This is a genomic window from Prevotella aff. ruminicola Tc2-24 (assembly GCF_900110895.1).
Taxonomy (GTDB): domain Bacteria; phylum Bacteroidota; class Bacteroidia; order Bacteroidales; family Bacteroidaceae; genus Prevotella.
The window spans coordinates 1-115,343 of sequence record NZ_FOIQ01000006.1 but is presented as its reverse complement, the minus strand read 5'-3'; the positions used below and the strand labels follow the sequence as shown (position 1 = coordinate 115,343).

Below are 115,343 nucleotides of genomic sequence, written 5' to 3'. Positions count from 1 at the left end.
TGCCACAGCCGACAAGTCGGCCCCCAAGAACAAGATCAACCAGGAAGAGGTGATGGCCAGGATGTCGCTCGAAGACAAGGCCCACTTCGTCATAGGCACTGGCATGGCCGGCTTCTCTGGCAATGATGCCGTGATCGGTGCCACACGCAGTCTTGTACCTGGTGCCGCTGGTACCACCTATCCGCTCGACTCACTGGGCATCCCTGCCATCGTACTGGCCGACGGTCCTGCCGGACTCCGTATCGATGCCACTCGCGAGGGTGACTCAGCGACCTACTACTGCACCCATTTCCCCATCGGCACCCTGCTCGCCTCGACATGGAATACCCAACTCGTCGAGGCGGTTGGTCAAGCCATCGGCGAGGAGGTGAAGGCATATGGCGCCGACGTGCTGCTGGCTCCTGCCCTCAATATCATGCGCAATCCGCTCTGTGGTCGTAACTTCGAGTACTACTCCGAGGATCCTGTGGTGGCTGGTAAGACGGCTGCCGCCTATATCACGGGCGTGCAGAAGAACGACGTGGGCACGAGCATCAAGCACTTCGCGGCAAACAATCAGGAGACCAATCGCATGAACAACGATGCACGTATCTCTCAGCGAGCTCTCCGCGAGATCTACCTCAAGGGCTTCGAGATCGCCATTAAGGAGAGCGAGCCCTGGACGGTGATGACCTCGTATAACTATATCAATGGTGTCTATAGCTCAGAGAGCAAGGACCTCGTGCAGACCATCCTCCGCGATGAGTGGGGCTACAAGGGAACGGTGATGACCGACTGGTTTGGTGGTAAGGACGGTGCCCGTCAGATGTGGGCTGGTAACGATATGCTGCAGCCAGGTAAGCAGGAGCAGTTCGATAGCATCGTGGCTGGCGTAAAGAGCGGCAAGCTCGCTGAGGCCGACCTCGACCGCAGCGTCCAGCGCACACTTAGTCTCGTCGAGAAGAGTCCTCGCTTCCAGGGTTATCAGTACACCAACAAGCCCGACCTGAAGGCTCATGCCGAGGTGACGCGCCAGAGTGCTGCCGAGGGTATGGTGCTGATGAAGAACAACGGCATCCTACCATTAGAGAGTTCAAAGATCAACGTGGCTCTCTATGGCAACACCTCCTACGACTTCATCGCTGGTGGCACGGGTTCTGGTAATGTGAACCATGCCTATGTGGTGTCTCTGCTCGACGGACTGAAGAACGGTGGCTATACCGTCTCCGACGAACTGAAGAACGCTTACGCCACCTATGCCGACGACTGTAAGAAGGCCATCGAGGCCGAGATCGAGGCGGCCTCCAAGAAAGATCCCAAGAACGCCATGCTGTTGCGCTTCATGCCTCGTCCGCTACCTGCCGAGAAGCTCTTCTCTGTCGACGAGCTGACCAAGCAGGCCGAGGCTTCCGACGTGGCGGTGATCACGCTGGGACGTATCTCTGGCGAGTTTGTGGATCGTAAGGTGTCCGACTTCAACCTCAGTCCCTCTGAGCGCAAGCTCATCGAACAGGTGTGCGAGGTCTATCACAAGGCCAATAAGCAGGTCGTGGTGCTGCTGAATATCGGTGGTGTCATCGAGACTGCCTCGTGGAAGGATCTGCCTGACGCCATCCTCTGTGCTTGGCAGGCTGGTCAGGAGGGCGGCAACAGTGTGGTCGACGTGCTCAGTGGCCGTCAGTCGCCAAGCGGAAAGTTCACCATGACCTGGCCCGTGAACTTCACCGATGTCTACTCATCGAAGAACTTCCCCATCGACCAGGATCCTCGTATCGACATGATGAACCAGGGACAGAAGAGTACTAACGTCCGCAATGTCGACTATACCGACTATGAGGAGGATGTCTATGTGGGCTATCGCTATTTCGACTCGTTCGACGTGCTCGTATCCTATCCCTTCGGTTTCGGTCTCTCATACACCACCTTCGATTACGCTGATGCCAGTTGTATGACCGACGACGATGCCATCACCGTTAAGGTCACCGTCAAGAACACGGGCGCTCACGAGGGCAAGGAGGTGGTAGAGCTCTACGTCTCTGCTCCTGACAACAAGACCAACAACAAGCCCGTCAAGGAGCTCAAGGCCTATGGCAAGACGAAGAGCCTGAAGCCAGGAGAGAGCGATACGCTGACCCTCCGTGTGAAGACGGCCGATCTCGCCTCGTTCGATGAGGCTGCCTCGGCTTGGGTCGTTGCCGAGGGCGAGTATCAGTTGCTTGTTGGTGCCTCGTCGCAAGATATCAAGGCTACCCTTACTGCCAAGGTCAAGGCCCAGCAGACGAAGGTCAACGATGTCATGAAACCTCAGACACAGCTCCATCTGCTGAAGCGATAATCCGCAGAGCAGCGATATCCATACAAATCCCAGACGGTCTTACATGATGACCGTCTGGGATTTTCTCCGTTTGTCCTAAAAAAGTGCCGAAAAAAGCGTTCGTCCGAAGTCGTGAACTAGAAAAAACGAGGGGGACTTTTAGTGCCTTTTTCCCCTGTTCGGCGTAGAGATGAGGGCAACTTTAGGTAGGGGTGCCTTCTAACAGTCAAAGGGATGGTCTCCACGACCATAAGGAATGGCACTTACGAGAGAAAGGGATAATCCCTTATAGGGTATAGAGATAATCTCTTACACTCGTAAACCCTATCTCCACGACTCATAAGGCCTATCTCCTTGACTGTAAAATCCTACCTCTTTCTTGTGTAGTCGTAATTGCCTTATTATCAGTCAATTATCGAAATTGCTCAAAACTCGCGCCTACGCCCCACATTCCCATGCTCCTGATCACCACGCGAGTTATAAGCGGTCGTTTGTAAAGAAAAGTCGCCATGGGCCCTATGGGACTCCCTTCGACAGGCTCAGGGACCGCGGTGGGGCCGTGGAGGTGTGTCACACTCGTTAGCCTCTCTCTTAGCTTGTCGTGCCCAGACTTCTAGGGCGTTATGATTATTTAACACAAGGACGTGCAGGAATTGCCGCTTGTCTGTGTTATAGTAGCAGAAACATTCCTAAAAGTATCAGATATGAAAAAGAATCTATTTGCAATCCTGGCCGCTGCGGCTTTGGCTGTATTGATGCTGTCGTGCTCCTCGTCGGACATAGAGAATTTTGGAGAGTTAAAAGCGCCGGTGGCAACCATTAACATGTTGGAAGAGGACACCCGCATCGTATTGACTGAAGCGCAGCAGGTATTCGTCAACGACAACAACCGTTTTACTCTTAACTTCCTGAAAGCAGCGAACGAGGCTGATCAGAGCGGCAAGAGTTTCATCTACTCGCCACTCAGCATCACCTATGCATTGGGAATGGTAAACGATGCCGCCGTAGGTGAGACAGAGAAGGAGATCGAGCAGACCTTAGGCTTCCTTCAGGGAGGTTCCAAGGCTGTGAACGAGTTCTGCAAGAACCTGATCGACAATCTGCCAAAGGTGGATAATAAGGTGACGCTGAACATCGCCAACGCCCTCTTCCTGAACAAGCAATACACGCTGAAGAAGCAGTTCGAGGAGGATCTAAAGGACTATTATGATGCCAAGGCCGAGGTACTCGACTTTAGCGCATCCCAACAGTCGGCTGCCGTTATCAACAAATGGTGTAATGACAAGACCAAGGGTATGATTCCTGAGATAATTGAAGCAACAGCCCCTAATGCGGTGTCGTATCTGTTGAATGCTATCTACTTCAAGGCCGACTGGGCTTCGAAGTTTGACGAGAAGAACACCAAGGAAGAGGACTTCGCCAGTCTAAATGGCAATCTCACGCTGCCCTTGATGCACCAGAAAGTGCTGATAAGATATCACAAAGATGATGTCTATTCTTCGATTAAGATGCCTTACGGCAAAGGCTCGTGGGAGATGACCGTGATGCTGCCAGAGGAAGGGAAGACAACAGACGACGTGATTAAGCGCGTGAACCAGTACGCTTCGGAGGGGCGCGACTTCTGTGGTACGGATACTTATTCTCCCTATGAAGTCGATCTGAAGTTGCCTAGGTTCGAGACATCATCAGATACCGATAACCTGGATGGAAAGCTTAATCAGCTGATGCGTAAGTTGGGCGTCAATCTAGCTTTCAATGCCGATCTCTCGCAGATACCTAATATGTGCGAAGATAGGAATCTTTTTATAGGTACGATGCGGCAGAAGGCAAAGATCAAGGTCAGCGAAGAGGGATCGGAGGCTGCGGCAGTCACGATAGCTGGTATGTTTACTAGCGCTATTGGTCCGTCAGATCCCCCCGAGTATCCCAAGGCAATCTTCCATGCCAATAAGCCTTTCGTCTATGTGATACGTGAAGTTTCAACAGGCATCATCCTGTTCGTGGGTAAGTTTACTGGCGAGTAGATGAGTCTTTGATTGGTGTTGATAAGGTATAAGAGGATGTGTCAAGAATGACACATCCTCTTATACCTATATCTGATATGTTCCTTCTATCCGTACGGTGGCTTTTCCTCCGAAGAGAACCTTTCCGTTGACGTACTTCAGTTTGACGGCATTGAAGATGCGATCATCGCCACCCTGCTCGATGGTGACAGGCTGACCGTCCCAGAGGTGCTCGCTCAGCAGATAGTTGGCAAAGGCACTGTTGCCAGAGCCTGTGGCAGGGTCTTCGAGGTAGCCGAACCTTGGCGCGAAGACTCGTGAATGGGCGAAGGCCGAAGCATCGGCCGTCTGCTTGGAGAAGAGAAGGATGATATCGATGTCGTTTCCTTCACAGAAGGTCTTCAGACGGTTCACATCTGGGTAGACCGAGATCTCTGTCGCCAGGTCTTTGACGGGTACGATAAGCGTCCGCAATCCTGCGTCAATGATTCGTATGGGCAAGTCCTTGCGGATGCTGTTGTCAGGCAGTTCCAGGATATCTTCCAGTTGTCCTGTCGTGAGTTCCGTTGGATGCTCAATGGGGGCTGGGGCACTGATGTAGACGGCATCTTCTTCTTTGATGGCGTTATACACCTCGATTATTCCCTTGCGGTTGGTCTCTACGGTGACTACGGGCTTCGACATCAGTTCGGGGGTGTCCTTGACCAACGAATACATGGTGGCGATGGTTCCATGGCCGCAGAAGTCGACCTCACACTCTGATGAGTAGTAGGTCAGTTTGGCATCTGCTTTATCAGAATGTCCGCAGAACACCATCTCCATCACGAACCCTTTGTGCTCGCTGGCAATCGTTTGCATCTGTTCGCCTGTCATGGTCGCGTCGCCCAGGAACAGGCATGCTGCTGGGTTGCCAAGCGAATCCCCAGTCGTGAAAGCGTTACTCTTGATGTACTTGTATGCTTTCATCTTATAATGCTCATATCGTCTTGATGGTTTTCTGTAGATCTTCCAGGAAGCGGGCTGCGTGTCCGCCATCCATCTGCACATGATGGAACTGGAACGAGATGGGGAGTGTGGTCTTCAGCAGGCGGTGCCTGTATCTGCCCCAGGCCAGAAAGGGATTGTTGAAGACATTACTGTATTGATTGACGATGCAGTCGAGTTCTGTGGCTACCAACGTGGAGGTTCCTACTATCATCATGTCGTCGCGAAAGGAGCTCGTACATGTCTCACTGGCCAATCGTGTCATGCTCAGATAATCGGTATTGAACTGTTCCAGATCGTCAGTATAGGGAATGTCGCACGAGTTGATGTCTCCTTCCTTGTTGTCGACGATCACGTTGATGGCAAGGCTGTCAAATTTATAGAGCCTCCCCAGCAATCCTGCCTCCTGCTCGTCTGTCTGGGTTTTCTCAGGCAAGAGGTAGAACTCCTTGATTCTGCTGGCTGTCTTGCCGATACACCAGCATAGGAGCACGTTGAACTTGATGCCCCTTTGTTTGCTGACCTTATAGAGACGTGTCACGTCGAAGGTCTTGGTAAGCGTCACCATCGGCATGGGTGATTTCATCCAAAGCTCGAAGGCCTTCGCACGAGACGTCTCCTGCGGGTTTACTTCTTGTTTCATACTGATCTTATATGGTTATCCATGTCAGTTTCCGCCAGAGCCCCTCTAATGGGCCACGAGGATGATTCTTAAACCAATAACGGCAGAAAAGGTATTGGCAGATGACCATGCTCAGGCCGATGATCACAGCATAGGTGGTACCGAGTCGTCGATAGCAGGCCAGACCATAACCACAGAAGATGGCACAGCCGATGATGGACTGCAGCAGATAGTTGGTAAGACTCATTCGGCCGAAGATGCAGAGGTGATGAAGTACGCGGCGCACACCTCCGAAAGCATACCAGGCAGAGACCACTGCCGAGACAATCATCAGCAGGATCAAAAGACTGTAGATGGGGGTGGCCCACAAGGAAAGTGCTCCGAAGTCGATGAAGCTTAGGCTGACGACGATAAGCGTCGAAGCACAAAGGACCATGTGCCAGATGCGTAAGTTGTGTCCCTCGTTGTAGAACAACCTCTGTCGACCAAGTTGCATGCCGAGGATAAAGAGACAGAGGAGCTGTGTCAGACGTCCGCTGAAGACATTGAATCTGAAATTCACCTCAAACCCGTATCGGAGGTTGGTGATGGTGTTCTCCAGAAACGAGCCATGTTCGTGCATGCTGTTGATACGACTATACAGTTCCCACATGGTGGAATGATCAATCGTACGACCAGTCAGCAGACAGAAGAGCTCCACGGGTTGGATGGCTAATAATACAAGGATGCACCAGACGACTCGCGATGGCAGATAGCTGATAGGGATGAGCAACAGACCATATAACGCATAGAGCATCAGAATGTCGCCATCGTAGAAGGCCAAGTTGATGAGGCCGATGCCAAACAGCAGGCACATACGCCAGGCAAAGCGACCAGAGAACGAGCGCCCCTTTTGCTGCTGGTTGTCGTTCATGATGAAGAAACTCAGTCCGAAGAGCATGGCGAAGATGCCATACATCTTACCAGAGAGCAGCCATGCCAGCACATCGGCCACCTGCTGGTCGCAGGGCAGAGTGTGGGCTATCGACTCCATGGTAAAGATGTTGAAGTGCTCAACAGAATGATACAGGATGATACCAGCCACAGCGATTCCCCTTAGGGCATCGGCCACATCGATTCGGGTATTGGGGAGATGACGAGTTGTATACATGGGATAAATAACGTATCTATAGCATCAGATGACTACTGCCGTTCCGCTAGTAGACACCATGAGCATCGAACCGTTGCTCCCGATGGTCTCGTAATCGATATCAATTCCTACAACAGCATTGGCGCCTATAACCTGGGCACGCTCCATCATCTCTTTTAATGATGTGTCTTTTGCCTCGCGCAGCACTTGTTCGTAACTGGCAGAGCGTCCGCCTACGACATCGCGGATGCCTGCAAAGAAGTCTTTGACGATGTTAGCACCAATAATGGTCTCGCCTGTCACCAAACCTTTATACTCTCGGATTGTGTGACCTTCAATGGTTGGGGTTGTTGTAAGTATCATAATTGTTATCGTTTTAAGATCTTTATTTATATGACGTGACAAAGATACGAAAAAGTTGCATAACTCCGCATGATTTGCTTCCGCCTTCTTATCTTCTCCGGTGATTTTATTTCGGTTCGACATGGACGGAGATGTGAGTGCTTTCTCCATAATGCTGTCTGAGAAGAGCTTCTACCTCGGAGGCTTTGTCGTGGGCCTCGCTTAGGGGGATGTCGCCGTCCATAAGGATATGTAGTTCGATGGCATAGTGATTACCGAGCCGACGTGTGCACAGATCATGAGGCTCTGCCACACCAGGTACGGATGCTGCGAGTTGTAGGATCTCTTGTTCCACCTCGTCGGGTAGTGATTGCTCCATCAGGTCGCCGATGCCATTACGTAACAGGTCTGTTGCCACCTTTATTATAAATAGTCCAACGATGACTGAGGCTACAGGATCGAGAACCGTCCACCGCCGACCGAGGAAGATAGCACCGCCAATGCCGACGGCAGTACCTATTGACGAGAGCGCGTCGCTGCGATGATGCCAGGCATTGGCCTCCAGGGCCTGTGAGTTTAATAGTTTGGCTTCTATCATCGAATAGCGGTAGACGGCCTCCTTTAATACGACAGACAAAAGGGCTGCCCAGAGTGCCAGCATGTCGGGAGCATCCAACTGCTGACCGCCCATCCATGCCCCAATCTTCACCATGCCGCTATAGACGATGCCTATTGCCACGACGAGCAAAGCGACACCGATGAGGGTCATCGCCAGGGTCTCGTACTTGCCGTGACCATAGTCGTGTGACTTGTCCTTGGGCTTGCCGCTGATGCGGACAAAGACGAGTACTATGATGTCCGTTACGAAATCACTGAGCGAGTGGACGGCGTCGGCAACCATCGCGGCACTATGCCCCATGATGCCCGCCACGAACTTAAAGAGCAACAGGACAATATTTACTGCCCCACCTATCAGGGTGACCTTATAGATTTCCTTGTTTCTTTCCATCTTTTCTTTTCGCATACAAAAATACGCCATTAATTCGAGAAATCATCTAAATGTCTTCGGAAAATGAACAAACAAGACAGAAAATGAACGAATGGGATAGTTGACGGGCACTTTTGAACACAGATATAAAACAAATGAACGGAGCGGAAAAGCGTTTTTGAAAATAATCTATATCTTTGCAGCCGGAATCTGTAAGGTTTTCGTATCTTTGCAGAATCAATAACAAAACTATAAAACAATGAAGAAGATTAAACTATGTCTGATGCTTGCAGGCACGTTCTTGGGTAGCGGCTTGCATATGTCTGTCTTTGCACAGGTCAAGCTCTCTGCAACCAATATTGACGAGATTGTGCAAACGATGACGCTGGAAGAGAAATGTCATCTTGTACTGGGTTGCGGTATGCATTTCAATGATGAGGCGAAATTCCCTGGTACGGCAGGAAGCACGTATGCCATCGCCCGTCTGGGTATCCCCGAGACCTACTGTGCTGATAGTCAGCAAGGCCTGCGTATGGACCACCACCGTGATTGGGATCATCGTGATTATTACCCCACGGACTTTGTGGCTAGCATGACCCTTGCCTCTACTTGGGACCGTGAGGCTGCCTATAAGGTCGGACAAGGCATCGGTAATGAAGTGAAAGAATTCGGACTCGACTGGATCCTCTCACCCTCGATGAACTTGATACGTGACGCCCTCTGTGGTAGAAATCATGAGTACTATAGTGAGGACCCTTATCTCTCGGGCATGATTGCTGCAGGCTATGTGAACGGTGTGCAGAGTGAGGGTACGGCCGCCTGTCCGAAGCATTTTATTGCAAACAATCAGGAGACCAACCGCAGCAATAACATCTCTCAGATGTCACAACGTGCACTTCGTGAGATTTATCTGAAGGCCTTTGAGATCATGGTCAAGGAGAGCAATCCCTGGACCATCATGACCTCTTATAATAAGTTGAACGGTCCATATGCCGTGCAGAATCATGAACTACTGACCACCATCGTTCGCGACGAGTGGGGATGGAAAGGTATGTATGTGTCGGATTGGGGCGGCGGTGATAATGCTGTGGCCGCCATGCAGGCCGGTAACGATATGCTTCAGCCTGGCAGCGACATGCAGTATCAGACCATTCTTGCTGCCGCTAAGAATGGACAACTGTCGATGGAGGTGCTCGATGCCAACGTGAAGCGTATCCTTGAATATGTCGTGAAAACCCATAACTTCAGGGGCTATGCATATACGAACACCCCAGACCTGAAGGCGCATGCTCAGGTGGTTCGGGAGGTGGGAGCCGATGGTATCGTATTACTGAAGAACGGTCGTTCCTCCAGTGCTTCCGAAGGCGGGGAGAAGCTGTTGCCGTTAAAGGGTAAGCGTGTGGCTCTCTTCGGTTGTACCAGTTACGACTGGATATCTGGAGGGTCGGGCTTTGGTGGTACTACCGTAGGTCACTATACCGTCTCGCTTGTTGAAGGTATGCGTAGCGCAGGCTATGAGGTGTGTAAGCCTCTCATCGGCATCTATAAGAAACATATCGCTGGCGAGCAGAAACGATTATATCCCAACGGTCGCCCGCAGTTCTCATTGATGCCTCCTGCTCGTGCAGAGGAGAAGCTCTTTTCGAATGAAGAGCTTGCTTCTGCCATCGATGGTAGTGATGTGGCTATCATCAGTCTGGGACGTAAGAGTGGCGAGGCTGCCGACCGTAGTGAGGCAGACTTCTATCTGAAAGATGGTGAGAAGGCGCTCATCAAGCAGATCAGTGAGGCTTATCATGCACAAGGGAAACAGGTGGTGGTCCTGCTTGACATCTGCAGTCCTATCGACGTGGCCTCATGGCAGGATCAGGTGGATGCACTTGTCTGTACTTGGCAAGGTGGACAGGAAAGTGGTTTTGCTGTGGCCGACGTACTCTCTGGTAAGGTGACCCCCAGCGGAAAATTACCTATGACTTTCCAGATTAAGTACGGTGATGCCTATGCCGATAAGAATTTCCCCTCTAATGTCGACGATAAGACGCTTGGTGCGATGTTCATGTGGGGGCGTAACAAGGATGATGCCAAGAAAAGGGAGCCGCAGAAGAATATCGATTTTACCAACTATGAGGAGGATATCTACGTGGGTTATCGTTATTTTGACAGCTTCGACAAGCCTGTGGCCTATCCTTTCGGATTTGGTCTGAGTTACACGTCGTTCGACTATGGGAATATGCGTGTGAGCGAGAAGAATGGTATCTTTACCATCAAGGTAGATGTGAAAAATACAGGCGACTATGCTGGTCGTAATGTTGTGGAACTCTTTGTGGCTGCACCAGATAGCAAGAAGGCAAACAAGCCGGCCAAGGAGTTGCGCAACTTTGCCAAGACACGTCTGCTGCAGCCCGGTGAGAACGAGACCGTGACAATGACTGTCTCGACTGCTGATCTCGCTTCGTTCAACGAGAAACTGTCGGCATGGAAGACGGATGCCGGTCTTTACACATTTATGATATGCTCGTCGGCCAGCGATGTGGAGGCTAAGGCTACAGCCAAGGTGAAGGCATACACCCATAAAGTGAATAATGTGCTGAAACCTAACGTGAAACTTAATCTCTTACATAGGTAATCACGATGTGATTAAACAAACGGCAATCCCTGCTGTGCCCATGAGGGTATGGCAGTAGATGTGGCCTGCAAACTGCATAGGATAATTCAAATAAATAAATGACAATCGTATGAAAAAGACTATCATGACATTGGCGCTTGCTTTCATCTGCTTAGGCGCCACAGCACAGGAGAAACTCTTCAATAGTGCTAATGTACAATCTCCCGTCGTCAATCCAGATGGAACGGTGACATTTAATCTGTTTGCGCCCAAGGCTGTGAAGGTGGAGGTGACAGGCGATTTCTTACCCACCCAGACCATTGATGTGCCTGGCTATGGCAAGTATGATGCCCCGGGCGTGGCCGAGCTGAAGGAGGGTAAGAACGGCGTGTGGAGCTACACCACCGACAAGCTCGCTCCTGAGATGTATAGTTATACTTTTAATATTGACGGTATGACGGGCGTGAAAGACCCTGCCAATATCTATGTGAATCGTGACATCGTGTCGTTCACGAACATCTTCATCGTCAGTGATGAGAAGGGCGATAAGGGTGATCTCTATCGTGTAAATGAGGTGCCTCACGGTAACCTCTCAAAGGTGTGGTATAACAGTCCGACGTTGAAGATGCAGCGTCGTATGACCATCTATACCCCTGCGGGCTATGACAAAGGTGGTCGTTATCCGGTACTCTATCTGTTGCATGGTGCCGGTGGTGATGAAAACGCTTGGAGCGAACTCGGACGTGCTGCACAGATTCTCGACAACCTGATTGCTACAGGCAAGGCCAAGCCGATGATCGTGGTGATGCCGAATGGCAATCCTAACTGTCAGGCGGCTCCTGGGGAGTGGTCGTTTGGCATGTATACCCCAGGTTTCCGTGATGCTGGCACGGGTCCTACGGCTCCTGCTGCAGCTACTATTCCTGCCAGTTTTATGGATATCGTGAACTATGTAGATGCTAATTATCGAACGATCAAGACTCGTGCAGGTCGTGCTGTCTGCGGTCTGTCGATGGGTGGAGGACATACCTTCGGCATCAGTCTTACCTATCCGACAACGTTCGACTATTATGGTCTTTTCTCTGCTGGTCTGCATCTGGGCAAGGACTTCAATATGAACCAGCCTTTTGCCGAACAGATCAAGAGTGATCCGGATTTCGCCAAGCAGTCTGCTCGTCTCTTCGGTAGTAAGCCCAAACTCTACTGGATGGGTATGGGTAAGACAGATTTCCTCTATCAGAGTACGGTTGATCTGCGCAGCTATTTAGACGAGAAAGGTTACAAGTATGAGTATGTGGAGACCGACGGTGGGCATATCTGGCGTAACTGGCGCATCTATCTGACGATGTTTGCACAGAAGGTTTTTAAATAAGGAAAAACTGATTATATATGAAAAGAGCGCTGTAAGTTTTGACTTGCAGCGCTCTTGTTTTTGTAACCAGTCTTAAACTAGTACCGAAGTACCCAGAGCCGGGGTCGAACCGGCACGGGTTGCCCCACTGGTGTTTGAGACCAGCGCGTCTACCGATTCCGCCATCTGGGCATGTGTCGCTTGCTGGTTACCAAAAGTGGGTGCAAAGGTAATATAAAAAAATGAAATGACAAAGGTTTCTGATAAAAAAATGAAAAATGCTTGCTAATGTCACTTATTATGCTTATCTTCGCAAGCGGAAGGTTAACTATAAATATGATTCATGGATAAAACTGACAAGAGAAACTTTTGCGTGATACTCGCAGGAGGTCGCGGCAGACGATTATGGCCTTGTAGTAGGAATTTGTACCCCAAACAATTCATAGATTTTTTCGGGACAGGACGTACGCAACTGCAGGAAACTTATGATCGTTTTGCGAAACTTTTGCCAAAAGAGAATATATATATATGTACGTGTAAGGAATATCTGGCGCAGGCTCAAGAGCAGTTGCCAGAGATACCAGAACGGAATATCTTGGTAGAACCTGTTCATCGTAATACTGCTCCAAGTGTGGCTTGGGCGAACATGAGAATCCTTCGGGAAAACCCGGATGCGAATATCATTATCACTCCTTCAGACCAGATGGTGCTTCATGAGGACTCCTTCGTTGAGAGTCTGGAGAGTGGTATCGGTTATGTGTCGGAGAATGATGTTCTGTTGGTCATGGGTGTGAAGCCTACTCGACCAGAGCCGGGCTATGGATATATACAACTTGGTGATTTGAGTTGTAAGTCGGATGTGTATAAGGTGAAATCGTTCACGGAGAAGCCGGAGCGTGATTTCGCGAAGATGTTCATGGAAAGTGGCGAGTTCTATTGGAACACGGGTATATTTATCTCTAATGGACAGCATCTGCGTCGTAATTTTGAAATGCAGTTCCCGGAGGTGCTGCGTAATCTTGAGGTGGAGAAGCCCAACTATACCTATGAGGAGGAAATGGAGTATGTGGCTCAACGTTACTCGCTTTATCCGAACCTGTCTATCGACTATGCTATCCTTGAGCACAGTGACGATGTCTTTGTCATGAAGTGCGATTTTGGTTGGGCCGACATGGGTACATGGCATGCTATTTATGAGGCGATGAGTAAGGTAGAGAACGATAATGTGGTGATAAACTCGGAGGTGGTGATGGATGACTGCCACGATAATGTCATCAAGTTACCGAAGGGGAAGCTTGGTGTATTCAATGGTCTAGACGGTTATATCGTTGCCGAGGAAGGTAATGTGTTGATGATTTGTAAGAAGGGCGACTCGTCTTCGCTCGTCCGAAAGTATGTCAGTGAGGTACAGATCCGATACGGTGACGATTTCGTATAGTGTAAATACAAGAAGCAGTAGCTCATAGGCTACTGCTTCTTGTATTCTGCATATATCTTTGATGCAATATCTTTGAACTCCTCCTCCGTGAGTTTTAACTTCTCTCGGCGGAAGTCAACATCTTGTTCCGACTGCATCGGAATTAGATGAATATGGGCATGAGGAACTTCCAAACCAAGCACCACCTGAGCCACTTTCTTGCAGGGGAATGCCTTGCCGACTGCCAGTGCCACCTTCTTGGCAAACACCTGATACTCGGCAATCTCGTCATCGCCCATGTCGAAGATATAGTCTACCTCACGACGAGGAATCACGAGGGTATGGCCTTTTACCAATGGGTTGATATCAAGGAAAGCGTAGAACTTCTCGTTCTCAGCGCACTTATAGCTAGGAATCTCGCCTGCTGCAATCTTACTGAAAATGTCCATCACTTAAATCTTTGAAATGTTCAACAGTTAATAGCCACAAGCCAAATCAACCAACCGTAATCTTGTCAATACGGAGTTTGATGGTGCCACGTGGTATTGTAACTTCAACTTCGTCGCCCACCTTGTGATTGAGCAACCCTTGTGCGATTGGAGTTTGGATAGAGATTTTTCCCTCACGGAGGTTGGCCTCGCTCTCGCTGACGATGGTATAAGTCATCTTGGCCTTATTGGTCAAGTTCGTCATCTCTACTTTCGACAGAATCTGAACGGCGTCAGTGCTCAGACGGGATGTATCGACAACCTTTGCTTCGGAGATTGTCAACTTTAACTGATTGATCTTATCCTCAAGATGAGCTTGTGCCTCTTTGGCGGCATCATACTCTGAGTTCTCACTGAGGTCGCCCTTTTCGCGTGCCTCGGCGATAGCGGCTGAGGCTTTTGGGCGCTCAACACTTTCCAGATGTTTTAGTTCGGCTATCAGTTTGTCATAGCCTTCTTGTGACATATAAGCCATAGTTATTCTTTTTTATTGTTCTACATTGTTCTTCTAAGATGGATAAACAAAAAACAAAGAATCCCGACAATACCGTCGTGTCGGAATCCTCATGATCTTATGATGTCTTATCCTTACTTGTCTGTGTGCAAAGATAGGAAATATTTTCGAATCAAACAAATTTTTCTCGCAAAAAAACATCAGTTGCGATGACCTGTAAATCTCCATGCATAACAGAGAACCATGTAGATGATGGCTGCGGAAACCCATCCTCCGATGACGTCTACGGCATAGTGGGCTTGGATGTAAACGGTGGCGAAGCACATCAGCACGAAGAAGGGCAGTATGCCATAGAAGAGTTTCTTGTTCTTGGCGCGCCAGGCGAGGAAGAGCAAGATTGTACAGATGCCTACATGACTGCTGGGGAAGGCGGCCGTGGGGCGTTCGCCGGCATCGTGGGCGGCCACCACGCATTGGTAGAAGAATCCGTCGCGATAGCCGGGGATGGGCAGGCTCTCACTGTGTGTAGCGAAAAAGTCGTGCATGTTGGGGAACACTCCGTTGGCGATGTTATCCATACCTGCGGCCAGATAGTAGTACTGTGGTCCTGTGACGGGCAGCGCGATGAAGATGACGTAGTAGACGAAGAACGCAGTGAGTATGATAAAGGCCGTGCGACTGAATTCTTTATAACGGTAAAAGAAATAGAACAGGGTCACCAAGGCGATCAGTGGATAGTACGAGGCATAGCCCAGGTGCATCAGCTCGCTGAGCACCGGATTGGTGAAGTTCTTCGAGAAGAGCAGGGCAGGCTGGCAGTTGAAAAGCTGTTGCTCATAGCCTGCGAAGAGATGGTCGAGGTTGGGGAACATCCTGTTGAACTCATAGGTGTCGGGATACCACCAGGAAAGCAGGGCCATCTGGGCAATGATGCGGCAGAGGTGGGTGAACCTGCAGGGCAGCATCCTATAGACAGCCCACATGGCAATGGTCATCGCCACGATACGTATGCGCCCCCAGAGCATCGACTCGGGGTTGACCACTTTCGTGTAGGTGAAAAACATGATCAGCAGGGTGAGTGCCAGATAGCCGAGGATGACCCATTCGACGGTCAGCAGTCCTTTCTTCGGCTTCTTCTCAATCTCGAATAAATATCTTAGTGATTTCAATGTGAGTTCAGTATTGTTTTTGTTGTCAATTGCGGATTACAGCCACTGGTGGTCTTTGTACCACTGGATGGTCTTCTTGACGCCTTCCGCCAGTTGCACCTTCGGCTGGTAGCCCAGCTCGCGCCGAGCCGGTTCTATGTCACAGCGCCAGTTACGCTGGCGCAAGATGTTGTACTTGTCGTTGTTTAGGGCCGTCACCTTACCTGTTATCTGCCCAATATACTCTCCAAAGAACGTTACGATGCGGAGGACCCATACGGGTGCCGTGATGCGGATCCACCAAGGACGTCCTAGTTCCTCATGGATCAGGTTACTGAATGTGGCACTCTGGTATACCTTCCCGTCGGAGAGGAAATATTTACGCCCCGTCTTGCCATTCTCCAAGGCGAGGAAGACTGCTTGTACCACGTCGTCGACATACACGAACGTGATATCCTGACGCTTAAAGCCTACGGCAAAGTCGGAGTGTTGTTTGATACTCTTCGCCATGATGAAGTAATCCTTTTCACGAGGGCCATATACACCTGTTGGTCTTAATATAATATAAGGTATTGTGGTCGTGGCAAGGAACTGTTCGGCTTCCAGCTTGCTCCTTCCGTATTCGGTGTTGGGTTGTGGGGTGTCCGTCTCGCGAATCTCCTGATAGGGCTGTTTCTCACGGATGGCTCCGAAGATACTGAGACTACTTACGAACACAAAGCGTTTTAATGGCATTTGTAGATCGGTAATTGCCTCGACGAGGTTCTTCGTTCCTTCGGTATTAATCCGATGGAAGTCGGCTTTGTTCAGGCATTTTGTCACACCAGCAGCATGCACCACGTAGTCAAAGTCCTTGTCTCGTAGCTGTTCTACGAGTTGTTCCTTCGACGAGAGGTTCAGTTCGATGAGGTGGATGCGCTCGTCCTGCAGATATTCCCTTGAGCTACTTCCTCGCACGGCAGCCCATGTCTCAAAGCCTCTTCTGAGGGCCTCCTCTACGATAAACGAGCCGATAAATCCGCTCGCGCCAGTAATCAGAATCTTCATCTTTCGCTGTTTTGGGTGCAAAGGTAGTGCAAAAATCTCATTTTGCGAAAGAAAAGGGCATAAAAGTTCAGAGGGCCTGTCTGTACAGAAAGAGATGCCTCCTTGGACAGGAAGTTTGTTTGTTATAGAGTAAAGATTGTTTACCTGTTGTGGAGACGACTTTGGGAAGCCCTGTTTATGGGCGTTTTGGGGCTGTTTGTTTTTCCCAGCGGGAAAGTCGGGGTTCCTCCCAGGTTTCTGCCACTTTGCCGGCATGAAACTCCCAGCTTGCTCCGCCCTTTCTTCAAGCGACCTCGTGACGGCATACAATTTGTAAATATTTAGTCAAATAGAGCATATAAGAATGCAAAAGAAAAACAAGGATTCCTTTTGCATTTCTCTCGTTTTTTCGTAAATTTGCCGTCGAACTATATGAAGTATATAAGACTATGGGAAAGAAAAAAGGTGGAAAACGACTAGGGAAGAAGCAGGTCAGTGAACTGCTTCAGAATCTCTTTCAGCATAACCCAAACGAGACATTCTCGTTTAAGCAGATATTCAAAGCACTGAAGTTTGATACCCATCCGTTGAAGATGCTTGCTATCGACGTGATGGAGGAGATGGCATGGGACGACTTCCTGAGCAAGGTCAGCGATAACTCATACCGCCTGAACATGAAAACGCAGGTTCAGGAGGGCATCTTCCGTCGCAAGGCGACAGGGCGCAATTCCTTTGTGCCCGATGACGGTGGAACCCCAGTCTTTGTGGCAGAGCGTAATTCTATGTCGGCCATGGATGGTGACCGTGTAAAAGTATCGTATATGGCCCGCCGTGACAAACATATTAAGGAGGCTATGGTGGTGGAAATTCTCAAGAGGGCTCATGATACTATCGTCGGCAAGCTCCGAGTGACGAAGGATATCGCATTTCTCGTTACCCCCGATAGCACATTTGTTCATGATATCATCATTCCAAAACGTAAGTTGAAAGGAGGAAAGTCTGACGATAAGGCTGTGGTTAAGGTGATGCAATGGCCCGACTCAGAACATAAGAATATCATTGGCGAGGTGATTGACATCTTGGGAAAGACTGGTGAGAACAACGCCGAGATGCATGCCATCCTTGCGCAGTATAACCTGCCATACAAGTACCCGAAGGCAGTGGAAGAGGCTGCAGAGAAAATTGATGCGACGATTACACCACAGGAGATCGCACGACGTGAGGACTTCCGTGATGTGTTTACCTGTACCATCGACCCCAAAGATGCCAAAGACTTCGACGATGCTCTGTCTATCAGAGCCGTTGGTAATGGTGAGGCGCAGAAGAGCAAAGGGCAGCTCTGGGAGGTGGGCGTGCATATCGCTGATGTGTCACACTATGTGAAGGAGGGTTCCATGATCGATAAGGAAGCGGTGAAGCGTGCCACGAGCATCTACCTCGTGGATCGTACGATCCCCATGCTGCCCGAACGACTCTGTAACTTCATCTGCTCACTCCGCCCTAACGAGGAGAAACTGTGCTATAGCGTCATCTTCCAGATGGATGATGAGGCGAATGTGAAGAGCTGGCATCTGGCCCATACCGTGATCCGCAGCGACCGCCGCTTCGCTTATGAGGAGGTGCAGCAGATTCTTGAGGATAACGGTGTCAAGGACGGCACAGGAGAGCCGGCACCGCCAGCTACGAAGAAACATCCTTACAAGGGGGAGTATGCTACAGAACTTATTAAGCTTGATGCTCTGGCCAAGAAACTTCGTGCCGCCCGTTTCAAGAATGGTTCTGTGAAATTCGACCGCGAAGAACTACATTTCGATATCGATGAGAAAGGTAAGCCCATCAGGGCCTACTTCAAAACATCAAAGGATGCCAATAAACTCGTTGAGGAGTTTATGCTTTTGGCAAATAAAACCGTGGCCGAGTCTGTTGGTAAGGTGAAGAAAGGGGTGAAGGCAAAGACGCTTCCCTATCGTATTCACGATCAACCGGATCCGACTAAGTTGGAGAACTTGCGTGAGTTTGTCGCCAAGTTCGGTTATAAGATGAAGACCAGCGGAACGAAGGGTGCCATTTCTCGCAGTCTTAATGCGTTGATGTCCTCGGCAGAGGGAACCCGTGAGCAAAATGCTATTGAGACTGTGGCTCTCCGTGCGATGATGAAGGCAAAATACAGCGTCCATAATATCGGCCACTATGGATTGGCTTTCGATTATTATACGCACTTCACCTCACCTATCCGCCGTTATCCCGATACAATGGTGCACCGACTGCTGACGAAGTACCAAGAGGGTGCTCGCTCGGCCAACAAGGATAAGTATGAGGAACTCTGTGAGCATTGTTCTGATATGGAGCAGATCAGCCAGAATGCAGAACGCGACTCCATCAAATATAAGATGGTGGAGTTTATGGAGGATAAGATAGGTAATACGTACGATGCTCATATCAGCGGTATCCAGTCGTATGGCATCTATGCTCAGATAGATGAGAACCATTGTGAGGGTATGATTCCCATCCGTGATCTAGGTGACGATTACTACGATTTCGACGAGAAAAACTATATGATTGTTGGCCGCCGTCATCACACGAAGTATCAGCTCGGTGATCCGATCCGTATCCAGGTGGCTCGCGCAAACCTCGAGAAGAAACAGCTCGATTTTACCCTGGCAGACGATTGATAATGATGTCTCCTGGCCGTTGCTGCAGTTGAATCTGCCTTCCGAGAGCTTTTATGCTCTCAGACTCTAGTATTTCCCTGAAGTTAAGACCCGCCGTCTGGAACTCACGGGCAAGTAGTTCGTTGGCTAAGAGGGTCTGGGTCGCTTTGGCAAAGGCCTCTCTTAGGAGAAGCTGGTTCTCCTGAGCATCGTCTGTTAGGATTGTAGTGTTTGCGACCGCATCGTAAATCTTAGCGATATTATCGTGGTTTTGTTGGTTGCTTTTACCCTTAGGGTCGACAATGTTCTTCAGGAAAGTAGAAAGTACCTTGGCACCAAAGTCACCAGGGAAATTTTTCCTGGTGGCATTGAGCAAGACTAGTGCTGTCAACTGTAGTCGGGAAAAACCAAGTCTTCCCGCCATGATCTCCAAAAGGAAAATCTCTTCTGTGGCGCTGTCGCCGTCGGCTCCCATAACCTGAATCATCTTGACCAGATAATCTTCCTTCTCTTTTCGAGTGGCGGGAATGGCAACTTGAGCTTGTTGACCGCTACTCTTGAACATCTCCTTGAGTTGATCCTCGGTGATATTGTCCAACTGACAGATTCTTGCTATGGCGGCCTTTTCTTCTTCAGTGATTTTTCCGTCGGCAAGGGCAAGGCCAATAAGATCACGAGCCAATGAGTAGTCATTGTCTGTCGTGATAGTCATGATGTCTGTAAGAACTCCTCCCATATTTGTTGATAAATGGTGTCTATGGATACAAAGATATGGAAATCTTCTGGGAAAACAAAGAATTTGGGGACTTTTTTGCCGAGGGATGATGTTAACGAGACTCGATTATGCGAAAAACGGAAGAAAATATGTCTTTTTTTCTTTTTTTTCAAGGAAAAGTTCTTATCTTTGCACACATAAAAACTATATTAATCAGCTATAATGTTAGGACAGATTGAACAACGAATGCTAAATCTGGCTTTTTCAGGATTACAGATTGGCATAGGGATTTACGATAAAGATGGACATATGATGACCAGTAACGAAGAGTTCAACAGGTTACAGAATGACTATCCGCAAGATTGTGAATTGCTGTGTCGATCAATCCGTGAAGGGAAGTCTGGAAAAGAGCAGTGGATTCGCGAGGATGGAACTGTCTTAGAGTCTTTCGTTGTCCCCTTTACCAACGATCAGGGGGAGACCGATGGTTATATATTCCGGCTGAGTAATATTACGGAAAGAAGACCGCGATACGGAAATGAAGACCAAAGCCGGTTGGAAGAGATATTTCTGAATAATGTGAACCATGAGATCCGAACCCCCTTGAATGCGATTATTGGTTTTAATGATCTCTTGAACGGTGTGGCTGGCGAACATATGGAGGAGGAAGAGAAACGGATAATGAAGGATCATATCCACAGGAATGCCGAGCGACTGATTAATGTCGTAAATGACTTGGTCGATCTATCAAAGATGGAAAAAGGTAGCTTGATTATTCATAAGACGGTGGTGAGTCTGATGGAGATCTGTTATAAGGCACGCGAGAGCGTGAAGAATGAGGTTCAACCGGGAGTAAAGCTGTTGCATCAGTATCCTGTGGTGCTCAAAGATACGAGAATCTATACGGATGGTCGTCGGATGGTACAGTTGCTGCGTAACATCTTGTCGAATGCCTGCAAACATACAAGGATGGGCGCGATTACACTGAGAGTCAGAACGGTGGAGAGTGACGATTCCCAAGGACAACCGCGACTACAGATACGGGTCAGTGATACGGGGGAAGGTATCCCCGTGGAGAACCGAAGTCAGTTGTTTCTGCCGTTCCGTAAGTTCGATGGTGTGACAGAGGGTCTTGGCATGGGACTGGCGATCAGTCGTCAGATCGCAAAGATGCTTGGTGGACGCCTCTATCTGGACGAGGATTATGAAGGCGGCTCAAGCTTTGTGTATGAGATGCCTTTTGAGGAAGCGTAAGCGAGTGGAGTGATAAAATACACGAGGAAAGAGGAAATCTGGAATGCAGTATCGCATGGCGGAGGCATTCTGCTTGGGGTGGTGGTTGGTGTCATCTTCCTAGTGTGGTGTTTCCGAAGCGATAACAATTGGGCACGGATTGGTGTCATCCTCTATCTCTTTGGTATGCTTGGTTCTTACGTGGCCTCGACGGTTTATCATTCTATCAAGCATCATTCGAAATGGAAAGAACGGCTCCGGAAATGGGATCATGCCGCCATCTATTGGCATATCGCCGGAAGTTATTCTCCGCTTACATTGGTTGCGTTACGCAGTCAGGGATACTGGGGGTGGAGTCTTTTTTCTTTTGTCTGGCTCTGTGCTATTGTTGGAACGGTTATTAGTCTCATTAAGCTAAAAGAGCATTCAAATCTGGAAACCTTTTGTTTCGTGGGTATGGGACTGAGTGTGCTTGTTGCTTTCAAACCGCTACTGGATTCTGTCAGTACGGCGGCAGTTATCTGGATAATTGCTGAGGGAATATGCTATATCACGGGGGCAGTGTTCTACTCTCTGAACAAAAAGAAATATATGCACTCTGTGTTTCATTTCTTTGTGTTGGCAGGTAGCGTCTGTCATATCATTGCCGTCTGGGATGTACTGATGGAGTACTTATAAGAAGGTAGCGGTAAATAATTTGTTTTTTGTTTTGTATTTCGCTATAAAAATTGTAATTTTGCGAGCAAAATTTGCAAAAACTGTAAGATATGGCTTATACACGTATGACTGCTGCGGAGGCTGCAGCACTGATTAAGAATGGCGAGAATATCGCTATGAGCGGCTTTACACCTGCGGGTGTGGCCAAGGCAACAACAAAGGAATTAGCAAAGATTGCCGTTGCTGAGCATGAGGCTGGGCGTGAGTTCAAGGTGGGTATCTTTACCGGTGCGTCGACGGGACAGTCGACTGATGGTGACCTTGCCAATGCGCAGGCTATAAAGTATCGTGCACCCTATACGACAAATCCTGATTTCCGTAAGCATGTAAATATGGGGGAAATCCCTTATAACGATCTGCACTTGAGTCATATGGCACAGGAGTTGCGTTATGGCTTCTATGGTAATCTTGATTGGGCGATTCTTGAGGTGTGTGACATCGAGGAGGCAGGTAATGACTATCATGTATATCTGACTGCTGCCGGTGGTATTTCTCCGACGGCTGCTCGTCTGGCCAAACATGTCATATTAGAGTTGAATTCATTTCATAACCCGAATGCGAAATTTATCCATGATGTGTATGAGCCATTGGATCCTCCTTACCGCAAGGCTATTCCAATCGAACACGTCAGCGACCGTATAGGTAAACCTTACGTGTCGATTCCAAAGGAGAAGGTGGTGGGAGTCGTGGAGTGTAACATCCCTGATGAGGCCCGTGCTTTTAAAGACAGCGATCCTGTTACTGATAAGATTGGTTTCCTGACGGCTGAGTTCTTGGTTGAGGAGATGCGCAAGGGGCGTATTCCTAAGGAGTTCCTGCCGTTGCAGAGTGGTGTGGGTTCAACAGCCAATGCCATCCTTGGTGCTCTGGGCCAGGACAAGCACGTACCTGATTTTAATATCTATACCGAAGTGCTGCAGGATTCTGTGGTTGGCATGATGATGAACGGCCGTGTGAAGGATGCTTCAGCCTGTTCCCTGACGGTCAGCAACGATTGCTTGATGCAGGTATATGATCATATGGACTATTTCAAGGATCATCTGACACTACGTCAGAGTGAGATATCCAACTCACCGGAGGTGATTCGTCGATTGGGAGTGATTGCCATCAACACGGCTATTGAGGTCGATCTCTATGGTAATGCCAACTCAACGCACATCAGTGGCGTAAAGATGATGAATGGTATCGGTGGCTCGGGCGACTTTATCCGTAACGCCTATCTGAGCATCTTTACCTGTCCATCTGTGGCCAAGGGTGGTGTAATCTCTTCGATTGTTCCGTTTGTCAGTCATCAGGATAGTTCGGAGCATGATGTGAACATCATTGTTACCGAACAGGGTGTTGCCGACTTGCGCGGAAAGTCGCCCGCTCAGCGTGCGGAGATCATCATTGAGAACTGTGCGCATCCTGACTATAAGCAGTTGCTTTGGGACTACCTGAAGATTGCGAAGATGGGACAGACTCGTCATAACCTGACAGCCGCCTTCGCTTTGCATGATACGTTGGCACGTAAGGGTGACATGAAACTGACGGATTTCGCAGACTATATCAAATAAGTGAATCAAAAAGAGAAGAGGCCTCGCTATAACAGCGAGGCCTCTTCTCTTAGGTAAACCCCTTAAATCTTATCAAATGCCTGACTCAGATCAGCAATGATATCGTCAATGTGCTCGGTTCCGATACTGAGGCGGATGGTCGAAGGCGTGATATGCTGTTCTGCTAGTTCCTCGGGCGAGAGCTGGGAGTGAGTGGTGGTGTAGGGATGGATTACCAGACTCTTCACGTCAGCTACGTTGGCCAGCAGAGAGAAAATCTGCAAGGCGTCGATGAACTTCCATGCCTCTTCTTGTCCACCCTTGATCTCGAAGGTGAAGATTGAGGCACCACCATTGGGGAAATACTTCTGATAGAGTTTGTGATCGTGGTGGCTCTCCAATGCGGGATGGTTCACCTTGGCAACCTTCGGGTGCTTGGCGAGGAAGTCGACCACCTTCAGGGCGTTTTCTACATGACGCTCCACACGCAGACTCAGTGTCTCGACACCCTGCAACAGGATGAAAGCATTAAAAGGTGAGATGGCTGCACCTGTATCACGTAAGATGACGGCACGGATGCGGGTTACGTAGGCTGCGGCACCCACTGCGTCGGCAAACACGATTCCGTGGTATGAGGGATCGGGTTTCGCCAGTGTCGGGAATTTGTCGGGGTTAGCCTTCCAGTCGAACTTGCCACCATCTACGATGACGCCACCAAGAGATGACCCGTGACCACCTAAGAACTTGGTAGCTGAGTGGACGACGATGTCTGCACCATGCTCCAACGGACGGATGAGATAAGGTGTGCCGAAGGTGTTATCCACGATGAAGGGGATTCCATGTTTGTGAGCCACGGCTGCCACTCCTTCCAAGTCAAGCACGTCAGAGTTCGGGTTTCCGAAGGTCTCTGCGTATACAACCTTTGTGTTTGGTTTGATGGCAGCCTCGAGTGCGGCGAGATCGTTCACGTTGATAATAGTATTGCTGATGCCTTGTGTCGCCAGTGTGTGGGTAATCAGGTTGTATGAGCCACCATAGAGATTGTCGGCTGCCACGATATGATCACCGGCCTGAACGATATTCTGTAGGGCATAGGTGATGGCGGCTGCACCAGAAGCTACGGCCAGACCGGCCACACCACCCTCGAGGGCTGCTACACGATCCTCAAACACACCCTGTGTCGAGTTGGTCAGTCTACCGTAGATGTTACCGGCATCGCGCAGACCAAAGCGGTCGGCGGCATGCTGACTATTGTGGAACACATAGCTTGTGGTCTGGTAGATGGGTACTGCGCGTGCATCAGTAGCGGGGTCGGCCTGCTCTTGGCCTACATGGAGTTGCAGTGTCTCAAAACGATAATTCTTTGTACTCATAATGATATATCCTTTCTTTTTTTGTTATTTAATGTCTTATTCACGCTGCAAAGGTACGAAGATTAGAATTATCATCCAAATTTTGCTCAAAAATCGGAAGATATATCTATTATGTAGAATTATATGGATGGTTATTCTAAATGCTACTCTTTATAACAGCTTAAATAGAATAATTTACTAAAAAAGGGGGCTTTTATGCCCCCTGAGACTGTGATTTGTCTACCATTGCCGCGACGCAAGAGTCGGACCATACATTCTCGGCTGTCTCCACCATATCTATAATAGTATAGATAGGTAGGATAATTCCCAGTACAGCGACGGGTGCACCAATGCCCGACATCAGGGAGAGTGTGAGAAAGAAACAGCCCATCGGTACACCTGCATTGCCTACAGCTGAGATGACGGCGATAAGAATCCAAAGTAGGATGGTGGAAAGAGTGATGGGTGTATCTCCCTGTTGCATCACAAAAAGAGAGGTCACTAAGATGAAGGCTGCGCAGCCGTTCATATTAATGGTGGTGCAGATAGGCAAGACGAAACGAGCGACCTGACGACGGATGCCAAGGCGATTCTCAGCTGTCTCCATGGTGACGGGTAAGGTAGCGGCGCTGCTTTTGGTAAAGAGAGCCATGAGAACGGCTGGCATCATTTTCCCAAGCACGTGAATGGGATTGAGTCCTCGTGCCAAGAGAAACAGCGGGAGTACAATGAAAAACTGGATGATATTGCCGCCTAATACCACCAACACATATTTACCGATGCTATCGGCCACTACACCTGCAGAGACCTGTGCCGACAACTGAGCGGAGAAAGCCACAATGCCGAGAGGCAGTGTCCAGATGAGGCCGCGGATGAGAAAGAAAAGCAGATCCTGAAGCCCGAGAAGTCCTTTTACAACGATGGTCTTATTCTCGGTCTCCGGCAACTTCGACAATCCGATACCAATGGCAAAGGCCAATAGAAGCAGTGATAGCACGTTGCCTTCGAGGAAAGGACGTACGATATTGTTTGGGATGACGCTGAGAATATGCTCTTTGTATGAGAGTGGTGTGCTTTCTGTCACATCATTTGTCACGAGAGCTTCTGCGGGCAGGTTGCCTGGGGCAATGAGTACATAGAGAAAGGCTCCAACAATGGCTGCAGCGAAGGTGGTCAGTAGTGTGTAGGTTAGTGTTCGTCCGAATATCCTACCTGAACCTTTGGATCCAAAGGTGGCAAAGGTCGTGATTACCGCCAGTACGATGGTTGGCACTGCCAACAACTGGAAAAGTCTTGTATATACTGTCGCCACAAAATCCATCACTTCGTTGAGCCAAGCCAGCCCAAGTAGTCCTAAAACAGCACCCACCACGAGTGCACCTATCCATAATAACGTTCTTTTCATTAGTTTGAGAATCTGCCTGCAAAAATACAAATTAATTAGAAAAGTCCGGGTACATAGTTATAAAAAACTGTGTCACCCGAACCATAGAAATAAAGTATATGAGACTACTTCTTGTGTGTCTGTCGCCATGTGTGTGTGTAGTCGATGACGGCGCGCAACTTTTCCCAATCGGTTTCACCTGGCACGGTGCAGTCGGCACCGAGGATGAAGTTGGGTGATGCGTTCTCCAGTACCTTGTCAACTTCGGCCTTTGCTTCCTCGATGGTACCAGTAGCGATGACGCCTAAGCGCTCCAGTCCGCCAAAGATAGGACGACCAAACCGCTGTTGGGCTTCTTTCAGGTTGAGCGTTGATCCATCAGAGAATTTCAGAGGAACATTAATGATGCTTGCTGGATAGTCGGCGAACGCGTAGAGAGCTTCAGCATTCTTGAATGGTGTACCATAGTCGCAGATGTGGAGAATATTGATCTCACCAATCTCTGCGGCAACTTCAGACACATGCTTATCCCACTGACGTACGTACTTATTCCAAACCTCAGGAGTGAGGGAATTGCCGTCACCTCCCTGACTAGATACGTAGAAACCGTCGGCACCATGCTTGCGGGCAGCACGGAGATAGTTCTCGATGCTCAGTGAGAGGTTCTTGATGGCCTGTCCGAAAGCCTTCGGATCTTCCTCAATCAGTTTCTTGAGATTCTTGCGATTTCCGAATCCCAGTGTTTGACCAGCCAGTGCCAGAGGCGAATAGACGGTAGGCAGTATAAAAGCCTCACCACCAAACTCACGTGCAAGGTCTGCTATGACGGCTACCTGTGGCTCGAAGAAATCTTCACCATAGACAGGGACCTTTGCCCAGTCCTTTCCAGACTGGATATCAATCTTCGGAACAGAGATCTCATAGAACACTTTCACGAAATCCATGTTGGTGGCACGATAGAAATCCTTGTGATCCTGAACGGCCTTACGACCCAGTTTGTTCTCAAAGTGCAGGAAGAAGGCTGCCGGTACGTATTCGTTAGGACGACTTTGGTCGAGCACCTGGAGGATACGCTCACGGCTGTTGACCTTTGAGGTAGAAGACTGGGCATTAGCAGCCTGACTGGTAAGAGTGGCAAGTGCAATGACTGCCAATGTTGACTTTACAATCTTTTTCATGTTGTTGTTATTTTAATGATTATTGTTGATGATCTGTTTGATTGCTTGGGGTTTATTCAAAGCTACTGTCGTATGGGCCGTCTCCGGTCTCGCCGCTGTAACCCCAGTTCTGTTCGAGGTTGGGGTTGAGGATGATCTGATCCTGTGGCAGAGGCAGATAGTAGTTCTTTTTCGAGACATTCTCTGCCTTGGTGGTCTTTGTGCCAGAGACTTCTTCATTGCTGGGTGTATGAGCCTTGACATATTTTACAAGGATATGCCAGCGCTTCAGGTCAAACCAACGATGTCCCTCAAGTACGAATTCCAGACGACGCTCCTCGCGCAGACGTTCGCGGAACTCCTCTTTTGTCAGACCGCTCAGTTCCAGTGACGAACCGTCGGAGGGTGTGTTTTGGATATTCAGATATGGACTCCAATAGGCACGACGACGCACTTGGTTGATGGCATCGTAGGCGGCAGCAGTAGGACCGTTCAACTCGTTTTCCGCCTCAGCCTTGATAAGTAGCACCTCTGCATAGCGGATGACGGTCGTATTAGTCGACTGTCCTGCAGCATTACCACTTGATGACGGATTAGCGTAGTTCAGAGAGTCGATATACTTACGGAATCGTGGAATGTCGAACACGAAGTCGGAACTTGTATTGGGATTGTAGATACGCTTGGCCCAGGAGCCGTCGCGGCGTTGGTCCTTAGGGTCGGTCTGCTCGTAGTAGCGGTCGCTGGTTGCCAATAGTACGGGCTCAGAATTGCTCCAGTTGGTGGCGAAGGTGCAATGGCCTGTCACATTACCGTTTACGCTGCGGTCATGCTCGATAGAAAAGATATGTTCCGGGCCGTTTTTCTTGTCGACCGACCAGTTGTCGATAAACTTGTCCAAAAGACGGTATTTGCCAGAGTCGATGACCTTTTGAGCGTAGTCGATGGCCTTCTGGTAATAGTCACGCTGGTTGAGCTTGCTTTTCTCGGTGCTCGTCTGCGCCCACTCAAGATAAACTTTCGAGAGCAGAGCGGATGCGGCAGATGATGAGGCTTTGCTGTCACGTGTAGAATAAGTGGCAGGCAGGCTCTCTGCAGCGGTAAAGTCATTGACGATCTGTTCAAACACCTCATCAATCGTGTTGCGTGGGGCACCCTCGCCCTCACCGTCGTGCAGAACGATGGGCACACCGCCGAAGTAACGTACCAGATTGAAGTACATCAGGGCACGGAGGAAACGGGCCTCGTTGATATAGTTCTTCTGGGTCTGCTCATCGAGCCATGCGGCATCGCTTACCTTGTCAATCACAACATTGGCGCGGTTGATGGCCGTATAGTGTTCTTCCCAGGCATAACCCACAAAGAGATTGGTCGGCTGTACGGCGAAGTTTGATAGCTCACGGATATGGGCGGAGTTAGTCTGCGCTCCAGCCTTCACATAGTCGGTTTGCAGATCGTTGATGTAAATGCTCTGGTTGTTAAACATACCATAGAACCCATCAACGGTAAACTCCTGATAGATGCCGTTAATGGCAGTCTCAATATCTTCCTTGCTCTTGTAGAAGTTGTCTCTATCAATAGAACTCAGGGATGTCTGGTCCAGGTCGGCGCAGCTGTTCAGCAGTAGTGCTGCTGCGAATATATAGATAACATTTTTCTTCATAACTCTTAATCTTCTTTTTATCTTCTAACTTCTTAAAGCGTTATATTGAATCCTACTAAAACAGTTTTAGACGAGGGATAGGTTCCGTTGTCAATGCCTTGGTACAGGGCGCTGGTCTCGTCGCTTCCGCTACGGTTGGCTTCAGGGTCATAGCCTCTGTAACCAGTAATGGTGAAGAAGTTCTGTAGCGATATATAGAGACGGAGGTTGGCATCCTTTGTGATCTGTTTCAGCGGCAGATTATAGCCCAACTGGATGTTCCTGATCTTCAGATAACTGGCGTCTTCCACAAATCGGTCGTCGGTGTAGATCGATGTGGCATTGCTGGCCTTCTGAATTGTCTGACTGGGATTGGTGGGTGTCCAACGATCAGCCACTGTAGCCAACGGGTTGTAATAGTAACCATTACCGCGCTCCAGGCGACAGGCCAGTTCGTTGAAGATCTTATTACCGTAGCTTCCGCTTGCGCTGACAAAGAGGTCCCAGCTCTTGTAAGCCACCTTTGTGTTGAAACCGTAGGTGAATTTCGGTTGGATGTTTCCGAGTACCACACGGTCTTGTTCGTTCACGACACCATCTTTGGTCACATCCTCAAACTTCGGGTTACCGGGCTCGACGGTCGAGATGGTTTGCGAAGGCAGACTGCTCAGGTCTTCTCCTGTCTGAATGATCCCTTTGAACTTGTAGCCATAGAATGAACCAAGGGGCTCGCCGACTTTTACGATAAGTGGGTTGGTGTAGCCATGAGAGGGGATGAAGTATTCAGCATCACCTAAGCTGACGACCTCGTTCTTGTTGTGGGCGATATTGCCGTTCAGTGTCCAGCGTAAGTCCTTCTGTTCGATGAGCACGCCGCCGATTTCCAGTTCTACACCTTTGTTAGTGACAGAACCCACATTTCGTAGTACGGTGGAGAAACCGGTCACCTGTTCTACTGGCACATCAAGCAGCAGATCGCTTGTCTTCTTATAATAGCCGTCGAGTGTCACTGTCAGACGATTCCGGAAGAAACCAGAGCTCAGACCTAAATTATAAGAGGTGGTGGTCTCCCACTTCAGGTCGGGGTTCGATTTATTCGAGATGATATAGCTTGTAGCACGTTCACCATCGATAATCACCGTGCGGGGCACCACATTGGCTGCAAACTGGTAGTCGCCAATCTCTTGGTTGCCTACGACACCGATAGATGCCCGCAGTTGGATATAGTCAACCTTCTTGCTCAGGTGTAACCATTTCTCACGGTCGATGTTCCATGAGGCGCCCAATGAGGGGAACCATCCCCAACGATGGTCCTTCGCGAATCGACTGCTACCGTCGGCGCGGAGTGTGAGTGAGGCGTTATACCGTGAGTCGTAGCTGTAGTTTACACGACCAATCCATGACTGGAGCGTAGAGATGTAATGCCCACTTGATGAAGGCTGCGTCGTACTGGCAGCGCCTAAGTTGTCATAGCCAGTGGCATCGTTACTGAATCCATAGGCTGTGGTGGCAATCCTACTGCGGTCTGTGCGCTGGGCGGTATATCCTGCGAGGACTGTCAGCGAGTGCACGTTCTTGAAAACATTATTGTAGGTGGCGGTGTACTCCGTTTGCCATACGTGTGTCTTGGTCTGTCCAACAGAAGCGTAGCCGTTGTAAGGCAGTCCGTCAGAGGTGTAAGAGGGGGCATAGTAGCTCTGACGGGTGTTCGACAGATCGGCACCGAGACTGGCTTTCAGCTTCAGTTGTGGTATGACGGTCCATTCGGCAAAGCCTGTTCCCATCACACGGGTGTTCTCCGTCTCTGTCTGATAGTTCTGCAGGTCACTGATAGGATTACCCACCTTACCATTATAGATATCCACACTGGTCGGTGTCGGCTCGTAGTTGAATGATCCGTCGGCATTATAAATAGAGGTATAGGGTGTATGTGAGATGGCACCATACCAGGAGTTGGCTGCAAACATCGAACTTCTGTCCGACATACCTGTCATCTTGTTATAGGCACCATTGGCGTTGACACCCACCAGAAGGTTCTTCAGCACATTGCGTTCATAGTTGACACGTCCGGCATAGCGCTTCAGTCCTGTGTTGATGATGATTCCCTCCTGACTCTTATAGCTGCCGCTGATGCTATAGCGTGAGATCTCGTCGCCGCCTACGGCCGACAACTGATGCTCTTGTTGAAAGCCGGTCTGCAAGGCTGCATCCTGCCAGTCGTAGCTCTCGGTCGGCTCGTCCAGGCGATAGCCAACTTCACCGTTCTCGTACATCTCGTTCCATAGGTCAGCCCACTGCCAGGCATCCATGAAGTCGACCTTCTTACTGATCCGACTCCAACCGAAGGAGGCACTGTAGTTGATGTTGTTACGACCATGAGAGCCTTTCTTGGTCGTGATGATAATCACACCGTTGGCGCCTCGTGTGCCATAGATGGCTGTGGCCGACACATCTTTTAATACTTCTATGCTCTCGATATCACTTGGGTTCAGGAAAGCCAGCGGGTCGAGCACGGCATCGGTGCCTCGTGCACCAGTGCGGTTCGATGAGGCGTCGTTGTAGACGATGAAGCCATCGATGACATAAAGGGGCTCGTTACCACCGGTGATGGAGTTTCCACCACGTACCCGGATGATGCTGGCAGCACCAGGCTGGCCGCTGGTGGTGGTCACATTCAGACCTGCTACGGCTCCCTGAAGGGCGCTCTCGACAGAGGTGTTCGACTGCTTGAGCAGATCGTCGCCAACGGATGAGATACTACTGGTAAGTTCCAAGCGCTTCTGAGCGCCATAGCCTACGACGACGACCTCGTCCAGACGACTGGAGTTATCGACGAGACGGATCTCTACGGGCTCCTCGAAGTCGTAGACATCTACGTCCAGAGGACGATAGCCAACGTATTCCACACGGAGGGTAAGTGGAGCTTCCACCTTGGTCTTCAGGGAGAAGTTTCCATCAACGTCGGTGACAACACCTTGTGTCTTCTCTGTTTTCACAATGACGGAGGCGCCGATCAACGGTTCTCCCGTGCGTCCATCAGTGATATGTCCTGTAATCAGGTTCTGGGCAATAGCCAATAAGGGGCTAATCGCAACAACAGTTGCAATAAACAATCTTTTTACCATAAGTCTAATGATTATCTTTTATTTCTGTGCTGTCAGTGTGTCATTAATCTTGCTTGCTTCGGCTTGAGCGATCTTACTGTCTAGGTTTAGCAGACCGAATTCATGGTTGTACTTCGTGCCGTTGTTAAGTATCCATCTCAGGAAACGGCTGACGGCCTCATCGGCGATGTTATAGTCAAGGCCGATCTTCTCTACGGCAACTCCAGACACTTTCCCGTTCTCGAGTGCAACAAGCACATCGTCGAGCGTACCGTTATCACTAAAACTGTTTTCCAGATCGCGCTTTACGTCGATTCCAATCAGTGAGAGGTCACTCTTCAGGTGGCGACTCTTCAGATCGAAGATGTTCGGAAGGGCGTTGAACGACACACCGAGAGGATCTTTCTGTAGGGCCGTGTTCAGGAACAAGTCGTCGCCAGAGATGCGCTTGCCCCGGAAGTTACTGCTTTCCTCACCGAAGTTATGGGCAAACGAGGCGGCTACCGAGGTGGCGTTGCTACCGCTATAGATAATAATGTTCTCGAAAGCCTTGATCTTCTTCACGTCCTCATCGAAATCGTCGTTGAGGAAGAAGAGCTGCTTGATCTTCTTGCTGTTCAGATGCTTCCCTTCGAGCAGTCGTGCTGCCTCCGAACGACGTGCGGTGATAGGCAGTACGGCTGTCTCTCCGAAATAGACGACATGACTGAAGCCTTCGTTGTTGATCTCTTTGTTTTCTAATACTATATGAAGGTCAATGTTATCCTGACTGCCCGAACCCTTTACAATCTGGAACACCACGCCCGGTTCAGTCTTGGCGTATTCCTCAATCCATTTCTCAACCAGTGGCCGTGCAAAGCGCGGACTCTTAATGGTACGCACGTTACCGTTTACACTGTTTCCTTCAGCCCAGATGTTGTTCTGTAATCCAAGCCCCAATACCAATGCTATTGTAAATACGATTCTTCTCATAATTCTGTTGTTTAGTTTATTAATCATCTCTGGTGCAAAGGTACGGCGATTTCCGTATTCCCACAATCCCTTTGATATGTCATTCCGTATACCAAAGGTGTGGTATTTTTGTCAGAAAGGCCAGATTTGCAGGGCAAAAAGGCCCTGTTTATAGCTCAAAAGAGATGTTCAGGTAGATATTCCGCCCTTTCTGAGGGATGCCATTCCAGTCGGCATATGTGGTATAGAACCTATCAAGGATATTCTCTATGCCAGTCCGTAAGGTGACATGCTGTAGTGTGTAGCTTGTTGAAAGGTTACAGACGACCCATCCCGGTGTTTCCTTCTCACCGTATTTTACGCCGTATGCCGTGTGTCGTACATGTCCTTTTACCTCTGCCAACAGTCTGAGACGTCCTGTGGAGTAGGTCAGTCGGGAGGTATAACTGAATGGCGCGATGAGGGGCAGTGGGTCATCATGCTCATCATGTCCGAGGCTGTAGGCGAGTGTTGAGTTCCAGTTGATGCCGTCGAAGGGCTTCCATCCTATTGTCAGCGAGGCGTTGGCGATGATGGCATGACTGATGTTCCCATATACCTTTACGCCCTCTGCACCGACAGTCATAGGACTGAGTCGTGTCTCGAACTGTCCAATGATATAATTGGTGAAAAGGAATGCGTTGCCGTCAATACCTATGGAGAAGGTCTTGTCGGGTTGCCAGTTGATGGCCGCATTTACTTCTACTGCCGACTCGTTCTTCAAACGTGGATTGCCGATGTAGTCGTACTGGTCGAAGGTATTGTTTAAATAGTATCCATAAGATTCTGTTACCGTGGGCGCACGACTCCCCCAGCCGGCACCAACTGAGAGCCGGAGGTCGGAGAGGGATAACTGATAGCTTGCGGCCATGCGACCTGTTGTCTGGTGATATTGCCGTCGCATCCCAGGGAAGAACACACTTAGTGCCTGGTGACCTTCCTCGTTGTTCAGTCGTTGCTGTTGCCACGACACCTTTGCCGAGAGGTGAAGGACCGACAGGGAGGAGAGTATGATACGATCAGAGAAGGAGACACCCATGTTGAGCGTGCCCACGTCGGGCCATGTCACCATATACATCGGGGCGGCACCACCCGGATACATGGTCATGTCGGCAAACAGACGGTTGTAATACCCGTCTACGTTCAGACTCGTCTCATGCCGTCCAACGGATCCTGTCAGCAGACTATAGGCGCCTGCCGTCCAACTTCGTCCTGGCATATCCATGTGAATCTCCACGTCAGGCCGATGGGTGTCGTCCATCTCGTGGACGATATGGTTATAGTAGACCTTGGTCTCCCATGAGTTGAAGAGGGGGCTGACAAACAGGTGCTTGTACGAGAGTGATGTAATGAAAGCCTCGGCCTTGGCAACATCCATATTGAGGGCTGGGTAGCCTACGTCGGAGGCACGGTCGACAATCAGCGTCGTCTCCATCACGTCGTTATCTGTCAGCTTAAGACCGGTGTTGACAAAGGCATTCACCTTCTGGAACTGTGAGAACGGCAGTCTGTCTCCTCCACCGCTCTTGTAGTTGTCCGCATGACGATAGAATGCGCCACCACCGATATAGAAATGCCGACTGGAGTGTGTCGCGTCGGCACCATATACCTGTAGCTGACCGTTGGCCTCGTAGCCTACGGAGGTGTTCAGGTGGAAAGGGGCGCCAGCGAAGCCGACCTTTCGCAGACGTAGGTCCAGACTGCCACCGATGTTGCCAGTGGCTTGTGGGTTTCCGTTCAACCCGGCATTCAGACTGATGCTCTGTAGATTGCCGCTCTCCACATAGCTTGTCACGGGGTCCATCTTGTCCGTGCAGGCATAGAAGATCTTCATGCCATCAATGGTGGTCGACAACCGTTCCGTCTGCATGTTGTTGACCATCGGCTCCCAGGCATATGAACCACGACGCACCAGTTCGACATGCGACAGCTCCGACAGGTGCTCGTCGATAGACGCTGTCTGCCCTTTGGCCGAGCGCTTGCCACCTTGTTTATACGACACGACCACCACTTCGTCCAGATGATGTGGCGCCGTGGCAGTCGTGTCCGTCAGAAATATGGTTGATAGCAAAAGAGTTCCTAACATGTTTCTTTGTTTCTTGACTAGATGGTTACGTCCCAGAAGAGTGAACTGTAGCCACTACTCTGATTGTCGCCTCCGGCAACGACATGACCTTGGGCATCGCGAATGGTCAGATGGATGCGCCAGAGACCGGTCATGGTGAGATTGATGGTGCCCTGATAGCTGCCGTCGGCCTGTGGGGTGAGTGGTCTGTTGTCTGGCGAAGTGTGGTTGCCCATATCCGGCATACGTGGGTCGATATCCACGGTGAACGACTCTTCTGCCAAGGCATAGGGTGTGGTGATGGGGGTGCTCTTCTTCGAGATATAAGCACGTATCACGTTGCTACCCGTCTTCCAGTCCGAGGCGTTCGCCAGCGAGAGGAAGTATGTGTCGTCGCCTACCTTGAACGACTTGAGCCATGCTTGTCCGTCGGGTAGGGCGTCGACCGTGATGCCGGCCTTGTTGACATCTCCTTTTCCACCGAGCACGTCCACATGGTATGATAGTGTCCACGATCCACTCTCGCCCGACGACATGATAAATGATACCCATGCACGTTTAATGGCTGGGAAGTTATCGTTGAAGACCTCGGCATTTCCGGATACAGGCGTGGAATGCTCCATCTTCATCTTGGTCATCAGCATCAGTGGTGTCAGACCGGTGATGGAGAAGTCTTTGATGTAGTTGTTCGACGACTTCTTCGTCGCAACAAAGAAGACCTCGTTATAACCTATATGGAACTTGCCGGTCCGGGTGTATGCATACACGTTGTATTTACGGTCCACCTCTGTCGTCAGTGTCGGAATGATCTTCACTGTCTCCAGAAACTTGTAAGCCTGTAGGGCTTGTTCGGCCGTGCAACAGTCAATATCGTTGGTGATCGTGATTCCTGGTATCTCAATGCCAGCACTGACCCCGTCGTCGTTGCTGTTGCAAGACGTCAGGGCAATGGCTGATAAAAACAAAAACAATCCTTTTACTTTCATAATTCTTTGCGTTAGTTTGACACTGCAAAGGTACGGCGATATGCTTGCTCCCACAATCCCACGTTCGTGGCATTCGCATACCATCTCATAGGTATTTTACCATCTTCACCGTACTGGACAACCGTCGAAAACGTGGGCTCACGCTCGCTTACTTGCAAAAAAGAGGGGCGAAGGATGCTTTTTCATGGATATTTTTGTATATTTGCACTGTTATTACAGATAAACCATAAACAATGACAAGTATGTTTAACCAGAATAAAGAATCGGTGCTTTAAATCAATGAGATAGGTTCTCTTACAGTAAAACAACTTGTTTTACTGTCGTGGAGATGCCTTCTTTGATGGAAAGAGATCATCCCTTTGAAGGTAAAACAAGTTGTTTTACTGTAAGAGATGACTGTGGAAGAAAGGTAAGAGACGTCTTCTTATCATAAGACAGACGACTCGTATCATAAAGAAGAATAGTGGTAGACTAACAAAAAGACATATGGCAGTACACATCAAACTGATTAAGAACAACATCAAGAGTAGTAGTTCTTATGGGAAGTATTTTGCGAAGACAGTGAGTCAGGGCGAGGTTACTCTCGACGAGATCGCGGCTGAGGCATGCCGTAACAGTGGATTCTCGGAAGGTGCTGTGGTCGGCGTGGTCACAGAACTGCAGGATATCCTGAAGCAGAAACTTACCGAAGGACAGACGGTGGTTCTTCCCGGCATCGGTCGTTTCAGTCTCCGGGTGGAGAGCATCGGCGTGGATGACCCGAAAGCGTTCAACATCCGTCAACACATCACCCGCGTTGTCTGTGGTTTCCTTCCTGCTGGGCGCCGCATTCAGGGGCGTCATATCCTCTATGATTTCTGCGACGGCGTGAAGGCTGTTTGGCAGAAGGGCTTCAAGCCATGATGGTAGTCGCTATATAAAAATCGCTAGTACAAGTGGTCTTACTAGCGAATTTATATATAAAAGCGGTTGACTCCGGTCCTCTTTTACGGTGAGACAGAGTCAGGTGAGTACGCCTTGATCTGGTGGACCACCTATAGGTGGACTTCTTTGTCAACCACCTCACCATTCAGGATGCGGAAGGAGTTCAGGTGAATACCCTCATGCAACGATAGGATGGCATAGCGGATCGTGGGATCGTTGGCCAGACGGAGATCTTCCTGTGACGGTCGCGAGGGCGAAGCAGGATGACTGTGCCAGTTGGCGAGAATCTTCAGTCCTTTGGAACGGGCATATCTCAAGGCCGCAAACTGATCCTTCGGTGCGAAAGAGAAGTGCTCGGAGGAGTGGTCGATGTTCTCCATCCAATAGTTCTCCGTCACGACGTCGCCCTCATCAGAGCTAATGCCCAGCAGGTAGCCGCACGTCTCGTCGGGTGCGTCCTGCCGGGCCTGACTAATCAACTTATCAATGATTTCTTGTGGAATAAGCATCTCTTAGTGGTTTTTGAGGTCGCATGCGGCCTGTTCGTAATCTATCAGGTGGTCGATGGTCGGGTTGGAACCGCAGATGGCGCACGAGTCACGGTGCTTGACAGGGACGGTGCGGAACTGCATGGTCTTGGCGTCGAAGGTCAGCAGACGGTTGGTGAGCAGCTCACCGATGCCTGTGAAGTACTTCAGTGTCTCCGCAGCCTGGATGGTACCGAGCATGCCTGCGATAGCGCCAAGTACGCCGGCTTGCGAACAGGTGGGTACTGCTCCCACGGGAGGCGGCTCCTTGAACATACAACGATAGCAGGCTGTACCGGGCAGATGCGTGAACGTCTGACCGTTGAAGCGCAGGATGCCACCATGTGAGAAGGGCTTGCCTGCCATGACGCAGGCGTCGTTGATGAGGAACTTCACAGGGAAGTTGTCGGTGCCGTCGACGATGAAGTCGTACTCCTTGATGATGTCGAGCGCGTTCGACGAGTCCAGGAACTTGTAATGGGTCTCTACCTTTACGTCGGGGTTGATGGCCAGGATCTTCTCTTTGGCACTTTCAACTTTCGGTACGCCCACATCCTTGGTGAAGTGAATCACCTGGCGCTGAAGGTTGCTCAGGTCTACCACGTCGGCATCCACGATGCCGATGGTGCCGATACCTGCCGCTGCCAGATAGAGTGAGACAGGAGCACCTAGTCCGCCGGCGCCCACTACGAGCACACGTGCGTTCATAATCTTCTCTTGTCCCTCTACTCCCACATCCTGCAATAGGATATGTCGTGAGTAGCGCTGTATCTGTTCTTCTGTGAAGTCAATCATCGTGCGCCTCCTCCCATGAAGTACAGGAAATCGACCTTGTCGCCTTCCTTCAGTTGAATACTTTCCCAATCCTCACGCTCGGCAAACTCCTCGTTCACCTGCACGCTGACCATATCGGGTTGCTGTACATCGCTCTGTTTAATGAGTTCACTCACGTTGAGCGGCAGGCCCACTTCCTGCGCGTCTCCATTAACATAAATCTTTGCCATAATTGTTTGAGTTTGATTCTGGGTGCAACGTCAGTGCGGACCTGGTGCAGAGAACTTGCTCTTTGCCAAAGTGCGACCTGACTTCGCAATATAAATATCCGACTGCAAAGGTACGGTGTTTTGTCTGATGCCACAATCCCGCAGGGATGGTAATTCGCATACCATATCAAGGGTATATGAAATGCCATGAAAAGGCGATTGTAAGGCGTCTGATTTCGCCGTACCTTTGCACCCAGACTCAAACGTATAAAACGATGGCAGAAAACAAGAAACTAAGCATTATCGCCTTCAGTGGCGATTTCGACAAACTGACAGCAGTATTTACATTAGGTACAGGCGCGGCAGCCGTGGGCTATGAGGTGAACATCTTCTTCACCTTCTGGGGGCTCGACGCGATCAAGCAGAAACAGGGACGGAGCTTTACCGGCGGCAACTGGCTCACGAAGCTATTCGGCTTTATGATGGGAGGCCTCCGCGTTACCCCCACGAGCCGTTTCAACTTCCTTGGTGCAGGCCCGAGGATCTTCCGTTACCTGATGCGTAAGAACAATGTGGCAACCCTTGAGGAACTCGTCGAGGCTGCCAAGGCTCTTGGCATCAACCTCTATGCCTGCGAGATGGCGATGCATGTGCTTGGCTTGAAGAAAGAGGATTTCATCCCTGAGGTGAAGGACGTTCTCGGCGTGGCCTCGTTCCTGAATCTCTCCGAGGGCGGACAGACATTATTTATATAATAGATAAAAGGTAAGATATGGCTACAAAGGTATTAGACATCACGAAGGAACATTGTCCGATGACCTTCGTCAAGACCAAGATTGAACTCTCGAAGCTACAACCGGGCGACATCCTGGAAGTGCTGCTCGCAGAAGGCGAACCTCTCGATAACGTGCCTCGCAATGCCAAGGATCAGGGCTACAACGTTCTCTCTGTAGAACACGTGGAAGGCACGACGTATAAGGTCACTATTAAGAAATAAATCACAATTCAAACGTATTAAACTAGAAAACAATTATGGCAGAATCAAATCTTCAGCGCAGTGTGACCACTGCTACCGCCAGAAGACTGGCGACGACAACTAAGACGGCCCCGCAGATGGGCAGTATCACCCCGAGACTATTATTGAAGCTCTTGCCGTGGGTGCAGGTTAGTGGCGGCACGTTCCGTGTAAACAGGACTAAGGTCGAATTAAGGAAGAACGACCGTCTGCCCATCCAGTACGTGAACGGTGTGCCGTCGTTTACGGCGAAGAATTTAAAGGCAATCCCCCTCTTCTCTGAGTTCGACGACGAGATACTGAACCGTCTGGTAAGTGCTTTCGAGACACAAGAGGTGGATGTTGACAAACTGTTCGTGGAGGAGGGCAAGGACAAACAGCGCTTCTTCATCGTAGCCAGTGGACAGGCTGAGGTCATCAGCAAGGGCTCTCATGGCGAGGACCTGCGGATCGCTCTGCTAGGCGATGGTGAGTATTTCGGCGAGGCCGACTTGTTGGACGAGCAGGAGTCGACGGTCTCGGTGCGTGCCATCACGCCGACGGTGTTCCTTGGTCTGAAGCTAAAGGAACTGATCAAGTTCATCAAAGAGGTGCCCGACTTCCGCGAGACGTTCAATAAGGCTGTCGATAAGCAGTTGCGCCTGAAAGCGTCGGTGAACGACAACGGTGAGAAACACATCGACCTGGTGAGCGGTCATGAGGAGGATAATATCATCCCCGAGACCTACATCGACTACGAAGAGAACCCGACGGAGTACTCGTTGAACACTCTGCAGACCGTCGTTCGTGTGCATACCCGTGTCAGCGACCTCTATAATAACCCTTATAACCAGTTGGAAGAGCAGTTGCGCTTGTCGATAGAGAGCATTAAGGAACGACAGGAGTGGGAGCTCATCAACAACAAACAGTTTGGTCTGCTGGCAGCTGCAAACCCTGCCTACCGCATTACCACACGCTACGGCTCGCCAACACCCGACGACCTTGATGAGTTGCTCTCGTTGGTGTGGAAGGAACCGGCATTCTTTATTGCCCATCCGCGAGCAATCGCTGCCTTCGAACGAGAGTGTACGTGGCGTGGTGTGCCGCCTGTGACAACTGATCTCTTCGGTACTCGGGTTATCTTGTGGCGTGGTGTACCTCTGATTCCCTCTGATAAGGTGGAGGTGGAAGGCCAGTATCTGACTGGTAGAGGCGTAGGTACGACGAAGATTATCCTCGTGCGTGTCGGCGAGAAGAACCAGGGTGTCATCGGCTTGCATCAGAGTGGTATCCCCGGTGAGATAGCACCGTCGCTGAGTGCCCGCCTGATGGGACTCGATAAGTTTGGCGTGGCCTCATACCTGCTCACGAAGTACTTCTCGTTGGCCGCCCTTACCGACGATGCCATCGCTGTGCTCGAGAATGTAGAGGTGGGCTATTATCATGACTATCAGCATCGAAATAAAGTTGAAAAGTAAATGATCAATATATCAGAACTAAATAGTTTTCCGACACAGGACGGTGGCTCGCTGGCTCTGCTGAAGGAACTCGCACAGAAATACTGCCCAGAGGAATTGCAGGCAGAAAGGCGACGGGTAGTCGGGGATGACCTGGGAATACGGCAGGTGGTACTACCTGACGAAGGCCTGGACCTCTCGGAGCTGGAGGCTGGTTTCAAACAGCTTCTGGCGGGGGGCAGTGGCTATAGCGGGTTGCCTTACATCGGGGATACGGATGCCCGGACGTCAGCTCTCCCCAAGGACGATGGCTTCGGTATCGGCATCCCTGAGACGCAGAAGTTGAGGGATCTGCACTATGAGGAAGCTGACACGTTGAACTCGGAGCAGATCAAGCACGACTTTCCCGTACTGCAGCAGAAGGTAAACGGTCACGACCTCGTGTGGCTTGACAATGGGGCAACGACGCAGAAGCCCAATCAGGTGATTGATAAGATCGCGGACTACTACCGCAACTACAACTCGAACATCCACCGTGGAGCTCATACGCTGGCAGCCCGGGCGACGGATGCCTATGAAGAGGCGCGGGAGAAGGTACAGCGGTTCATCAACGCTGCCACAAGCGAGGAGATCATCTTCGTACGTGGTACCACGGAGGGTATCAACCTTGTGGCACAGACCTATGGGCGTCAGTTCCTGTCACCCGGCGATGAAGTCATCGTCTCGGAACTGGATCACCATGCTAATATCGTGCCTTGGCAACGTGTCTGTCAGGAGCGTGGGGCAACACTCAGGGCCATTCCAACCGATCAGAACGGAGACTTGATCCTGTCGGAGTTCGAACGACTCATCACACCACATACCCGCTTTGTTTCTGTGGGGCATGTCAACAACACTTTTGGTACTATCAACGACGTGCAGCGTATCATCGAGATCGCTCATGCACACCAGATCCCGGTGCTGATAGACGGAGCTCAGTCGATAGCTCATACGCCTGTGGACGTACAACAATTGGGCGCCGACTTCTTCGTGTTCAGTGGTCATAAGATCTACGGTCCAAACGGCATAGGCGTAGTATATGGACGCAAGGATCTTTTGGACAAGATGCAGCCCTGGCAGGGTGGTGGTAATATGATTAAGGACGTGACCATCGAGCGTACAGAGTACAACGTGCCGCCTGCACGCTTCGAGGCTGGCACCCCTAACGTGGCCGATGCCATCGGACTGGGGGCGGCGCTCGACTACGTGAGTCATCTTGGTATCCGTAATATCGAACACCACGAACATCAGTTGACGGAGTACGCTCGTGAACAGCTCGGGCAGATTCCAGGTCTGACGCTCATAGGTAATCCGAAGAATCGCGTGTCGGTCGTGAGCTTTGTACTTGACGGCATTCCCGTACCCGAGGTCGGTACGCTACTCGATAAGGAGGGCATTGCCGTGCGTGCAGGTCATCATTGTGCCCAGCCCGCCTTGCGCGCTCTCGGCTATGAGATGAGCGTGCGTCCCACCTTCGCACTCTACAATACCCGTGAAGATGTAGACAAGCTCGTGATAGCGGTGAAGAAGATAATTGGTAGATAAATGAAGTACGAAACGAAAATACTGACGACGAAGTATCAGAAACCTGATGCATACGGGGCATTGTCGATGCCCGTCTATTATACGGCGGCGTTTGAGTTTGAATCTGCCAAGGCCATGGGCGACGCGTTTTGTGGTCGCTCCATGGCCCCGTCGTATGCTCGTATCGCCAATCCCACGACGACTTATCTGGAAGAGCGTGTACGGCAACTGACGGGAGCGGCAAGTGTCACGGCACTCAACACGGGTATGGCTGCCATCCACTACGCACTGACAGCTGTCAGTGCGGCTGGTCTTAATATCGTGGCCTCGAAACATCTGTTTGGTAATAGTGTGTCGCTGCTTCGAGATACATTGGGCAGCTTCGGCGTTGAGCCGCGCTTCGTCGATTTTACGAAACCCGAGGAGGTGGAGGCTCAGATTGACGACAATACTTGTGCGTTGTTTTTCGAGATTATCACTAATCCGCAGTTGTTCGTGGCAGACATCCGCAAATTGGCTGATATCGCCCATAAGGCTGGTGTCCCACTGATTGCTGATACCACCATTGTCCCGTTCTCCACCTTCCATGCAGTTGATTTCGGTGTGGATATTGAGGTGGTGTCAAGTACGAAATATATCTCTGGTGGTGGCACGGGTCTCGGCGGCCTGCTTATCGACTATGGACGTTTTGACTGGAGTCAGGCGCCTTCGTCATCGATACAGGCGCGTGTCAAACGTGTCGGTAAGAAGATGGCCTTTACGGCTCGTGTGAAGACGGAACTGGTAACGAACCTTGGCGCGCTCATGACACCGCAGGTGGCTTATATGGAAACCCTCGGTCTTGACACACTTGATATCCGTTTCCGTCGTCAGGCCGAGACCACGTTGTGGCTTGCCAGACAGTGTCAGGCATTGCCAGAGATTAAGCGCGTGAACTATACCGGCTTGGAGGATAATCCGTTCTATGCCCTTTCGAAGGCACAGTTCGGCCCGTTGCCAGGCGCTGTTTTCACCATCGACCTTGCCGATAAGGATTCTGCTTTCGCTTTCATCGACAGATTGCAGATCATCCGTCGTGCCACAAACCTCTTCGACCGTAAGTCGCTGGCTATCCATCCCGCCTCAACGATCTTTGGCTTGTTCTCTGCTGAACAATGCGCAGAGATGTCTGTGCCTGACACTACCGTTCGTCTGAGTATCGGTCTTGAAGATGGCGAAGATCTTTTGGAGGATATCAGACATAGTTTGAGATAAGAGTGAAGGAACTTCACTCTTATCTGTTCCCATGACAGGAACAGGTCGTTCCCTTTATGGTTACAGTTATAGAACTGGGTGATCGTTAGCTGTTAATAGGATTCGGTGTAACCCCTTCTCAGATATAGAACTCCGACGAGTCTACCAATCCTGCCCTTAATGCATACTTGATAACCTCGTGAGCTGTGTTGATACCCAACTTGCGGAAAATGTTCTTGCGATGGGTCGTGATGGTGTGGATACTCGAGATTCGCTCTGCAGCAATCTCTTTCGTCGACTTACCTTGGGCGATGGAACGCACGATTTCTATCTCGGTTTCTGTCAGGAAACTGGGACGGCTCTCCTCTACCTGTTGCTGGTTGATAATGACTTCCAGTGCTCGCTGACTGATGTATCGTTGGTGTCGGTCGACAGTCTGAAGAGCTTCTCGAACTTCATTCAATGGCCCGTCTTTAAACACGATGCTGAACTGATGTGAAGAATAGACAATGCGGCGCATGAAGGCTGGCGTTAACTCGTCGCTGATCAGTATCCACTGTGACAACGCAAAACGCTCACCAACGATAAGCAACTGGTCTGCATCTGTGAAGTCGAACAAGGTGAAGTCGAGTAGTACAATGGCGTCCTCGTGTTCTTTCAGTAGCTCTACAAGTCCCGCTTTGTCGGTGGCCACGTAGAGCTTGTTCTCTTCATCCTGCTTGATAAGGCTTATCAATGCCAATCGTGTCAGTTCTTGATTATCTGCCAATATGTAATTTCCCATCATCAAATAGTTTTGCAACGTATCTTATTCACGCTGCAAAGGTACGAAGATTAGAATTATCATCCAAAATACTTGCGTAATTCGGGAAATATATCTAAATTTGTATCCGAATTAGAGAAATCCTCTAAGTTCGTTGTTTGAAACTCGTTATGATAGAATAATATTCTAAGAGAGATATGGAAACATTAGATGAGACCGACTTGCAGATATTGCGCATCCTGCAGAAGAATGCGAAATTGACAACAAAGGAGCTGGCAGATGCTGTTCATCTGACGCCCACGCCTGTCTTCGAGCGCCAGAAGCGACTCGAGCGCCAAGGCTATATCAAGCGTTATGTGGCTGTTCTTGATCCGGAGAAATTGAATCAGGGATTACTTGTCTTCTGTAAGGTGAAGCTGAAGCAGATAAACCATGAGATCGCCGATGCCTTCACTCGTCGTATCATGCGTATTCCGGAGGTGACGGAGTGTTATAATACCTCAGGTGCTTATGACTATCTCTTGAAAGTGCGTGCTTCCGATATGAAGCAGTATCAGGAATTCGTATTGAACAAACTGGGTGATATCGAATCGCTGGGGTCTATCGAGAGCACCTTTGTGATGAGTGAGGTAAAGCAGAACCACGGCATTAATCTGTAGACTTGTAAATAACGAGAATGGGGCATGCGCCCCATTCTCGTTATTCCTTTGTCAGTTCTTCTATCTGGTCAACAATCTCCTGATAGTTGTCTTGGTTGCGATAATGGATCTTCAGACCAATGACTGCACCGAGGATACAGGCAATCGTCATCGAGGCGGCAAAGATCCATAACGAGTCGTCGGAGATCTGCTGGTATTTGTCGTAGATGAAGTAAATGATCCAGAGCAGTCCAGCAGGGATACCGAACTTCAGCCAGTCGCTATCAAGTTTCTTGGCTTTAGCCACTTTCTGGCGTGCATCGATCAGATTATTATTATAGAGGTCGTTGTTGCGTAGGTAGCGTCCTGTATATAGAGTGTAGCCAAAGACGATAAGCATCAGTATGCTCATGGTGATCCAGACCCCGATCGACGAGCCGTTGAGTTTCACGAAGGCCCAGTAGCCGTAGGGAATCATTAACAGACTGATAATATATACAAACGTGTAGCGACGGTTGATGTTGGATGCGGCATGACGGATCGATTTACGGATGATGCGGTCGTTAATGATCTCCTGCTGTTCCAGTTTCTTCTTCAGCGTGTTCATCTGTTCACGCATCTCTTCTAATTGTGTATCCATAATGGGTAAGTTTTTAATCGTTAGACATGTTCTTTAGTTGTTCTCTAATCCTGAACAATCGGATGCTGACGTTCTTAGTCGTGATGCCGACAATCTGTCCGATTTCCTCGTAAGAGAGGTTCTCGAGCCAGAGCAGGACAATCGCACGGTCGAAAGGCTGTAGCTTGGAGATGCGCTTATGAAGCATGTCCACCTGGCGCGTGTCCTTGTCGCGGTCTTCAAAGAGGTTGATGTCCATGGTCAACTGGACGGTGGCACTGCGCCGCTTCTTCCTGTCGAGAGAGATACAGGTGTTGAGGGCGACGCGGTAGATCCACGTCCTGATGTCACTGCGATGCTCGAAGCTCTCGAATCCTTTCCAGAGATTGACTAGTACTTCCTGGAACAGATCGTTCACTTCGTCGGCATCCTGCGAGAACATATAGCACACGGTGTAGATGGTGCTCTTGTGTTCCGCTACGGTTTGCGCAAACTGTCTTTCTAATGTCGTCATTGTCGTCTTGTTCTTTAGAGTTTTCACCCATTAGACGCAACAAAAATACGAAAAACTACACGAACTTTGGAAAAAAATAAAAAAAATCGTAACTTTGCAGTCTCTAAACGTTTAGTATATGGAATCAAGACTGGTTATTTATAATACGCTGACACGACAGAAGGAGCGTTTTGAGCCTTTGCATGCACCGAATGTGGGTATGTATGTGTGTGGTCCGACGGTCTATGGTGATCCGCATCTGGGACATGCCCGTCCTGCCATCACCTTCGATCTCGTGTTCCGCTATCTGAAACATCTGGGGTATAAAGTAAGGTATGTACGTAATATCACTGACGTAGGTCATTTGGAACACGATGCCGACGAAGGTGAGGACAAGATTGCCAAGAAAGCCCGACTGGAGCAGTTGGAACCAATGGAGATCGCGCAATACTATACCAACCGCTACCATCAGGCGATGGATGCCCTGAACGTGTTGCGCCCGAGTATCGAACCTCACGCCACGGGCCATATCATCGAGCAGCAACAACTGGTACAGCAGATTCTTGATAATGGCTTTGCCTATGAGTCGAACGGCTCTGTTTATTTCGACATCGAGGCTTATAACAAGAAATTCAAGTATGGAATCCTCTCTGGTCGCTCGCTGGAGAACATTAAGGATGCCAGTCGTGAGAATCTTGACGGTGTTGGAGAAAAGCACAATCAGGCCGACTTCGCCCTGTGGAAGAAGGCACAGCCTGAGCATATCATGCGTTGGCCTTCACCTTGGAGCGATGGTTTCCCTGGTTGGCACTGTGAATGTACGGCTATGGGTCGCAAGTATCTTGGCGAAGAGTTCGATATCCATGGTGGTGGTATGGACCTTGTGTTCCCACATCATGAGTGTGAGATCGCTCAAGCGCAGGCATCGATGGGACATCCGGCTGTGAAGTACTGGATGCATAACAATATGCTGACCATTAATGGTCAGAAGATGGGTAAGTCGTATAACAACTTCATCACGCTGGAGCAGTTCTTCACGGGCAATCATCCGCTCTTGGAGAAAGCTTACTCACCGATGACCATCCGTTTCTTTGTTCTTTCCGCTCATTACCGTGGTACGGTAGACTTCTCGAACGAGGCTCTTGTGGCTGCGGAGAAGGGATTGGAGAAACTCATGAATGCCATCAGTGACCTTGACCGTATTCAGGTATCGGATAAGTGTGATGCAGAAACGGAGAAGGTTGTCAAGAGCCTTCGTCAGAAGTGTTATGATGCCATGAATGACGATCTCGCCACACCGCAGGTTATCAGTAATCTCTTCGAGGCTTGTACGGTGGTGAACAAACTCACCGACCACAAGGCTACGATCTGTGCCGACTGTCTGAAAGAGCTTTCCGAGACGATGCACCTCTTTGCCGAGGATATCCTTGGACTGCAGAATAGAAGTCAGGAGTCGGGAGCCAAGAGTCAGGAGAGAGAAGAGGCTTTTGGAAAGGTGGTTGACATGGTGCTTGAGTTGCGTGCGAAGGCCAAGGCCGACAAGGACTGGGCCACATCGGATAAGATTCGTGACGAACTCGCCGCCGCCGGCTTTGAAGTGAAAGACACCAAGGACGGTGTTACTTGGAAACTGAATAAATAAAAGGAGGGCGGTACCGCCCTCCTTTTATCTTACCATTGCTGTTTGAAAAAAGGCTAAAGGCATTTCTATGGCCAGGGTCTGATCGCGGAAATCCTCGAACGATAAGTATGTGAGTCCTTTGTATGGATCTTCCGTTCCCCATGAGTTCTTCATGATAAAGAACGGCTCGCCACTGTCGTCATGGGCGATTCCGACGATGGCCATGGCGTGTTCCTTACTCTCCCAACAAACACCATGGTGCTCACGCACAGCCTGCTCGGTCTTTGTCAGTAGCGTGTCCATGGGAATATTGTAGAAACGGTCGTGCAGCCAGTTGGCTGGTTGATCGATGTCCACCTTTTTATAATATGGCTCGCGATCAGTGCTGGTCAAGGCGATGTATTCATTTGGCGCACAGATGCTGCGCGCAAACTCCTGGGGCGTGTAGGCGGCGCCAAGCATGAATACCCACTGAGGAGCGGGCGTCTCGACGGTGCGCATGGCATCATAGCCTACGATGCCGTACTTCTGGATCAGACGGATGAGTGTGACGCCCATGCCGTGTTTGTTCTTCGGAGCGGCAGATTCCTTCTCCATCATCTTCTCTATATAATAAGGTGAGAGGTTTACCGAGTCGCCCCAGCTCAGATGCTCCGTCTCGATAGCCGCCAGCATGGCATATGCCCAACATATCTCACTCTCGCCTTGATCTTTGATGGGCGTCATCCTGTTGAGCACCTCATGTGTGAAATGCTTTGGCTCTTGCCAACCACATCCGACCGTCAGAACAAGACATAACAGGGGCATGACAACCCTTATAGGTCTCTTGCCAAATAACAGTATGCTCCTTTGGAGGTCTCCTGTATCTGCGTGATTAGTCTGTTCCATCTCATCAACTTGTTGTTACAAGACGCAAAATTACATAAAAAAGAGGGAAAAAGCAAATAAACATTGCTTTTCACTCTTCTTTTCGTGTCTTTACGTTCTTTGAGTGCGAAGCTGCATGCTCTTTGCAAAAAAAAGAAATGAATTTCTTTTGTTCTGCGCTCGTTTTTATGTACCTTTGCACCCAGATGAGAGAAACGATCAAGGATTTTGAGATCATGGCGCCAGTGGGCTCTCGGGAGTCGTTGGCTGCTGCCATACAGGCCGGTGCCGATAGTATCTACTTTGGCATCGAGAAGTTGAATATGCGTGCTCATTCCGCTTCAACCTTCACCATTGACGATCTGAAGGAGATGGCGCAGACCTGTTGTGAGCATGGAATCAAGAGCTACCTGACCGTCAACACGATTATCTACGGTGAGGATATCCCTTTGATGCACGAGATTGTCGACGCGGCGAAGGCGGCCGGCATCTCAGCTGTCATTGCTAGTGATGTGGCTGTGATGACCTACTGTAATAAGGTAGGCCAGGAGGTGCATCTGTCTACCCAACTGAATATCTCGAACATTGAGGCGTTGCGTTTCTATGCTCGGTTCGCTGACGTCGTCGTACTGGCACGTGAGTTGAATATGGATCAGGTGGCAGAGATCTACCGTCAGGTGGAAGAGGAGCATATCTGCGGTCCTTCGGGCGAGCAGATCCGTATCGAGATGTTCTGTCATGGCGCCCTCTGCATGGCCATCAGCGGCAAGTGCTATATGAGCCTCGATGCGGCCAACCGCTCGGCCAACCGCGGCGAGTGCATCCAGATATGTCGTCGTTCGTATACTGTGACAGACAATGAAACGGGTCACCAACTGGAGATTGATAATAAGTATGTCATGAGTCCGAAAGACCTGAAGACCGTACGTTTCATTGACCGTATGATGACATCCGGCGTGCGCGTGTTCAAGATAGAAGGTCGAGCACGAGGACCTGAATATGTGTATACCGTCGTGAAGTGTTATAAAGAGGCCATTCAGGCTGTCCTCGACGGTACGTTCACAGAGGCACGGAAGGATGAGTGGGACGAGCGTCTGGCTACGGTCTTCAACCGTGGCTTCTGGGATGGCTACTATCAGGGACAGACGATGGGCGAGTGGAACAAGAACTATGGTTCGAATGCCACGGAGCGTAAGGTCTATATCGGCAAGGGCGTGAAATATTTCTCGAAGCTCGGCGTAGCAGAGTTCACCGTCGAGGCGAATACCTTCAAAGTAGGAGATAAGATGCTTATCACGGGTCCGACCACAGGAGTGATGTACGTCACGGCCGACGAGATCCACGATGATCACGGTCCTGTAGAGGTGGCACAGCAAGGCACGAAGGTCAGCATCGCCGTTACAGGTAAGGTGCGTCCCAGTGATAAGTTGTTTAAACTAGAAAAGTCAAAAGGCAATGGCAATTAATGATATTCAGGACGAGATTATAGAGGAGTTCTCTGCTTTCGATGATTGGATGGACAAGTACCAGTTGTTGATTGATCTGGGGAATGAGCAGCCTCCTCTTGATGAGAAATATAAGACGGAGAGCAACCTGATAGATGGTTGCCAGAGTAGGGTATGGCTCCAGGCCGACTATGAGGATGGAGTTCTCCGATTCACGGCTGAGAGTGATGCGCTGATCGTGAAAGGTATCGTGGCTTTGTTGATACGTGTGCTCAGCGGACATACACCTCAGGAGATTCTGGATGCCGATCTCTATTTCATCGAGGAGATCGGTCTGAAGGAACACCTGTCGCCGACGCGTTCGAACGGACTTGTAGCAATGGTGAAACAAATCCGTATGTACGCCCTGGCATTCAGTACGAAACAGTAATTTAGACGCTTTTTTATAGTCCGTTTTGGAAAACAGATGTGTGTAACAAGTTTTCCAAAACGGACAACTGTGTATTGCCCTTTTTCTGCAAAGTTGTCCGTATTGGTTTTCTAAGTGCTTTTTAATCAGCTGATTAATATTTATTAACGCAAGAAAAGTTTTCCAAAATGGGCAACTTACGGATAAATGTCGTATCTTTGCAAACGGAATTTTTTGACTAAAAACTCGATAAGCATATGATTCAGACAGTAGTAAAGCGTGACGGACGCATTGTGGGCTTTAATGAGCAGAAGATTATGGCAGCCATCCGTAAGGCAATGCTTCATACCGATAAGGGTGAGGATGAGCGCCTGTTGTATCAGATCACCGATCATATCGCCCAATGTGGCGACAGTCAGATGACCGTGGAGCAGATCCAGGACTCAGTAGAACTTGAACTGATGAAGTCGAGCCGTAAGGATGTGGCACAGAAGTATATCGCCTATCGCAATCAGCGTTCTATTGCCCGTAAGGCAAAGACACGTGAGGTGTTCCTTGATATCGTGAACATCAAGAACAACGATGTGACGCGCGAGAATGCCAACATGAACGCCGACACGCCTGCCGGCATGATGATGAAGTTCGCTTCTGAGTCGACGAAACCGTTTGTCGACGACTATCTGCTGTCCGAGGAAGCCCGTGATGCCGTGGAGCACAACTATCTGCATATCCACGACAAGGACTATTATCCCACCAAATCGCTTACCTGCTGTCAGCATCCCCTCGATAATATCCTCAACCGCGGTTTCGTGGCCGGTCATGGTGCTTCGCGTCCGGCCAAGCGTATCGAGACGGCCTCGGTACTGGCTTGCATCTCCATGGAGTGTGCTCAGAACGAGATGCATGGCGGTCAGGCCATCCCGGCCTTTGACTTCTATCTGGCACCCTATGTTCGTATGAGTTATGTGGAAGAACTGAAGGCGCTGGAGGAGTTGAACGGCGAGAGCTATAAGGATCTCTACGACGAGCCGCTGATCGACTATCTCAAGAAGCCGCTTGACGGTCTGACGGGTAAGGAGCGTGCACGTCAGCATGCGGTCAACAAGACCGTTGGCCGTGTACATCAGGCCATGGAGGCGTTCATTCATAATATGAATACGATCCACTCCCGTGGTGGTAACCAGGTGGTATTCTCTTCAATCAACTACGGAACGGATACCTCTGCCGAGGGTCGCTGCATTATGCGTGAGATCCTGCTTTCGACTTATGAGGGTGTCGGTAACGGCGAGACAGCCATCTTCCCCATCCAGATATGGAAGAAGAAGCGTGGCGTGAACTATCTGCCCGAGGATCGCAACTTCGATCTTTACCAGCTGGCCTGTAAGGTGACGGCGCGTCGTTTCTTCCCGAACTTCCTGAACCTCGATGCATCATATAACCAGACTGACGAGTGGCGTGCCGACGATCCTAAGCGTTACATCCATGAGGTAGCCACGATGGGTTGTCGTACCCGTGTCTTTGAGAACCGTTTCGGTCCGAAGACCAGTGTGGGACGCGGAAACCTTTCCTTCTCTACCATCAATATCGTGAAGCTCGCCATCGAGTGTATGGAGGAGCCCGACCAGCAGAAGCGTGTCGATATGTTCATGGCGAAGCTCGACAACATGCTGGAGATCACGGCTAAGCAACTTGACGACCGTTTCCAGTTCCAGAAGACAGCCTTCACTAAGCAGTTCCCCTTGCTGATGAGGAGCCTTTGGATTGGAGCCGACAAGCTCGGTCCCAACGACACGATCGAGAGCGTTATCAACCAAGGCACCCTTGGTATCGGCTTCATCGGACTGGCAGAATGTCTGGTGGCCCTGACGGGCAAGCACCACGGAGAGAGCGCCGAGTCTCAAGCGCTTGGTCTGAAGATCGTGGGATATATGCGTCAGCGTGTCAACGACTTCTGCGAGCGTTATCATCATAACTATTCTGTACTCGCCACACCAGCCGAGGGCCTGAGTGGTAAGTTCACGAAGAAAGACCGTAAGCAGTTCGGTAGCATCCCCGGTGTTACTGATCGTGACTACTATACCAACTCCAACCACGTGCCTGTGTACTACAAGTGCTCTGCCCGTCACAAGGCAGAGGTGGAGGCGCCCTACCATGAGATGACCCGTGGCGGTCATATCTTCTACGTGGAGATCGACGGCGACGCCACCCACAACCCCCAGGTCATCATGAGCGTGGTCGATATGATGGACCAGTTGGATATGGGTTACGGTTCCGTGAACCACAACCGTAACCGTTGTATGGACTGTGGCTATGAGAATGCCGACGACAAACTGGAGAAGTGTCCGAAGTGCGGATCTACGAATATCGACAAGCTGCAGCGTATCACAGGCTATCTCGTCGGAACGACCGACCGTTGGAATAGTGGTAAGTTGGCCGAGTTGAACGACCGTGTGACACATATCGATCACGGTGCACAAGACCTGTTCAATAGCTAAAGGCTGACAGTCCGACATGATACGAGTGCTCGATATCATAGAAGATACGATGGTGGATGGTCCGGGATTCCGGACCTCCATCTATTGTGCGGGGTGCAGTCATCGTTGCCCGGGCTGCCATAACCCCCAGTCATGGGCTTTCGACCAGGGCCATGAGATGACGACAGACGAGCTGATGAAGATCATCATGTCCGACCCTTTCGCCAATGTCACCTTCTCTGGTGGCGACCCGATGTATCAGGCGGCAGGCTTCGCAGAACTGGCACAAGCCATCCGTCAGCAGTCGAACAAGGATATCTGGTGCTTTACCGGCTTCGTCTATGAGAGTCTGATCCATGAGGACCAGCGTGCGTTGCTGGAACAGATCGACGTCCTCGTCGACGGTCCTTTCATTCAGGAGCTCCATGACCCCGACCTGCTCTTCCGTGGTTCGTCGAATCAACGCCTGATCGACGTGCAGGCCTCGCTCTATGCCGGTAAGACCGTCTTGTGGAAACCCGATGTCACAGTGAACGTATGAAACAGCGTCTTCTCTTTATCTGCCTGGGCAATATCTGCCGCTCTCCGGCTGCCGATGGCATCATGCATCATCTCGTCGAGGGGCGTGGTCTCGTCGACGATTTCTATATTGACTCCGCCGGTATCGGCTCCTGGCATGTCGGACAGTTGCCCGACTACCGTATGCGTCGCTGTGGCGAGCGGCATGGTTATGTCTTCGACCATCGTGCCCGTCAGTTCTCTGCTGCCGATTTCGACCGCTTCGACTTGATTGCCGTGATGGACCATGAGAACTATCACGACGTGGCGCGTCAGGCCCGTTCGGCTGCCGACCGCCAAAAGATTATCCGGATGAGCGATTACCTCCGTCACCACCCTGGTCAGCAGACCGTCCCCGATCCCTATTATGGCGACGATCGCGATTTCGAGTTTGCTGTCGAGCTGCTCGAAGACGCTTGCGAAGGCCTGTTGGATGAACTGACCGCTCGGTAATGCCTTCGCATCATTAAACCGGGGGGTGCCCTATAAGGGCAGGGACGAAAAAATTCTGATAAGTTTTTGACCTTTTCGATGCTATTATACGAAAAAAGCAGTATTTTTGCAGAAAAATACTCGGCATTATGGCAAGAAACACGAAATGGCAGGATGATTACTGGCTGCTGTTGATGCAGATATACCTGCAGAAGCCAGTCGGCATGAAACCGATGTACAGTCGGAAGATGGTCGATCTGAGTATGGAACTGCATATCCCTCCTACGGTGCTTTTCAATAAGATGTGTCAGATCGCTAATCTGGAGACACCCCGTATTGAGCATATCTGGGAGACCTACGGTAATAATCCCCGTAAACTGGCACGTGCTGCCCGTCTGTTGCGTGAGATGACAGGCTTCAACCATGCCGACGAGTTCTACGACGGTGTGGAGATGAACGAGAGCTTCGAGAAGGATTTCAGGCCGGCGACAGAAGAGACGCCGATGACGCCCGTGATGCTGACACTGATCCTCGACCTTTATTTCCGTCTGACCCCCATCACGATGGTGGCAGAGACCCCCGAGGTACAGGAACTGGCCCGACTGCTGAAGGTGAGACCGCAGGAGGTTGCCGAGGTGCTGGATGTGTTCCAGCACTGTGACCCGTATCTGAACAAGAAGAACGTGATGATCAGGCCGCTGCTTCTGCCATGTCAGCAGATATGGCGGCGCTTCGGCAATGCCAACCCCGAGGATCTGGCCTCATATGCCGATCAGTTGAAAGAGTATTATAAGAGTGATAAGTGATGAGCGATAAGTTGGGACAGATACAGGAGCAGTCGCAACAGCTGAAGCAGGCACAGAGTTTCTCGCATCAGCAGTTGCTGCAGGCCTCGTTAGTGGAACTGCCCGTCACCCAGCTGTTGGATCGCATCAATACAGAGATGAACGACAACCCGGCCTTGGAGTCAGAGTCGGGTGGTGACTATACGGAGAGCACGGACACTCAGGAGAGCCTGGATAATCCGGAGCCTTCCGACGACTTCTATGAGCAGAACGAGCGCGAGGAGCGACAGTCGGCCCTCGACGATGCCTTGAGCAATATCGGGCGCGACGACGAGGAGCTGCCCGTCTATCATGGCGGCAGTGCCATCGCGGAAGAGCACGAGGATATGGTCTACGGAGAGACCAGGTCTTTCTATGACCAGTTGAAGGAGCAGATGGGCGAGACAGATATGACCGCACGTCAGTATGACGTCATGGAGTATCTGATCGGTTCGCTCGACGATGACGGCCTCCTGCGGAAGAGTCTGGTGGCCATCAGTGACGAGTTGGCGGTCTATCATAATCTGGATGTGTCGGTCTCGGAGATCGAGCAGGTGCTCCTGCTCCTGCAGACCTTCGATCCGGCCGGTATCGGTGCCCGTTCACTTCAGGAGTGCCTGCTGCTGCAGATCGGTCGTCGGGAACCGTCACGACTGAAGGACCTGATGATGCGTGTGGTCAACGACTATTTCGAGGCGTTCACCAAGAAGCACTGGGACAAGATACAGACAGAGCTGTCGCTGAACGAGCTGCAGGCCGCGACGTTGCTTCAGGAACTGCGGAAGCTGAATCCCCGTCCGGGCGCCTCGTTGGGCGAGACGGTCGGCAGGAGTCTCCAGCAGATCACGCCCGACTTCATCGTCGATACCCAGGACGACGGTACCGTCACCTTCACGCTCAACAACGGTGAGGTGCCTGAGTTAAGAGTATCGCAGTCGTTTGTCGACTCCATGAAGGAATACCAGCAGAACAAGGAGCATCTCAGTCGGCAGACCAAGGAGGCTCTGCTCTATATCAAGAAGAAGGTCGACGCAGCACAGGGCTTCATCGAGGCCATCAAGATGCGCCGTCACACGTTGTCTGTCACCATGCGTGCCATCATCCAGTTACAGCACCAGTTCTTCGTCGATGGCGATGAGGCTTCCTTGCGCCCGATGATCCTGAAGGATGTGGCAGAGAAGACAGGCCTCGACGTGTCGACCGTCTCCCGTGTGAGCAACTCGAAGTATGCACAGACCCGTTGGGGCACGTTCCCCCTGCGCCATTTCTTCAGTGACAGTTATGTGACGGAGAGTGGCGAGGAATTGTCGACACGGCAGATCAAGGCGGCTTTGCGCGACATCGTCGACGGAGAGGATAAGAAACACCCCCTGAGCGATGATGCCATCAGAGACCAACTGGCCGCCAAGGGCTTCCCGATAGCACGCCGTACCGTGGCGAAATACCGTGAGCAGTTAGCGATTCCCATCGCCCGACTGAGGAAGATGGCGATTAAGTGAAAAGAAGAGACAACGAGATGGTGATAACAAGAGAGAAGAATATTATTCTGGCAGCGCGCATCGTGAGCATGCTGTTCACCCCCTTCTACCTGCCACTGGTGGGACTGATGGCACTGTTCGTGTTCAGTTACCTCAGTCAGATGCCGTGGGCCTATAAGCTTCAGGTGCTGACGCTCGTCTATGTGTTCACCATCCTGTTGCCCACAGTGCTCATCCATCTCTACCGTCGCTATCAGGGGTGGAACCTGATAGAGCTCGGCATCAAGGAGCGCCGTGTCGTTCCATATGTGATCTCCATCCTCTGTTATTTCTTCTGCGTCTATCTGATGGACCTGCTGCATATCCCCCATTTCATGGGAACGATGGTCTCTGCGGCCCTGTTTATTCAGATTATCTGTGCGCTGATCAATGTATGGTGGAAGATCTCCACCCATATGGCTGCTATCGGCGGTGTGGCCGGTGCCCTCTTCGTGTTCGGCGAGTTCTTCGGCTTCAATCCCGTGTGGTGGCTCTGTCTGGTGCTGATCCTTGCCGGGGTTCTCGGCTCCAGTCGGATGATCCTCCGGCAGCACACGTTATCTCAGGTGGTGACGGGCTTCTTCGTCGGAGTCGTCTGTTCCATCCTGGGACTGATCTATCTGTAGTGATAACATATGATGCAATCAAATAAATAAAGATATGAAACCATTAGTCAGTATTATCATGGGCAGCACCAGTGACCTGCCTGTTATGGAGAAAGCCTGCAAGCTCTTGGATGAGATGCAGGTGCCGTTCGAAGTGAATGCCCTCTCAGCCCACCGCACGCCTGATGCGGTGGAGGAGTTCGCCCGTACCGCCAAGGACAGGGGCATCAAGGTGATTATCGCAGGCGCCGGCATGGCTGCCGCCCTGCCGGGTGTCATCGCAGCCTCGACCACCCTGCCCGTCATCGGTGTACCCATCAAGGGCATGCTCGACGGTCTCGACGCCATGCTCTCCATCATCCAGATGCCACCGGGCATTCCCGTGGCCACCGTCGGTGTCAACGGTGCGCAGAACGCAGCCATCCTCGCCGTGGAGATGATGGCCCTGGGTGATGCCGCTCTGGCACAGCGTCTGGAGGTGTATAAGGGTAACCTGAAGATCAAGATCGAGAAGGCCAACGAGGAACTGGCTGAGGTCAAATATCAGTATAAGACCAACTGATAGCTGTTGACTTTCAGGTATTTTGTAATCAAGGTTCGAAGTTCTATGTATAAGAGAAGACAATCATCCGAGACCCGCGTTGGAACGATTGGCATCGGAGGCTCAAACCCCATCCGTATCCAGTCGATGGCTACGGTCGATACCAACGACACCGAGGGTGGCGTGGCACAGGCCAAGCGCATCATCGATGCCGGTGGCGAGCTGGTACGCTTTACCACACAAGGCACACGAGAGGCGGAGAATATGAAGAATATCTCGGCCCGACTGAAGGCCGACGGTTATATGACCCCTTTGGTGGCCGATGTCCATTTCACAGCACATACGGCCGATATCGCAGCCCTTTACTGCGAGAAGGTCCGCATCAACCCGGGTAATTACGTCGATCCCGGGCGTACGTTCAAGCATCTGGAATATACCGACGAGGAATATGCGGCAGAGCTGCAGAAGATCGAGCGTAAGCTCGTGCCGTTCCTGAATATCTGTAAGGAGCACCATACGGCCGTGCGTATCGGTGTGAACCATGGCTCGCTCTCCGACCGTATCATGTCGCGCTATGGCGACACCCCCGAGGGTATCGTGGAGAGCTGCATGGAGTTCCTGCGTATCTTCAAGCGCGAGCAGTTCCATGATGTGGTCATTAGTATCAAGGCGTCGAACACGGTCGTGATGGTGAATACCGTGCGCCTGCTCGTAGCCACGATGGACAAAGAGGATATGCATTACCCCTTGCATCTTGGTGTCACCGAGGCTGGCGAAGGCGAGGACGGTCGTATCAAGAGTGCCTTGGGCATCGGTGCTCTCCTGACGGAGGGCATCGGCGACACCATCCGTGTGTCGCTCTCTGAGGAGCCGGAGTGCGAGATCCCCGTGGCCCGTAAGTTGGTCGATATGATCGAGGCGTGTGCCGCCCTGCGTGAGCAGGCAGAGGCCTCCATCAACGATAACACCATCGTCCTTGATGTCGATGCGCCCGACTGGGAGACCCTGCAGCTGAAGGCCGCCATGGCGGTGGGTGCCCTGCTCATCGACCGTAAGGCTACGAAGATCGTGATCCGTTCGCCTCGCTATTCTTCTTCCCAGTTGGAAGCCTTGGGCGATGCGTTATTGCAGGCCGCCCGTATCAAGTTCACGAAGACGGAATATATCTCCTGTCCTGGCTGTGGACGTACGCTCTACAACCTGCAGGAGACGATTGCCAAGATCAAGGCAGCCACAAAGGACTGTGTGGGACTGAAGATCGGTATCATGGGCTGTATCGTCAATGGGCCTGGTGAGATGGCCGATGCCGACTATGGTTATGTCGGTGCCGGACGCGGTAAGATCTCCCTCTACCGTGCCAAGGAGTGTGTCGAGAAGAATATCCCCGAGGAGGAGGCCGTCGAGAAACTCCTCGAACTTATCCGTAACGATCGGAAATAGATGCCCTAGCGCCTGCCACTGCGGTGGGCGTCGCCGGCCTTCCTACTGGTACCCTGTGGCTGGGTCGGCACGCTGATGGTCTGTTGACGGGCACCCCTGATGGCCTGACTCTTCTTCTTGTCGGGCTGTGGCCATCTGGAGCCGGCCTGCGGCAGTTGGCGTGCGTTGCGGTTGGGGTCGTTCGAGTAGGTGCGCCCTTGATAGGGACTGTAATGGTACTGACGGTTGCCGCCCTTGTAGGTGTCGTAGACACGTGGCGCGTTCCTGTAGAACCTGTTTTTCGGGTAATGACTATAGATCACGAAGGTGAACGACTTTGACTGCCAGCCGATGGGCCGGTAGAAGTATTCCGTGATGAGGAACCGCTGGTATTGGTAGCTCGAGAGCACGAACTTCAGTTCGTTGTTACGACGCGTCCAGTAGAATCCGTACAGATCGCTCTCGAAGTTGAGGCTGATCATGTAGTCGAGGTTAATCTCATAAACCGCATTGTACTGGTCGTCGGTCAGATCGAGCTCATAGCCCATCTTGTCGGTCAGGTACAGCGCATGGCTGCGTGCCTTGGAGAAACTCATCGCTTGGGCGGAGACGGCTATCGCCATCATCGCCACCAAAGTAATCATCAGTCTTTTCATGATCATCGTTTTTTAGTCGCTTTTTCATCGGCAAATATACGATTTAGTCGATAAAAAAGAAAAAATAATCGACGAACAGGCCGATTATGCGTTTTTTCTCGTATGAAGCCAATACGGTCTTTGTCGGTGATCGGGGAGTTGGTCGTGGACGGTCATGCCGTCAGGCATGCTTGTTCTTATAGACAATCAGCAGCGTGACACCGATGAAGGTCAGCAGGAATTCTATAGCGACGATAATAACATAACCCATAGTGCGAAGTTTTTTTGGTTTCTTATTCTACTGCAAAGATAGATGATTATCCGACGTGGGAGACGCTTCGGTTATTAGTTGTTCCGAACGAGACTATCGGAAAAAGCAATAACCGCCTTTTTTCTGTGGGGATATTTTTGTTTGTTTGTTGAAAATGTGTATCTTTGCACCTGTGATACAGAGATGTGTCGCCCGTGAAGGTGCACTTAGCTGTGCTTAATTGGGAATGTGAGTGAGAATCTCCGACTGTCCCGCAGCAGTGAACTCCATTATGGCTCTCAGGCAGAAAAGCCATTGCCCGTTTGGGCGAGAAGGCGCTTGGGAGTGGAGGAAAGTCTGAAGACCAGCCTTTGTACGGAATGATGCCTGATGCTCTCGATGTAAGGGCAGAGGGAAAGAGTATGACAGAAAGTGAATCGTGAGTTATGGAACTGCGACAACTGAGGTATTTCCTCAGGCTATCCGAGACGCTCAATTTCTCGGTGGCCTCGAAAGAACTGTTTATCACCCAGAGCACGCTCTCGCAACAGATCCTGAATCTGGAGCGTGAGCTGGACCAGCAACTGTTCATCCGCAACAGTCATGAGGTGCTGCTCACCGAGGCGGGCAGGATGCTCCTGCCGCTGGCCCGTGAGAGTGTGTATAAGGTGGACAACTGTTTCCTGAGGATGCAGGAGCTTAAGAACATGCTGACGGGCGAGCTGAATATCGGCGTCACCTATTCGTTCAGCAGTATGATCTCGGAGACGATGATCGACTTCCTGAAGAAATACCCCAAGGTGAAGCTCAACGTGTTCTATGCGTCGATGACAGACCTGATAGAGCGACTGCAGCGCCATGAGCTCGACTTCGTGGTGGCCTTCAAGCCGACGGAGCACAACGAGCATATCGAGAGCCGACTGTTGTTCGACAACCGTCTGGCGGCGATCGTTAATGAGCACCATCCGCTGGCGGCCAAGCAGGAGGTGACCCTCGACGAGCTGGAGCGCTACTGCTTCGCCCTGCCTGCCAAGGGCCTGCAGGCCCGCCATGCCTTCGATCAGGTGCTTCTGCATACAGACCACCATTATAATGTCAAGGCAGAGATCAACAACGTGTCGCTGCTCTTGAAGCTGGTCCGTCAGACGAAGTTCGTCACGGTGCTCGCCGAGGCGACCATCATCGACGAGACGGGCCTTCGTGCCGTCCCAATCAACGTGCCGTCGTCCAGGATGGAGGGCTGTATCCATGTGCTCCGCGACGGTTATATGAAAAACTCCACACGGGCTTTCATCCAGATGCTTGAACAGTGTACAGAGGTTCTTAAGAACAGACTGTATTAAGAAAGAGTAGTGCCATTTTCTCTCTCTCTTTGGCACTACTCTTATTCTTTTTTCATATTGTCCTAAAAAAGTGCCTAAAAAAACGTTCGTCCGGAGTCGCGAACTAGAAAAACCGAGGGGCTTCCTATAGTCCCTTTTTGCCCTGTTTAGGTATACTTTCTACCTATCTGGAGTGGAGAAGGGAGCTACTTGGGGTGGGGGTGCCTTCTAACAGTTAAAGAGATGGTCTCCACGACCGAAAGGAATGGCACCTACGAGAGAAGGAGATAATCCCTTATAGGGTATAGAGATAATCCCTTTCACTCGTAAACCCTATCTCCACGACTCATAGACCCTATCTCTTTGAGGGAAAAATCCCGCCCCTTTCTTGTGTGGATGTAATCGTTTTATTATCAGTCAATTACAAAAACGGTCCAAAACTCACGCCTACGCCCCATATTCCCATGTTCCTGCCCACCACGCGAGTTATGCGCGCCCATTTGTAAAGATATATCACCGCGGTCCTAGAGCTTGTCGAAGGGACTACGGTTGCTGAGTGGTCCCTGAGCCTGTCGAAGGGCCTGCCGAAGCATCGAAGGGCCTGTCGAAGCATCGAAGGTCCAACCCACAATTTACCTCACAGATTTGGCCGTTTCAAACAAATTGTCTATATTTGCCCTCGGAATCAACCATATATCGCTTGGGATAGCGAATTAATTATTTGCACATATCAAAATATGAAGTATTCATGATGAATCAAATAGACATTTTGGTAACATAGCTCCGTATACGGGTTATTTCTAAAGTATTAATGATATGAGTAAGAAATTATTGACGTTGGATAAGACTGCAGATTATGCAACACTCAGAGAGTGGTGCATGACAATATTGGAGTTTCTCGTGATAATATCTCCAGAAATGCTTGAATTCGTTAATGGGATGAAAGTTGCTATTGATAGAATAGACAAGAAACAAAGCATGAGATATATGAGGTCCATGTATAGAGAGATGAATCTGATGGTCCGAGAGATGTATCTCCCCGATCCATTAATGGATAAGTTGAATCAGATTCTGACCGAGAAATTCAAATACAACCTCGTGGATGTAGCCGCTGCCGAAAAGGATGAGATACAGAAGATCCTTAAGCGTGGGAGAATCCGCAATGACAGGGAATTTGAATTGGTCAAGAATAAGGAAGAGGAGATCTACGATGACGACAGCCAATTCGATTATGCGGAATCACTCCGTAGTCTGCTTGGTGATTACGAGATGAATCGATAGTTTCAAATCCGCAGTCTCAATGTGATTAGCTCACAATAAGACTGCGGATAATCTTTTTTATCTGCGAAGACATATAACCTATATCTACTCTGTTGTGCATTCCCTCAAACAAAGTACTATGCAGGGAGTTATTATGAAGAAATCAGCAAGAGTAATGGTGAAGTTCAGAAAATAAATTATATCTTTGCAGACGGAAAGGCCATTGCGATCTTTGAAACATCGAACAAGGCCGCTAACGCCGTCCTCGGAGGTACCGTCTCTGAGATCGGTGGCGGAAAGTTCGCCAACGGAGCCGTCACCGCAGCCTTCTCCATGATGTTCAATGACATGATGCACGAGCATCTAGGAAATCGTCATAAGACACGTGAAAAAAAGGTGGCATAGATGCTGTTAAAGAACTTTGGAATCAGGATCCTGGGGGAGAAAAAGAGCATCGTGCTCTAAAAGAAAAAGATATGGCTGTTCCTGGAGTAGAGTGTTATTATAGTACGATTAATGAGTTGGTAGGGCCAGATCGTGAATTGTTGGAAATGGGTAAATTTGGAGATGATTTTTAGTGCATTTTAATATGAGACAATTCGTAAAAGTTTTATCAGTTCTAATAGTTGCCATTTCCTTGGCATCATGTGAGAAGGGGGAAGGAAGGCAGGAACTCTATCCTTGTCTAAGCAATTACTATATGGTGGAGTATATGGATGATATAACGGTTATATCACAGGCGGCAGGGGTTGATACCCTGAAGAAAGTCAATAATGAGATGTTCTCGTCGGATGGGAGCTTGTTGTTGTCAACCATGCGTGATACCACCTTCCTATATTCTGCAAAGGATCACAGGATTGAAAGGTCAATATTCAAGACAAAGGAAGGATACGAGACTACATCTGTTATTTATGATGGTCGCGACATGATAGCATCTGTATCTTTCTTCTATAACGAGAATTATGAGATTACTAGGATACATCAGATAGAAAGGGTTGATTACCTTCCCCAAAAGCAACAATTGCAGTGCGCTTCTCGTGATAAAGCTGTCTGTTTCTATCCCCAAATGAGAAGTCCCAAAACATTCTATGCAGAATATCCATCGGGGAAAATTCTTCTTGGGAGTTCGAGTAAGCACTACGCATTTGATACCTTAAGTATAAGCAACGGGGAAATACGTGAAGAAAATGGCAGGCTTTTCTTAAGTATAAATGGCGATACCATCATGAGGGATCGTGATGAAGATGGAGATCATCGGGTTGAGATACGTAAGAAAGGCGAAAACGAGTATGTCTTTTCTAATTATTTGGAGAGACAAGAGACGCTTGGTGCTTATGTTTATGGGAAAAGAGGAGATACAGATACTTGTTATCTATCGAAGGGCGATAGTACAAGTATTCTGCTTGTTTCATATACATATACAAGCGACTTCAAGATACTTAAAAGACAGTCGTTAGAAGAGGTTATATATCTTCCTAAGAAGGATTAGGGATAGGAACCGTTAAATAAAGGGAGTACAGCTGTCTGTGTTTTGACAAACCCTTTGATGCTTTGACAGACCCTTCGACAGGCTCAGCAAGCGTAGGCTCAGAGACCGTAAGGATGCCATGCGGTTGCTGAGCCTGTCGTAATCGATCTTTGGTTGCTGGGCTTGTCCAAGAAGGGATTTCCAAAGCATCAAAGGGCGACTCTCCAACGCACGCTTGATGAAACACACATATAATCCGCTTCACAGATTTGGCAGTTTCAGACAAATTGCCTATATTTGTCCTCGATATCAATCAACTATTGATATTTTTATGAGTAATAAACAATATGAAACATAGCATCTATTTAAGTTGTATAGCAATTATTTGTTGTCTGGGAGGCTGTCATAAGAACAACAAAACTTATCACGAAGGAAATGTTTGTGATACGACTATATATTATAAAGAAAGGTGTTCTCGCTTTAAAGGTTTTTCTGCACTTGATGCCTCTTGGAGTAGTTGTAACAAACGTTCTTTTTTCGAAATAACATCTATCTTTGATAAGAAAGGTGGCAATGGTTATACTCTTTTTATAGGTCCATCCTCTGATGATAACATAAAACATTTCAAAATTGACTATGCAAAAGGAATCTCTCTGTTAGAAAAGAATCTCATGCATATGAAGGAAATCTACAAAAGGGATCACATAAATCAGATTCATATACAAATGAGTATCATGGGAGATGCATCTGCTGATATTACGAATATTTACAATAGTAATAAAATGGGTAAGAGTACTTTTAATAGGAAAACCTTTAAAGAAGCTATTATGAATAGCAGAATGATAGCAGATATTAATCGATTATTAGCACCATATCATATGATAGTAAAAGATGCGACCTTTGAATTAGTGGCGGGCTATTCTATAGAGACTTTTAAAATAGATAATATATTGGAATTAAATCAATATCCTTCTATCATTTTAGTAAGTGACGATTTATATCTGGACATCGGGAAAAAGAATTAAAGATAGTTATTTGAATGATATCAAAGAATTAGTGAAAGCACTCGTGATCGAGATGAATCGATAATTTCAAATCCGCAGTCTCAATGTGATTAGCCCACAATAAGACTGCGGATTTTCTTTGTACAAATGTTTGGATTATTCTTAAAGAAATCTTATCTTTGCAAACGGCAATGCCTTTGCGATCTTTGAAACATCGAACAAGGCCGCTAACGCCGTCCTCGGAGGCACCGTCTCAGAGATTGGTGGCGGAAAGTTCGCCAACGGAGCCATCACAGCAGCCTTCTCCATGATGTTCAATGACATGATGCACGATGGAGGTGGAGATGATGATCCTTGGAAAGCGGCCGCAGGTATAGCCCTTGTCGCGTCAGCGTCGGACGGACCTTTACCAATAGGAGATATCGTTGGCGTTGGGGCATTAGCTATAGCAGCAGGGTATGATCTTACACAAAGAGTATATTTGACCTATACCTTGGAGGGGCCTAACGGTAAAATATATGTTGGACGGACAAGTGGTTTTGGCTCCCCGGAGAAAGTGATGATGAAACGATTCCGTGGGCATCATATGGCAAAGAAATTTGGTTATAAAAACCCCAAGATAGATGTCTATGCGCAAGGAGTCGGTTCGTATTATGCTATTAGGGGGAGAGAACAGCAATTGATTGATTTTCACGGAGGCGTTGGAAGCCCAAAAGTAGGAAATGCTATAAGAGGCGTTAGTAAATACAATCCGGCAGGAAGGTTATTTCACAATATCTCAAATAGTTTTTTTGGCAACATCGCTCCATATACTGGTTATTAAATGAATGATATGAGTAAGAAATTATTAGCGTTAGATAAGACAGCTGATTATGCAACACTCAGGGAGTGGTGTATGACTATCTATAATTTTTTGATAAACTTACATCCCGAGATGACTGATATGCTAAAGGAAATAGAAAGAGTAATTACAGAAGAACTAGACAGTAAGTTAGATATTAAAAGAATGCGCATACTATATAAAGAAATGAATTGGATGATCCGAGAAGAGTATCTCCCAGATTCATTAATGGATAAGTTGAATCAGATTCTGACCGAGAAGTTCAAATACAGCCTCGTGGATGTAGCCGCAGCCGAAAAGGATGAGATACAGAAGATCCTTAAGCGTGGAAGAATCCGCAATGACAGGGAATATGAGCTGGTTAAGAATAAGGAAGATGAAGTCTATGATGACGACAGCCAATTCGATTATGCGGAATCACTCCGTAGTCTGCTTGGTGATTACGAGATGAATCGATAATTTCAAATCCGCAGTCTCAATGTGATTAGCTCACAATAAGACTGCGGATTTTCTTTATAGAAGGCTTTCGTGCGGTCACATCATGACAGTGACTGAGACCGATAGTACCATCCAGTCAGGCGGTCACGGTAGAGAGGAAGAGCTCGTGGATGCGGGTGTCGTCGTCGAGCTCGGGATGGAAGGCGGTGACGAGCTGCCGACCTTGGCGGGCAGCGACGATATGGCCGTCGACCTGGGCGAGTACCTCACACTCGGGCGATAGGACCTGGTTGATGTAAGGGGCGCGGATGAAGGTCATGGGCACATCATCGCCGATACCTGCTACAGGAGCAGTGGCGTGGAAGCTGCCGAGTTGACGACCGTAGGCGTTGCGCTGCACATCGATGGCCATCGTGTCGAGGTGCATCGGCGACAGGAGGATCAGGCCTGCGCAAGTGCCGAAGACTGGCAGACCTGCGAGGATGTCTTTGCGGATAGGCTCGAACAGACCGAGCTCGTGCAGGAGCTTGGACTGGGTGGTTGACTCGCCTCCAGGGATGATCAGTCCGTCTTTGGGCTGTTGCCAGTCGGCGAACTGCCGTACCTCGAAGGTGTCGACGCCTAAACGATGGAGCATCTGCTCGTGTTCGGCAAATGCTCCTTGTAATGCTAGAACGGCTATTCTCATCGTCTTACTTTCCTCGTTCTGCCATCAGCAGTTCAATCTCCTGCTCATTGATTCCCACCATGGCCTCACCGAGGTCTTCGGAGAGCTCTGCCAGCATCTTGGCATCCTGATAGTTGGTGACAGCCTTGACGATGGCGGCAGCACGCTTGGCAGGATTACCGCTCTTGAAGATGCCGCTACCGACGAACACGCCCTCGGCGCCAAGCTGCATCATCAGGGCTGCGTCGGCAGGGGTGGCCACACCACCAGCAGCGAAGTTCACGACGGGCAGCTTCCCGTTTTCATGCACATACCGTACCAGTTCATATGGAGCCTGTAACTGCTTGGCGGCCTCATAGAGCTCATCCTCGCTCATCGAGACGAGACGACGGATCTCGCTCTGCATCAGACGCATATGGCTCACTGCCTGCACCACGTCGCCAGTGCCAGGCTCTCCCTTTGTGCGGATCATTGTGGCACCCTCGGCGATACGGCGAAGGGCCTCGCCCAGATTCTTGGCGCCACAGACGAAGGGTACGTCAAACTTTGTCTTGTCGATATGGTAGATATTGTCGGCGGGTGAGAGTACTTCGCTCTCGTCGATATAGTCGATCTCGATGGCTTGGAGAATCTGCGCCTCGGCGATGTGACCGATACGGCACTTGGCCATCACGGGAATGCTCACGGCCTCCTGGATGCCGCGTATCATCTTCGGATCACTCATCCTGGATACGCCTCCAGCGGCGCGGATATCGGCAGGGATACGCTCTAGGGCCATCACGGCACAGGCACCTGCGGCCTCGGCAATCTTAGCCTGCTCGGGGGTTGTCACGTCCATGATCACACCGCCCTTCAGCATCTGGGCCAGTTCACGGTTGAGTTTTGCTCTCTGTTTTGAATCTTGTTTTTTCTGTTCCATTTTTTCTTTGTTCTTATTTCTGTTTCCTGAATGCTGTCGGACTGATACCTTTCTGCTTCTTGAAGAACTTGGTGAAGTGGGCCTGCGAGGAGAAACCGAAAAGATAGGCGGTCTCCTGTACCGTGTGGTCTGTTGACTTCAACTGTCGTTCAATTTCATGCGTCAGGTAATCATCGATGATGGTCTTCGGCGCCTTGCCCGAGATGCGGCGTGTCACCTGTGCCAGATAACGGCTGCTGACATTTAGAAGGTCGGCATAGAAACGGACGTCGCTGGCCTTGCGGTGGTGCTCGGTCACGGCATCGAGGAACTCGTTGTAGAGCTCACTGCTACGCCCCTGTAAGTCGGCGGCTCTGGCCACTTGGGTGTTGATGTACGCCTTAGCCTTTGACTTGGCCTCGTCGGACTTCGCCCCCTGACTGAGAAAGACGGCCACGGCACTGGCATAGCGGTTGGCTAATCCGTGCATGGAGCCTTCGTCTTTCTTGACAACCAGCGTACAGAGCGGCAACAGCTCGTTTCTGATAGCCTCCTGCATGTCGTGACTGATGAGGGTGTCGCCTCTTGACGACAGCACTACGGCATCGAGCACGACGTGGCGTGGACGGTACTTCCGCAGGGCCTCGACCACCACATCGAGCGTGTCGCGTCTGCGGATCAGTCCTACCTTCACGACCTCGGGCTGGAAATCGTTCATCACAGCATCGATCTGCCTTTCCACGATCGTGGCAGGGATGTCATAGAACTGCTGGATGCCAAGCGTCGTCTGCACGGTGATCGAGGTGATGGCCGACAGGGCATAGCCGCCCAACTCGGAGATCGTCTTGATATCCGCCTGGACGCCTGAGCCGCCCGTCGAGTCGCTACCTGTGATCGTCAGAATGGGTCTCATCATCTTCTGTTGTCTGATAATTCGACTGCAAAGGAAATGAAATATTTAGAAACAAAGAAATGAAGTTCCCGTTTTGACAAAGGAAACTTCAATTTGAACAAAGATTATTCAATGCCAACGCCCTCAATCCTATTTCATGAGGATGGCAGACAGTTCCTTCATCCCTTCTGATGCTCCCTTCTGAATCTGCTGGACACGACTGCCGGCAGAGATGGGGTTGGGGTCGATGAGATAGATTGGAATGTCTGGACGGGCGTAGTGTAAAAGACCGGCAGCGGGATAGACGACGAGTGAGGTGCCGATGACAATCAGGATGTCGGCCTCTTGTACCTCTTCTGCCGCAGCACTGATCATGGGAACAGCTTCGCCGAAGAACACGATGAACGGACGGAGCAGGGAGCCGTCGCCGGCTTTTGTGCCTGGCTCCACCTCACAGTTCTCGGGGGTGAGCGTGATCTGATAGCGCGGATCGTCGACATCGCGGCTGGAGCACACTTTCATCAGTTCACCATGCAGGTGGATGACCTTCGAAGAACCAGCCATCTCGTGAAGGTTGTCTACATTCTGAGTGACGACGGTCACGTCGTACTGCTCCTCGAGTTTGGCAACGAGCCTGTGGCCCTCGTTGGGCTGTACGCCCCAGCATTTCTTGCGGAGCATATTGTAGAAGTTTGTCACAAGCGTGGGGTCGGCCTCCCACCCTTCGTGGGTTGCCACTTTCTGCACGGGGTAGTTCTCCCACAGTCCGTCGGCATCGCGAAAGGTCTTCAGACCGCTCTCCACCGACATACCAGCACCGGTCAATACAACAATCTTTTTCATGTATGGTGAGTTTTTTTCTTGGCAAATATACAAAAAATGCCTTTGCTAAGACCGTTTTCGTCGGATTTTTATATTAATCTGTGTTAATCTGTGTAATCTATGGTTTAAAATTGCTACCTTTGCACCCGTTTTTATAAGGTTACACATTATTATAATAATAGGAAAAATAAGGAAAGAATGGATAAGTTAAGTTATGCTTTGGGCTTGGGCATCGGCCAGCAGTTGGCCCAGATGGGAGCCGATAACATCAGTGCGGAAGACTTTGCTGCAGCCATCAAGGATGTGCTGGAGGGTCATGAGCTGAAAGTGTCTCATCGTGAGGCGCAGATGATTGTGCAGGATTATTTTACCAAGCAGGAGCAGAAACTTCAGGCCGAGCGCGCCGAGAAAGGAAAAGCGCATAAGGAGGCTGGTGAGAAATATCTGGCCGAGAATGCCAAGAAAGACGGTATCGTCACACTGCCTAGCGGACTGCAGTACCAGGTGCTGAAAGAGGGAAATGGTAAGAAGCCTTCTGCAAAGGATACGGTGAAATGTCATTACGAGGGTACGCTGATCGACGGTACGATCTTCGACTCCAGCTATCAGCGTGGTGAGCCTGCTACATTCCCCCTCCAGCAGGTGATCGCCGGATGGACGGAAGGTCTGCAGCTGATGCAGGAGGGTGCTAAGTATCGTTTCTTCATCCCTTATCGTCTGGCATATGGCGAGGGTGGCGCTGGCGCTTCTATTCCTCCGTTTGCCGCTCTGATCTTCGACGTAGAACTGATTCAGGTGGTGTAATAGTTTCGGATTATCTAAAACAATAAGAATATGAAAAAGTTAATGTATGTAGCCGCTATGGCTATTGTAGCTGCAGGTTTTACTGCTTGTGGTAACTCTGCTCCGAAGGCTAGCCTGAAGAGCGATGTTGATACGCTGAGCTATGCTATCGGTATGGCACAGACTCAGGGTCTGAAGGAATATCTCGTAGGTAGTCTGGATGTTGATACGGCTTATATGTCGGAGTTCATCAAGGGACTGAACGAAGGCGTGAATGCTGGCGACAACAAGAAAAAGGCTGCTTATTATGCAGGTATCCAGATCGGTCAGCAGATCAGCAACCGTATGATGAAGGGTATCAACCATGAGATCTTCGGTGAGGACTCTACCAAGACCATCTCTATGAAGAACTTCATGGCAGGCTTTATCAGTGGTACTACAGGCAAGAAAGGCCTGATGACTGTTGAGGAGGCTCAGGAAGTGGCTCAGCGTAAGATGAAGGAGGTGAAGGCCAAGGAACTGGAGAAGACTTACGGTCCGAACAAGGAGGCTGGTGAGAAGTTCCTGGCTGCCAATGCCAAGAAGGACGGCGTAAAGACTCTGCCCAGCGGTGTGCAGTACAAGGTCATCAAGGAAGGTACGGGCGCTATCCCCTCAGACACCTCACTGGTGAAGGTGAACTACGAGGGCCGTCTGATCAACGACTCTATCTTTGACAGCTCATACAAGCGTGGTGAGCCTACCACGTTCCGTGCTAATCAGGTGATCAAGGGATGGACTGAGGCTTTGGTTCACATGCCTGCCGGTTCTGTATGGGAGGTGTATATTCCTCAGGAGCTGGCTTATGGCGAGCGTGAGATGAATATCATTAAGCCTTTCTCTGCACTGATCTTTAAGATGGAGCTTATTGAGGTTGATTCTAAGAAATAATGAAGAAGACTATATTGATGGCACTCGCCCTTGTGGCGAGTGCTTCTGTTTATACAGCGGAGGCTGCAAAGAAGAAAAAGAGTGTGGAGCCTGTGGCTCCTGTCGTTGAGGCTGTACAGTTGAACAACAGTTCTGACTCTGTCAGCTATGCAGGTGGTATCTCCTTGACCAACGGTCTGATACCTTTCCTGCAGCAGCAGAGCGTCGACACCGCCTATATGGCGGATTTCATACAGGGCTTCAAGGAGATGGTACAGGCAGACGAGAATCCGAAGATGAAGGCCTATGCCCTTGGTATGGATATCGCCCGTCAGGTGTCGACCCGTATGCTTCCTGGTATGATCAAGAGTTTTGACGGCTCTCCCGACTCAATCGTGAGCGCGCTGCTCTATCGTGGTTTTACAGATGCTTTGGTCGGTGATACAACCGTGTTTACGATGGAGACTGCTGAGGCTTATTTCCAGAAAAAGCAGAAAGAGGACCAGACTGCCAAGGAAGAACGTCTCTATGGTCCGAACCGTGAGGCCGGCAAACAGTTCCTGGCCGAGAATGCCAAGAAAGACAGTGTGATCACACTGCCTAGTGGACTGCAGTATAAGGTGCTTGTCCAGGGCGATGGTGAGGTACCTCTGAGGACGGATAAGGTGCTTGTGAACTATGAGGGGCGTCTGATCGATGGTACGGTGTTCGATGCGTCGGCAAAGCATGGCGACCAACCTTCGGAGTTTACGCCCGAGCAGGTGATCAAAGGATGGACGGAGGCTCTGACGATGATGCCTGTTGGCTCGAAGTGGCAACTCTTCATCCCGTATGAGTTGGCCTATGGCGCCCGTGAGGCTGGGCAGATTCAGCCTTATAGTACCTTGATCTTCGACGTGGAACTGGTGGGTATTAGCAGACCGGAGACGGAGAATCCTGCACCAGCCTCGAAGAAAGGTAAGTCATCGAAAAAGACAAAGAAATAAGTAAGTGTGTCACAAAAGTGACACACTTTTTTTATTTTTTCCATAAAAAAGTTGTATTATTCAATATATTTATGTACTTTTGCTATCAATATGTAACATAAAATAGGAATAATGGAAAAAATTGATCTTCTGGACAAAAAGATTCTGAGCATTCTGTCGAAGAATGCCCGTATCCCGTTTAAGGATGTTGCTGCTGAGTGTAATGTCTCCCGTGCCGCCATCCACCAGCGTGTACAGCACCTGATTGAGGCGGATGTCATTACGGGCAGTGGCTTCGACGTGAATCCGAAGAGTCTGGGTTATTCCACTTGTACTTATGTGGGTATAAACCTGGAGAAGGGATCCATGTACAAGGATGTGGTTGAGTGCCTGAGACACATACCAGAGGTGGTGGAGTGTCATTTCACAACGGGCCCTTATACCATGCTCGTGAAACTATATGCTCGTGACAATGAGCAACTGATGGATCTGCTGAACGGTAAGCTCCAGAGCATCCAGGGTGTCGTCGCAACAGAGACGCTGATTTCTTTGGAACAGAGTCTGAAGCGTGAGATACCTATCTGTATAGAGGAGGAGCGGAAATAACTATGGAAAAGTTTGACTTGCAGGCGCATCTGGATGGTGTCTATACAAGGTATCCCGAGGCGGAATACCGACCGTTGATAGGCATCACAGGTAATTATGAAGATCTGACCTGTAAGTTAGGGAAAGGCTATTACCAGTCGGTCGTGGCGGCAGGGGGGGTACCTGTGGTGATTCCTCCTGTGGCCGATGTAGATGCGATCGTCAACACCCTGGAACGTATTGATGCTCTGATTTTGAGCGGTGGCGGTGATATCAATCCGTTATGGGTTGGAGAACAGCCTTCGCCCAGGCTCCATGGAATCAATCAGGAACGGGACTTGCCGGAGTTGATGACGGCTCGTCTGGCTTATAACCGGCAGATACCTATGATAGGAATCTGTCGCGGTATTCAGACATTGGCGATGGCTCTTGGTGGAAAGGTGGCGCAGGATATCAGTGATGTGGCTGGCTTGAAACATTCTCAGGATGCGGATCGTTCGGAACCTACACATAATGTCGTCCTTGAGAAGGAATCAGTTATCTCTCAGATATATAATACATCCATTCTCCATGTTAACTCCTTCCATCACCAGGCCGTGACAGACCCCGGTGAGAAGTTCCATGTGGTGGCAAGATCGTCTGATGGTATCGTGGAAGCGATGGAGAGCAGTGAGTACAAACCGATAATTGGTGTGCAGTGGCATCCGGAATGCTTGCAGGATGGACTACCCCTGTTCCGATGGCTTGTGGATAAGGCTGTCGCATATCGTAGGGCCCATCAGTTACATGATCGTGTGCTGACACTTGACACCCACTGTGACACACCGATGTTCTTCCCCCAGGGAATCCGTTTTGATCATCGTGATCCGAAAATCCTGGTTGATCTGCATAAGATGACGGAAGGTCGGCAAGATGCTACAATTATGGTGGCCTATCTGCCTCAGCCGACGTTTGATCCTACTGCCTATGCTGATCAGATCTTTGACGAGATAGAGTCTATTGTCGATCAGAATAGTCGGTATATCCGTATCGCTCGTACCCCAGCAGATCTCTATGAGAACAAACGACAGGGCTTGAAGTCGATCATGCTGGGTATCGAGAACGGTATCGCTATCGATGGGCGACTGGAGAATCTCCAACATTTTGCAGAGCGTGGCATCGTTTATATCACACTCTGTCATAATGGTGATAATGATATCTGTGATTCTGCCTCTAAGAGTAGTCATACTCATGGTGGTGTGAGCAGTTTTGGTGAACAGGTAATCCGTGAGATGAACCATCTGGGTATCATGGTGGACTTGAGTCATGCTGGTGAGAAGAGCTTCTATGATGCGCTGGAGATGAGTAGTATGCCTGTCGTGTGCAGTCACAGCAGCAGTCGGGCGCTCTGTGATCATCCTCGTAATCTGACAGATGACCAGATGCGCGCACTGGCCGCCAAGGGTGGAGTCGCGCAGACAACGATCTACAGCGGTTTCCTGAGAAAAGACGGTGAGGCTACAATCATGGATGTGTTGGATCATCTGGAGCATGCCATCAAGATCATGGGTATCGACCATGTGGGCATCGGTACGGATTTCGACGGTGATGGTGGTGTTTGCGGGTTGGCCGACTCGTCGGAACTGGTCTGTTTCACTCGTCAGCTGTTGGCCCGTCGTTATAGTGAATCAGATATCCAGAAAATCTGGGGAGGGAATTTCCTCCGTGTGATGAGTATGGTTCAAAATGGAAAAAAGTAATGAAAAACAATATTCAGAGAATAGCCTGTGCAATGGTCATCGTTTGTGGTGTGATGGCATGTGGAAACTTGCGTAAGCAGACAAATGATGATCAGACGGCATTGCAGCCTGTCGGTCCGGTGTTCAATGCTGATAGTGCCTTTCTGTTCTGTCAGCGACAGTGTGATTTCGGTCCTCGTACAATGAATAGCGAGGCTCACGATCAGTGTGGACAATGGATTATCCGACAGTTTGCTGGATACGGTATGAGTGTTGTCCCTCAGGAGGCGATACTAAGAGGCTACGACGGTACTGCGCTGAAGAGCATGAATATCATAGCCAGCTATCTGCCTGATCAGAAAGACAGAATCTTATTGTGTGCCCACTGGGATAGTCGTCCTTGGGCCGATAATGACCCTGATGAGGCTAATAGGCAGAAACCGGTTTTGGCGGCTAATGATGGGGCAAGCGGTGTGGCTGTGATGCTTGAGATCGCACGCCTGTTGGCGAAAGACAGTCTGAAACTCGGTGTTGACTTCGTTTGTTTTGATGCGGAAGATTGGGGGGTGCCTCAATGGAGCAATATACCGGACGATGGTAATTCGTGGGCTCTTGGTGCACAGTATTGGGCGGGCGTTTGTCCACGTCAGACTGCTAAGAGCTATCGCTTCGGTATTCTTCTGGATATGGTCGGAGGAGAAGGGGCTCAGTTCTATAAGGAGGGTATGTCCGTACAGTATGCATCAAGTATTGTTGACAAGGTGTGGCGTGCTGCTCAGGTGGTTGGCTTCGGTAGTGTGTTCCCCAATCAGATGGGTGGTTACATTACAGACGATCATCTGCCAGTGAACAAGCAGGCGGGTATTCCTTGTATTGATATCATCCCCTATTATCCAGATTGTCAGCAAAGCAGTTTCGGACCTACGTGGCATACTATTAACGACGATATGGATCATATCGACAAGAATACGTTACAGGCTGTGGGACAGACAGTCGTACAAGTTCTTTTCTCGGAGTAAGCGTTTTTCAGATCTGTCCGGCTTCAACCATCAGGACGACACGCTCGGTCAGACGGTCGACACCCTCTGCATCGTATTCCTTCTTGAGTGAGGCTCCGAAACCCCATGCGAAGACCTGCCAGAATCCAGCTCGGATAGGTCCCATGAATGCCTTGATCATGTCGTATGATGAGGAGTGGCATTCACGGTCAATCAGTTTAATCAGAAGTTTTCCCTGTGAATAGGTCAGCTTTTTCATCTTAGGCTTGTATGTACGGAAGATATCATCTTCCACACGTTTGATATGCTCGTCTTTTGCCTTTTGGTCGGGTAACGTCTCCAGGAATTCCGTGGTCTCAATCAGCATCTGTCGTGCCTCCTTAGCAATAGGCAGAACCTTCTTGACATTTTTTACCAGTCGCATGTAAGAGTCGGCCTGTTTCCTGTTCTTGAAGGTCAGCTGCGGATAGACGTAGACATGGTTCATCTCCATGTATTGGATGCTATCGCCCTCATGGAGTACCTTCCCCACCTTCACCGTCGGGACGAAAGTCGGGGAATCCATTTCTGCCAATACCTGTTCGGCAGTCAATTGCTGTTCTTGTGCTTGAATGACTTGACACAGCGAGATGAGTATGATGAGAGTCAGTATCTGTCGCATAACGGGTGCAAAAGTACGAAAAAGGTATGAAAAGCAGAACGTAAGGCAAGAAAAAAGCACTGTTTTTGCATTAATTACAGAAAAATACACTACCTTTGCGAAAACTAAGAAGGAAAACTTAAATTTAATGGTATATGAAAGCACAAGTCGTGTTGGCATTCTCTATGTTTGCTCTGGCTGTCCATGGTCAGGGGTGGCAGGAGTCTGGAATGGAGCATCCGTGGGAGCAGTATCTGAATGAGGTGCTGACGGTCGATGAGATGGAGTCCGCATCGTGGGAGACGACTTACGATCTCCTCTGCGAATTGGAGCAACAGCCATTGGATATCAATATGGTGACGAGAGAGCAATTGGAGGAACTGCCTTTCCTCTCTGCTCATCAGGTCGAGGAAATCATGGAGTATCGGTATCGTCATGGTAGAATAGAGTCGATGGGAGAGTTGCTGATGATTCGCTCCCTCGACTACAGGCAGCGTCGCTTACTGACTTGTTTTTTATATATAGGTGAAGAGAAACCTCCTGGATTTCCAAGTGTAGATCGGATTGCCAGATATGGGAAGCATGAGTTGACGACCTTGGCCCGTGTACCGTTCTACGAACGAAAAGGCGATCGTAATGGTTATCTGGGCTATCCATACAAACACTGGATGCGCTATCAGTTTACGTATGGCGATAACGTTAAGATAGGTGTTGTAGGAGCTCAGGATGCCGGAGAGCCTTTCTTTACTGATAGGAACAAACTGGGCTATGACTATTACTCTCTTTTCCTGCAGGTGAGACAGTGGGGACGGGTAGAGTCGTTGGTTGTCGGGAATTATCGGGTAGCCCTGGGTATGGGGCTGGTTATCAATAATAGCTTTGGTCTCGGCAAAGTGGCTATGCTACAGAATCTGGGACGGACAACTTCTAATGTCAGAGCGCACTCGTCACGATCAGGGAACTATCTTCAAGGAACAGCAGCGACGGTTCGTGTGACGGACAATCTGCGGGCCATGGCCTTCCTGTCGTATCGTCCTATAGACGCTACCTTGAACAAAGACTCCACGGTGGCCACCATTCTGGCATCAGACTATCATCGTACGGAGAAAGAGATGGGGAAAAAGCATAATCTGCACCAGCTGGCTATTGGAGGAAGTCTGCGCTATGACCATGATGGTCTGCATGCAGGACTTAATGTCTTGGCTCTAAAATATGACAGAGAGTTGTGCCCAGATACATCTGTGCTTTACCGGCGTCATTATCCGCAAGGACGGAGTCTCTTGAATATGAGCTTTGACTACCAGTTCGTACGTAGTAAGGTCGCTCTGCAAGGAGAGACTGCCATAGACAGAAAAGGCCATCTTGCGACAATCAATAGTATGAGTCTACAGCTGTCCGACAGACTATGTGTGATGGCTTTGCAGCGGTTCTATGCCTATCGCTACACATCGACGACAGCACAGAGCTATAGTGATGGTGGTCGGGTGCAGAATGAGAGTGGCGTCTATTTGGGAGTGTCGTGGCAGCCCACTTCAGTGTGCTTGTTGACGGCTTATAGCGACATCGCCTACTTCGCATGGGCGAGATATCGAGCGTCACAATCGTCCTATACTTGGGATCATCTGTTACAAGGTACTTGGCGACAGCGTGACTGGACATTCGGAGTCCGATATCGTCTGAGGTTACGTCAACAGGATAGTAAAGAGAATACAGCCTTGGAAAACCGATGGGAACATCGCGGTAGAGTGAGTGCCGAATATTCGTTTGCTGAGAATTTTAGCTGTCTGACTCAGTTGGATGGGTGTTATTGTCCCCATGACAGAGAATGGGGTGCCATGCTAAGCAGCAGTATCTCCTATCGGTATCGCTGGCTGCGGCTAAATGCAGGACTGGATTATTTCCATACCGACAGTTACGATAGGCGTATCTATCTTTACGAACAAGGACCGCTTTATACCTATTCTATGTATCAATATGATGGTGAAGGTATCCGTTATTGGCTAATGCTCCGTGTTCAATTAGGGAAAAAGATTATGCTGACGGCAAAGGCTGGTGTTTCTGATTATTTCGATCGTTGTGCGATAGGTAGCGGTTATCAGCAGATTGACGCATCGTCTATAACAGATCTTGATCTGCAGGTGAGATGGAAGATCTAAAGTTTTTTTATAATTAGATGAAAGAAATTACAAAAGATTGTTGTATCTTTGCAATAGATTAATCATTCAATAAACATTAAACTTATGAAGAAGAAAGGAATTGTTTTACTTTTTGCATTTTTGTGTATGGTAGGTGTACAGGCTCAGGTTATGGAACCGAACCTGAAATGGGGCAAGCCAACCGATGAAGAGTTGAAGATGACTGTATACGATGGCGATACGGAGGCCAACGCTGTGGAATTATACCGTAGCTTGGATGTATACTATGGTGTACTTGACGACTTTAAAGTATATTATTCGTTGAAGCGCAGGTTGAAGATATTGAAGCCAGAAGGGAAAGGTGAAGCGGATTTGAGTATCGTGTACCGTGAGAATGAATCGAACCGTACGACATGTGAGAATGTGAGAGGATTGAAGGCGATTGCTTATAATATGGAAGACGGGAAACTGGTAAAGACAAAAATGGAGTCTTCTATGATTCATGAGGAACGACTTAACAAAAACGAGAAAGTGATGAAATTCAGTGTGCCTCAGGTGAAGGTTGGTACGGTGATAGAATATGAATATCGGATAGAGAGCGATTATTACTGGGATCTCCGTGACTGGTATGCCCAAAGTAATATTCCTGTTCTATATACCAGATATGAATTGTCTTATCCGAAATGGTTTAATTTCAATATTGAAGAGACGGGTGTGAACAAGGTGGAGAAGAAACAGACGACAGGTAACCTGAATCTGGGAGAACAGTCTATTGTTACCAATGTGATAACCTTTGAAGGCCGTCGTTTGCCAGCTCTGAAGAAAGATAATTATGTATGGAACGTGAGGGACTATTCTAATAAGGTGACCCATGAGTTGGGAGGTATCAATGTTCCTGGACGACTTTACAAGAATTACACTTCTACATGGGATGATATTGACAAGTCGTTGCTTGGCGATGAAGATTTTGGAGGAAGACTGAAGAAGAGTAGTCCGTTCAAGTCGGAGATTGTTGCGCAGGGCATCGCGTCCATTCCCGATCAGAAAGAACGTATAACCGCTGTGTTTAAACTGTTGAAGCAGAAAGTTCGTTGGAATGGCGACTATGCTTTTTGGGGTAAATCGACCTCAAAGGTACTAAAAGAAGGTACGGGCTCTAATGCCGATATGAATTTCTTGTTGATTAATATGTTGCAGGATGCAGGAATTGAGTCTTGTCCTGTGGTGTTGCGTAAAAGAAGTTCTGGAATTCTTCCATTGTCACATGCCAGTTCGAAGTATCTGACAACATTTGTGGTGGGAATTCACGATACAGACTCGACATACCTTTATCTCGATGGTTCCGTTGAGGACGGTTATATCAACGTACTACCTGCGGACTTGCTGGTTGACCGGGCTCGTGTCATTTCAAAAAGTGGACAAGGGTCGTGGGTCGATATTCGGAGCTATGCTTCGGGGCAGGAGTCGACCACCATCCAAGCCACTCTTGGTGCTGATGGTTTGCTGACGTGTAAGTCTCGAACACTCTTGGCAAACGAGGCCGCTGCAGCTCTTCGAAAGAAATGGCGACTAGCCAAGGACAGCGCAGATGTAATAGGAGATATACAGGAGCGACAGGATATCATCATTCAGAATTATCAGTTGAATGGGAAAACAGATTTCTCGCCAAGGGTTTCGGAGACAATGGAGTTTACGAAACAGTGTGATGCTACCGATGACAGAATATATGTTAATCCTCTTATACTTGTTCCTATGAAGGAGACACCATTTAAGGATGAAACACGTGAACTGCCTGTTGAGTTCCCTTACAAGCAAGCAGAGACCATGAATACGATGATTACCCTTCCGGAGGGCTATCAAGTAGAAGAGGCACCAAAGCCTATTATATTGAAGGCTGACGGCCTGACAGTGCGTATCATGGGGACGGTGTCTGATGATAACGTGGTACAGATGCAATATAAGATGAATCTTAACAAGTTGTTCTATTCTAATACAGAATACCAGGACTTGAAGGCTTTCTTTGATCAGGTGGTTGAGCATAACAAGAACATGCTTGTAGTAAAGAAAATTGCGAAATGAGAAAGCTATTGATATTGTTTGTGTTGTTCTCGTGGCAGGAGGTGCGGGCCCAACATACTGTAGTGGAGGAATCTCTGATAGAGGTGAACTGTGAGAGTATGACCCATGCGACGGTCCAACGCAGGGAAGTCGTGACAATCCTGAATGAGCAAGGGGCCGATTATGCAGGATTCACATGCTCTTGCAGTAAACAGGTTAGGTTGGTGAAGTTTCGGGGACAGGTGAGTGATGCTACGGGACGTGTTATCCGCAAACTGAAGGAGAGTGAGTTGAAACGCACAGAATATTCAGAGTATTTTGCTGTCGATGATTATACGATGTATTTTGATTACACGCCTCCTACTTACCCTGTGACCATTACTTATGAGTGGTCGATGGATATACGAGATAATCTTGTCGAGTTCCCGGTGTTCTGCCCATTTTCAGGCTACGATGTCAGTGTGAAGAAAGCAACCTATAAGTTGGTTGCTCCCAAGGATATGAAGATCCGATATACGACACAGCATATTGACCATCCTGTTGCGGTGGCAGATGCTGAGAATGGTAAGCAGATGCTGACGCTTGAGGTTTCTGATCTGCCTGCTATCCGTCGAGAACCATATATTCCGCCCCTCCGAGAGTTATTGCCGATGGCCTATTTTGCACCACAGCAGTTTTCTTATTATGGAACTCAAGGGAGTCTTGGAAGTTGGAAAGATTACGGAAGATGGCAATATGGGTTGTTGGAGGGACGTGATGCACTCCCAGAAGAGTTAAAGACAAAACTTCACCAAATGACGGACCATCTGAAGACGGATCGCGAGAAAGTTGACAAAGTATATAAGTACCTTCAGGAGACAACGCGATATGTGGCCGTTCTTCTGGGTGTCGGCGGGTTGCAGCCAACTCCGGCGGCAGATGTCTACAAAAGTGGCTTTGGCGATTGCAAGGGTCTGTCGAACTACATGCGAGCGATGTTACAGGTCATAGGTATTGCTTCTAACTATACTGTCATCAGTATGAACAATCGTCGCTTGTTGAAAGACTTTGCTAGTATAGGCCAGATGAATCATGTGATTCTTCAAGTTCCATTACCAGGTGACACGCTTTGGCTGGAATGTACAAGTTCTCATCTGCCGATGGGGTATGTGCATGAAGATATTGCAGGACATGATGCGATAGAGATTAGTTCAGATGGTGGTCGTATGGTCAGACTGCCTGTCTATGCCGACAGTACGAATCTCATGCACACTACAGCTGAGATTCAATTGGCTTCAGATGGGGCTGCCACTATGGTGCTTTTGCAGACAGTTCATAACCGCCAGTATGAGAACAGTATCCCTCTGCTGAAAATGAAAGAGAAAGATTGTCAGAGAGTGATGTTGAATAAGGTTCGTGTTCCACAAGCGACAGTCAGTCAGTTGGATGTGCGTGAGGTGGGGCAATCCATTATCATCGATGCACAGATTGAAAGTGCTAAGTATGCGTCGGTCACCGGACAACGTCTTTTTGTTCCTGTATGTCCGATTCATCAAGGCTATTCCGCTCCTGTTGTTAAGAATGAGCGTCAGTGGGATGTATATGTTGATATGGGATACCTTGATATTGACGATTTCACGATGACGATTCCTGAAGGCTATGAGATAGAATCTTTGCCTAAGAAGGTGGTTGTGGAAAAGCCGTTTGGAAAGTTTACCTTTGATATATTGAAGGAAGAAGATAAGGTGCATGTCAAATACAGTCTTCTAATGAAGTCTGGATCTTACGAGAAAGCAAAGTTTCAGGAACTGTCAGAGTTTATCAAACAGGTAAGTAGTTCTTATGGGCAGAAGATGGTACTAAAGAAAAAGTAACTGTTTATACAGGTCAATAACCTGACCTGTCACATCTGTACCTTCAAAACGACGGATATACTCCTGACTGCGTAGGATGCGTTGCTCGCGTCCGTCAGCTCTAAGGAGAGTCTGTTGAATGGCATTGGCCATGCCTTGTTCATCGTCAGGATCGACATAGAGACTGTCTGGTCCGCCGGCCTCTTCAAGACAGGAACCGGTACAGGCAACAACGGGAAGGCCACAGCGGATCGCCTCAATGATAGGAATGCCGAATCCTTCGTAGCGTGAGGGATATACAAAGGTTTCTGCCATGGCATAGAGGATAGGTAGAGAATCGTTGGGAACACCGTGAAGAACATGTATCCGATGACTCTGGTTATGCTTTCGGGCATATTCGAGGACCTTGTCTGTGTATGTCGTATGCCGGCCAACGATAACAAGTGACAGATCGTCAGGCAGATATGGAAGTGCCTTTACCGCAAGTAGGATGTTCTTGCGTTCCTCAATGGAACCAACATTAAGAATGAATCGTTTTGGCAGGTTATATGATTGCCGAACTGTCTCTTTCTGCGTATCACTGATTTGATCGGAATATTTTGGTGAATAGCTCTGATAGATCAGTGATATCTTTCGCTCATCAACTTGACCGAGTTCTATGATGTCACGTTTGGTGCATTCGCTAATGGCAATGACATGATCTGCCTCGCGAATCGTCTGACGAAACTTCCACGTATAGAGCTTCGTGTCAAGCCAATGGTAGAATTCGGGATGTCGCAGGAAAATAAGATCATGGATTGTCACAACGCTTTTGATACCGCTTTTATGGATACCGAGGGGGAGCTCACCAGAAAGACCGTGGAATAGTTGCACACCGTCATGCATTAAGTCTTTTATGATGCCTTTGCTGCGCCATAGTGCTTTTGGCGTATAGGGTATGCCTGTTGTTGGGTATCGGAAAACAACGTTGTCGTGATCAACAACCTGACTACGCAGTTCGTCATGTCCTTTGTCTGGGGCATATAATATGAGCTGCAGATTGCGAGACTGCGTGGCGATATCGTTGACGAGTGTCCGTCCGTAACTGCCAAGTCCTGTCCCATTGCTGACAATCCGTTTGGCATCATAGCCTATGGTGAAATGCCCTGTCATTTTCTTTTGAAATGCTTAAACACAAATCTGACGATGATGAAGTTCGTGGGGACGGTTATCGCTAATACTGCAAAAGGTGCGAGCAAACGATGTAACCCCATCCAGAGGAAGAAGTTAAAGAGCACAATCTGGAGGAAGTAATTAAAGGCGTGTGCACCGATAAATCCTGCTCCGTTTTCCTTGGAAGTCTTCTCCTTGAACGTGAAATGGGCGGAAAGATAGTAGTTTACTAGGAAACTGAGGAAATAGCCGATAGAGTAAGCTATGTTCACATTTATCCAGTGCTGGAGCAACCAATAGATAGAATAATGCAGTACCATGGCTGTTGAACCCACGATACCGAAACGTATGATCTCTCCGATTGTCTTGTTTCTGTCCATCCCGTGATATTTGAAGGCAAAGGTACAAATAATCTTTTATTTTTCATCCTAAATTCTTAATTTCTTCGTATCTTTGCACCCAAATAAAAGATGTTTATGGAACAGGAAATGAATTTTCTCGATAGGAACGAATTTAATTTCGAACCTAGTCAGAAGGTGCAGGATGCAATCCGCAACTTCGATCCCAAGACGTTGTGCTTCTATACTCGTATCTATGACCAAGGCAAGAAGAGTGTCATCAGTGTTCGTCTTAGTGAGATCTATGGTGTACCAGAGGAACAAGTGTTGTTGGCCTATGGCGGTGAGGATATTTTGAAAAATGCGATTCATTACTACCTGATGAAGGGTGATAATAAAAAGATACTTATTCCGGAATTCTCTTGGTGGTACTATAATAAAGTGGCTAGCGAGTGCTATGGCACTTTCGAGATGTACCCCCTTCATGAGCAGGATGATACCTTTGCCTATGATGTGGACGAGGTCATTGAATACACAAACCGTATTCATCCACGTATGTTATTGTTAGCTTCGCCCAATAATCCTACGGGTAATAGTCTGACCCCGGAGGAAATCGGAAAAATCATGGAGAATATTCCTGCGGATACGATGGTGTTGATTGATGAGGCATATGCTAGTTTCATTACATCTGATACGGATTATATCGCTCCATTGGTGAACAAGTATGCAAACCTGATTATCTCACGTACACTGTCGAAATTCTATGGTCTGCCTGGTCTGCGCTGTGGTTTCGGTTTTATCGGTGCTGGCCATGACCATTTTGTGAGTTATATCAACAAGTACTTGGGCTATAACCGTTTCTCAGAAGCGGTAGCGTTGGCTGCACTTGACAGTGATGAGCATTATCGTCGTGTGGCCGATGACATGGAATGGGGGCGTCAATTGTACAAGAAAGAGTTTGGTGACAAGCCTGGCTTCAAGGTTTATAAGAGTGTCGCCAACTTTATCCTCATAAAGTATCCGCAGGAGATAAAAGAAAGACTGCAAAGCGCTTTAGCAGATAAGAATTACAAGATCAAGTTTATGACGGACAAAGGACTGGAGTCGTGCTTGCGAATTACTTTAGGGCGCAAGGAACAGACCCAGACTGTCGTTGATACGATGTTGAGTTGTCTATGATTGGGGTGATTTTAGCTGCCGGCATGGCAAAACGTCTACGCCCGCTAACTGACACGAAGCCAAAGTGTCTGTTAGAAGTGGGTGGGAAGACTCTTCTTCAGCGTATTGTTGACGCGATGGCGGATACGGGTATCACGGAGTTTGTGGTGGTGACAGGCTACCGTGCTGAACAGATTCGCGACTTCCTGACGCAGCGCTATCCTGACTTCACCATCCACTTCCTTCATAATGCTGACTATGAGCACAATAACAACATCTATTCGCTATGGATGTCTGGACAGGTGGCTCGCGGACAGGAGTTTCTGCTGATGGACAGTGATATTCTCTGTGATCCAGAGACGGTAGCGGTGGTAGCACGACAGGAAACTTCGGCATTAGCTGTCAATCGTCACGAACTGGGCGAGGAGGAGATGAAGGTGGTCGTAGATGCAGACATGCACATCACCGAGATCAGCAAGACTTGTCGCCCGGAGAATGCCCTCGGTGAAAGTGTCGGTATTGAAAAGATGTTGGCAGACTATAGTGAGGCGCTATTCCGAGAACTTGATCAGATGATTGTGCATGAAGGTCTTATCGACATCTTCTATGAGCGCGCTTTTGAGCGTCTCATCCTTAAGGGGTATACCTTCAAAGTGATCGATACTACTAGGTTCTTTAGCTATGAACTGGATACGCCAGAGGATTTTGAACAGGCAAGCCGACTGTTGCCTGACAAACTGAAGTGATAAAATTATTGGTAGATGGCATCCTACGATATTGACCTCCTACATCAGCGCATCTTGCGCATTCTCATGGCTGTTGATAAGACCTGCCGTGAGAATCAGTTACGTTACTATATCTGGGCAGGCACAATGATAGGTGCCGTGCGTCACAAGGGATTCATTCCATGGGACGATGACATAGATATTGCTATGCCACGTCCCGATTATGAGCGGTTCATAGCCCACAGCAAGGAATGGCTGCCGCAGCCCTATGAATTTGTATGTGCCGAGAACGACCCACGATATCCCCTGCCTTTCGGAAAGGTTCAGGATGCCTCGACGACACTTATTGAGCGTACCCACTTACACTACCTTGGAGGCATCTATATTGATGTGTTCCCCATCGATGGCGTGCCTGCAGGTACTTTAAGTCGGAAATGGCACTTTGCCGTTTACGAATATTGGAAGCGTGTACTCTATCTGATTCATCGCGATCCTTATAAACATGGGCATGGGCCTTCATCGTGGATTCCGCTGTTATGCCGAAAGATATATACGATGCAAGGTGTTCAAAAGAGGATACGTCGTCTGCTACTGAGATACGACTATGAGCAGGCTCCTTTGGTGGCTGACTATGACGATGGACGTCACGGAGCTATGAATAAGGATGTGTTGGGTACACCGACGTCCTATTCTTTTGAAGATGAGACCGTGTTGGGTGTGGAGCAGTATGATACCTACTTAAGTCATAAATATGGTGACTATATGACCATTCCTGATGGTGAGCATCAGCGTCAGCATAACTTCCATGTACTCGACTTTGACAGGTCGTATAGGGAGTTGAGTGGTGAGAAGTAAAAAAAGAGTTATGCATAATGTCCTGGTAGATTTTTCACATTTAGCCGACCTAAACGGTTTTGGTGAGATAGCCCGCAATTATGCTCCGCTGCTCGCACAAGCCAAGCTGACGGATATACACCTTATATATATTGTGCCTGACCATCTGATAGGAACCTTCGGCCCGCGCATCGACTATATACGTCGCAGGCATAAGCGGGAAGATCTAAGAAAACTGGACAAACACATTGATTTGTGGCATGCTACTGACCAGCAATATCATTTGCGTGGTGGCGACGGTCGGACACTGCAGCTCCTTACTGTACACGACTTAAACTTCCTGCGCGAAAAGAGCGGGCTACATCGTCTGCGCCATGTTGTGCAGTTGTGGTGGCGTATGAGGTGCAGTGATCATCTGACTTGTATCTCCAAGTACGTCAAGGATGATATTCTGCAGCACTACAAGTTAGGGTCGAAAGTGCCAGATGTCATCTATAATGGTATTGAAAGTTGTGAAGACGAACTTCAGGTACGTCCCGCTTTTGTAGGGGCTAATGACGAAAAGTTTTTCTTCACCATTGGTCAGATACGTGAGAAGAAGAACTTCCAGACGTTGGTGCCAATGATGCGCTATTTCCCTGACCACAAACTCTATATCTGTGGTGATGATCACTTTGCGTTTGCCCAAGAGTTGAGGAAACTGATTAGGGAGCAGGGAGAAGGACGCGTCATCATGACTGGCAAGATCAAGGATGAAGAGAAGCACTGGCTCTATGCTCATGCTCAAGCCTTTCTGTTTCCTAGTCGTCTTGAGGGCTTTGGTATTCCCGTGCTTGAGGCAATGCGTTATCGTTGCAAAGTATTCTCCTCCCGTTTCAGTAGTTTGCCAGAGGTATGCAGTGAGCATGCATCCTATTTCGATGACTATACTCCAGAGACTATGGCAAAAGTTGTACGAGAGGGTGTCGCCACTTGGGAAAAGAACGGCCCACAAGCAACGGCTGCTCTAACATATTCTCAAGGATTCAATTATGATATTTATACGGAAACTTATATCCGCCTATATCGCCAACTCCTTACAGAAGGTAAATAACTGATTCCATACAAATTCGACAGTGGCATCGTTGGCATCAATGCCTAATGCTATGATGTCTGTATCTTGAGGCAGCCAAGTGGTTTTGCTGGCAAAAGGAGAGCAGACCACCAACGAGGGCTTTCCCATGGCATGGACGATATGCCGTCCACCTCCCTCGTTACCAAAATAGGCTGTGCAGTTGGCTGCCATTGCGGCCAATTGACGTGGACTCTTAGCCTCGATATTCATAAAAACGTTTTGGGGACAATCCAGATGCTCGAAGATGCGACGAGCATTCTCCGCCTCACGCCCAGGAGCGTAGTTGAAAATAAGTTGCCATTGTGGAATGGCCTCGATAAGATGCCCTATCACTTCTGTCATGCGGTCTTCTGGCCACGTCTTTTTCTCCAACTTCGCCGTAACTCCCACTAGCATGACAGGTCGTTTAAAGTCGATTCCCTTCTGGCACATGTAGGCTTTAAAGTCTGCTTTTTCCTTTTCTGTGATGCAGAGTGTTAGGTTCTTGTCTGTCACTTTGGGTTCCAAGGGTTCTGTCAGTTTCAAGTTATGGCTAATCATACTCTCGTTATCTTCGCAACCATCAAAACGATAGTTAAAGATACCCCAGGTATAAGGCTTACGGATACCAATACGCCATTTGCTCTGAATGGAGAAAAGCGCGAAGGGTATGGTGTTGATGGTAGAGCGCATATCGATGATGACGTCGTAGTGTGTCTTGTGAACGATACGCCATACTTTTGTTATATAGGTGAAGAAAGAGTGCCGTTCTTGTTCAGAGAATGTAATGATCCGACTGATGGCGGGATGGCCTTCAAACAATGGAGCTATTCGCTCGTTGAGTATATAATCGATCTCTGCTTCGGGGAAGTTCTTCCTTAATGTGCTCAGCAGAGGTGTGGTCAGAATGGCATCGCCCATCTGGCGAAATCGGATGACAAGTATCTTCATAGGATATCTTTGATAGCAGTTTCTTTGTATGGTCGCTCTAGGTCGAGACGAAAAAAATGGTGCTGTATCTGCTTCTCTTTCGGTGGTAGCTGCATATAATTGCCGTATTTGTTGGAAAGGTACTCATCGTAGTATTCAACCCCAAGGAACTGCTTGTCCTCGAAAGGATAAACCTGAGGTGTGCCAAGGATACGTTTTTCAAATACGCCCTTCAGTCCATCATCATAGTCGCAGACGAAGTCGGATTCCTCGTAAGGGTATTTTGTCATATAGTCCTTTACTTTCTTCTGTAGGTCTTCTAGCGAATAGATCTTATGAAGCAACCACGGAAACCATGAACGAGGGCCATGTCCATGTTTGAATGGATCGCGACCACGTAAGAATAGCAGATGGCGCCAGAACTTATAGCGTTTGAAATGCGCTTTTCGCTCCTTTTCGTCTGCGGGAGCTCCGTCAATGGGGAATACGTCGATATATATACCTTCGAGGAACTTAAAGTCAGGGCGCTCGAGAACAGTGGTTGATGCGTCTTCAATTTTTGCGAAGGGGTAAGGGTAGTTTGGATCAGTCTCTGGAGCAATCACCTCGTATGGCTTTGGTAACCACTCGTGCCAGTGGCTAATCAGTATCTCGTAGTCTGGTCGAGGCATGCAGATATCCATGTCGTCATCCCAAGGAATAAATCCTTTATGGCGCACGGCTCCGAGCATGGTTCCGGCCCAAAGGTAGTAGTGCAGGCCATGTTCGCGGCATATCTTATCAATAGCCTCCAGATTACCTATAATCTTACGCTGTAGAATGCGGATGTCGTAATTCGTTTCGTTGTGTAGTCTCATAATTCTAGTTTGAATTCAATTTCACGTTTCTTCTGGTATCGTTGCCAGAACGCTGCTCGTGCCTTCATCGTGATATCGACACAGATGGTGGGATCGAAATGACGCTCTCGGGCATATTCCTCGACGAGCAGTTGGATAAACCTCTTAGGTCCCCAGAGACGGCAAAAACTCTTGCAGCCACATTTCATATCAACGGGTCCGAAGCGCATCCGATTGATGTCGACGATTGAGAAATGATAGGTGCCTTCTCCATCCTGATCCCATAGAATATTTCCGGGAGAAAAGTCAAGGTGAAGCACCTCTTGATTGTGCATAAAGGCAACATAATGTGCCAAGGCCTTCGCTACGGGCTCGTAGACCTCAGGTGTGGCATCGCCTATCTCATAGAGCAGATGGCGATAGGGACATTGTTGGCTAATAAAGTAGCTCTGCTGCAGAAGTCCTATGGCATTACGGTCCTCGATATATGCAATGGCCTCTGGCGTTTCTATACCTTTATCCAGGAGACATTTCGGATAGGTAAAGGCGCGGATACCTTTTGGCTTGCGGATGCCTGTGGAATAGATTAGGTCGTTCAAAAGACATGGCTTCCGGAAACGTTTCACATTCAAGGGCGTTCCGTCTGGGGCTTCGAAGCGTTTGATGAGGTTCCTCCGTCCGCCATAGATATAGGTACCCTCTATATCCATAATAGAAGGCAACTGCATGATAAATTTGCGCAGATGCTCATATTGGGGGTTGATGTAGATTTTTCTGTTCATGATTCCTTGAATTCTTCTCTTGGGATGGCTTTGCCGTTGACCATGATATATTGGCGATCGAACTCCTCGTGGGTACGTTTCCAACGATTGTGTGTCCAAAGATAATAGGAGGGGTCGCGACGGATTGTTTTCTCCAGCATCTGGAAGAAACGGGATGTAATCTCGTTGTCGGGTTCTTGGAAGGCGTGTTGGGATATCTGTTTAAAGGTGCAGACGTATTGTCCGCGTCTTGGTCGTTCCATTTCTGCATAGAAAACTGCATCGTCCATTTTCCTCATGATGCGCTCGCCACCTGTAAAGACAGGTGTGTCGTGATTAAGAAAAGGTAACCACAGATGGATATTGTGCCATCGAGGAGCCTGGTCACTGATATAGCCGAAGAGATAGTTTCGATTTTCTCGCTTGCATGTTGCCAGTTGCCTGAGAATATTTTTCTTGGGAATACATTCTCCTCCATGAGCCTTGCGGATGTCAATGAATAGCTGATCGAAGGCGTCATTATATAGCGGGTGGTAAATTAATCCCATGACAGCTTCTGGATGTCGTTTGAAGGCCAGTCCTATGGCTGAGAGCCATTCCCAATTGCAGTAATGTCCGAGGATTGCAGCACAATTCTGACCTTTGTCGAAGCATCTCTCCATCTCTTCAACGTTGCGATATTCAATATGACGCAGCAACTTCTTGTCGCTGATGGTGAGCAGTTTGAAAGTCTCGAAGATATAGTCACAGAACCAGTGGTAGAACTTTCTCTCAATCTGACGAAGTTCGGTTACGCTCTTTTCCGGGAAAGAGGAAGAAAGGTTCTTCCAGACAATCTTACGTCGGTATTTGACAATATGATAAACAAGTACATATAAACAATCTGACAGTCCGTAGAGTAATCGGAACGGAATCAGAGAAAGGGTATATACAAACCCATAGAGAAGGAAATAGGCAATCTTCTTCATTTATTGTGTATTGAAGTCATTGGTGGCATGTCGCATAATGGACAGATTGAGACGTTGCAGCCGATTGACATCCGCACTTTGTCTGGTGTGGGACCGGTAGGCCGCGGAATTATAGAGGGTATACCCTGTGCTGTCAACGAGCAACTGGGCGTTATTATTATTGATGGCTGTTGGATAACAGCAGATCTTGCAATCTGGTGTTTGTCTACTCATGTTCTTAATTTTTTAGTTGTTTGCTAAGTTGTAGAACTTTTTCCACAATAGGGGCCATATCATAATATTTATATTCTGCAAGACGGCCGCCAAAGATAACGTTGGACATTGTCTGTCCCCATTCACGGTATTGTGCTGCTAGCTGGTTGTTCCTATCATCATTGATTGTGTAAAACGGCTCCCTGCCTTCTTTCCACTCTGTTGGATATTCACGAGTGATAATGGTCTTGGGACAGTTGTAAACTTGTTGACCAAACATTTCAAAGTGCTTGTGTTCAATTATACGCGTATAGGGCACATCACTACTGGTAAAGTTCATAACGGCATTGCCTTGGTAGTTGGGTGTGTCGAGCACTTGGTGTTCAAAACTGAGAGAACGGTACTCAAGCCGTCCGAGACTATACTCAAAGAACTGGTCAATGGGGCCTGTATACACCGTCTTATCTGCTTGTTGTTCCCAATAATGGCGGTCTGCAAAGAAGTCTGTTCTTGTCTTGACCTCAACACCATCCAGCAGACGGTTGATGAGTGCAGTGTAACCTCCGACAGGAATACCTTGATATAGGTCATCGAAATAGTTGTTATCATAAACGAAACGTAGTGGAAGTCGTTTGATGATAAAAGGAGGTAATTTCGTGCAGGAACGCCCCCATTGCTTTTCTGTATATCCCTTTATAAGTCGCTCGTAGATGTCATGTTCAACCAACATCAACGCTTGTTCTTCAAGATTACGTGGTTGATTGACACCTGCTGCAGCCAGTTGCGCAACCACTTTTCCCCTCTGCTGATCAATAACTTGACGTGCTTCGTCTGGAGTTAGTACGCCCCACATCTGGTGGAAGGTATTCATGTTGAAGGGAAGATTATACAGTTTTCCCTCATAACAGGCAACAGGTGAATTGGTATAGCGGTTAAATGGCATGAGTGAGTTAACGAAATCCCACACTTGACGGTTAGATGTGTGGAATATATGTGCTCCATATCGGTGTACATGTATACCCTCCGTCATCTCGGTGTATACATTTCCTCCCACATGGGGACGTTTCTCAATGACTAGACAGCGCTGTCCACGTTGATGGGCTAGATAAGCAAAGGTTGCTCCAAAAAGTCCGCTTCCAACAATCAGATAATCGTATTTGTTCATTCTTCAAAGCCTTTATTCTTCCTTCTCACCCTTGGTTTTAGCCTTATGCCCTTCACATATTTGTTTCCTGCGATTATGCGTCCAAAGATAATTGATCCTTCATTTATCGAACTTTGAGGTCGTTGGTGGTACGTTGTAAAATAGCTTGATTTAGACGTTGTAGTCGGTCGGCATCAGAACTTTGCCTGATGCTGAACTGGCGAGCGTCGAAATCGTAGAGGATATAGCCTGTACTGTCAATGAGCAACTGAGCGTTGTTGTAATTGTTGACGGCTGTCGGGTAATGATAGGTACTGCTCATGATATCACGACTGAAAGCAAAATCGTCGTGACTTAACTGCATCTGTCCAAGAAGTGTCGCTGCCAAATCCGTCTGGTTACAGATATGTCCGATGATGCGTGGTTCTCTAACAGCACCACCCACCCATAACATCGGAATATGGTTCTTCAAGAGTGGCTTGGACTGATCTATATCGTGGTGGTTGACCCCATGGTCTGCTACCATAATAACGAGCAGATGATCCCATGCTGGTGTCTGACGGAGTGATTCGATGAAATTTTCTAGACAATCGTCAAGGTAGGCGAACGCATTCTGTACCTCGTCTGTATGTTTTTTCGTCGGCACATCCCAAGGCTCGTGACTGCTCAGCGTAGAGTAACCGATTAAGTAGGGTGCTGGTGTTTCCTTGATCAGATGCAACAGTGTCCCGAAGGTGATATCATCGCGGACGCCCCATTGTGCAGTGCCCTGCTCCTCCTTGGAGTAATCATCCTTCCATCTCAATTGTTCCCATCCTGTGCTAATCAGGTAGCCGCGCATGTTGGTGAAGTTGATATCACCTCCATAGAGATAGCTTGTCTTATAGCCTTCTTTCTGCAGGCTCCTAGCGATGCTTGGTAATGTACGACTCTTCTGTGGCATCTTCATGACCGATAGCGATGGAAATGATGGATAGCCGCTTAAGGTGGCGATGGTGCCGCGGTCGGTGCGCCATGAGTTCGCAAAACAGTTGGAGAACCAGATGCCTTCCCGTTTCAGTTTCTGGAGATAGGGCATGACATTCCTAAATTGCTCGCCGCAACTCTCCAACAGAATGACTACCACGTTGGGACGGCTGGTCGTTAGAAGCGTATCTGTCAGCATACTTTCCGTGGTATAAACAGTGTTGGTCAGGGTCTGACACTCGTTATCGTCCATGAACTGATACTGATCTATATTTCCCATCGTATGGCTTAGGGAATACAGAAAACTAAATACAGGGTTAACGGCAGAGTGGTTAAGGAACTGATCTTGTGAATAATATACCTGACCGATGTTCGTCGTTGACTCACCCAGACCTCCTCGGATACCAATGATGAAAAGTGGAATGAGAACCAAATCTCCTATGAGTACAGCACTTTTGTGGTTTGGCAATTTAGTTTCATATGGAATAGACTTGTAGAGACGGTAAATCAGGACCGTACCTATCATTAGGATAATGATCCGTATGGCCATATATAATCCCGATACACTTGCTTTCGCCTCGGCTGGTGTCTCAAGATATTGCAGACAAGTGGCGTCGAGCTTGAAACCCCAGAAAGGATACAGACTAGTGTCAGTAACGAAGGCAAGAATCAATGCAAAGGCGATGATGCTGTAGTAGAATCTCAGAATCTTGATGAGCAACTTGCTTTCCCTCCAGATAGATACGATTGTTACCAGAAAAGGTATAATCAGCAGGTAGAGACTGGTAGAAAGATCAAGCGTGAGGCCATGCCAGATGACATCTACCATATCTTTCACCGTGAAAGAGTGTCCATCATGGTTGAGTAACATGAAGGCAATCTTAGCGATAACAAATAGTAGTATCGTCAATAAATAGGTCTTAACCAGATAGATCAGTCGTTGTCTCATCAGCTTTGCATATCATGCAGTTTCTTGTAATAACCATCAAAAGTCAGCAGACTATCATGAGTACCGCGCTCTACGATTTTTCCCTCGTGGATGACGCAGATTTCGTCGGCATTTTTGATGGTTGACAGACGATGGGCGATTGCCACAGTCGTGCGTGTCTTCATCAAACGCTCCAATGCATCCTGAACCAGTCGTTCACTCTCAGTGTCGAGGGCAGAGGTCGCCTCGTCAAGGATTAGAATTGGCGGGTTCTTTAGGATGGCTCGTGCGATAGACACACGTTGGCGCTGTCCACCAGAGAGTCGACCGCCCCGGTCACCAATATTCGTTTCGAAACCCTGTTCCGATTGTGTGATAAAGTCATAGGCATTGGCGATACGTGCAGCCTCTTCAATCTGTTCTTGTGTGGCGTTCTCCACGCCGAAAGATATATTATTTCTGAATGAATCGTTGAAAAGAATTGCCTCTTGGTTCACGTTGCCGATAAGTTGGCGTAGGTCATGGATACCTAGGTCCTTCACATTGATGCCATCTATCATTACTTCGCCTTCTTGGACATCATAGTATCGCGGTATTAGGTCTACAAGCGTCGATTTTCCTGAACCGCTCTGTCCGACGAGTGCAATGGTCTTGCCCTTGGGGATAATAAGGTTGATATCGCGCAATACCCATGTATCACCATAGCGGAACGATACGTTACGGAACTCTATTTGATGACCGAAACTGGAGATATGTATGGGTTGAGAGATTTCTGTGATGGTGTTTTCTGCCATCAGAATCTTGTCGATACGCTCCATTGATGCCAATCCTTTGGGAATGTTATAACCAGCCTTGGAGAAGTCTTTCAACGGCTGGATAATCGAATAAAGAATGACCATGTAGTAGATGAAGGTCGGTCCCGTAATTGCATGACTGGTCAGTACGAGAATGCCACCGAACCAGAGTACAATAATAATCATGAGTGTTCCAAGGAATTCACTCATCGGGTGTGCCATCGACTGACGGATATTTACGCGCATAATGTCATTGCGATAGGCGGAATTCACACGGTCAAAACGTGTGTTCATTTTCTCTTCGGCACAGAAAGCCTTGATGATGCGTAATCCACCTAGTGTCTCTTCCACCTGACTCATTGTGTCGCTCCACAAAGCCTGTGCCTTGATACTTTTCTGCTTCAGTTTCCTACCGACAAATCCCATGAACCACCCGAAAATCGGTACAAAGACAATGGTGAATAGGGTGAGCTGCCATGATACGAACAGGAGGGTGGCGAAATAAACGACGATGAGAATCGGGTTCTTGAACAGCATATCAAGGCTCGACATGATGCTCGACTCCACCTCCTGCACGTCACCGCTCATTCGGGCAATGATATCACCCTTTCGTTCCTCAGAAAAGAATCCCAACGGAAGTGATGTGATTTTTTTGTATAGTTGATTCCGGATATCACGTACCACACCTGTACGAATGGGGATAATGGTAGCTGACGATAGGAAGTAGGCTCCTGTCTTCATGGCTGTGGTCAATGCAAGAAATAGTCCGATAAACAGGAGGGTCGTCGTTTGTCCATAGCTGGCAATGAGTTGTGTGACATAATAGTTCAAGTTATTCATCAGAACAGCCTGTATGTTACCCCAGTCCCACGCCATCAATGTGGTTGCCGCCTCGGTATCGCCTGTCTGGAACAGAATCTGGAGAATGGGAATCAGGGCAGCAAACGAAAAGATATTAAGAACAGCAGAGAGGATGTTGAAGATGATCGACAACACCAGATATTTCTTATAGGGTGGGACAAACCGCCGTAATACACGTAGAAACTCTTTCATAGCTATCAACTTTCAACTCCAAACAATGTGGCACTAGTGGATCCTGTTATCTTAACTCGGACAATTTCTCCGATGTGGTGGTTGCCCTTGTTGAACACCACCATCTTATTTTGTTCTGTACGTCCGCAGAGTTGCTCACGGCTACGTTTCGAGAATCCCTCTACAAGCACGTCAAACTCTTTTCCTTCGTCTTTTTTGTTTTGAATGGCACTGATCTCAGTCTGGAGCGCAATTAATTCGTTCAAACGACGAATTTTTTCTTCTTCTGGCACGTTATCGGGTAGATGTTTTGAAGCGTAAGTGCCAGGACGCTCGGAGTACTTGAACATGAAGGCTGAATCATAGCCCACTTCGCGCATCAGTGAAAGCGAGAGCTGATGATCCTCTTCTGTTTCATTATGATAACCCACAAAGATGTCGGTCGAGAGTCCGCAGTCTGGGATGATGCGACGGATGGCAGCCACACGGTCCATATACCATTCACGGGTGTATTTGCGATTCATCAGTTTAAGAATCTTGTCGCTTCCGCTTTGTACGGGCAGATGGATGTGCTTACATACGTTGGGCATGTCAGCAATCACGCGTAATGTTTCGTCGCTCATATCCTTGGGGTGTGAAGTCGTGAATCGTACTCTCATCTCAGGAACTTCTTCTGCCACTCTACGTAGCAATGCTGGGAAATCTGGCGTCTCCGGATGGTCTGGTCGGGCATAGGAGTTGACGTTTTGTCCTAGTAGCGTCACCTCCTTAAAGCCGCGGTCACGTAGGTCTCTGGCCTCTCGAAGTATACTTTCCACGTCGCGACTACGCTCACGGCCTCGGGTGTAAGGTACAATACAATAGTGGCAGAAGTTATTACAGCCACGCATGATGCTCACAAAACCACCTATTTTATGTCCCAGTCCGATACGTTGAGGAACTATGTCCTTATATGTTTCCGATGTCGAGAGTTGGATGTTCATAGCCTTATGCCCTGTCTCAGCCTGAGCAATCAGGTCTGGTAACGAGAGATAGGCATCCGGTCCTACCACAAGATCACAATGGTGATTTTCCAACAGATCTTGTTGTGCCCGTTCGGCCATACATCCTAATACGCCGATAATCAAATGCTTTGTAGATACGCCGGCTTTCTGTCTGTGTCTGCGCTCTGCGTCAAGTGCCTCTAATCGGTGATAGATCTTCTGTTCAGCATTATCCCTTACCGAGCACGTGTTCAAGAAGACGGCATCGGCCTCATTCAATTCCTCGGTGGTTTCATAGCCTGCCATCTTCATGACAGAGGCAACTACCTCCGAGTCTGCCACATTCATCTGGCAGCCATACGTTTCTATATATAGTTTCTTCATTTTTCCTTCTTCTTATTTGATGTAATTACACAATTGGCAAGGAGATGCCATTGATTTTCTGGTAGACATCAAGGGCATATACATCTGTCATGCCGCTGATATAATCGATAACGGCCATCAGACGTGTCTCCAGTTTCTGTGATTCGATGTCGTATTGGTTCGATACACGACTGATAAGGTGTTGGGAGTAGAATCGTTCCGGATGGACGGCTGCACCTATGAACTGCTGCATCAATGTTTGCATGATCTGATAACCTGATAGTTCGACATCTAGAACGGGCTTGCTCTTGTAGATTCGTTTTAGCGACACTTTACTACAACGTTTGTAAGCTTCTTTTTGTAATGAACCGATATGGTCGATAAGACTGCCTATAAACGTACCATTAAGAATTTCGTCTTCGAGCTCGACAAACACTTTGACGCATTCGTTTTCCAATTTCCCGATAACACAGGCACGCAGGTATACCACCTTCTCGTTGGGATCAGTGACGTGCTCATCGTCGATACGCCGAAGGATTTTCTGTCGGTCGTCTTCATCAAAGAACGCTAGTAAAAGGTCCATCGTCTCATCGAACGAGAGAATCTTTAACTTATGGGCATCCTCGATATCCATAATCTCATAGCAGATGTCATCGGCTGCTTCTACAAGGTAGACCAGGGGGTGACGCGCATATCTCAGAGGAGCCCCAATTTCTGATAGGCAGATAATGCCTAGCTCATCTGCAATTTTCCGGTATTCCTCTTTCTCTGTATCGAAGAACCCGAACTTTCCTTTCTTGCCTGCTACAGAAGATGAAAACGGGTATTTTACGATACTGGCAAGGGTGGAATAGGTCATAACGAAACCGCCAGGTCGTCGACCCTTGAATTGATGGGTGAGTAGACGGAAAGCATTGGCGTTTCCTTCGAAGTGGATGGCATCGTTCCAGAATGTTGGACTGACCTCACGTTGTAGATCACTGCCAGCGCCCTCTGTAAAGAATGCTTGAATTGCTTTTTCACCGCTATGACCGAAAGGTGGATTCCCCATGTCGTGCGCCAGACAGGCCGTAGCAACTATCTGCCCGATTTCCTGAAAGAGCGTGTCTCTCAGTTCCGGATGCCTCTTGCTTAGTTGTAGTGCAACATCATTGCCTAAAGACATACCTACGCTGGCAACTTCCAAAGAATGGGTCAGACGGTTATGCACGAATATGCTGCCTGGCAGAGGGAAAACTTGAGTTTTGTTTTGCAAACGACGGAAAGGAGCTGAGAAAATCAGCCGGTCGTAGTCACGCTTGAACTCCGTCCGGTCATCATGGCGCTCGGGGTGGCGATGTTCTTGTCCGAGTCTTTTATTTGAAATCAGTCGTTGCCAGTCCATCATATTGAATGCAAAGGTACGAATAAGTGAGCGAAAAACCAAATTTATTTGGTGTTTTCCGAATGATGGTACTTTCGAACGCAGTTCAAGGGTACGAATAAGTAAGCAAAAAACCAAATGGCAAAGCTTATTTCGCAGAAATTAACGAAAAAATGAAAAATAAATGACCGTAATCGTCGTAATCTGCGGTAAAAACATTAACTTTGCACATTAATAAAACAAGAAATTAACGAAATGCTGGAGATAAAAGTTGTCAATAAAGGGCACCAACCTCTGCCGCAATATGCCACGACGCAGAGCGCTGGTATGGATTTGCGTGCTAATTTGGAAGAACCTGTGCTGTTGAAGCCTATGGAGCGCAAGTTGATTCCGACAGGGCTGCACATCGCTCTGCCTATGGGGTATGAAGCACAGGTCCGACCACGTAGTGGACTGGCACTGAAGAAGGGTATTACAGTGCTGAACTCTCCTGGTACTATCGATGCTGACTATCGTGGTGAGGTAGGTGTGCTGCTCATCAATCTGTCACAGGAGGATTTTGTTGTCAACGATGGAGAACGTATTGCACAAATGGTCATTGCCCGTCATGAACAAGGCTCTTTCATGCCTGTTGATGTGCTTGATGAAACTGAGCGTGGCGAAGGAGGTTACGGTCATACTGGTGTGAAATGAAATAAGGGAGTGAGAAACTCAAGGAAAGAATGAGTAATCGTTGTAAGATGAAAGGCATAGTGATTTGCGGAAGGCCGTGGGCTATTCGGCTGTTGCTATGCGTGGCTTTTCTTTTTTCTTACATTTCTCTCCTTAAAATATCTGCCCAGGAGCAGTCCTATGACCAGTTCTTTATGGAGGCTATGGTTCAGCGGCAGAAAGGAAATAACGATGCTGTGTTTGATCTTCTGCGTCATTGTTTGGAAATCCGGCCAGATGCAGCGGAGGCGTGGTACTATATCTCACAATATTATAGTGCCCTGAAGAATGCCGACAAGGCCATGGCATGCATCAAACGTGCAGCAGAGTTGTCGCCTGGTAACGAGACCTATATGGAAACGTTGGCACAAGCATATATCCGTCAACAAGACTATGCGAATGCTATCGCAGTTATTGAAGGGCTATATGAACGCAATAAGGACCAAGAGGGATTGTTGGAGATGCTCTTCCAACTGTACCAGCAAGAAAACGATTATGCAAAGGCTATCCGTGTATTGGAGCGGATGGAACAGATAGACGGGAAAAGTGAACGTCTGTCGGTGGCCAAGAGTGAGATATATACCCGAATGGGTAATAAAAAGGCAGCAGTAGCTGAGATAGCAGCCCTATCGAAGCAGTATCCTAATGACCTTAATTATATGGTGATGTATGGAGAGACGCTGATGATGAATGGGCAACTGAAACGGGCGTTAGGCATCTACGACCGTGTCCTAAAACAAGAACCTGATAATAATAGGGTACTTCTGTCATTGCGTACTTATCATCAGGCGCTTGGTCATACAGAGGTTGCAGACTCTCTGACGAAACGTGTACTACTGAATAGGAATGCTACGACAGAGGAAAAGGTTCGCCTGCTGCGACAGGAGATTTCTGCTAATGAGGCTGCTGGAGGTGATAGTACACATATCCTAAACCTTTTCCGCATGATGTTGGCTCAGCCACTTTCTGATACAGATATGGCTGTTCTTTATGCATCTTACATGAATGCGAAAAGGATGCCTCGTGATAGTATACGTCCTGTCTTGGAGAAGGTGTTGGAGATGACCCCAGACAATGCTGCCGCTCGTTTACAGTTAGTAGGTTATGCATGGGATGCAGAGGATATGGATCGCGTCATCTCCCTGTGTCAGGATGCCCGACAATATAATCCCGATGAGATGGCATTCTACTATTACCAAGGGATTGCCTATTATAAAAAGGATAATCTTGACGGTGCTTTGTCTGCCTTTCAGAATGGTATCGGTGTCATCAATGAGGAGAGCGACCCGATGATTGTTTCTGACTTTTATGCCGTGATGGGAGATGTGCTTCATCAAAAAGGAATGGCTCAAGAGGCGTTTGCCGCATACGACTCTTGTCTACAGTGGAAGGCTGACAATTTTGGCTGTCTAAACAACTATGCCTATTATTTGAGTGAACGAGGCGAACAGTTGGACAAAGCCGAGGAAATGAGCTATAAGACAGTGAAAGCGGAGCCGAAGAATGCGACCTATCTCGATACTTATGCGTGGATTCTGTTTATGCAGGAACGATATACGGAGGCAAAAATATATATTGATCAGGCGTTACAAAATATGGAGGATACGCTTGGCAATGCAGTCATCATCGAACATGCAGGAGATATCTATGCTCAGAACAAGGACATGGACCGTGCTCTTTCTCTCTGGCGTGATGCTCAACAGCAGAAGCCGGATGATCCATTGTTGAATCGGAAAATAAAACTCAAAAAATATCTAAAAGAATGAAACTGTCCAGTATTGTAAGAGTGGCCGTTTTGGCTTTACCGTTAGTGCTTGTCTCTTGTGGTTCTCACAAGAAAGTGGTTCAGGGCCCTGTTACACTCTCTCCAGAGCAAACCGAGGGCGCACACTTTATCTCAAGTGTGCAGGACAATGCGCAGACAACTAAGTTCATTACTTCGAAAGTGAAGTTCTCTGTCGAGGTGGGGCCCCAGAAGTTGACCCTTACCGGTAATCTGAAAATGAAACGCGATGATGTTATCCGTCTTCAGTTGATGGCGTTCGGTTTCGTTGAAGCTGGACGTATAGAACTGACAAAAGACTATGTGCTCATCATGGACCGTATTAACAAACAGTATTTGAAGACGCCATATATGTCAGTGGATTTCCTGCGAAATAGTGGCCTAAACTTCAATACTCTGCAGGCGCTCTTCTGGAACGAACTCTTCAAACCCAATGAAGGACGTGCTCAGAAGCAACATTCTGCCAATTCTAGTGGGACAGTTTACTCTACCTTAGAAAGTGGCGATGATATGATTATCAGTCTTACCGAGGGAAAGATGGATTATAGCTGGCTTGCCAGTAAGAAGAATGCGTTGATTAAAATGGCCAATATCCTCTATAAGGATCGTTTCAACGGCAATACCCAACTGAACTGGGACTATGACCAGTTCGAAATGGTAAATAAGAAGATGTTCCCGAAGAAGTCAGGAATTGTCTTAACGACACCGGACAAGGAGGTGAAACTGAATATGACATTGAATTATGTTGGGTCTGACACGGAATGGGAGACACGTACGGAGATTTCTAATAAATATCGTGAAGTTACCGTTGACGAAATTCTGCGCCGTTTTATGGCCCTTTAAATAAGACAGAATAGGAGTGAAGAGACTGTTCGTCCTCTGGATTCTGGTTAGCTTAGTGGCGGTTGCTCCGGCACAGCAGACAAGGAAAACGTCTGCTCAGCGTAGGACAACCACCACTAAGTCGTCTCGTCCTGTCAAGAAAACGACGTCTGTCAAAAAAACGGCTTCTGCGAAGAAGGTTGCAACCCCAAAGACCACAACGCCGAAGAAAAGTACACCTGTTACGGTCAAAGGACTGAAAAGTGAACAGGAACGTGTTCGTCGACAGATCAAAGAACAGGAGCGGCGCCTACAGGCTAATGAACGGGATGTGAAGAAACGTCTGCAAACACTGCTCGTTATTAACAATGAGATTGCTGATAAGCGTAGGGCGATTGATACCATCCGTCACGATATCACCAAACTTGATGACAACATCCATTTGCTCCGTATCCAGTTGAAGAATCTGGAGAAAGAGTTGCAAGATCGGAAGCAACGTTTCAGGAAATCCCTGAACTATATGTATCGTAATAGAGACATCCAGAGTCAGATGATGTTTGTATTCAGTGCTAATAGTTTCTCCCAGATGTATCGTCGTCTACGCTTTGTCCGTGATTATGCTAGATATCAACAGGCTCAGGGCGAGGCTGTGAAATCGATGCAGATGCAGGTACAAGAGACTTATGATGAGTTGACTTCCGCCAAACGACAGAAGAATGATCTGCTTTATCGGGGAGAACAGGAGAAGAAGTCGCTGGAAAATAAACAGGTGGAGCAGCAGAATGTTGTGCAATCTCTGAAGAAGCAACAAAAAGCCATTCAAGATATTCTTGGAAAACAGAAGAAACGCGATGCGGAGCTGAATGCACAGATTGACCGAATGATTGCAGAGGAGATTGCTCGAGCGAAAGCACGTGCTGAAGCAGAGGCAAAACGCAGGGCTGCAGAGGAGGCCGCAAAAAAACGAGCAGAAGAATTGGCTCGGAAGAAAGCTGCTGCTGAGGCTGCAGAAAGAGAGAATGCCCGTCGTGTTGCAGAAGCTAAGGCTCATGAGGAAAAGGCTAAGGCTGATGCCCGAGCTGCAGCTCAGAAAAGTGCTGCCGAGAAAGCCGTCGCTGAACGTGCTGCCCGGGAGGCAGAGAGAGCCCGCTTGGCTGCTGAGCGTAAAGCTGCGACAGAGAAAATAGCTCATGAACGTGAAGTGGCGGAAGCCAAGAAATCTACTACACCTGATTATACTGTTTCTACCGAAGACCGTCGACTTAGTGGTAACTTTGAGAATAATCGTGGTCGTCTTCCAATGCCAGTTGTTGGCAGTTATAAGATCGTGTATCGTTTCGGTACCAATAATGTTACGGATGTCAAGGGACATGTGACACTTGATAAGAAGGGTATTGACATCAAGGGACAACCTGGTGCTCCAGTACGCTGCGTTTTTGACGGCGAGGTCAGTGCAGTATTCGGCTATGGAGGTACTACGGTTGTTATCATCCGCCATGGTAGCTATCTCTCTGTCTATTGTGATCTGGCATCTGTCAGCGTCAGTCGTGGACAGAAAGTCAGTACACGCCAGACGATTGGAAGGTTAGGCTCAGATGGTCTCATGCAGTTCCAGTTACGTAAGGGAAATGCCAAATTAAATCCCGAGTCTTGGCTGGCTAGATAAAAAGTGCTTATAATACCAACCCCTGCAAAAGAGATACGTAGGTCTCTATTGCTTGTTCAATCTCGGAGATTTTGATAAACTCGTCGGCAGAGTGTGAGCGGCTTGATGAGCCAGGGCCTAACTTAAACGAAGGGAAAGGCATTAGTGCCTGATCACTCAATGTCGGGGATCCGAAAGGTTTCATCCCGTAGTCTATGCATCTCTTGACTAATGGGTGATCGGCAGAGATGCTTGATGAGTGAAGACGGAAAGAGCGGGCCTTCAGTTCGCATTTCTTCATCTTGTTACGGAGGAACTCAAACAGATACTCGTTCTGGTAGTATTCATTGGGACGAACATCTATGACAAAATGGAGAGTGTCTGGTACGACATTATGCTGTGTACCTCCTTCGATGACTGTTACAGTCATCTTAGTCTCTCCCAGCAGTGGGCTGTTCTTGCGGAAGCGATAGTCACGTAACCATAATAGGTCGTCAAGTGCCTCATAGATGGCATTTATTCCTTCGTTTCTGGCAGCATGTCCTGATATACCATGAGCATAACCGTCTATGACCATTAGGCCTTTTTCGGCTATGGCAGGTTGCATGCCTGTGGGCTCACCGACGATGGCCACATCAATTTCAGGCAAAAGAGGAAGTACCCGACTGAAGCCGTTTTGTCCCGACACCTCTTCTTCTGCTGAAGCAACCCACAGCAGGTTGTAGCTCCTCGGACGGTTCAACATGATGCGATAGACCTGTAGTAGGGCGACAAGGCCTCCGCCACAGTCGTTTGAGCCGAGGCCATAGAGGACGTCAGCTTCCTGTGTTGGCGTAAAAGGATCACGCGTCCACGATGTGACGGGTCTCACAGTGTCGATATGAGCGTTCAACATGATTGTCTTACGGTTCTCATCCCAGTCTGGGCAACCCACCCATAGATTATTCTCTTCCCGCCCGTATGGCAATCCCCACCTTTCCAGATACTCTGACAGTTTATTAGCAGCCTTAGTCTCCTCTCTGCTTATAGAGGGGATGGCAATGAGCTCTTTTAACAATTCTACTGCGTCGTTGGTATAATCTTTGATTATCATGTCGGTAAGTCATTATTTCTGTTATTACTTCTTGACACAATCACCGATAGGAGCATGGAAAGAACCAGTACGCCGAAGATGATGGCAAGCGAGAGTGGTGTAGACACCTCTATATGCGGCATGCTTAGATTGATGCCGATAAGCTGTCCGAATGCGTTCATGTATTCGTCCATCGCCAGTAGCATTTTGATACCTACAAAACTGAGTATGATGCCTAGACCATATTTTAGGTATGTGAAATATCTCGCGATGGCCGCAAGTGCAAAGTAAAGAGCCCGGAGTCCAAGAATGGCGAAGATATTCGATGTGAGTACGATAAATGGATCTCGGCTCACAGAGAAAACTGCAGGGATAGAGTCGACGGCGAAGGCCACGTCAGTCGTCTCAATCACAATGAGAGCGATGAAAAGTGGAGTGGCTAGCCGCCGGCCACTTTCTGTCACGAAGAAATGATCTTCATGCATTTGGTCGGTCACAGGGAAGAAATTCTTGAATACTTTTACAAAAATGTTCTTCGAGGGGTCTACATGCTCATCTTCTTCATGACTAAACATCTTAACGCCTGTGTATATTAGGAAGATTCCAAAGAGCCCGAGGATCCACTCAAAACGACTAATCATCGCAGTACCCGCGAAGATGAAGATGCTTCGTAGGATAAGGGCGCCGAATATTCCCCAGAAAAGTACTTCGTGCTGATATTTTCGTTTGATGCCGAAGAAAGAGAATAGCATTAGGAAAACAAAGAGGTTATCCATCGATAATGATTTTTCAATCAAATAACCAGCAAGGAACTCCATTGCTTTCTCATGTGGATCAATGGGGTAGAATATATAGATACCTGCACAGAAGATGAGTGACACACCAATCCACACAGCGGTCATTTTTAATGCTTCGGAGATACTGACTTCATGCTGTCCTTTCTTGGCGAACATCTTCAAGTCGGCCAATAGCATAATCAACACCAGAACATAGAATAGAATCCACGCCCATAGGGGCATATTTATTGTTTCCATTTGATTTACATTCTACTGGCAAAGATACGGAAAAACGTGAGCAGGACAAAATAAGTTCACTTATTTTTTTTGCTGAGTGTAGGTATCCTCGCGATTTCTATCGCAAAGTTACGGAAAAATGAGGGGAATAGCAAATAATGTGTGAGAATATTTTGTTTTACGTTCGACTTTCCGTATCTTTGCAAACCGAGATCTGAATCATTATGAAGAACAACCCTCTGAAAGCGTGTCCGTTATTGCGCCTGGCTATTTGTCTGATGGTCGGAATTGTGCTAGGTCATCATGTGCCGTTGTTGACTGTACTTCCATTCTGCTTTGTAGGTATGGTAGTCCTTGCCTTGTTGCTATGGCGATATGCTACTTTGCAATCACTGGTAATCGCTGCCTGTTTTGTTCTTCTGGGATGGTTGCTACTGCAACGGCAGCGTGCCTCACTCGAGGTGAGATGGCCCGACGGACAGGTGCAGTATGAGGCGGTGGTGCTCAGTGAGCCGATGGAAAAGCCGAAGACCACTGCTGTTGACGTGATGTTGGTGCGAGATGGTCGGAAAATCAAGTGCTATCTTTATAAGGATAAGCGAAGTCGATCGTTGCATATCGGCGACGGTCTATGGATTCAGTCACGGATCAGACGTGTTGGTGATTGGCGTATTGGACGGTTCAACTATCGGCATTACCTCGAAGAACGTGGCTTTGTGGGCACAACGTTCGTTGCCAGTTGGAACTGGCGGAAAGTAAAAGTGTCGTTAAGGGATCTTTCGTATCTGCAACGAACACAACTCGGGTTCTTGAAATCACGTAGTCGTATTTTACAGCATCTGGCGACGCAGGGATTGACTGATGAGCACTATGCTGTAGTGTCGGCCATGGTACTAGGTGATAAGTCGTCATTAACGAACGAGGTGAAGAATCTCTATTCCGTGACAGGAGCGTCACATGTGCTGGCCTTGAGTGGTTTGCATCTTGGCATCATCTATACCCTGCTGTCGTTGTTGGTAGTACGACGACGTTGGCATACTGTATCGCAGTTTCTGATAGTCTTGAGCATTTGGGCTTTTGTTTTTCTGACAGGTATGTCGGGAAGTCTTATACGTTCTGCTGTGATGTTGAGTCTCTATGCGTTGTTGTCGTTAGGCCACCGGGATAAGTTGTCGGTTAATACACTGGCTTTTACGGCCATTGTGATGCTGATGGCGAATCCTTTGTCGCTCTATGACGTTGGTTTCCAATTGTCGTTCATGGCGGTATTTGCTATCCTGCTTTGGTTACCCTTGTTCGATGAGGTCTTTTCTTGGGAATATCTGCAATCGCATCGTTTAGCCAAATGGGTATGGGCTCTGGTGTCTGTCTCCTGTGCCGCGCAGATTGGGGTAGCACCGCTCATCGCCTATTATTTCGGTCACTTCTCAACATTCTTCCTACCAACAAACTTTATCGTCGTACCTGCAGCCACGCTTATCCTTTATCTGTCGCTTATTGTACTATTGGTTCCTTCCTTCACGTACATATTATTATATGTGGTCGGCATATTGCATAGTGTATTACGATATATTGCCTCCGTTCCAGGGTCCAGCATGGGTCCTCTTCACCCAACGCTTTTGCAGGTGATGATGGTCTATGTGATTGTGGCATCTCTCTATCTGCTGATCGTCAGACTATGCAATCGCTCTTAGAAAAGAAGCGTTGCCAAGGCTGGAATTGTCAGCATAGAGAGTAAGGTGGTGATGAAAGTTACCTCGGTAATCGTCGTTGTGTCACGACCGTACTTCAAACATAGAATCGTACCGTAGGTGGCTACGGGCATAGCGATGACTACCGTATTGATGTTTACGACGAACGTAGAAAAACCCAGTAATGTGCACAGATAGTAAATACCTATCGGGAGAATAGCCAGGCGGAACAGTGTTGTAGCATAGACTGTGTGGTTGCCGAGCATCGTACGGAACGAAAGGTTCGACATCGAAGATCCGATAATGAGTAGGGCGGCCGGTACGGTGATATTTCCGAGCATGGTCAGTGGTTGACTGACTGCGGGGGGAATATGATCGATTTCCAGAGCAACAATCGCCATCGTCAGGTAAGCTGCTATCATCGGAGTGGAGTAGAGAACCTTCTTCTGAAAACGTGGTCCTTCGACGGCATTCTTACCTGTGATGAGTATGGTGCCAACGGTAAAGACGGCAAAGGTGTTTACTACGTTTAGGACGGCTGCATAGAACACTGCTTCGTGCCCGAAGAGTGATGCTACTACGGGATAGCCCATAAATCCAACGTTTCCGAACATCAGGGCAAAGCCGATTGCTCCCTCGTCTTCTCTCTTGTTGGTTAGAATGCGTGGCAGGAGAAAGGCTACACCTGTCAATACGATATAGGTGATTGCGCTGATCAACAGTAGTGGCAGGATATAGTTTCTGTCAGGCAACTCTCCCGTCATGGCCGACGAGAGAATAAGTGCCGGACAGGTAAGGTTAATCACCAGTCTTGACAACTGTCTATCGAAATCACCTCCCAGATAACCCAACTTGCCTGCCACGTATCCTACGATAACAATGGCAAACAGTGTCATCATCACATCAGCCATTAACTTTTATTTCTCAACTACATATACCCCAGCCAACGAAGGATATCGTTGAGGTTCGCCACGACCATCAAAAGTATCAAGATGCCGAAACCAACATATTCGGCGCGAATCATGAAGTTTTCCGACGGCTTACGACGTGTAATCATTTCATAGATAAGGAAAAGTACGTGGCCACCATCAAGCGCAGGAATCGGTAGGATATTCATGAAAGCGAGGATAATTGAGAGAAAAGCCGTCATCTTCCAGAACAAATACCAATCCCATACTGGTGGGAAGAGAGAGCCGATGGCTCCGAAGCCGCCAAGTGATTTCGCACCGTCGGCAGTAAATACGTACTTCATGTCACCCACATAACCAGCAAGTACATTCCAGCCATATTTGATACCGGCAGGGAAACTTTCAAGGAAACCGTATTCACGGGTAAAGGGCTCGTAGAGACCGGCCAGACTCTTTACGAAGAACCCAACCTTCAGGTCGGAGGTAAGGGTGGTACATAGCGTATCAGTGCGCTCTCCTTTGTCGACGACGAGCGTTACCGTGCGTATCTTCAAACTATCTGCGGTGGTCTTTGCTGTCGTCAGCATATCCTGGAGTACACCAATTTGATCGGTGAATTCATTATAGCTGTCGACGGCCTTACCATTAATGGCGAGGATCTTGTCGCCTTTGCGCAGGCCAATCTCTGAGGCTGGTGTGTCAGTTATCACGCTGTCGATTTCTGCGGGCGTGATAGGAGTGACGAAGCGAGGCTCTGTCTTCAGCATATCGAGGAGATTCAGGTCGCCAGGAAGTGTAAGACTCATCGCTTTGCCATCGCGGATGATGTCTACACGGTGGGCCTCAGATAGGTCACGGTAGAGATCGGCGGAGAAATCCTTGAATGCACCTTTGTCAGTGCCTACGAGGATATCACCATCTTGGAAGCCGAGAGCCTTGGCCTCGGTGTTGAACTTCATACCCAGTGTCATATCTTTCACGGGGATGTAGGTGTCGCCCCAGTGGAAAAGAATCATGGAATAGATGAACAGAGCGAGAAGGAAGTTTACAAGTACACCGCCAATCATGATCAGCAGGCGCTGCCAGGCCGGTTTGGAACGGAACTCCCACGGCTGTTCAGGTTGTTTCATCTGCTCAGTATCAAAACTCTCGTCAATCATGCCGGCAATCTTGCAATAGCCGCCGAGGGGTAGCCAACCCATACCATATTGTGTGTCACTGTTCTTGGGCTTCCACTTAAAAAGACTGCCATCCCATTTCCAGATACTCGGGTCGAAGAAAAGATAGAATTTATCTACGCGGACACCGAAAAGCTTGGCGAAGAAGAAATGACCGCCCTCATGGAGCAGTACCAGCAGGCCGATGGCCAGCATGAATTGTAATAATCTGATTAAAAAGATATCCATATTGTTGTTTATGGTTTGCTGTTTACTGAAAAAGTGGTTATTTGTTCATTAGTTCTGTGGCGATGCGGCGCGCCTCAGCGTCGGTCGCGATATATGTCTCATAAGTCGGCATCTTGTCGAATGTGGCACGTGTCATCGTTTCTGCAATAATGTCACCCATCTGCAGGAAACTGCACTTGTCTTCGAGGAAACCACGGTTCACGATCTCATTGGCTGCATTGACGATACATGGCATGTTTCCACCCTTGTCAATGGCTTCGAAAGCCAGAGCTAGACAACGGAATTTCTTTAGGTCCGGCTCGAAGAATTCCAGATCTTGGGCTGCGAAGAGATCGAGTTTGTCACCGCTCAGAGGTAGCCTGCGCGGGAACGAAAGGGCATACTGGATTGGCAGTCGCATGTCGGGTACACCGAGTTGGGCCTTCACGCTGCCATCCTGGAACTGAACGGCGCTGTGGACGATGCTCTGGGGATGGACGAGCACTTGGATCTGCTTGGCGTCGACACCGAAAAGCCACTTGGCTTCAATTACCTCAAAGCCCTTGTTCATCATTGAGGCAGAGTCGATAGTGATCTTTGCTCCCATATCCCAAGTCGGATGGCGCAGAGCATCTGCCTTTGTCACGTGAGCAATCTCCTCCATCGTCTTCAGACGGAACGGACCACCACTGGCTGTCAGCAGGATCTTTTCTATCGGATTATGGTCCTCACCAACGAGACACTGGAAAATAGCAGAGTGCTCGCTGTCAACAGGTAGAATGGGAGTATGATATTGTTGGGCGAGGGCGAGAATCAACTCACCGGCCACGACAAGCGTCTCTTTGTTGGCTAGGGCGATAGCCTTTCCTGCCTTAATGGCATGGATGGTGGGCGAAAGTCCGGCAAATCCTACCATCGCTGTCAGAACCATGTTGATAGGCTCTGCTTCTACGATCTCGTCAAGGGCTCGCGCTCCAGCATAGACCTTCACGTCGGGTAGATCGCTCATCAGCGACTTCAGTTCATCGTAACGGGCCTCGTTAGCGATGACAACGGCTGCAGGCTTGAATTGATGGGCCTGCTTGGCAAGCAAGTCAACTTTGTTGTTGGCAGTCAGACAATACACCTCATACAGGTCACTGTGCTCCTCAATCACTTCAAGAGCTTGTGTTCCGATTGATCCAGTGGAGCCTAGTATAGCTATCTGTCTCTTATTTTTCATCGTTTCTGTTTTTATTATCTGACTGCAAAGGTACAAAATAAATATCAATTCCATCAAAAAAAGGCGTTTTCTTTGGTTCTTTGCTTATTTATTCATGCCTTTATACACCTTATTATGTTCCTTTTGAGATTCAGCGCAAAAACGAAATGATAAAATGTTAGAGTGATATAGGCTATTTAATCTTTTTCAAATGGAAGAGCGATGATGCGCGTACACTCTAAATGGTTGTCATATCGCTTAGTCTACGAAGAAGGCCTGTATATCCACAATGGTCAAAAAAAAATCGTCCGCAAAAACTACTAGTGGTCTACGAAAATAGAACCGGCTCAAAGGTCGAGCAGACCTTTGGGGATGCGCATGGTGATAGTACGGTTCTGTTGGTCGATAGCCGTGATGATATCTTCGGAGGCAGGGATGAGACGACCGTCCTCAAGGCAGAAGAGGGCGTTAATGGTAGAATCGTCAACAGAGGCAATGCGCCCGATGATGCGGTTGCTGTCTGCATCTATGATGTCATAGCTTACGATGGCCGCCCAAGAAATGCTCTCGTCATCGCTATCGGCGAGTTCTCGGGGAAAGTAGACGTCGCAGCCCGTCAGTTCTTTTGCACGCTCAAGTGTATCGATGCCCTCAAACTTCATCAAGGCGTTGCTGTCAGTCTTGAAACGATACTCCTCAATGAAGAAGGGCACTAAGATTCCGTCTAGGTCAAGGATCAGGTAGTCGGCATCGGTCCGGTCAAACACATCATCATCAAAGAGAAAAGAAATCTCCCCTCTCACACCGTGGCCTTTACCGAGCTTACCGATCTTGTATACTTCTTCTTTTTTGATCACTGTTAGTTCCTCCTGATTCTCGCTCCAAGTGCATTCAGACGGGCTTCGATATTCTCGTAGCCGCGGTCGATCTGCTCGATGTTCTCAATACGACTGGTGCCGTTGGCACTCATGGCGGCAATCAGTAGGGCGATGCCTGCACGGATGTCTGGACTTGACATGCGACCGCCGCGGAGGGTGATCTTCCGATCGTGACCGACGACAACGGCTCTGTGGGGATCGCAGAGGATGATTTGTGCGCCCATGTCAATCAGTTTGTCGACAAAGAACAGTCGACTCTCGAACATCTTCTGATGGAAGAGTACGCTTCCGCGTGCCTGAGTAGCTACAACGATCAGAACACTAAGCAGGTCGGGGGTTAGTCCTGGCCAGGGCGCATCGGCGAGTGTCATGATGGTGCCGTCGATAAACGAAGGTATCTCGTAGTGTTTCTGACGAGGGATAACTAAATCATCACCATCCACCTTGATCTTCACGCCGAGACGACGGAAAGCATCGGGGATGATACCGAGGTCTTTCACGGAAACATCCTGAATGCGTATGCCATCGCCGCATACGGCTGCCATACCGATAAACGACCCCACCTCAATCATGTCTGGTAGAATCTTATGATCGGCACCGTGCAGACGATCAACACCGACGATCGTCAGCAGGTTCGATGCGATACCGCTGATCTTGGCTCCCATCTGGTTGAGCAGATGACAGAGCTGTTGAATGTACGGTTCACAAGCCGCATTATAGATGGTTGTGGTACCTTTGGCAAAGACAGCTGCCATAATGATGTTAGCTGTTCCCGTGACGGAGGCCTCGTCAAGTAGCATGAAAGTGCCCTTCAACTTCTGGGCCTCAATCTCATAGACGCTGCGTCCTTCGATATGCTTAAACTTCGCACCGAGTTTCTTGAAACCTAGGAAATGGGTGTCTAGTCTTCTGCGTCCGATCTTGTCTCCGCCGGGCTGTGTGATGATAGCTTTGCCCATTCTGGCCAGCAGCGGACCAATCATCAGGACACTGCCACGCAGTTCCGCGCAACTCTTGACAAACGCGTCGCTCTCCAGATAGTCGAGGTTCAGTTCGTCGGCCTGAAAGGCATAATCGCTGTGCGACAGTCTGTTGACCTTCACACCAATGTCGCGGAGAAGTTGGATGAGGTTGTTGACATCGCGGATGTCTGGGATATTGCGAATCACCACCTTCTCATCTGTCAACAGCGAAGCACAGATGACTTGTAATGCCTCGTTCTTGGCTCCCTGCGGCTTGATGGTTCCGCTCAGAAGATGCCCGCCCTCAATAGTGAATGATGCCATAGGCTGTCGTTATCTTTTTTTCTTGTTTCTTTTGTTATCGTCCGCAGCAGAGACCTTCTCGAATTTGAAGGAGTTGAGGTCGAGTTGGATGATGCCATCGGTGAAATGCGCCAGATCGCTGGCTATCCGCTCGTCATCCATGGAACCGTGCCCCCATGTTGCCAAATCACGTTTCATCTGGTTGGCTGTATAACGGGTCAGCGTGTCGCGCTCTTCTCCCTTCGGCATGGTCTTGAGTTTCTCAAAGAGCTCTTCTACAAGCCGACCGTAGTGGCGAAGCCTGACACCGTCCTTCGGCAGGGCCATCGGACGGGGCTTGCTGAGGATTTTCTCTGCCGATGATACGTCGAAGGGCCAGTCGATATCCAACTGCTTACGACTCATCAGATACAGATGATCCCAAAGTGTCTGCTCATAGTCGGCATTGTCTCTGGGCTGCGGTGCTTTGGTCTCCATCATTCTGATGATGGCTCTGGCGCAGTTCTCCCGGTCTTTCTTGTCTGGCAGACTGATGGCATGGTCGATCATCTTCTGAATCTCCCTGCCGTATTCCGGCATTGCGAGTTTCTCGCGCTTGGTGTTGTAATCTAATCCTTTGATGTCCATATGTCTTTTTTGTTTTTTCTATTTAATAACCGGCTACCAATGGCTAAATCAACTTTTTCGGCATTTTGGCCACGAAATCCTTCAGATAGTAGGGCACAAAGTAGGCCACGTCTTCTGTCTGGCCATTCAGCCAGCGCCGGTCGGCGAGAGGCTGCATCCATTTTGCCAACGGTTCGACACCGTCGATATAATGGGCGTTGGGGTGATTGATGGTCTCCATACATTTCCCGGCTCCATTTCCGAAGAAATAGACAGGATGCTGGTCGAGATACTCTCTATAGGTGTTTGCATCTACGATGTCGGCTCCGGTCTCGCGCACAGGTCTTAGGGCACGATCATAGATGGCGGCATACACTTCCATGCGTCGGGCGTCAAGCATCGGACAGAGCAGGGCATCGTCTTCGAGTTCCTTCATGTCTTTCATCTTACCTAATAGGACAGGCACACATAACAATTCCAACGTAGGCACGGCAATCAGTTTCAGGTCTCTGGCATAACAGATACCCTTGGCCATGGAGACTCCGATGCGTAGTCCGGTATAGGATCCGGGACCGCAGCTCACAGCTACGGCATCGAATGGAATCGCATGGTTGTCGGTAAACGAGAGTGCCTCGTCAACGAACGTACCTAATTTCTCTGCATGGTTTGGGCCCGTGTGGTCTTCCTGTTGGAAAATGACCTGCGTGTCTTCCGACACCGCCACAGAACATGCGTTCGTACTTGTTTCTATGTGTAATATTGTCGACATGTTATTACCTTCTTATTAATAAGGTGCAAAATTACGAAAAGTTGGGCGCAAAACAAAGAAACTTGTTTCTTTTTTACCCAAGACACAGCAACTTCGTGACTTTTATCACAAAGTTACTCAATTTTTTCGTTAATTCCAAGCGATTATCAGAAATTAACGGTGTCAGGAGAGGGCTAAGGGAGGGGCTGCCAGTTCTTAGTCGTGCTCTCAGATAGAAGTTATATGTCGGCTCTCTATAATATATAATAAGGTGTGCCTTGCATTTGTGCTTGATGTTGGTCAAGAGGGATAAAAATTTCGCATATAAAATGAAATTTTTCCTGGAAAAGTTTTGGTGGTTCGGAAAAAGTGTGTACCTTTGCATCCGCTAACGAGGAAACGACCTCTGTAAGCGACGAAAGAAAGAGTTCTTTGAAAGATTTACATAGACAGAAGTAGTACAAGAAGCGAGAGCATTGTAGTGATGCTCTTGGGTAGAAGAAACGAACCGTTTATTCTTTTAAACAATTACTTGATACTGGATAGTCGTTCTGAGACAGATAACATTCCGTAATGGATAAAGATATTTTTTACAGTGAAGAGTTTGATCCTGGCTCAGGATGAACGCTAGCTACAGGCTTAACACATGCA

Annotated in this window: 103 protein-coding genes, 1 tRNA gene and 1 riboswitch (1 of these 105 running past the window's edge); of the genes, 51 read left to right on the top strand and 53 right to left on the bottom strand. The window is 48.7% G+C overall.

What is annotated here, in order from left to right:
* Positions 1–2,314, top strand: partial view of a beta-glucosidase family protein gene (locus BMY63_RS11225; protein WP_091916860.1) — the 3' portion only. The gene continues 50 nt to the left of window position 1, outside the view; 2,314 of the gene's 2,364 nt are visible here — the last part of the coding sequence; its start codon lies off the left edge, out of view; the stop codon is at positions 2,312–2,314.
* A 683-nt stretch (positions 2,315–2,997) separates the two neighbouring features.
* Positions 2,998–4,317: a serpin family protein gene (locus BMY63_RS11220; RefSeq protein WP_091916858.1), complete on the top strand. Its 1,320-nt coding sequence runs from the start codon at positions 2,998–3,000 to the stop codon at positions 4,315–4,317.
* 66 nt (positions 4,318–4,383) lie between these two features.
* Here BMY63_RS11220 and BMY63_RS11215 read toward each other — a convergent pair whose 3' ends face one another.
* The 5 genes from BMY63_RS11215 to BMY63_RS11195 all read right to left on the bottom strand — a co-directional run bounded on the left by BMY63_RS11215 (position 4,384) and on the right by BMY63_RS11195 (position 8,397).
* Positions 4,384–5,262 carry a PhzF family phenazine biosynthesis protein gene (locus BMY63_RS11215; RefSeq protein WP_091916856.1) on the bottom strand — a complete coding sequence of 293 codons (879 nt, stop codon included), beginning with the start codon at positions 5,260–5,262 and terminating at the stop codon, positions 4,384–4,386.
* Positions 5,263–5,272: 10 nt separating this feature from the next.
* Positions 5,273–5,923, bottom strand: coding sequence for a CatA-like O-acetyltransferase, family 2 (locus BMY63_RS11210; RefSeq protein WP_091916854.1), 651 nt, complete (start codon positions 5,921–5,923; stop codon positions 5,273–5,275).
* A gap of 7 nt (positions 5,924–5,930) precedes the next feature.
* The gene (locus tag BMY63_RS11205) at positions 5,931–7,052 is read right to left on the bottom strand and encodes a DUF418 domain-containing protein (protein ID WP_091916852.1); all 1,122 of its coding nucleotides are present in this window, start codon (positions 7,050–7,052) and stop codon (positions 5,931–5,933) included.
* A 24-nt stretch (positions 7,053–7,076) separates the two neighbouring features.
* Complete coding sequence (locus BMY63_RS11200; protein ID WP_091900389.1) at positions 7,077–7,394, bottom strand: heavy metal-binding domain-containing protein; 318 nt, start codon at positions 7,392–7,394, stop codon at positions 7,077–7,079.
* A gap of 106 nt (positions 7,395–7,500) precedes the next feature.
* The gene (locus BMY63_RS11195) at positions 7,501–8,397 is read right to left on the bottom strand and encodes a cation diffusion facilitator family transporter (protein WP_371113588.1); all 897 of its coding nucleotides are present in this window, start codon (positions 8,395–8,397) and stop codon (positions 7,501–7,503) included.
* Positions 8,398–8,620: 223 nt separating this feature from the next.
* Between BMY63_RS11195 and BMY63_RS11190 the strand changes: the two genes are divergently transcribed.
* Both BMY63_RS11190 and BMY63_RS11185 read left to right on the top strand, forming a co-directional pair.
* Positions 8,621–10,987 (top strand): glycoside hydrolase family 3 N-terminal domain-containing protein, encoded by a 2,367-nt coding sequence (locus BMY63_RS11190; RefSeq protein ID WP_371113587.1) that lies wholly within the window; start codon positions 8,621–8,623, stop codon positions 10,985–10,987.
* Positions 10,988–11,096: 109 nt separating this feature from the next.
* A complete protein-coding gene (locus BMY63_RS11185) occupies positions 11,097–12,338 on the top strand; it encodes an esterase (RefSeq protein ID WP_091916850.1) in 1,242 nt (413 codons plus the stop codon).
* Positions 12,339–12,427: 89 nt separating this feature from the next.
* On the opposite strand, the gene BMY63_RS11180 is transcribed toward BMY63_RS11185, so the two are convergent.
* Positions 12,428–12,509: transfer RNA gene (locus BMY63_RS11180), tRNA-Leu, on the bottom strand.
* Positions 12,510–12,660: 151 nt separating this feature from the next.
* Between BMY63_RS11180 and BMY63_RS11175 the strand changes: the two genes are divergently transcribed.
* Positions 12,661–13,755, top strand: coding sequence for a mannose-1-phosphate guanylyltransferase (locus tag BMY63_RS11175; RefSeq protein ID WP_091916848.1), 1,095 nt, complete (start codon positions 12,661–12,663; stop codon positions 13,753–13,755).
* 29 nt (positions 13,756–13,784) lie between these two features.
* Here the strand turns inward: BMY63_RS11175 and BMY63_RS11170 are convergent, their stop codons facing one another.
* The 4 genes from BMY63_RS11170 to BMY63_RS11155 form a co-directional block, all read right to left on the bottom strand.
* Positions 13,785–14,183: an HIT family protein gene (locus BMY63_RS11170; protein ID WP_091900032.1), complete on the bottom strand. Its 399-nt coding sequence runs from the start codon at positions 14,181–14,183 to the stop codon at positions 13,785–13,787.
* Positions 14,184–14,229: 46 nt separating this feature from the next.
* Positions 14,230–14,697, bottom strand: coding sequence for a transcription elongation factor GreA (greA, locus tag BMY63_RS11165; RefSeq protein WP_091900031.1), 468 nt, complete (start codon positions 14,695–14,697; stop codon positions 14,230–14,232).
* A 179-nt stretch (positions 14,698–14,876) separates the two neighbouring features.
* Positions 14,877–15,845, bottom strand: coding sequence for a phosphatase PAP2 family protein (locus BMY63_RS11160; RefSeq protein ID WP_176771044.1), 969 nt, complete (start codon positions 15,843–15,845; stop codon positions 14,877–14,879).
* Positions 15,846–15,881: 36 nt separating this feature from the next.
* Positions 15,882–16,871 carry an NAD-dependent epimerase/dehydratase family protein gene (locus BMY63_RS11155; RefSeq protein WP_091916846.1) on the bottom strand — a complete coding sequence of 330 codons (990 nt, stop codon included), beginning with the start codon at positions 16,869–16,871 and terminating at the stop codon, positions 15,882–15,884.
* Positions 16,872–17,299: 428 nt separating this feature from the next.
* Between BMY63_RS11155 and rnr the strand changes: the two genes are divergently transcribed.
* The gene (rnr, locus tag BMY63_RS11150; RefSeq protein ID WP_091916844.1) at positions 17,300–19,522 is read left to right on the top strand and encodes a ribonuclease R; all 2,223 of its coding nucleotides are present in this window, start codon (positions 17,300–17,302) and stop codon (positions 19,520–19,522) included.
* Here the strand turns inward: rnr and BMY63_RS11145 are convergent.
* Entirely contained in the window at positions 19,503–20,237 is a 735-nt protein-coding gene (locus BMY63_RS11145; protein WP_091900028.1) for a tellurite resistance TerB family protein, read from the bottom strand. The genes rnr and BMY63_RS11145 overlap by 20 nt on opposite strands.
* A gap of 288 nt (positions 20,238–20,525) precedes the next feature.
* Here BMY63_RS11145 and BMY63_RS11140 point away from each other — a divergent pair, with 288 nt between their 5' ends.
* The 3 genes from BMY63_RS11140 to BMY63_RS11130 all read left to right on the top strand — a co-directional run bounded on the left by BMY63_RS11140 (position 20,526) and on the right by BMY63_RS11130 (position 23,722).
* Positions 20,526–21,470, top strand: a complete 945-nt coding sequence (locus tag BMY63_RS11140; protein WP_176771043.1) for a sensor histidine kinase — start codon at positions 20,526–20,528, stop codon at positions 21,468–21,470.
* 9 nt (positions 21,471–21,479) lie between these two features.
* Positions 21,480–22,127: a PAQR family membrane homeostasis protein TrhA gene (gene trhA / locus BMY63_RS11135; RefSeq protein WP_091900026.1), complete on the top strand. Its 648-nt coding sequence runs from the start codon at positions 21,480–21,482 to the stop codon at positions 22,125–22,127.
* Between the two features lie 89 nt (positions 22,128–22,216).
* A complete protein-coding gene (locus BMY63_RS11130) occupies positions 22,217–23,722 on the top strand; it encodes a butyryl-CoA:acetate CoA transferase (RefSeq protein WP_091916842.1) in 1,506 nt (501 codons plus the stop codon).
* Between the two features lie 62 nt (positions 23,723–23,784).
* On the opposite strand, the gene BMY63_RS11125 is transcribed toward BMY63_RS11130, so the two are convergent.
* The 8 genes from BMY63_RS11125 to BMY63_RS11090 all read right to left on the bottom strand — a co-directional run bounded on the left by BMY63_RS11125 (position 23,785) and on the right by BMY63_RS11090 (position 36,378).
* Positions 23,785–25,074, bottom strand: coding sequence for an O-acetylhomoserine aminocarboxypropyltransferase/cysteine synthase family protein (locus BMY63_RS11125; protein WP_091916840.1), 1,290 nt, complete (start codon positions 25,072–25,074; stop codon positions 23,785–23,787).
* Between the two features lie 193 nt (positions 25,075–25,267).
* Complete coding sequence (locus BMY63_RS11120) at positions 25,268–26,458, bottom strand: dicarboxylate/amino acid:cation symporter (protein ID WP_091916838.1); 1,191 nt, start codon at positions 26,456–26,458, stop codon at positions 25,268–25,270.
* Between the two features lie 104 nt (positions 26,459–26,562).
* Complete coding sequence (locus BMY63_RS11115) at positions 26,563–27,615, bottom strand: uroporphyrinogen decarboxylase family protein (protein ID WP_091916836.1); 1,053 nt, start codon at positions 27,613–27,615, stop codon at positions 26,563–26,565.
* A 52-nt stretch (positions 27,616–27,667) separates the two neighbouring features.
* On the bottom strand, positions 27,668–29,254 hold the full coding sequence (locus BMY63_RS11110; RefSeq protein ID WP_091916834.1) for a RagB/SusD family nutrient uptake outer membrane protein: 1,587 nt from the start codon (positions 29,252–29,254) through the stop codon (positions 27,668–27,670).
* Between the two features lie 32 nt (positions 29,255–29,286).
* Positions 29,287–32,358, bottom strand: a complete 3,072-nt coding sequence (locus tag BMY63_RS11105) for a SusC/RagA family TonB-linked outer membrane protein (protein WP_091916832.1) — start codon at positions 32,356–32,358, stop codon at positions 29,287–29,289.
* An 18-nt stretch (positions 32,359–32,376) separates the two neighbouring features.
* On the bottom strand, positions 32,377–33,309 hold the full coding sequence (locus tag BMY63_RS11100) for a hypothetical protein (RefSeq protein ID WP_091916830.1): 933 nt from the start codon (positions 33,307–33,309) through the stop codon (positions 32,377–32,379).
* Between the two features lie 148 nt (positions 33,310–33,457).
* Entirely contained in the window at positions 33,458–35,413 is a 1,956-nt protein-coding gene (locus tag BMY63_RS11095) for a porin family protein (protein ID WP_091916828.1), read from the bottom strand.
* 17 nt (positions 35,414–35,430) lie between these two features.
* Entirely contained in the window at positions 35,431–36,378 is a 948-nt protein-coding gene (locus BMY63_RS11090) for a FixH family protein (protein WP_176771042.1), read from the bottom strand.
* 486 nt (positions 36,379–36,864) lie between these two features.
* Between BMY63_RS11090 and BMY63_RS11085 the strand changes: the two genes are divergently transcribed.
* The gene (locus BMY63_RS11085) at positions 36,865–37,281 is read left to right on the top strand and encodes an HU family DNA-binding protein (RefSeq protein ID WP_091916826.1); all 417 of its coding nucleotides are present in this window, start codon (positions 36,865–36,867) and stop codon (positions 37,279–37,281) included.
* 131 nt (positions 37,282–37,412) lie between these two features.
* Here the strand turns inward: BMY63_RS11085 and BMY63_RS11080 are convergent, their stop codons facing one another.
* From BMY63_RS11080 to thiS, 3 genes are read right to left on the bottom strand one after another with little or no spacing between them, the layout of a single operon-like run.
* Positions 37,413–37,811 (bottom strand): M67 family metallopeptidase, encoded by a 399-nt coding sequence (locus BMY63_RS11080; protein ID WP_091916824.1) that lies wholly within the window; start codon positions 37,809–37,811, stop codon positions 37,413–37,415.
* A 3-nt stretch (positions 37,812–37,814) separates the two neighbouring features.
* The gene (locus tag BMY63_RS11075; protein WP_218128536.1) at positions 37,815–38,624 is read right to left on the bottom strand and encodes a HesA/MoeB/ThiF family protein; all 810 of its coding nucleotides are present in this window, start codon (positions 38,622–38,624) and stop codon (positions 37,815–37,817) included.
* Complete coding sequence (thiS, locus tag BMY63_RS11070) at positions 38,621–38,833, bottom strand: sulfur carrier protein ThiS (RefSeq protein ID WP_091900014.1); 213 nt, start codon at positions 38,831–38,833, stop codon at positions 38,621–38,623. Before thiS ends, BMY63_RS11075 begins: the two co-directional genes overlap by 4 nt.
* Positions 38,834–39,087: 254 nt before the next feature.
* Between thiS and BMY63_RS11065 the strand changes: the two genes are divergently transcribed.
* Genes BMY63_RS11065 through BMY63_RS11045 form a run of 5 tightly spaced genes read left to right on the top strand, consistent with a single transcriptional unit; the run spans position 39,088 to position 44,080 of the window.
* Complete coding sequence (locus BMY63_RS11065) at positions 39,088–39,567, top strand: DsrE/DsrF/DrsH-like family protein (RefSeq protein ID WP_091916822.1); 480 nt, start codon at positions 39,088–39,090, stop codon at positions 39,565–39,567.
* A 17-nt stretch (positions 39,568–39,584) separates the two neighbouring features.
* Positions 39,585–39,809 carry a sulfurtransferase TusA family protein gene (locus tag BMY63_RS11060; RefSeq protein WP_091900012.1) on the top strand — a complete coding sequence of 75 codons (225 nt, stop codon included), beginning with the start codon at positions 39,585–39,587 and terminating at the stop codon, positions 39,807–39,809.
* Positions 39,810–39,844: 35 nt separating this feature from the next.
* Positions 39,845–41,284, top strand: a complete 1,440-nt coding sequence (locus BMY63_RS11055) for a family 2B encapsulin nanocompartment shell protein (RefSeq protein WP_091900011.1) — start codon at positions 39,845–39,847, stop codon at positions 41,282–41,284.
* Positions 41,285–42,847 carry a cysteine desulfurase gene (locus BMY63_RS11050; protein WP_091916820.1) on the top strand — a complete coding sequence of 521 codons (1,563 nt, stop codon included), beginning with the start codon at positions 41,285–41,287 and terminating at the stop codon, positions 42,845–42,847.
* Positions 42,848–44,080: a PLP-dependent transferase gene (locus BMY63_RS11045; RefSeq protein WP_091916818.1), complete on the top strand. Its 1,233-nt coding sequence runs from the start codon at positions 42,848–42,850 to the stop codon at positions 44,078–44,080.
* Positions 44,081–44,198: 118 nt separating this feature from the next.
* Here the strand turns inward: BMY63_RS11045 and BMY63_RS11040 are convergent, their stop codons facing one another.
* Positions 44,199–44,843: a helix-turn-helix transcriptional regulator gene (locus BMY63_RS11040; RefSeq protein WP_091916984.1), complete on the bottom strand. Its 645-nt coding sequence runs from the start codon at positions 44,841–44,843 to the stop codon at positions 44,199–44,201.
* Between the two features lie 176 nt (positions 44,844–45,019).
* Here BMY63_RS11040 and BMY63_RS11035 point away from each other — a divergent pair, with 176 nt between their 5' ends.
* Positions 45,020–45,481, top strand: a complete 462-nt coding sequence (locus tag BMY63_RS11035) for an Lrp/AsnC family transcriptional regulator (RefSeq protein WP_091900008.1) — start codon at positions 45,020–45,022, stop codon at positions 45,479–45,481.
* A gap of 40 nt (positions 45,482–45,521) precedes the next feature.
* On the opposite strand, the gene BMY63_RS11030 is transcribed toward BMY63_RS11035, so the two are convergent.
* Together BMY63_RS11030 and BMY63_RS11025 are read right to left on the bottom strand one after the other, a co-directional pair.
* Positions 45,522–46,100, bottom strand: a complete 579-nt coding sequence (locus BMY63_RS11030) for a hypothetical protein (RefSeq protein ID WP_143065783.1) — start codon at positions 46,098–46,100, stop codon at positions 45,522–45,524.
* A gap of 13 nt (positions 46,101–46,113) precedes the next feature.
* The gene (locus tag BMY63_RS11025; protein WP_091916982.1) at positions 46,114–46,593 is read right to left on the bottom strand and encodes an RNA polymerase sigma factor; all 480 of its coding nucleotides are present in this window, start codon (positions 46,591–46,593) and stop codon (positions 46,114–46,116) included.
* A 118-nt stretch (positions 46,594–46,711) separates the two neighbouring features.
* On the opposite strand from BMY63_RS11025, the gene cysS reads away from it, so the two are divergent.
* Entirely contained in the window at positions 46,712–48,214 is a 1,503-nt protein-coding gene (gene cysS, locus BMY63_RS11020; protein ID WP_091916814.1) for a cysteine--tRNA ligase, read from the top strand.
* A 24-nt stretch (positions 48,215–48,238) separates the two neighbouring features.
* Here the strand turns inward: cysS and BMY63_RS11015 are convergent, their stop codons facing one another.
* Positions 48,239–49,000 carry a C1 family peptidase gene (locus BMY63_RS11015; RefSeq protein WP_256219007.1) on the bottom strand — a complete coding sequence of 254 codons (762 nt, stop codon included), beginning with the start codon at positions 48,998–49,000 and terminating at the stop codon, positions 48,239–48,241.
* A gap of 266 nt (positions 49,001–49,266) precedes the next feature.
* Between BMY63_RS11015 and BMY63_RS11010 the strand changes: the two genes are divergently transcribed.
* The 10 genes from BMY63_RS11010 (at position 49,267) to ispG (ending at position 59,305) form a co-directional block, all read left to right on the top strand.
* Positions 49,267–50,526, top strand: a complete 1,260-nt coding sequence (locus BMY63_RS11010; protein WP_091916810.1) for a U32 family peptidase — start codon at positions 49,267–49,269, stop codon at positions 50,524–50,526.
* The gene (locus tag BMY63_RS11005; RefSeq protein WP_091900003.1) at positions 50,516–50,935 is read left to right on the top strand and encodes a SufE family protein; all 420 of its coding nucleotides are present in this window, start codon (positions 50,516–50,518) and stop codon (positions 50,933–50,935) included. Before BMY63_RS11010 ends, BMY63_RS11005 begins: the two co-directional genes overlap by 11 nt.
* A gap of 236 nt (positions 50,936–51,171) precedes the next feature.
* Positions 51,172–53,409 carry an anaerobic ribonucleoside triphosphate reductase gene (locus BMY63_RS11000; protein WP_091916808.1) on the top strand — a complete coding sequence of 746 codons (2,238 nt, stop codon included), beginning with the start codon at positions 51,172–51,174 and terminating at the stop codon, positions 53,407–53,409.
* Positions 53,410–53,425: 16 nt separating this feature from the next.
* The gene (gene nrdG, locus BMY63_RS10995; RefSeq protein ID WP_091916807.1) at positions 53,426–53,929 is read left to right on the top strand and encodes an anaerobic ribonucleoside-triphosphate reductase activating protein; all 504 of its coding nucleotides are present in this window, start codon (positions 53,426–53,428) and stop codon (positions 53,927–53,929) included.
* A complete protein-coding gene (locus tag BMY63_RS10990) occupies positions 53,926–54,399 on the top strand; it encodes a low molecular weight protein-tyrosine-phosphatase (protein ID WP_091916805.1) in 474 nt (157 codons plus the stop codon). Before nrdG ends, BMY63_RS10990 begins: the two co-directional genes overlap by 4 nt.
* A 128-nt stretch (positions 54,400–54,527) precedes the next feature.
* Positions 54,528–55,184: a hypothetical protein gene (locus tag BMY63_RS10985; RefSeq protein ID WP_091916803.1), complete on the top strand. Its 657-nt coding sequence runs from the start codon at positions 54,528–54,530 to the stop codon at positions 55,182–55,184.
* The gene (rpoN, locus tag BMY63_RS10980; protein WP_091916802.1) at positions 55,184–56,701 is read left to right on the top strand and encodes an RNA polymerase factor sigma-54; all 1,518 of its coding nucleotides are present in this window, start codon (positions 55,184–55,186) and stop codon (positions 56,699–56,701) included. Before BMY63_RS10985 ends, rpoN begins: the two co-directional genes overlap by 1 nt.
* A gap of 17 nt (positions 56,702–56,718) precedes the next feature.
* Positions 56,719–57,345, top strand: a complete 627-nt coding sequence (locus tag BMY63_RS10975; RefSeq protein ID WP_091916980.1) for a phosphatase PAP2 family protein — start codon at positions 56,719–56,721, stop codon at positions 57,343–57,345.
* 34 nt (positions 57,346–57,379) lie between these two features.
* A complete protein-coding gene (gene purE, locus BMY63_RS10970; protein WP_091916800.1) occupies positions 57,380–57,886 on the top strand; it encodes a 5-(carboxyamino)imidazole ribonucleotide mutase in 507 nt (168 codons plus the stop codon).
* A 45-nt stretch (positions 57,887–57,931) separates the two neighbouring features.
* Positions 57,932–59,305 (top strand): (E)-4-hydroxy-3-methylbut-2-enyl-diphosphate synthase, encoded by a 1,374-nt coding sequence (ispG, locus tag BMY63_RS10965; RefSeq protein ID WP_091916798.1) that lies wholly within the window; start codon positions 57,932–57,934, stop codon positions 59,303–59,305.
* A 5-nt stretch (positions 59,306–59,310) separates the two neighbouring features.
* On the opposite strand, the gene BMY63_RS10960 is transcribed toward ispG, so the two are convergent.
* Entirely contained in the window at positions 59,311–59,946 is a 636-nt protein-coding gene (locus BMY63_RS10960; protein WP_091916776.1) for a hypothetical protein, read from the bottom strand.
* Positions 59,947–60,371: 425 nt separating this feature from the next.
* Positions 60,372–60,556, top strand: a riboswitch (cobalamin riboswitch).
* 59 nt (positions 60,557–60,615) lie between these two features.
* Between BMY63_RS10960 and BMY63_RS10955 the strand changes: the two genes are divergently transcribed.
* From BMY63_RS10955 to BMY63_RS12415, 6 genes are all read left to right on the top strand, one after another.
* Positions 60,616–61,512 (top strand): LysR family transcriptional regulator, encoded by an 897-nt coding sequence (locus BMY63_RS10955; RefSeq protein ID WP_091899993.1) that lies wholly within the window; start codon positions 60,616–60,618, stop codon positions 61,510–61,512.
* A 957-nt stretch (positions 61,513–62,469) separates the two neighbouring features.
* Positions 62,470–62,772, top strand: a complete 303-nt coding sequence (locus BMY63_RS10950) for a hypothetical protein (RefSeq protein WP_143065782.1) — start codon at positions 62,470–62,472, stop codon at positions 62,770–62,772.
* A gap of 568 nt (positions 62,773–63,340) precedes the next feature.
* Positions 63,341–64,240 carry a hypothetical protein gene (locus BMY63_RS10940; protein ID WP_091916771.1) on the top strand — a complete coding sequence of 300 codons (900 nt, stop codon included), beginning with the start codon at positions 63,341–63,343 and terminating at the stop codon, positions 64,238–64,240.
* A gap of 326 nt (positions 64,241–64,566) precedes the next feature.
* Positions 64,567–65,244 carry a hypothetical protein gene (locus tag BMY63_RS10935; RefSeq protein ID WP_091916769.1) on the top strand — a complete coding sequence of 226 codons (678 nt, stop codon included), beginning with the start codon at positions 64,567–64,569 and terminating at the stop codon, positions 65,242–65,244.
* A gap of 286 nt (positions 65,245–65,530) precedes the next feature.
* Positions 65,531–66,046, top strand: a complete 516-nt coding sequence (locus tag BMY63_RS10930) for a hypothetical protein (protein WP_091916768.1) — start codon at positions 65,531–65,533, stop codon at positions 66,044–66,046.
* A 9-nt stretch (positions 66,047–66,055) separates the two neighbouring features.
* Complete coding sequence (locus BMY63_RS12415; protein WP_143065781.1) at positions 66,056–66,523, top strand: hypothetical protein; 468 nt, start codon at positions 66,056–66,058, stop codon at positions 66,521–66,523.
* Between the two features lie 115 nt (positions 66,524–66,638).
* Here BMY63_RS12415 and pdxT read toward each other — a convergent pair whose 3' ends face one another.
* From pdxT to BMY63_RS10905, 4 genes are all read right to left on the bottom strand, one after another.
* Entirely contained in the window at positions 66,639–67,190 is a 552-nt protein-coding gene (pdxT, locus tag BMY63_RS10920) for a pyridoxal 5'-phosphate synthase glutaminase subunit PdxT (protein WP_091916764.1), read from the bottom strand.
* 4 nt (positions 67,191–67,194) lie between these two features.
* Positions 67,195–68,088 carry a pyridoxal 5'-phosphate synthase lyase subunit PdxS gene (gene pdxS, locus BMY63_RS10915; RefSeq protein ID WP_091899990.1) on the bottom strand — a complete coding sequence of 298 codons (894 nt, stop codon included), beginning with the start codon at positions 68,086–68,088 and terminating at the stop codon, positions 67,195–67,197.
* Between the two features lie 13 nt (positions 68,089–68,101).
* Positions 68,102–68,983, bottom strand: a complete 882-nt coding sequence (locus tag BMY63_RS10910) for a bifunctional hydroxymethylpyrimidine kinase/phosphomethylpyrimidine kinase (RefSeq protein ID WP_371113586.1) — start codon at positions 68,981–68,983, stop codon at positions 68,102–68,104.
* 126 nt (positions 68,984–69,109) lie between these two features.
* The gene (locus tag BMY63_RS10905; RefSeq protein ID WP_091899989.1) at positions 69,110–69,802 is read right to left on the bottom strand and encodes an SIR2 family NAD-dependent protein deacylase; all 693 of its coding nucleotides are present in this window, start codon (positions 69,800–69,802) and stop codon (positions 69,110–69,112) included.
* A gap of 177 nt (positions 69,803–69,979) precedes the next feature.
* Between BMY63_RS10905 and BMY63_RS10900 the strand changes: the two genes are divergently transcribed.
* From BMY63_RS10900 to BMY63_RS10875, 6 genes are all read left to right on the top strand, one after another.
* The gene (locus BMY63_RS10900) at positions 69,980–70,585 is read left to right on the top strand and encodes a BamJ family beta-barrel-assembly machinery protein (RefSeq protein WP_091916762.1); all 606 of its coding nucleotides are present in this window, start codon (positions 69,980–69,982) and stop codon (positions 70,583–70,585) included.
* Between the two features lie 30 nt (positions 70,586–70,615).
* Positions 70,616–71,494 carry a BamJ family beta-barrel-assembly machinery protein gene (locus BMY63_RS10895; RefSeq protein WP_091916760.1) on the top strand — a complete coding sequence of 293 codons (879 nt, stop codon included), beginning with the start codon at positions 70,616–70,618 and terminating at the stop codon, positions 71,492–71,494.
* Complete coding sequence (locus tag BMY63_RS12490; protein WP_091916748.1) at positions 71,494–72,459, top strand: BamJ family beta-barrel-assembly machinery protein; 966 nt, start codon at positions 71,494–71,496, stop codon at positions 72,457–72,459. The genes BMY63_RS10895 and BMY63_RS12490 overlap by 1 nt, the downstream gene beginning before the upstream one ends.
* Positions 72,460–72,570: 111 nt before the next feature.
* Entirely contained in the window at positions 72,571–73,044 is a 474-nt protein-coding gene (locus BMY63_RS10885) for an Lrp/AsnC family transcriptional regulator (RefSeq protein WP_091899985.1), read from the top strand.
* Between the two features lie 2 nt (positions 73,045–73,046).
* Complete coding sequence (locus tag BMY63_RS10880; protein ID WP_091916746.1) at positions 73,047–74,762, top strand: membrane dipeptidase; 1,716 nt, start codon at positions 73,047–73,049, stop codon at positions 74,760–74,762.
* Positions 74,762–75,760, top strand: coding sequence for a M28 family peptidase (locus tag BMY63_RS10875; RefSeq protein ID WP_091916744.1), 999 nt, complete (start codon positions 74,762–74,764; stop codon positions 75,758–75,760). The genes BMY63_RS10880 and BMY63_RS10875 overlap by 1 nt, the downstream gene beginning before the upstream one ends.
* A gap of 7 nt (positions 75,761–75,767) precedes the next feature.
* Here the strand turns inward: BMY63_RS10875 and BMY63_RS10870 are convergent, their stop codons facing one another.
* Complete coding sequence (locus tag BMY63_RS10870) at positions 75,768–76,400, bottom strand: DUF4294 domain-containing protein (protein ID WP_091916742.1); 633 nt, start codon at positions 76,398–76,400, stop codon at positions 75,768–75,770.
* Positions 76,401–76,534: 134 nt separating this feature from the next.
* Between BMY63_RS10870 and BMY63_RS10865 the strand changes: the two genes are divergently transcribed.
* The 3 genes from BMY63_RS10865 to BMY63_RS10855 all read left to right on the top strand — a co-directional run bounded on the left by BMY63_RS10865 (position 76,535) and on the right by BMY63_RS10855 (position 82,425).
* Positions 76,535–78,535, top strand: a complete 2,001-nt coding sequence (locus BMY63_RS10865; RefSeq protein ID WP_091916740.1) for a ComEA family DNA-binding protein — start codon at positions 76,535–76,537, stop codon at positions 78,533–78,535.
* Between the two features lie 84 nt (positions 78,536–78,619).
* Complete coding sequence (locus tag BMY63_RS10860; protein ID WP_091916738.1) at positions 78,620–80,593, top strand: DUF3857 domain-containing protein; 1,974 nt, start codon at positions 78,620–78,622, stop codon at positions 80,591–80,593.
* Positions 80,590–82,425 carry a DUF3857 domain-containing protein gene (locus BMY63_RS10855; RefSeq protein WP_091916736.1) on the top strand — a complete coding sequence of 612 codons (1,836 nt, stop codon included), beginning with the start codon at positions 80,590–80,592 and terminating at the stop codon, positions 82,423–82,425. Before BMY63_RS10860 ends, BMY63_RS10855 begins: the two co-directional genes overlap by 4 nt.
* On the opposite strand, the gene BMY63_RS10850 is transcribed toward BMY63_RS10855, so the two are convergent.
* Together BMY63_RS10850 and BMY63_RS10845 are read right to left on the bottom strand one after the other, a co-directional pair.
* Positions 82,411–83,556, bottom strand: a complete 1,146-nt coding sequence (locus tag BMY63_RS10850; protein WP_091899978.1) for a glycosyltransferase family 4 protein — start codon at positions 83,554–83,556, stop codon at positions 82,411–82,413. The genes BMY63_RS10855 and BMY63_RS10850 overlap by 15 nt on opposite strands.
* Positions 83,553–83,936 (bottom strand): GtrA family protein, encoded by a 384-nt coding sequence (locus BMY63_RS10845; protein ID WP_091916734.1) that lies wholly within the window; start codon positions 83,934–83,936, stop codon positions 83,553–83,555. Before BMY63_RS10845 ends, BMY63_RS10850 begins: the two co-directional genes overlap by 4 nt.
* Positions 83,937–84,032: 96 nt before the next feature.
* On the opposite strand from BMY63_RS10845, the gene BMY63_RS10840 reads away from it, so the two are divergent.
* From BMY63_RS10840 to BMY63_RS10825, 4 genes are read left to right on the top strand one after another with little or no spacing between them, the layout of a single operon-like run.
* Positions 84,033–85,073: a pyridoxal phosphate-dependent aminotransferase gene (locus tag BMY63_RS10840; RefSeq protein ID WP_176771041.1), complete on the top strand. Its 1,041-nt coding sequence runs from the start codon at positions 84,033–84,035 to the stop codon at positions 85,071–85,073.
* Positions 85,070–85,798, top strand: coding sequence for a phosphocholine cytidylyltransferase family protein (locus BMY63_RS10835; protein WP_091916732.1), 729 nt, complete (start codon positions 85,070–85,072; stop codon positions 85,796–85,798). Before BMY63_RS10840 ends, BMY63_RS10835 begins: the two co-directional genes overlap by 4 nt.
* Before the next feature lie 15 nt (positions 85,799–85,813).
* A complete protein-coding gene (locus BMY63_RS10830; protein ID WP_091899975.1) occupies positions 85,814–86,632 on the top strand; it encodes a LicD family protein in 819 nt (272 codons plus the stop codon).
* Between the two features lie 10 nt (positions 86,633–86,642).
* Positions 86,643–87,704: a glycosyltransferase family 4 protein gene (locus tag BMY63_RS10825; protein WP_091899974.1), complete on the top strand. Its 1,062-nt coding sequence runs from the start codon at positions 86,643–86,645 to the stop codon at positions 87,702–87,704.
* On the opposite strand, the gene BMY63_RS10820 is transcribed toward BMY63_RS10825, so the two are convergent.
* The 10 genes from BMY63_RS10820 to dgt all read right to left on the bottom strand — a co-directional run bounded on the left by BMY63_RS10820 (position 87,672) and on the right by dgt (position 98,985).
* Entirely contained in the window at positions 87,672–88,655 is a 984-nt protein-coding gene (locus BMY63_RS10820; RefSeq protein ID WP_091899973.1) for a glycosyltransferase family 9 protein, read from the bottom strand. The two genes, BMY63_RS10825 and BMY63_RS10820, sit on opposite strands and share 33 nt — an antisense overlap.
* On the bottom strand, positions 88,652–89,491 hold the full coding sequence (locus tag BMY63_RS10815; RefSeq protein WP_091899972.1) for a LicD family protein: 840 nt from the start codon (positions 89,489–89,491) through the stop codon (positions 88,652–88,654). The genes BMY63_RS10820 and BMY63_RS10815 overlap by 4 nt, the downstream gene beginning before the upstream one ends.
* Positions 89,488–90,252, bottom strand: a complete 765-nt coding sequence (locus tag BMY63_RS10810) for a lipopolysaccharide kinase InaA family protein (protein WP_091916730.1) — start codon at positions 90,250–90,252, stop codon at positions 89,488–89,490. The genes BMY63_RS10815 and BMY63_RS10810 overlap by 4 nt, the downstream gene beginning before the upstream one ends.
* A complete protein-coding gene (locus BMY63_RS10805; protein WP_091916728.1) occupies positions 90,249–91,199 on the bottom strand; it encodes a lysophospholipid acyltransferase family protein in 951 nt (316 codons plus the stop codon). The genes BMY63_RS10810 and BMY63_RS10805 overlap by 4 nt, the downstream gene beginning before the upstream one ends.
* On the bottom strand, positions 91,200–91,412 hold the full coding sequence (locus BMY63_RS12220; protein WP_143065780.1) for a hypothetical protein: 213 nt from the start codon (positions 91,410–91,412) through the stop codon (positions 91,200–91,202).
* A 4-nt stretch (positions 91,413–91,416) separates the two neighbouring features.
* Complete coding sequence (gene glf, locus BMY63_RS10800) at positions 91,417–92,556, bottom strand: UDP-galactopyranose mutase (RefSeq protein WP_091916726.1); 1,140 nt, start codon at positions 92,554–92,556, stop codon at positions 91,417–91,419.
* A 103-nt stretch (positions 92,557–92,659) separates the two neighbouring features.
* Positions 92,660–94,450, bottom strand: a complete 1,791-nt coding sequence (locus BMY63_RS10795; RefSeq protein ID WP_091899968.1) for an LTA synthase family protein — start codon at positions 94,448–94,450, stop codon at positions 92,660–92,662.
* On the bottom strand, positions 94,450–96,276 hold the full coding sequence (locus tag BMY63_RS10790; protein WP_091899967.1) for an ABC transporter ATP-binding protein: 1,827 nt from the start codon (positions 96,274–96,276) through the stop codon (positions 94,450–94,452). Before BMY63_RS10790 ends, BMY63_RS10795 begins: the two co-directional genes overlap by 1 nt.
* 5 nt (positions 96,277–96,281) lie before the next feature.
* A complete protein-coding gene (miaB, locus tag BMY63_RS10785) occupies positions 96,282–97,622 on the bottom strand; it encodes a tRNA (N6-isopentenyl adenosine(37)-C2)-methylthiotransferase MiaB (protein ID WP_091899966.1) in 1,341 nt (446 codons plus the stop codon).
* Between the two features lie 25 nt (positions 97,623–97,647).
* Positions 97,648–98,985 carry a dGTP triphosphohydrolase gene (gene dgt, locus BMY63_RS10780; RefSeq protein ID WP_091916976.1) on the bottom strand — a complete coding sequence of 446 codons (1,338 nt, stop codon included), beginning with the start codon at positions 98,983–98,985 and terminating at the stop codon, positions 97,648–97,650.
* Positions 98,986–99,219: 234 nt separating this feature from the next.
* Here dgt and dut point away from each other — a divergent pair, with 234 nt between their 5' ends.
* The 4 genes from dut (at position 99,220) to BMY63_RS10760 (ending at position 103,946) form a co-directional block, all read left to right on the top strand.
* Positions 99,220–99,657 carry a dUTP diphosphatase gene (gene dut, locus BMY63_RS10775; protein ID WP_091916724.1) on the top strand — a complete coding sequence of 146 codons (438 nt, stop codon included), beginning with the start codon at positions 99,220–99,222 and terminating at the stop codon, positions 99,655–99,657.
* 173 nt (positions 99,658–99,830) lie between these two features.
* Positions 99,831–101,441 (top strand): tetratricopeptide repeat protein, encoded by a 1,611-nt coding sequence (locus BMY63_RS10770; RefSeq protein WP_256219006.1) that lies wholly within the window; start codon positions 99,831–99,833, stop codon positions 101,439–101,441.
* Positions 101,438–102,301, top strand: coding sequence for a lipoprotein insertase outer membrane protein LolB1 (locus tag BMY63_RS10765; protein ID WP_091899963.1), 864 nt, complete (start codon positions 101,438–101,440; stop codon positions 102,299–102,301). Before BMY63_RS10770 ends, BMY63_RS10765 begins: the two co-directional genes overlap by 4 nt.
* A gap of 16 nt (positions 102,302–102,317) precedes the next feature.
* Entirely contained in the window at positions 102,318–103,946 is a 1,629-nt protein-coding gene (locus BMY63_RS10760) for a peptidoglycan DD-metalloendopeptidase family protein (RefSeq protein WP_091899962.1), read from the top strand.
* A 7-nt stretch (positions 103,947–103,953) separates the two neighbouring features.
* On the opposite strand, the gene BMY63_RS10755 is transcribed toward BMY63_RS10760, so the two are convergent.
* Together BMY63_RS10755 and BMY63_RS10750 are read right to left on the bottom strand one after the other, a co-directional pair.
* Positions 103,954–105,018, bottom strand: coding sequence for a M20 family metallo-hydrolase (locus tag BMY63_RS10755; protein ID WP_091899961.1), 1,065 nt, complete (start codon positions 105,016–105,018; stop codon positions 103,954–103,956).
* Positions 105,015–106,031 (bottom strand): TerC family protein, encoded by a 1,017-nt coding sequence (locus tag BMY63_RS10750; protein WP_091899960.1) that lies wholly within the window; start codon positions 106,029–106,031, stop codon positions 105,015–105,017. The genes BMY63_RS10755 and BMY63_RS10750 overlap by 4 nt, the downstream gene beginning before the upstream one ends.
* A gap of 203 nt (positions 106,032–106,234) precedes the next feature.
* Between BMY63_RS10750 and BMY63_RS10745 the strand changes: the two genes are divergently transcribed.
* Positions 106,235–107,704 (top strand): ComEC/Rec2 family competence protein, encoded by a 1,470-nt coding sequence (locus BMY63_RS10745; protein ID WP_091916708.1) that lies wholly within the window; start codon positions 106,235–106,237, stop codon positions 107,702–107,704.
* Here BMY63_RS10745 and BMY63_RS10740 read toward each other — a convergent pair.
* The 7 genes from BMY63_RS10740 to tsaB all read right to left on the bottom strand — a co-directional run bounded on the left by BMY63_RS10740 (position 107,701) and on the right by tsaB (position 114,713).
* Entirely contained in the window at positions 107,701–108,612 is a 912-nt protein-coding gene (locus BMY63_RS10740) for an AEC family transporter (RefSeq protein WP_091916706.1), read from the bottom strand. The two genes, BMY63_RS10745 and BMY63_RS10740, sit on opposite strands and share 4 nt — an antisense overlap.
* 17 nt (positions 108,613–108,629) lie before the next feature.
* Positions 108,630–110,015 carry an RIP metalloprotease RseP gene (gene rseP, locus BMY63_RS10735; protein ID WP_091899957.1) on the bottom strand — a complete coding sequence of 462 codons (1,386 nt, stop codon included), beginning with the start codon at positions 110,013–110,015 and terminating at the stop codon, positions 108,630–108,632.
* A 37-nt stretch (positions 110,016–110,052) separates the two neighbouring features.
* The gene (locus BMY63_RS10730; RefSeq protein ID WP_091916704.1) at positions 110,053–111,216 is read right to left on the bottom strand and encodes a 1-deoxy-D-xylulose-5-phosphate reductoisomerase; all 1,164 of its coding nucleotides are present in this window, start codon (positions 111,214–111,216) and stop codon (positions 110,053–110,055) included.
* A 326-nt stretch (positions 111,217–111,542) separates the two neighbouring features.
* Entirely contained in the window at positions 111,543–112,052 is a 510-nt protein-coding gene (gene rimM / locus BMY63_RS10725; RefSeq protein WP_091916702.1) for a ribosome maturation factor RimM, read from the bottom strand.
* Positions 112,053–112,054: 2 nt separating this feature from the next.
* Positions 112,055–113,359: a UDP-N-acetylglucosamine 1-carboxyvinyltransferase gene (murA, locus tag BMY63_RS10720; RefSeq protein ID WP_091899953.1), complete on the bottom strand. Its 1,305-nt coding sequence runs from the start codon at positions 113,357–113,359 to the stop codon at positions 112,055–112,057.
* Positions 113,360–113,368: 9 nt separating this feature from the next.
* The gene (locus tag BMY63_RS10715; protein WP_091899952.1) at positions 113,369–113,965 is read right to left on the bottom strand and encodes a DUF4290 domain-containing protein; all 597 of its coding nucleotides are present in this window, start codon (positions 113,963–113,965) and stop codon (positions 113,369–113,371) included.
* A gap of 43 nt (positions 113,966–114,008) precedes the next feature.
* Entirely contained in the window at positions 114,009–114,713 is a 705-nt protein-coding gene (gene tsaB / locus BMY63_RS10710) for a tRNA (adenosine(37)-N6)-threonylcarbamoyltransferase complex dimerization subunit type 1 TsaB (protein ID WP_091916700.1), read from the bottom strand.
* Between the last annotated feature and the right edge of the window lie 630 nt (positions 114,714–115,343).

Coding starts and splice junctions, on each gene's coding strand:
- BMY63_RS11105 (WP_091916832.1), bottom strand. CDS start 32,358: ATGGTAAAAAGATTGTTTATTGCAACTGTTGTTGCGATTAGCCCCTTA.
- BMY63_RS11170 (WP_091900032.1), bottom strand. CDS start 14,183: ATGGACATTTTCAGTAAGATTGCAGCAGGCGAGATTCCTAGCTATAAG.
- purE (WP_091916800.1), top strand. CDS start 57,380: ATGAAACCATTAGTCAGTATTATCATGGGCAGCACCAGTGACCTGCCT.
- BMY63_RS11025 (WP_091916982.1), bottom strand. CDS start 46,593: ATGACGACATTAGAAAGACAGTTTGCGCAAACCGTAGCGGAACACAAG.
- BMY63_RS10715 (WP_091899952.1), bottom strand. CDS start 113,965: ATGGACATCAAAGGATTAGATTACAACACCAAGCGCGAGAAACTCGCA.
- BMY63_RS11050 (WP_091916820.1), top strand. CDS start 41,285: ATGATCAATATATCAGAACTAAATAGTTTTCCGACACAGGACGGTGGC.
- BMY63_RS11205 (WP_091916852.1), bottom strand. CDS start 7,052: ATGTATACAACTCGTCATCTCCCCAATACCCGAATCGATGTGGCCGAT.
- BMY63_RS10830 (WP_091899975.1), top strand. CDS start 85,814: ATGGCATCCTACGATATTGACCTCCTACATCAGCGCATCTTGCGCATT.
- BMY63_RS10795 (WP_091899968.1), bottom strand. CDS start 94,450: ATGAGACAACGACTGATCTATCTGGTTAAGACCTATTTATTGACGATA.
- BMY63_RS10855 (WP_091916736.1), top strand. CDS start 80,590: ATGAGAAAGCTATTGATATTGTTTGTGTTGTTCTCGTGGCAGGAGGTG.
- rseP (WP_091899957.1), bottom strand. CDS start 110,015: ATGGATATCTTTTTAATCAGATTATTACAATTCATGCTGGCCATCGGC.
- BMY63_RS10975 (WP_091916980.1), top strand. CDS start 56,719: ATGGTGATAACAAGAGAGAAGAATATTATTCTGGCAGCGCGCATCGTG.
- BMY63_RS12220 (WP_143065780.1), bottom strand. CDS start 91,412: ATGAGTAGACAAACACCAGATTGCAAGATCTGCTGTTATCCAACAGCC.
- BMY63_RS10865 (WP_091916740.1), top strand. CDS start 76,535: ATGAAAGCACAAGTCGTGTTGGCATTCTCTATGTTTGCTCTGGCTGTC.
- BMY63_RS10910 (WP_371113586.1), bottom strand. CDS start 68,983: ATGATGAGACCCATTCTGACGATCACAGGTAGCGACTCGACGGGCGGC.
- BMY63_RS10810 (WP_091916730.1), bottom strand. CDS start 90,252: ATGAACAGAAAAATCTACATCAACCCCCAATATGAGCATCTGCGCAAA.
- pdxS (WP_091899990.1), bottom strand. CDS start 68,088: ATGGAACAGAAAAAACAAGATTCAAAACAGAGAGCAAAACTCAACCGT.
- BMY63_RS10815 (WP_091899972.1), bottom strand. CDS start 89,491: ATGAGACTACACAACGAAACGAATTACGACATCCGCATTCTACAGCGT.
- BMY63_RS11045 (WP_091916818.1), top strand. CDS start 42,848: ATGAAGTACGAAACGAAAATACTGACGACGAAGTATCAGAAACCTGAT.
- BMY63_RS10990 (WP_091916805.1), top strand. CDS start 53,926: ATGAAACAGCGTCTTCTCTTTATCTGCCTGGGCAATATCTGCCGCTCT.
- BMY63_RS11220 (WP_091916858.1), top strand. CDS start 2,998: ATGAAAAAGAATCTATTTGCAATCCTGGCCGCTGCGGCTTTGGCTGTA.
- BMY63_RS11080 (WP_091916824.1), bottom strand. CDS start 37,811: ATGCTTATTCCACAAGAAATCATTGATAAGTTGATTAGTCAGGCCCGG.
- BMY63_RS11085 (WP_091916826.1), top strand. CDS start 36,865: ATGGCAGTACACATCAAACTGATTAAGAACAACATCAAGAGTAGTAGT.
- BMY63_RS11005 (WP_091900003.1), top strand. CDS start 50,516: ATGGCAATTAATGATATTCAGGACGAGATTATAGAGGAGTTCTCTGCT.
- BMY63_RS10835 (WP_091916732.1), top strand. CDS start 85,070: ATGATTGGGGTGATTTTAGCTGCCGGCATGGCAAAACGTCTACGCCCG.
- BMY63_RS11130 (WP_091916842.1), top strand. CDS start 22,217: ATGGCTTATACACGTATGACTGCTGCGGAGGCTGCAGCACTGATTAAG.
- BMY63_RS10955 (WP_091899993.1), top strand. CDS start 60,616: ATGGAACTGCGACAACTGAGGTATTTCCTCAGGCTATCCGAGACGCTC.
- BMY63_RS11210 (WP_091916854.1), bottom strand. CDS start 5,923: ATGAAACAAGAAGTAAACCCGCAGGAGACGTCTCGTGCGAAGGCCTTC.
- BMY63_RS11030 (WP_143065783.1), bottom strand. CDS start 46,100: ATGGATACACAATTAGAAGAGATGCGTGAACAGATGAACACGCTGAAG.
- BMY63_RS11155 (WP_091916846.1), bottom strand. CDS start 16,871: ATGAAGATTCTGATTACTGGCGCGAGCGGATTTATCGGCTCGTTTATC.
- BMY63_RS10900 (WP_091916762.1), top strand. CDS start 69,980: ATGGATAAGTTAAGTTATGCTTTGGGCTTGGGCATCGGCCAGCAGTTG.
- rpoN (WP_091916802.1), top strand. CDS start 55,184: ATGAGCGATAAGTTGGGACAGATACAGGAGCAGTCGCAACAGCTGAAG.
- BMY63_RS11035 (WP_091900008.1), top strand. CDS start 45,020: ATGGAAACATTAGATGAGACCGACTTGCAGATATTGCGCATCCTGCAG.
- greA (WP_091900031.1), bottom strand. CDS start 14,697: ATGGCTTATATGTCACAAGAAGGCTATGACAAACTGATAGCCGAACTA.
- BMY63_RS10755 (WP_091899961.1), bottom strand. CDS start 105,018: ATGATAATCAAAGATTATACCAACGACGCAGTAGAATTGTTAAAAGAG.
- BMY63_RS10745 (WP_091916708.1), top strand. CDS start 106,235: ATGAAGAACAACCCTCTGAAAGCGTGTCCGTTATTGCGCCTGGCTATT.
- BMY63_RS11015 (WP_256219007.1), bottom strand. CDS start 49,000: ATGCCCCTGTTATGTCTTGTTCTGACGGTCGGATGTGGTTGGCAAGAG.
- BMY63_RS11125 (WP_091916840.1), bottom strand. CDS start 25,074: ATGAGTACAAAGAATTATCGTTTTGAGACACTGCAACTCCATGTAGGC.
- BMY63_RS10950 (WP_143065782.1), top strand. CDS start 62,470: ATGAGATATATGAGGTCCATGTATAGAGAGATGAATCTGATGGTCCGA.
- glf (WP_091916726.1), bottom strand. CDS start 92,556: ATGAACAAATACGATTATCTGATTGTTGGAAGCGGACTTTTTGGAGCA.
- BMY63_RS11185 (WP_091916850.1), top strand. CDS start 11,097: ATGAAAAAGACTATCATGACATTGGCGCTTGCTTTCATCTGCTTAGGC.
- BMY63_RS11115 (WP_091916836.1), bottom strand. CDS start 27,615: ATGAAAAAGATTGTAAAGTCAACATTGGCAGTCATTGCACTTGCCACT.
- BMY63_RS12415 (WP_143065781.1), top strand. CDS start 66,056: ATGAGTAAGAAATTATTAGCGTTAGATAAGACAGCTGATTATGCAACA.
- BMY63_RS11190 (WP_371113587.1), top strand. CDS start 8,621: ATGAAGAAGATTAAACTATGTCTGATGCTTGCAGGCACGTTCTTGGGT.
- BMY63_RS10960 (WP_091916776.1), bottom strand. CDS start 59,946: ATGATCATGAAAAGACTGATGATTACTTTGGTGGCGATGATGGCGATA.
- BMY63_RS11000 (WP_091916808.1), top strand. CDS start 51,172: ATGATTCAGACAGTAGTAAAGCGTGACGGACGCATTGTGGGCTTTAAT.
- BMY63_RS11120 (WP_091916838.1), bottom strand. CDS start 26,458: ATGAAAAGAACGTTATTATGGATAGGTGCACTCGTGGTGGGTGCTGTT.
- miaB (WP_091899966.1), bottom strand. CDS start 97,622: ATGAAGAAACTATATATAGAAACGTATGGCTGCCAGATGAATGTGGCA.
- BMY63_RS11100 (WP_091916830.1), bottom strand. CDS start 33,309: ATGAGAAGAATCGTATTTACAATAGCATTGGTATTGGGGCTTGGATTA.
- BMY63_RS10790 (WP_091899967.1), bottom strand. CDS start 96,276: ATGAAAGAGTTTCTACGTGTATTACGGCGGTTTGTCCCACCCTATAAG.
- dut (WP_091916724.1), top strand. CDS start 99,220: ATGCTGGAGATAAAAGTTGTCAATAAAGGGCACCAACCTCTGCCGCAA.
- BMY63_RS10985 (WP_091916803.1), top strand. CDS start 54,528: ATGGCAAGAAACACGAAATGGCAGGATGATTACTGGCTGCTGTTGATG.
- BMY63_RS10880 (WP_091916746.1), top strand. CDS start 73,047: ATGGAAAAGTTTGACTTGCAGGCGCATCTGGATGGTGTCTATACAAGG.
- BMY63_RS11200 (WP_091900389.1), bottom strand. CDS start 7,394: ATGATACTTACAACAACCCCAACCATTGAAGGTCACACAATCCGAGAG.
- BMY63_RS11215 (WP_091916856.1), bottom strand. CDS start 5,262: ATGAAAGCATACAAGTACATCAAGAGTAACGCTTTCACGACTGGGGAT.
- BMY63_RS10930 (WP_091916768.1), top strand. CDS start 65,531: ATGATGTTCAATGACATGATGCACGATGGAGGTGGAGATGATGATCCT.
- dgt (WP_091916976.1), bottom strand. CDS start 98,985: ATGGACTGGCAACGACTGATTTCAAATAAAAGACTCGGACAAGAACAT.
- BMY63_RS11075 (WP_218128536.1), bottom strand. CDS start 38,624: ATGATTGACTTCACAGAAGAACAGATACAGCGCTACTCACGACATATC.
- BMY63_RS10840 (WP_176771041.1), top strand. CDS start 84,033: ATGGAACAGGAAATGAATTTTCTCGATAGGAACGAATTTAATTTCGAA.
- BMY63_RS10850 (WP_091899978.1), bottom strand. CDS start 83,556: ATGACAGGGCATTTCACCATAGGCTATGATGCCAAACGGATTGTCAGC.
- BMY63_RS10825 (WP_091899974.1), top strand. CDS start 86,643: ATGCATAATGTCCTGGTAGATTTTTCACATTTAGCCGACCTAAACGGT.
- BMY63_RS10860 (WP_091916738.1), top strand. CDS start 78,620: ATGAAGAAGAAAGGAATTGTTTTACTTTTTGCATTTTTGTGTATGGTA.
- BMY63_RS11040 (WP_091916984.1), bottom strand. CDS start 44,843: ATGGGAAATTACATATTGGCAGATAATCAAGAACTGACACGATTGGCA.
- thiS (WP_091900014.1), bottom strand. CDS start 38,833: ATGGCAAAGATTTATGTTAATGGAGACGCGCAGGAAGTGGGCCTGCCG.
- BMY63_RS11090 (WP_176771042.1), bottom strand. CDS start 36,378: ATGAAAGTAAAAGGATTGTTTTTGTTTTTATCAGCCATTGCCCTGACG.
- BMY63_RS10905 (WP_091899989.1), bottom strand. CDS start 69,802: ATGAAAAAGATTGTTGTATTGACCGGTGCTGGTATGTCGGTGGAGAGC.
- BMY63_RS12490 (WP_091916748.1), top strand. CDS start 71,494: ATGAAGAAGACTATATTGATGGCACTCGCCCTTGTGGCGAGTGCTTCT.
- BMY63_RS11195 (WP_371113588.1), bottom strand. CDS start 8,397: ATGCGAAAAGAAAAGATGGAAAGAAACAAGGAAATCTATAAGGTCACC.
- BMY63_RS10750 (WP_091899960.1), bottom strand. CDS start 106,031: ATGGAAACAATAAATATGCCCCTATGGGCGTGGATTCTATTCTATGTT.
- BMY63_RS11065 (WP_091916822.1), top strand. CDS start 39,088: ATGGCAGAAAACAAGAAACTAAGCATTATCGCCTTCAGTGGCGATTTC.
- BMY63_RS11175 (WP_091916848.1), top strand. CDS start 12,661: ATGGATAAAACTGACAAGAGAAACTTTTGCGTGATACTCGCAGGAGGT.
- BMY63_RS10820 (WP_091899973.1), bottom strand. CDS start 88,655: ATGAAGATACTTGTCATCCGATTTCGCCAGATGGGCGATGCCATTCTG.
- BMY63_RS11140 (WP_176771043.1), top strand. CDS start 20,526: ATGATGACCAGTAACGAAGAGTTCAACAGGTTACAGAATGACTATCCG.
- cysS (WP_091916814.1), top strand. CDS start 46,712: ATGGAATCAAGACTGGTTATTTATAATACGCTGACACGACAGAAGGAG.
- BMY63_RS10730 (WP_091916704.1), bottom strand. CDS start 111,216: ATGAAAAATAAGAGACAGATAGCTATACTAGGCTCCACTGGATCAATC.
- ispG (WP_091916798.1), top strand. CDS start 57,932: ATGTATAAGAGAAGACAATCATCCGAGACCCGCGTTGGAACGATTGGC.
- BMY63_RS10770 (WP_256219006.1), top strand. CDS start 99,831: ATGGAGGCTATGGTTCAGCGGCAGAAAGGAAATAACGATGCTGTGTTT.
- BMY63_RS10870 (WP_091916742.1), bottom strand. CDS start 76,400: ATGCGACAGATACTGACTCTCATCATACTCATCTCGCTGTGTCAAGTC.
- BMY63_RS10805 (WP_091916728.1), bottom strand. CDS start 91,199: ATGAAGAAGATTGCCTATTTCCTTCTCTATGGGTTTGTATATACCCTT.
- BMY63_RS10885 (WP_091899985.1), top strand. CDS start 72,571: ATGGAAAAAATTGATCTTCTGGACAAAAAGATTCTGAGCATTCTGTCG.
- tsaB (WP_091916700.1), bottom strand. CDS start 114,713: ATGTCGACAATATTACACATAGAAACAAGTACGAACGCATGTTCTGTG.
- BMY63_RS10935 (WP_091916769.1), top strand. CDS start 64,567: ATGAAACATAGCATCTATTTAAGTTGTATAGCAATTATTTGTTGTCTG.
- BMY63_RS11055 (WP_091900011.1), top strand. CDS start 39,845: ATGGCAGAATCAAATCTTCAGCGCAGTGTGACCACTGCTACCGCCAGA.
- nrdG (WP_091916807.1), top strand. CDS start 53,426: ATGATACGAGTGCTCGATATCATAGAAGATACGATGGTGGATGGTCCG.
- BMY63_RS11145 (WP_091900028.1), bottom strand. CDS start 20,237: ATGGGAGGAGTTCTTACAGACATCATGACTATCACGACAGACAATGAC.
- BMY63_RS11010 (WP_091916810.1), top strand. CDS start 49,267: ATGAGAGAAACGATCAAGGATTTTGAGATCATGGCGCCAGTGGGCTCT.
- BMY63_RS11095 (WP_091916828.1), bottom strand. CDS start 35,413: ATGTTAGGAACTCTTTTGCTATCAACCATATTTCTGACGGACACGACT.
- BMY63_RS10875 (WP_091916744.1), top strand. CDS start 74,762: ATGAAAAACAATATTCAGAGAATAGCCTGTGCAATGGTCATCGTTTGT.
- pdxT (WP_091916764.1), bottom strand. CDS start 67,190: ATGAGAATAGCCGTTCTAGCATTACAAGGAGCATTTGCCGAACACGAG.
- BMY63_RS10740 (WP_091916706.1), bottom strand. CDS start 108,612: ATGGCTGATGTGATGATGACACTGTTTGCCATTGTTATCGTAGGATAC.
- BMY63_RS10845 (WP_091916734.1), bottom strand. CDS start 83,936: ATGGACAGAAACAAGACAATCGGAGAGATCATACGTTTCGGTATCGTG.
- BMY63_RS10940 (WP_091916771.1), top strand. CDS start 63,341: ATGAGACAATTCGTAAAAGTTTTATCAGTTCTAATAGTTGCCATTTCC.
- BMY63_RS10895 (WP_091916760.1), top strand. CDS start 70,616: ATGAAAAAGTTAATGTATGTAGCCGCTATGGCTATTGTAGCTGCAGGT.
- BMY63_RS11110 (WP_091916834.1), bottom strand. CDS start 29,254: ATGAAGAAAAATGTTATCTATATATTCGCAGCAGCACTACTGCTGAAC.
- rnr (WP_091916844.1), top strand. CDS start 17,300: ATGGGAAAGAAAAAAGGTGGAAAACGACTAGGGAAGAAGCAGGTCAGT.
- BMY63_RS11060 (WP_091900012.1), top strand. CDS start 39,585: ATGGCTACAAAGGTATTAGACATCACGAAGGAACATTGTCCGATGACC.
- BMY63_RS10765 (WP_091899963.1), top strand. CDS start 101,438: ATGAAACTGTCCAGTATTGTAAGAGTGGCCGTTTTGGCTTTACCGTTA.
- murA (WP_091899953.1), bottom strand. CDS start 113,359: ATGGCATCATTCACTATTGAGGGCGGGCATCTTCTGAGCGGAACCATC.